This window comes from Pseudomonas sp. SD17-1, assembly GCF_029201585.1.
In the GTDB taxonomy this organism is placed as follows: Bacteria; Pseudomonadota; Gammaproteobacteria; order Pseudomonadales; family Pseudomonadaceae; genus Aquipseudomonas; species Aquipseudomonas palmensis.
On the sequence record NZ_CP104044.1, the window covers coordinates 1,473,625 to 1,582,933 of the forward strand.

At 62.6% G+C, this 109,309-nt stretch carries 121 protein-coding genes, 2 tRNA genes and 1 pseudogene (2 of these 124 running past the window's edge); 87 read left to right on the plus strand and 37 right to left on the minus strand.

Going from position 1 to position 109,309, the window contains the following annotated elements:
* The 5 genes from pal to N0B28_RS06635 form a co-directional block, all read left to right on the plus strand.
* On the plus strand, positions 1–259 hold the 3' portion of the coding sequence (pal, locus tag N0B28_RS06615; RefSeq protein ID WP_042121796.1) for a peptidoglycan-associated lipoprotein Pal. The gene continues 239 nt to the left of window position 1, outside the view; 259 of the gene's 498 nt are visible here — the last part of the coding sequence; the start codon falls outside the window, past its left edge; its stop codon occupies positions 257–259.
* Positions 260–265: 6 nt separating this feature from the next.
* Positions 266–1,078 carry a tol-pal system protein YbgF gene (gene ybgF, locus N0B28_RS06620; protein WP_054914972.1) on the plus strand — a complete coding sequence of 271 codons (813 nt, stop codon included), beginning with the start codon at positions 266–268 and terminating at the stop codon, positions 1,076–1,078.
* 158 nt (positions 1,079–1,236) lie between these two features.
* A complete protein-coding gene (queE, locus tag N0B28_RS06625) occupies positions 1,237–1,884 on the plus strand; it encodes a 7-carboxy-7-deazaguanine synthase QueE (RefSeq protein ID WP_043864236.1) in 648 nt (215 codons plus the stop codon).
* A gap of 15 nt (positions 1,885–1,899) precedes the next feature.
* Complete coding sequence (queC, locus tag N0B28_RS06630) at positions 1,900–2,574, plus strand: 7-cyano-7-deazaguanine synthase QueC (protein WP_058541509.1); 675 nt, start codon at positions 1,900–1,902, stop codon at positions 2,572–2,574.
* 61 nt (positions 2,575–2,635) lie between these two features.
* Positions 2,636–2,711: transfer RNA gene (locus tag N0B28_RS06635), tRNA-Lys, on the plus strand.
* Positions 2,712–2,869: 158 nt separating this feature from the next.
* Here N0B28_RS06635 and N0B28_RS06640 read toward each other — a convergent pair.
* Together N0B28_RS06640 and mgtA are read right to left on the minus strand one after the other, a co-directional pair.
* Positions 2,870–3,220, minus strand: a complete 351-nt coding sequence (locus N0B28_RS06640; RefSeq protein WP_078480038.1) for a DUF2493 domain-containing protein — start codon at positions 3,218–3,220, stop codon at positions 2,870–2,872.
* Positions 3,221–3,245: 25 nt separating this feature from the next.
* Entirely contained in the window at positions 3,246–5,957 is a 2,712-nt protein-coding gene (mgtA, locus tag N0B28_RS06645) for a magnesium-translocating P-type ATPase (protein ID WP_043864233.1), read from the minus strand.
* Between the two features lie 1,055 nt (positions 5,958–7,012).
* Between mgtA and N0B28_RS06650 the strand changes: the two genes are divergently transcribed.
* From N0B28_RS06650 to nadA, 6 genes are all read left to right on the plus strand, one after another.
* Complete coding sequence (locus N0B28_RS06650; RefSeq protein ID WP_058541512.1) at positions 7,013–8,203, plus strand: FAD/NAD(P)-binding oxidoreductase; 1,191 nt, start codon at positions 7,013–7,015, stop codon at positions 8,201–8,203.
* Between the two features lie 26 nt (positions 8,204–8,229).
* Positions 8,230–8,592 (plus strand): DUF1641 domain-containing protein, encoded by a 363-nt coding sequence (locus N0B28_RS06655; RefSeq protein WP_275731015.1) that lies wholly within the window; start codon positions 8,230–8,232, stop codon positions 8,590–8,592.
* Between the two features lie 26 nt (positions 8,593–8,618).
* Complete coding sequence (locus N0B28_RS06660; RefSeq protein ID WP_043864230.1) at positions 8,619–9,437, plus strand: methyltransferase domain-containing protein; 819 nt, start codon at positions 8,619–8,621, stop codon at positions 9,435–9,437.
* 218 nt (positions 9,438–9,655) lie between these two features.
* Complete coding sequence (locus N0B28_RS06665; RefSeq protein ID WP_043864299.1) at positions 9,656–10,525, plus strand: oxaloacetate decarboxylase; 870 nt, start codon at positions 9,656–9,658, stop codon at positions 10,523–10,525.
* A 40-nt stretch (positions 10,526–10,565) separates the two neighbouring features.
* Positions 10,566–12,056 carry a YdgA family protein gene (locus tag N0B28_RS06670; RefSeq protein WP_058541515.1) on the plus strand — a complete coding sequence of 497 codons (1,491 nt, stop codon included), beginning with the start codon at positions 10,566–10,568 and terminating at the stop codon, positions 12,054–12,056.
* A 209-nt stretch (positions 12,057–12,265) separates the two neighbouring features.
* Positions 12,266–13,324: a quinolinate synthase NadA gene (gene nadA / locus N0B28_RS06675; protein ID WP_043864228.1), complete on the plus strand. Its 1,059-nt coding sequence runs from the start codon at positions 12,266–12,268 to the stop codon at positions 13,322–13,324.
* 82 nt (positions 13,325–13,406) lie between these two features.
* Here the strand turns inward: nadA and N0B28_RS06680 are convergent, their stop codons facing one another.
* Positions 13,407–14,840 carry a M48 family metalloprotease gene (locus N0B28_RS06680; RefSeq protein ID WP_275731019.1) on the minus strand — a complete coding sequence of 478 codons (1,434 nt, stop codon included), beginning with the start codon at positions 14,838–14,840 and terminating at the stop codon, positions 13,407–13,409.
* 128 nt (positions 14,841–14,968) lie between these two features.
* Here N0B28_RS06680 and N0B28_RS06685 point away from each other — a divergent pair, with 128 nt between their 5' ends.
* Both N0B28_RS06685 and N0B28_RS06690 read left to right on the plus strand, forming a co-directional pair.
* Entirely contained in the window at positions 14,969–15,208 is a 240-nt protein-coding gene (locus N0B28_RS06685; RefSeq protein ID WP_043864226.1) for a sulfurtransferase TusA family protein, read from the plus strand.
* A 23-nt stretch (positions 15,209–15,231) separates the two neighbouring features.
* Positions 15,232–16,302 (plus strand): AI-2E family transporter, encoded by a 1,071-nt coding sequence (locus tag N0B28_RS06690; protein WP_043864225.1) that lies wholly within the window; start codon positions 15,232–15,234, stop codon positions 16,300–16,302.
* 30 nt (positions 16,303–16,332) lie between these two features.
* On the opposite strand, the gene N0B28_RS06695 is transcribed toward N0B28_RS06690, so the two are convergent.
* Both N0B28_RS06695 and N0B28_RS06700 read right to left on the minus strand, forming a co-directional pair.
* Positions 16,333–16,806, minus strand: coding sequence for a peroxiredoxin (locus N0B28_RS06695; RefSeq protein WP_043864224.1), 474 nt, complete (start codon positions 16,804–16,806; stop codon positions 16,333–16,335).
* An 11-nt stretch (positions 16,807–16,817) separates the two neighbouring features.
* A complete protein-coding gene (locus tag N0B28_RS06700; protein WP_043864223.1) occupies positions 16,818–17,378 on the minus strand; it encodes a glycine cleavage system protein R in 561 nt (186 codons plus the stop codon).
* Positions 17,379–17,638: 260 nt separating this feature from the next.
* Here N0B28_RS06700 and dapA point away from each other — a divergent pair, with 260 nt between their 5' ends.
* From dapA to N0B28_RS06730, 6 genes are all read left to right on the plus strand, one after another.
* The gene (dapA, locus tag N0B28_RS06705) at positions 17,639–18,517 is read left to right on the plus strand and encodes a 4-hydroxy-tetrahydrodipicolinate synthase (protein ID WP_043864222.1); all 879 of its coding nucleotides are present in this window, start codon (positions 17,639–17,641) and stop codon (positions 18,515–18,517) included.
* Positions 18,518–18,534: 17 nt separating this feature from the next.
* Complete coding sequence (gene bamC / locus N0B28_RS06710; RefSeq protein WP_213607179.1) at positions 18,535–19,650, plus strand: outer membrane protein assembly factor BamC; 1,116 nt, start codon at positions 18,535–18,537, stop codon at positions 19,648–19,650.
* Positions 19,651–20,409: an MBL fold metallo-hydrolase gene (locus tag N0B28_RS06715; protein ID WP_043864220.1), complete on the plus strand. Its 759-nt coding sequence runs from the start codon at positions 19,651–19,653 to the stop codon at positions 20,407–20,409.
* 30 nt (positions 20,410–20,439) lie between these two features.
* On the plus strand, positions 20,440–21,150 hold the full coding sequence (gene purC, locus N0B28_RS06720) for a phosphoribosylaminoimidazolesuccinocarboxamide synthase (RefSeq protein WP_010223163.1): 711 nt from the start codon (positions 20,440–20,442) through the stop codon (positions 21,148–21,150).
* Positions 21,151–21,242: 92 nt separating this feature from the next.
* Positions 21,243–21,332: transfer RNA gene (locus tag N0B28_RS06725), tRNA-Ser, on the plus strand.
* Between the two features lie 247 nt (positions 21,333–21,579).
* Complete coding sequence (locus tag N0B28_RS06730; RefSeq protein WP_210014610.1) at positions 21,580–22,125, plus strand: YfbU family protein; 546 nt, start codon at positions 21,580–21,582, stop codon at positions 22,123–22,125.
* A 33-nt stretch (positions 22,126–22,158) separates the two neighbouring features.
* Here the strand turns inward: N0B28_RS06730 and N0B28_RS06735 are convergent, their stop codons facing one another.
* From N0B28_RS06735 to N0B28_RS06775, 8 genes are all read right to left on the minus strand, one after another.
* Entirely contained in the window at positions 22,159–23,391 is a 1,233-nt protein-coding gene (locus tag N0B28_RS06735; RefSeq protein ID WP_275731026.1) for a DUF3596 domain-containing protein, read from the minus strand.
* Positions 23,388–23,642: a hypothetical protein gene (locus tag N0B28_RS06740; RefSeq protein WP_210014608.1), complete on the minus strand. Its 255-nt coding sequence runs from the start codon at positions 23,640–23,642 to the stop codon at positions 23,388–23,390. The genes N0B28_RS06735 and N0B28_RS06740 overlap by 4 nt, the downstream gene beginning before the upstream one ends.
* Before the next feature lie 435 nt (positions 23,643–24,077).
* A complete protein-coding gene (locus tag N0B28_RS06750; RefSeq protein ID WP_210014607.1) occupies positions 24,078–24,221 on the minus strand; it encodes a hypothetical protein in 144 nt (47 codons plus the stop codon).
* Positions 24,218–25,891, minus strand: a complete 1,674-nt coding sequence (locus N0B28_RS06755) for a DNA cytosine methyltransferase (RefSeq protein WP_275731032.1) — start codon at positions 25,889–25,891, stop codon at positions 24,218–24,220. Before N0B28_RS06755 ends, N0B28_RS06750 begins: the two co-directional genes overlap by 4 nt.
* On the minus strand, positions 25,884–26,390 hold the full coding sequence (locus tag N0B28_RS06760) for a hypothetical protein (RefSeq protein WP_275731035.1): 507 nt from the start codon (positions 26,388–26,390) through the stop codon (positions 25,884–25,886). Before N0B28_RS06760 ends, N0B28_RS06755 begins: the two co-directional genes overlap by 8 nt.
* Before the next feature lie 87 nt (positions 26,391–26,477).
* Complete coding sequence (locus tag N0B28_RS06765) at positions 26,478–26,717, minus strand: pyocin activator PrtN family protein (RefSeq protein ID WP_275731038.1); 240 nt, start codon at positions 26,715–26,717, stop codon at positions 26,478–26,480.
* Complete coding sequence (locus tag N0B28_RS06770; protein WP_275731040.1) at positions 26,714–27,220, minus strand: hypothetical protein; 507 nt, start codon at positions 27,218–27,220, stop codon at positions 26,714–26,716. The genes N0B28_RS06765 and N0B28_RS06770 overlap by 4 nt, the downstream gene beginning before the upstream one ends.
* Positions 27,221–27,485: 265 nt before the next feature.
* Positions 27,486–28,127 carry a S24 family peptidase gene (locus N0B28_RS06775; protein WP_275731043.1) on the minus strand — a complete coding sequence of 214 codons (642 nt, stop codon included), beginning with the start codon at positions 28,125–28,127 and terminating at the stop codon, positions 27,486–27,488.
* 126 nt (positions 28,128–28,253) lie between these two features.
* On the opposite strand from N0B28_RS06775, the gene N0B28_RS06780 reads away from it, so the two are divergent.
* From N0B28_RS06780 to N0B28_RS06940, 33 genes and pseudogenes are all read left to right on the plus strand, one after another.
* The gene (locus N0B28_RS06780) at positions 28,254–28,448 is read left to right on the plus strand and encodes a hypothetical protein (protein ID WP_275731046.1); all 195 of its coding nucleotides are present in this window, start codon (positions 28,254–28,256) and stop codon (positions 28,446–28,448) included.
* A gap of 226 nt (positions 28,449–28,674) precedes the next feature.
* Positions 28,675–29,163 (plus strand): phage regulatory CII family protein, encoded by a 489-nt coding sequence (locus N0B28_RS06785; protein WP_043863292.1) that lies wholly within the window; start codon positions 28,675–28,677, stop codon positions 29,161–29,163.
* A complete protein-coding gene (locus N0B28_RS06790; RefSeq protein ID WP_104571813.1) occupies positions 29,156–29,359 on the plus strand; it encodes a TraR/DksA C4-type zinc finger protein in 204 nt (67 codons plus the stop codon). The genes N0B28_RS06785 and N0B28_RS06790 overlap by 8 nt, the downstream gene beginning before the upstream one ends.
* Entirely contained in the window at positions 29,356–32,040 is a 2,685-nt protein-coding gene (locus tag N0B28_RS06795; protein WP_275731049.1) for a DUF5906 domain-containing protein, read from the plus strand. Before N0B28_RS06790 ends, N0B28_RS06795 begins: the two co-directional genes overlap by 4 nt.
* A gap of 328 nt (positions 32,041–32,368) precedes the next feature.
* Complete coding sequence (locus tag N0B28_RS06800; RefSeq protein WP_275731052.1) at positions 32,369–32,827, plus strand: hypothetical protein; 459 nt, start codon at positions 32,369–32,371, stop codon at positions 32,825–32,827.
* Positions 32,828–33,031: 204 nt separating this feature from the next.
* On the plus strand, positions 33,032–33,379 hold the full coding sequence (locus tag N0B28_RS06805) for a phage holin family protein (RefSeq protein WP_043863295.1): 348 nt from the start codon (positions 33,032–33,034) through the stop codon (positions 33,377–33,379).
* The gene (locus N0B28_RS06810) at positions 33,363–33,731 is read left to right on the plus strand and encodes an HNH endonuclease (protein ID WP_275731054.1); all 369 of its coding nucleotides are present in this window, start codon (positions 33,363–33,365) and stop codon (positions 33,729–33,731) included. The genes N0B28_RS06805 and N0B28_RS06810 overlap by 17 nt, the downstream gene beginning before the upstream one ends.
* Positions 33,732–33,879: 148 nt before the next feature.
* Positions 33,880–34,413, plus strand: a complete 534-nt coding sequence (locus N0B28_RS06815) for a phage terminase small subunit P27 family (protein ID WP_275731057.1) — start codon at positions 33,880–33,882, stop codon at positions 34,411–34,413.
* Entirely contained in the window at positions 34,376–36,208 is a 1,833-nt protein-coding gene (locus tag N0B28_RS06820) for a terminase large subunit (protein WP_275731059.1), read from the plus strand. Before N0B28_RS06815 ends, N0B28_RS06820 begins: the two co-directional genes overlap by 38 nt.
* Positions 36,205–36,381: a hypothetical protein gene (locus N0B28_RS06825; RefSeq protein WP_275731061.1), complete on the plus strand. Its 177-nt coding sequence runs from the start codon at positions 36,205–36,207 to the stop codon at positions 36,379–36,381. Before N0B28_RS06820 ends, N0B28_RS06825 begins: the two co-directional genes overlap by 4 nt.
* A 2-nt stretch (positions 36,382–36,383) precedes the next feature.
* On the plus strand, positions 36,384–37,655 hold the full coding sequence (locus tag N0B28_RS06830; protein ID WP_217975420.1) for a phage portal protein: 1,272 nt from the start codon (positions 36,384–36,386) through the stop codon (positions 37,653–37,655).
* On the plus strand, positions 37,652–38,596 hold the full coding sequence (locus tag N0B28_RS06835) for a S49 family peptidase (protein ID WP_275731067.1): 945 nt from the start codon (positions 37,652–37,654) through the stop codon (positions 38,594–38,596). The genes N0B28_RS06830 and N0B28_RS06835 overlap by 4 nt, the downstream gene beginning before the upstream one ends.
* Before the next feature lie 60 nt (positions 38,597–38,656).
* Entirely contained in the window at positions 38,657–39,979 is a 1,323-nt protein-coding gene (locus N0B28_RS06840; protein WP_275731070.1) for a phage major capsid protein, read from the plus strand.
* Between the two features lie 46 nt (positions 39,980–40,025).
* A complete protein-coding gene (locus tag N0B28_RS06845) occupies positions 40,026–40,295 on the plus strand; it encodes a hypothetical protein (protein WP_275731073.1) in 270 nt (89 codons plus the stop codon).
* Between the two features lie 2 nt (positions 40,296–40,297).
* Positions 40,298–40,849, plus strand: a complete 552-nt coding sequence (locus N0B28_RS06850) for a hypothetical protein (protein ID WP_275731076.1) — start codon at positions 40,298–40,300, stop codon at positions 40,847–40,849.
* A 2-nt stretch (positions 40,850–40,851) separates the two neighbouring features.
* Positions 40,852–41,214: a phage head closure protein gene (locus tag N0B28_RS06855; protein WP_275731079.1), complete on the plus strand. Its 363-nt coding sequence runs from the start codon at positions 40,852–40,854 to the stop codon at positions 41,212–41,214.
* On the plus strand, positions 41,207–41,728 hold the full coding sequence (locus N0B28_RS06860; protein WP_275731082.1) for a hypothetical protein: 522 nt from the start codon (positions 41,207–41,209) through the stop codon (positions 41,726–41,728). Before N0B28_RS06855 ends, N0B28_RS06860 begins: the two co-directional genes overlap by 8 nt.
* A 21-nt stretch (positions 41,729–41,749) precedes the next feature.
* A complete protein-coding gene (locus N0B28_RS06865; RefSeq protein ID WP_275731085.1) occupies positions 41,750–42,343 on the plus strand; it encodes a hypothetical protein in 594 nt (197 codons plus the stop codon).
* Complete coding sequence (locus tag N0B28_RS06870; protein ID WP_275731087.1) at positions 42,340–42,519, plus strand: DUF2635 domain-containing protein; 180 nt, start codon at positions 42,340–42,342, stop codon at positions 42,517–42,519. Before N0B28_RS06865 ends, N0B28_RS06870 begins: the two co-directional genes overlap by 4 nt.
* Entirely contained in the window at positions 42,516–44,015 is a 1,500-nt protein-coding gene (locus tag N0B28_RS06875; RefSeq protein ID WP_275731090.1) for a phage tail sheath subtilisin-like domain-containing protein, read from the plus strand. The genes N0B28_RS06870 and N0B28_RS06875 overlap by 4 nt, the downstream gene beginning before the upstream one ends.
* A gap of 56 nt (positions 44,016–44,071) precedes the next feature.
* Complete coding sequence (locus N0B28_RS06880; RefSeq protein ID WP_275731092.1) at positions 44,072–44,419, plus strand: phage tail tube protein; 348 nt, start codon at positions 44,072–44,074, stop codon at positions 44,417–44,419.
* On the plus strand, positions 44,419–44,733 hold the full coding sequence (locus N0B28_RS06885; RefSeq protein ID WP_043863309.1) for a phage tail assembly protein: 315 nt from the start codon (positions 44,419–44,421) through the stop codon (positions 44,731–44,733). Before N0B28_RS06880 ends, N0B28_RS06885 begins: the two co-directional genes overlap by 1 nt.
* Positions 44,734–44,949: 216 nt before the next feature.
* On the plus strand, positions 44,950–47,070 hold the full coding sequence (locus N0B28_RS06890; protein ID WP_275731126.1) for a phage tail tape measure protein: 2,121 nt from the start codon (positions 44,950–44,952) through the stop codon (positions 47,068–47,070).
* Between the two features lie 3 nt (positions 47,071–47,073).
* Positions 47,074–48,453, plus strand: a complete 1,380-nt coding sequence (locus tag N0B28_RS06895) for a DNA circularization N-terminal domain-containing protein (protein ID WP_275731127.1) — start codon at positions 47,074–47,076, stop codon at positions 48,451–48,453.
* 3 nt (positions 48,454–48,456) lie between these two features.
* Positions 48,457–49,569 carry a phage baseplate assembly protein gene (locus N0B28_RS06900; RefSeq protein WP_275731130.1) on the plus strand — a complete coding sequence of 371 codons (1,113 nt, stop codon included), beginning with the start codon at positions 48,457–48,459 and terminating at the stop codon, positions 49,567–49,569.
* The gene (locus tag N0B28_RS06905) at positions 49,566–50,099 is read left to right on the plus strand and encodes a phage baseplate assembly protein V (RefSeq protein ID WP_275731133.1); all 534 of its coding nucleotides are present in this window, start codon (positions 49,566–49,568) and stop codon (positions 50,097–50,099) included. Before N0B28_RS06900 ends, N0B28_RS06905 begins: the two co-directional genes overlap by 4 nt.
* 3 nt (positions 50,100–50,102) lie before the next feature.
* Complete coding sequence (locus N0B28_RS06910; protein WP_275731135.1) at positions 50,103–50,504, plus strand: phage GP46 family protein; 402 nt, start codon at positions 50,103–50,105, stop codon at positions 50,502–50,504.
* A complete protein-coding gene (locus N0B28_RS06915; RefSeq protein WP_104571793.1) occupies positions 50,494–51,537 on the plus strand; it encodes a baseplate J/gp47 family protein in 1,044 nt (347 codons plus the stop codon). Before N0B28_RS06910 ends, N0B28_RS06915 begins: the two co-directional genes overlap by 11 nt.
* Entirely contained in the window at positions 51,534–52,124 is a 591-nt protein-coding gene (locus tag N0B28_RS06920) for a putative phage tail protein (RefSeq protein WP_275732032.1), read from the plus strand. The genes N0B28_RS06915 and N0B28_RS06920 overlap by 4 nt, the downstream gene beginning before the upstream one ends.
* 3 nt (positions 52,125–52,127) lie before the next feature.
* Positions 52,128–52,793 (plus strand): annotated as a pseudogene (locus N0B28_RS26255) (phage tail protein); the annotation flags it as partial.
* A 753-nt stretch (positions 52,794–53,546) separates the two neighbouring features.
* A complete protein-coding gene (locus N0B28_RS06930) occupies positions 53,547–53,975 on the plus strand; it encodes a phage tail protein (protein WP_275731142.1) in 429 nt (142 codons plus the stop codon).
* Between the two features lie 72 nt (positions 53,976–54,047).
* Entirely contained in the window at positions 54,048–54,542 is a 495-nt protein-coding gene (locus N0B28_RS06935) for a glycoside hydrolase family 104 protein (protein WP_078481881.1), read from the plus strand.
* Positions 54,543–54,580: 38 nt separating this feature from the next.
* A complete protein-coding gene (locus tag N0B28_RS06940) occupies positions 54,581–55,036 on the plus strand; it encodes a DUF2514 domain-containing protein (protein ID WP_238596482.1) in 456 nt (151 codons plus the stop codon).
* A 20-nt stretch (positions 55,037–55,056) separates the two neighbouring features.
* On the opposite strand, the gene N0B28_RS06945 is transcribed toward N0B28_RS06940, so the two are convergent.
* Positions 55,057–56,010 carry a hypothetical protein gene (locus tag N0B28_RS06945; protein ID WP_275731145.1) on the minus strand — a complete coding sequence of 318 codons (954 nt, stop codon included), beginning with the start codon at positions 56,008–56,010 and terminating at the stop codon, positions 55,057–55,059.
* 482 nt (positions 56,011–56,492) lie between these two features.
* Between N0B28_RS06945 and N0B28_RS06950 the strand changes: the two genes are divergently transcribed.
* The 5 genes from N0B28_RS06950 to N0B28_RS06970 all read left to right on the plus strand — a co-directional run bounded on the left by N0B28_RS06950 (position 56,493) and on the right by N0B28_RS06970 (position 60,691).
* Complete coding sequence (locus N0B28_RS06950; RefSeq protein ID WP_275731148.1) at positions 56,493–57,152, plus strand: GNAT family N-acetyltransferase; 660 nt, start codon at positions 56,493–56,495, stop codon at positions 57,150–57,152.
* A gap of 405 nt (positions 57,153–57,557) precedes the next feature.
* A complete protein-coding gene (locus tag N0B28_RS06955) occupies positions 57,558–57,683 on the plus strand; it encodes a hypothetical protein (RefSeq protein WP_254996984.1) in 126 nt (41 codons plus the stop codon).
* 64 nt (positions 57,684–57,747) lie between these two features.
* The gene (locus tag N0B28_RS06960; protein ID WP_100634611.1) at positions 57,748–58,965 is read left to right on the plus strand and encodes a YcaO-like family protein; all 1,218 of its coding nucleotides are present in this window, start codon (positions 57,748–57,750) and stop codon (positions 58,963–58,965) included.
* An 80-nt stretch (positions 58,966–59,045) separates the two neighbouring features.
* Positions 59,046–60,311 (plus strand): aminotransferase class I/II-fold pyridoxal phosphate-dependent enzyme, encoded by a 1,266-nt coding sequence (locus N0B28_RS06965; RefSeq protein WP_275731156.1) that lies wholly within the window; start codon positions 59,046–59,048, stop codon positions 60,309–60,311.
* A gap of 188 nt (positions 60,312–60,499) precedes the next feature.
* Positions 60,500–60,691 (plus strand): YhfL family protein, encoded by a 192-nt coding sequence (locus N0B28_RS06970; RefSeq protein WP_043864211.1) that lies wholly within the window; start codon positions 60,500–60,502, stop codon positions 60,689–60,691.
* Positions 60,692–60,854: 163 nt separating this feature from the next.
* Here the strand turns inward: N0B28_RS06970 and N0B28_RS06975 are convergent, their stop codons facing one another.
* A complete protein-coding gene (locus tag N0B28_RS06975) occupies positions 60,855–61,082 on the minus strand; it encodes a YdcH family protein (RefSeq protein ID WP_043864210.1) in 228 nt (75 codons plus the stop codon).
* Between the two features lie 114 nt (positions 61,083–61,196).
* On the opposite strand from N0B28_RS06975, the gene N0B28_RS06980 reads away from it, so the two are divergent.
* The 5 genes from N0B28_RS06980 to N0B28_RS07000 all read left to right on the plus strand — a co-directional run bounded on the left by N0B28_RS06980 (position 61,197) and on the right by N0B28_RS07000 (position 65,929).
* Positions 61,197–61,562, plus strand: a complete 366-nt coding sequence (locus tag N0B28_RS06980) for a 5-carboxymethyl-2-hydroxymuconate Delta-isomerase (RefSeq protein WP_058541519.1) — start codon at positions 61,197–61,199, stop codon at positions 61,560–61,562.
* Between the two features lie 200 nt (positions 61,563–61,762).
* Positions 61,763–63,397, plus strand: coding sequence for a phosphoethanolamine--lipid A transferase (locus N0B28_RS06985; RefSeq protein ID WP_078481643.1), 1,635 nt, complete (start codon positions 61,763–61,765; stop codon positions 63,395–63,397).
* A 97-nt stretch (positions 63,398–63,494) separates the two neighbouring features.
* Positions 63,495–64,628 (plus strand): ribonuclease D, encoded by a 1,134-nt coding sequence (gene rnd, locus N0B28_RS06990; RefSeq protein WP_043864207.1) that lies wholly within the window; start codon positions 63,495–63,497, stop codon positions 64,626–64,628.
* Positions 64,625–64,918: a YcgL domain-containing protein gene (locus N0B28_RS06995; RefSeq protein WP_043864206.1), complete on the plus strand. Its 294-nt coding sequence runs from the start codon at positions 64,625–64,627 to the stop codon at positions 64,916–64,918. Before rnd ends, N0B28_RS06995 begins: the two co-directional genes overlap by 4 nt.
* A gap of 78 nt (positions 64,919–64,996) precedes the next feature.
* Positions 64,997–65,929, plus strand: coding sequence for a D-2-hydroxyacid dehydrogenase (locus tag N0B28_RS07000; RefSeq protein ID WP_275731167.1), 933 nt, complete (start codon positions 64,997–64,999; stop codon positions 65,927–65,929).
* A 99-nt stretch (positions 65,930–66,028) separates the two neighbouring features.
* Here N0B28_RS07000 and N0B28_RS07005 read toward each other — a convergent pair whose 3' ends face one another.
* On the minus strand, positions 66,029–66,622 hold the full coding sequence (locus N0B28_RS07005) for a nitroreductase family protein (protein WP_043864204.1): 594 nt from the start codon (positions 66,620–66,622) through the stop codon (positions 66,029–66,031).
* Positions 66,623–66,774: 152 nt separating this feature from the next.
* Here N0B28_RS07005 and N0B28_RS07010 point away from each other — a divergent pair, with 152 nt between their 5' ends.
* The gene (locus N0B28_RS07010; protein ID WP_043864203.1) at positions 66,775–67,221 is read left to right on the plus strand and encodes a YcgN family cysteine cluster protein; all 447 of its coding nucleotides are present in this window, start codon (positions 66,775–66,777) and stop codon (positions 67,219–67,221) included.
* A gap of 23 nt (positions 67,222–67,244) precedes the next feature.
* Complete coding sequence (locus tag N0B28_RS07015; protein ID WP_043864202.1) at positions 67,245–68,465, plus strand: hypothetical protein; 1,221 nt, start codon at positions 67,245–67,247, stop codon at positions 68,463–68,465.
* Here the strand turns inward: N0B28_RS07015 and N0B28_RS07020 are convergent.
* The 3 genes from N0B28_RS07020 to N0B28_RS07030 form a co-directional block, all read right to left on the minus strand.
* Entirely contained in the window at positions 68,462–68,827 is a 366-nt protein-coding gene (locus N0B28_RS07020; RefSeq protein ID WP_043864201.1) for a DUF2892 domain-containing protein, read from the minus strand. The two genes, N0B28_RS07015 and N0B28_RS07020, sit on opposite strands and share 4 nt — an antisense overlap.
* A 66-nt stretch (positions 68,828–68,893) precedes the next feature.
* Positions 68,894–69,364, minus strand: a complete 471-nt coding sequence (locus tag N0B28_RS07025; protein WP_043864200.1) for an RNA methyltransferase — start codon at positions 69,362–69,364, stop codon at positions 68,894–68,896.
* A 65-nt stretch (positions 69,365–69,429) separates the two neighbouring features.
* Positions 69,430–69,804, minus strand: a complete 375-nt coding sequence (locus N0B28_RS07030; protein ID WP_043864199.1) for a YajD family HNH nuclease — start codon at positions 69,802–69,804, stop codon at positions 69,430–69,432.
* Positions 69,805–69,930: 126 nt separating this feature from the next.
* Here N0B28_RS07030 and N0B28_RS07035 point away from each other — a divergent pair, with 126 nt between their 5' ends.
* Positions 69,931–70,209: a hypothetical protein gene (locus N0B28_RS07035; protein ID WP_043864198.1), complete on the plus strand. Its 279-nt coding sequence runs from the start codon at positions 69,931–69,933 to the stop codon at positions 70,207–70,209.
* On the opposite strand, the gene N0B28_RS07040 is transcribed toward N0B28_RS07035, so the two are convergent.
* A complete protein-coding gene (locus N0B28_RS07040) occupies positions 70,206–70,679 on the minus strand; it encodes a cyclic nucleotide-binding domain-containing protein (protein WP_236176942.1) in 474 nt (157 codons plus the stop codon). The two genes, N0B28_RS07035 and N0B28_RS07040, sit on opposite strands and share 4 nt — an antisense overlap.
* A gap of 136 nt (positions 70,680–70,815) precedes the next feature.
* Positions 70,816–72,867, minus strand: a complete 2,052-nt coding sequence (locus tag N0B28_RS07045) for a S9 family peptidase (RefSeq protein WP_275731177.1) — start codon at positions 72,865–72,867, stop codon at positions 70,816–70,818.
* An 84-nt stretch (positions 72,868–72,951) separates the two neighbouring features.
* Between N0B28_RS07045 and N0B28_RS07050 the strand changes: the two genes are divergently transcribed.
* The 6 genes from N0B28_RS07050 (at position 72,952) to N0B28_RS07075 (ending at position 77,183) form a co-directional block, all read left to right on the plus strand.
* On the plus strand, positions 72,952–73,443 hold the full coding sequence (locus N0B28_RS07050; RefSeq protein WP_043864195.1) for a hypothetical protein: 492 nt from the start codon (positions 72,952–72,954) through the stop codon (positions 73,441–73,443).
* A 24-nt stretch (positions 73,444–73,467) separates the two neighbouring features.
* Positions 73,468–74,244: a class II glutamine amidotransferase gene (locus tag N0B28_RS07055; protein WP_043864194.1), complete on the plus strand. Its 777-nt coding sequence runs from the start codon at positions 73,468–73,470 to the stop codon at positions 74,242–74,244.
* Positions 74,245–74,256: 12 nt separating this feature from the next.
* Complete coding sequence (locus tag N0B28_RS07060) at positions 74,257–74,778, plus strand: DUF2937 family protein (protein WP_054914961.1); 522 nt, start codon at positions 74,257–74,259, stop codon at positions 74,776–74,778.
* Between the two features lie 70 nt (positions 74,779–74,848).
* A complete protein-coding gene (locus tag N0B28_RS07065) occupies positions 74,849–75,574 on the plus strand; it encodes a 5-oxoprolinase subunit PxpA (protein WP_275732034.1) in 726 nt (241 codons plus the stop codon).
* The gene (gene pxpB, locus N0B28_RS07070; protein WP_100634623.1) at positions 75,571–76,266 is read left to right on the plus strand and encodes a 5-oxoprolinase subunit PxpB; all 696 of its coding nucleotides are present in this window, start codon (positions 75,571–75,573) and stop codon (positions 76,264–76,266) included. The genes N0B28_RS07065 and pxpB overlap by 4 nt, the downstream gene beginning before the upstream one ends.
* Positions 76,263–77,183, plus strand: coding sequence for a biotin-dependent carboxyltransferase family protein (locus N0B28_RS07075; protein WP_275731185.1), 921 nt, complete (start codon positions 76,263–76,265; stop codon positions 77,181–77,183). Before pxpB ends, N0B28_RS07075 begins: the two co-directional genes overlap by 4 nt.
* Positions 77,184–77,223: 40 nt before the next feature.
* Here the strand turns inward: N0B28_RS07075 and N0B28_RS07080 are convergent, their stop codons facing one another.
* The 3 genes from N0B28_RS07080 to N0B28_RS07090 form a co-directional block, all read right to left on the minus strand.
* Positions 77,224–78,402 carry a VWA domain-containing protein gene (locus N0B28_RS07080; protein ID WP_043864189.1) on the minus strand — a complete coding sequence of 393 codons (1,179 nt, stop codon included), beginning with the start codon at positions 78,400–78,402 and terminating at the stop codon, positions 77,224–77,226.
* An 18-nt stretch (positions 78,403–78,420) separates the two neighbouring features.
* The gene (locus N0B28_RS07085; protein ID WP_043864188.1) at positions 78,421–79,266 is read right to left on the minus strand and encodes a MoxR family ATPase; all 846 of its coding nucleotides are present in this window, start codon (positions 79,264–79,266) and stop codon (positions 78,421–78,423) included.
* A gap of 178 nt (positions 79,267–79,444) precedes the next feature.
* A complete protein-coding gene (locus N0B28_RS07090) occupies positions 79,445–80,518 on the minus strand; it encodes a DUF748 domain-containing protein (RefSeq protein ID WP_258662354.1) in 1,074 nt (357 codons plus the stop codon).
* A gap of 130 nt (positions 80,519–80,648) precedes the next feature.
* On the opposite strand from N0B28_RS07090, the gene cysK reads away from it, so the two are divergent.
* The 3 genes from cysK (at position 80,649) to N0B28_RS07105 (ending at position 84,002) form a co-directional block, all read left to right on the plus strand.
* A complete protein-coding gene (gene cysK / locus N0B28_RS07095) occupies positions 80,649–81,623 on the plus strand; it encodes a cysteine synthase A (protein WP_043864186.1) in 975 nt (324 codons plus the stop codon).
* Positions 81,624–81,794: 171 nt separating this feature from the next.
* A complete protein-coding gene (locus N0B28_RS07100; protein WP_043864185.1) occupies positions 81,795–82,730 on the plus strand; it encodes an aspartyl/asparaginyl beta-hydroxylase domain-containing protein in 936 nt (311 codons plus the stop codon).
* A gap of 372 nt (positions 82,731–83,102) precedes the next feature.
* Positions 83,103–84,002: a DMT family transporter gene (locus tag N0B28_RS07105; RefSeq protein ID WP_054914957.1), complete on the plus strand. Its 900-nt coding sequence runs from the start codon at positions 83,103–83,105 to the stop codon at positions 84,000–84,002.
* Here the strand turns inward: N0B28_RS07105 and N0B28_RS07110 are convergent.
* Entirely contained in the window at positions 83,984–84,889 is a 906-nt protein-coding gene (locus N0B28_RS07110; RefSeq protein WP_054914956.1) for a DMT family transporter, read from the minus strand. The genes N0B28_RS07105 and N0B28_RS07110 overlap by 19 nt on opposite strands.
* A 245-nt stretch (positions 84,890–85,134) precedes the next feature.
* Here N0B28_RS07110 and aceK point away from each other — a divergent pair, with 245 nt between their 5' ends.
* Entirely contained in the window at positions 85,135–86,856 is a 1,722-nt protein-coding gene (aceK, locus tag N0B28_RS07115; RefSeq protein ID WP_043864182.1) for a bifunctional isocitrate dehydrogenase kinase/phosphatase, read from the plus strand.
* A gap of 76 nt (positions 86,857–86,932) precedes the next feature.
* Here aceK and N0B28_RS07120 read toward each other — a convergent pair whose 3' ends face one another.
* Positions 86,933–87,721: a DUF6279 family lipoprotein gene (locus N0B28_RS07120; RefSeq protein ID WP_275732035.1), complete on the minus strand. Its 789-nt coding sequence runs from the start codon at positions 87,719–87,721 to the stop codon at positions 86,933–86,935.
* Between the two features lie 186 nt (positions 87,722–87,907).
* Between N0B28_RS07120 and N0B28_RS07125 the strand changes: the two genes are divergently transcribed.
* The gene (locus N0B28_RS07125) at positions 87,908–88,744 is read left to right on the plus strand and encodes a S1-like domain-containing RNA-binding protein (RefSeq protein ID WP_275731197.1); all 837 of its coding nucleotides are present in this window, start codon (positions 87,908–87,910) and stop codon (positions 88,742–88,744) included.
* Here the strand turns inward: N0B28_RS07125 and N0B28_RS07130 are convergent, their stop codons facing one another.
* Together N0B28_RS07130 and N0B28_RS07135 are read right to left on the minus strand one after the other, a co-directional pair.
* Positions 88,745–89,128, minus strand: a complete 384-nt coding sequence (locus N0B28_RS07130; protein WP_043864179.1) for a hypothetical protein — start codon at positions 89,126–89,128, stop codon at positions 88,745–88,747.
* 132 nt (positions 89,129–89,260) lie between these two features.
* Complete coding sequence (locus N0B28_RS07135) at positions 89,261–90,745, minus strand: NosD domain-containing protein (protein ID WP_258662355.1); 1,485 nt, start codon at positions 90,743–90,745, stop codon at positions 89,261–89,263.
* A 241-nt stretch (positions 90,746–90,986) separates the two neighbouring features.
* Between N0B28_RS07135 and N0B28_RS07140 the strand changes: the two genes are divergently transcribed.
* The 3 genes from N0B28_RS07140 (at position 90,987) to def (ending at position 92,857) form a co-directional block, all read left to right on the plus strand.
* Positions 90,987–91,178, plus strand: a complete 192-nt coding sequence (locus tag N0B28_RS07140; RefSeq protein ID WP_043864177.1) for a CsbD family protein — start codon at positions 90,987–90,989, stop codon at positions 91,176–91,178.
* 166 nt (positions 91,179–91,344) lie between these two features.
* Entirely contained in the window at positions 91,345–92,328 is a 984-nt protein-coding gene (locus N0B28_RS07145; protein WP_043864176.1) for a YihY/virulence factor BrkB family protein, read from the plus strand.
* Positions 92,318–92,857 (plus strand): peptide deformylase, encoded by a 540-nt coding sequence (gene def, locus N0B28_RS07150; protein WP_043864175.1) that lies wholly within the window; start codon positions 92,318–92,320, stop codon positions 92,855–92,857. Before N0B28_RS07145 ends, def begins: the two co-directional genes overlap by 11 nt.
* On the opposite strand, the gene N0B28_RS07155 is transcribed toward def, so the two are convergent.
* Positions 92,809–93,261, minus strand: coding sequence for a GNAT family N-acetyltransferase (locus N0B28_RS07155; RefSeq protein ID WP_043864174.1), 453 nt, complete (start codon positions 93,259–93,261; stop codon positions 92,809–92,811). The two genes, def and N0B28_RS07155, sit on opposite strands and share 49 nt — an antisense overlap.
* A 282-nt stretch (positions 93,262–93,543) precedes the next feature.
* On the opposite strand from N0B28_RS07155, the gene N0B28_RS07160 reads away from it, so the two are divergent.
* A complete protein-coding gene (locus tag N0B28_RS07160; RefSeq protein ID WP_275731206.1) occupies positions 93,544–93,801 on the plus strand; it encodes a DUF2790 domain-containing protein in 258 nt (85 codons plus the stop codon).
* Positions 93,802–93,804: 3 nt separating this feature from the next.
* Here N0B28_RS07160 and ada read toward each other — a convergent pair whose 3' ends face one another.
* The 3 genes from ada to N0B28_RS07175 all read right to left on the minus strand — a co-directional run bounded on the left by ada (position 93,805) and on the right by N0B28_RS07175 (position 97,050).
* Entirely contained in the window at positions 93,805–94,875 is a 1,071-nt protein-coding gene (gene ada, locus N0B28_RS07165) for a bifunctional DNA-binding transcriptional regulator/O6-methylguanine-DNA methyltransferase Ada (RefSeq protein ID WP_043864172.1), read from the minus strand.
* A gap of 93 nt (positions 94,876–94,968) precedes the next feature.
* A complete protein-coding gene (locus tag N0B28_RS07170) occupies positions 94,969–95,592 on the minus strand; it encodes a DNA-3-methyladenine glycosylase (protein WP_275731210.1) in 624 nt (207 codons plus the stop codon).
* Positions 95,593–95,724: 132 nt separating this feature from the next.
* Positions 95,725–97,050, minus strand: a complete 1,326-nt coding sequence (locus tag N0B28_RS07175) for a PLP-dependent aminotransferase family protein (RefSeq protein WP_196932139.1) — start codon at positions 97,048–97,050, stop codon at positions 95,725–95,727.
* Positions 97,051–97,138: 88 nt separating this feature from the next.
* Between N0B28_RS07175 and N0B28_RS07180 the strand changes: the two genes are divergently transcribed.
* The 4 genes from N0B28_RS07180 (at position 97,139) to N0B28_RS07195 (ending at position 99,478) form a co-directional block, all read left to right on the plus strand.
* Positions 97,139–98,095, plus strand: a complete 957-nt coding sequence (locus N0B28_RS07180) for a threonine dehydratase (protein WP_275731212.1) — start codon at positions 97,139–97,141, stop codon at positions 98,093–98,095.
* Positions 98,096–98,152: 57 nt separating this feature from the next.
* Complete coding sequence (locus tag N0B28_RS07185; protein WP_081315179.1) at positions 98,153–98,407, plus strand: type II toxin-antitoxin system HicA family toxin; 255 nt, start codon at positions 98,153–98,155, stop codon at positions 98,405–98,407.
* A complete protein-coding gene (locus N0B28_RS07190; protein ID WP_043864168.1) occupies positions 98,404–98,736 on the plus strand; it encodes a type II toxin-antitoxin system HicB family antitoxin in 333 nt (110 codons plus the stop codon). The genes N0B28_RS07185 and N0B28_RS07190 overlap by 4 nt, the downstream gene beginning before the upstream one ends.
* An 82-nt stretch (positions 98,737–98,818) precedes the next feature.
* Positions 98,819–99,478 (plus strand): LysE family translocator, encoded by a 660-nt coding sequence (locus N0B28_RS07195; protein WP_078481629.1) that lies wholly within the window; start codon positions 98,819–98,821, stop codon positions 99,476–99,478.
* Positions 99,479–99,671: 193 nt separating this feature from the next.
* Here N0B28_RS07195 and N0B28_RS07200 read toward each other — a convergent pair whose 3' ends face one another.
* Genes N0B28_RS07200 through N0B28_RS07210 form a run of 3 tightly spaced genes read right to left on the minus strand, consistent with a single transcriptional unit; the run spans position 99,672 to position 101,918 of the window.
* Positions 99,672–100,451 carry an AraC family transcriptional regulator gene (locus N0B28_RS07200; RefSeq protein WP_088514502.1) on the minus strand — a complete coding sequence of 260 codons (780 nt, stop codon included), beginning with the start codon at positions 100,449–100,451 and terminating at the stop codon, positions 99,672–99,674.
* A 9-nt stretch (positions 100,452–100,460) separates the two neighbouring features.
* A complete protein-coding gene (locus N0B28_RS07205) occupies positions 100,461–100,931 on the minus strand; it encodes a MaoC family dehydratase (RefSeq protein ID WP_043864165.1) in 471 nt (156 codons plus the stop codon).
* 42 nt (positions 100,932–100,973) lie between these two features.
* Positions 100,974–101,918 (minus strand): alpha/beta hydrolase, encoded by a 945-nt coding sequence (locus N0B28_RS07210; protein ID WP_088514503.1) that lies wholly within the window; start codon positions 101,916–101,918, stop codon positions 100,974–100,976.
* A 201-nt stretch (positions 101,919–102,119) separates the two neighbouring features.
* Here N0B28_RS07210 and fadD2 point away from each other — a divergent pair, with 201 nt between their 5' ends.
* Complete coding sequence (gene fadD2, locus N0B28_RS07215; protein WP_058541533.1) at positions 102,120–103,808, plus strand: long-chain-fatty-acid--CoA ligase FadD2; 1,689 nt, start codon at positions 102,120–102,122, stop codon at positions 103,806–103,808.
* Between the two features lie 283 nt (positions 103,809–104,091).
* Positions 104,092–105,789 (plus strand): long-chain-fatty-acid--CoA ligase FadD1, encoded by a 1,698-nt coding sequence (gene fadD1 / locus N0B28_RS07220; protein ID WP_043864162.1) that lies wholly within the window; start codon positions 104,092–104,094, stop codon positions 105,787–105,789.
* A 90-nt stretch (positions 105,790–105,879) separates the two neighbouring features.
* Here the strand turns inward: fadD1 and N0B28_RS07225 are convergent, their stop codons facing one another.
* Together N0B28_RS07225 and N0B28_RS07230 are read right to left on the minus strand one after the other, a co-directional pair.
* On the minus strand, positions 105,880–107,187 hold the full coding sequence (locus tag N0B28_RS07225) for an FAD-binding oxidoreductase (protein WP_054914947.1): 1,308 nt from the start codon (positions 107,185–107,187) through the stop codon (positions 105,880–105,882).
* A gap of 27 nt (positions 107,188–107,214) precedes the next feature.
* The gene (locus N0B28_RS07230; protein WP_275731225.1) at positions 107,215–108,579 is read right to left on the minus strand and encodes a glutamine synthetase family protein; all 1,365 of its coding nucleotides are present in this window, start codon (positions 108,577–108,579) and stop codon (positions 107,215–107,217) included.
* Between the two features lie 443 nt (positions 108,580–109,022).
* Here N0B28_RS07230 and hrpA point away from each other — a divergent pair, with 443 nt between their 5' ends.
* Positions 109,023–109,309, plus strand: partial view of an ATP-dependent RNA helicase HrpA gene (gene hrpA / locus N0B28_RS07235; protein ID WP_275731228.1) — the start only. Its footprint extends 3,625 nt past the window's final position; the window shows 287 of its 3,912 coding nt (coding positions 1–287); its start codon is at positions 109,023–109,025; its stop codon lies off the right edge, out of view.

A 109,309-nucleotide genomic window follows, 5' to 3' on the forward strand; every position in this document is an offset into this window, starting at 1 on the left:
TCTGGACGTTCACGCCAAAGACCTGAAAGGCAATGGCGCTCGCGTCGTCCTGGAAGGCAACACCGACGAGCGTGGTACTCGCGAATACAACATGGCCCTGGGCGAGCGTCGTGCTAAAGCCGTACAGCGCTACCTGGTACTGCAAGGCGTTTCCCCAGCCCAACTGGAACTGGTTTCCTACGGCGAAGAGCGTCCAGTTGCTACCGGTAACGACGAGCAATCCTGGGCTCAGAACCGTCGCGTCGAACTGCGTAAGTAATTCGATATGCGAACGTGCCGCCGTGCTGTAACCGTCCTGGCTCTCGCCCTGCCACTCGTGGCCTGGGCCGAGGTTCCTGTTGTTGATGACAACGCTGGCTATAACGGCGCAAGCAGTTATCCGCCAGCGGGTTATGGTACGAGCGGCGCCTACGCCGGGGGAGGGGTTTCGGCCCCTGCCTCGGCGCAGGGTCAGCTGTTCATGCAATTGCAGCAGATGCAGGATCAGATTTCGCGCCAGCAAGGCGTGATCGAAGAACTGCAAAACGATGTAGCCCGCCTGAAACAGGAAGGCCTGGAGCGTTACCAGGACCTGGATCGGCGTATCGGAGCCGGCGGTGCACCCGCTGCAACTCCCGAGAATTCCTCCACCGGTGGTGATGTAGCCGCCGGTGCCGCTGCAGGCGCGGCCACCGCCCCTGCGGCCAGTAGCGAACCTGGCGACCCGGCGAAAGAAAAGCTCTATTACGACGCTGCTTTCGACCTGATCAAGGCCAAGGATTTCGACAAGGCCAGCCAGGCATTCAATGCCTTCCTGCGCAAGTACCCCAACAGTCAGTACGCCGGCAATGCCCAGTACTGGCTGGGTGAAGTGAATCTTGCCAAGGGCGACCTGCAGGGCGCTGGCCAGGCGTTTGCCAAGGTCAGCCAGCTGTATCCGAAGCACAGCAAGGTGCCGGACTCGCTGTACAAGCTGGCCGATGTCGAGCGCCGCCTGGGTCACACCGACCGGGTCAAGGGTATTCTGCAGCAGGTGGTCACCCAGTACCCGGGTACCTCCGCCGCACAGTTGGCCCAGCGCGACCTGCAGAAGCTCTGAACTGCCCGCCTGGAAGAAACCCGCGCTAGTCGCGGGTTTTTTCGTTAGAATTGATGCCCTTTTATTGACACACGCTGCTGCGAACTACGCGATGCCGGGTTCGCTGCAGTGCCTGACGGAGGCGGACAGCCTGTTTAGCTGTTACGCCCGTGGCGACTATGCAAGACACATTACGAATTACCGAAGTTTTTTACTCGTTGCAGGGTGAAACGCGTACCGCTGGGCTGCCCACGGTATTTGTACGTCTCACCGGCTGCCCTTTGCGTTGCCAGTATTGCGACAGTGCCTATGCCTTCAGTGGTGGTACCGTGCGCAGCCTCGACTCGATTCTCGAGCAGGTGGCTGGTTTTCGCCCGCGTTACGTGTGCGTCACTGGCGGTGAGCCATTGGCCCAACCCAACGCCATCCCCTTGCTCAAGCAATTGTGCGACGCCGGCTATGAGGTGTCGCTGGAAACCAGCGGAGCACTGGACATCTCGAAGGTCGACCAGCGCGTCAGCCGGGTGGTGGACCTCAAGACGCCGGGCTCCGAAGAGATGCACCGCAACCTCTACGAGAATATCGAGCTGCTGACCCCGAACGATCAGGTCAAGTTCGTCATCTGTTCCCGTGAAGACTATGACTGGGCGGTGTCCAAGCTGATCCAGTATGGTCTGGAGAAGCGTGCCGGGGAGGTGCTGTTTTCGCCGAGCCACCATCAGGTCAAGGCCAGCGACCTGGCCGACTGGATCGTGGCCGATAATTTGCCGGTTCGTTTTCAACTGCAGTTGCACAAGCAATTGTGGAACGACGAGCCGGGACGCTGATTGGGGAGTGATGTCATGACTGAGAAACGTGCGGTAATCCTGCTGTCTGGTGGCCTGGACTCGGCCACGGTGGTCGCGATGGCCAAGGCCGAAGGCTACAGCTGCTATACCATGAGTTTCGATTACGGCCAGCGTCATCGCGCCGAACTGGACGCCGCTGCGCGAGTTGCCCGTGACCTGGGTGCAGTCGAGCACAAGGTGATCGGCCTGAGCCTGGATGGCATTGGTGGTTCGGCGCTGACCGACAGCAGCATCGATGTACCCGAGACGCCGGGTGAAGGCATTCCAGTGACCTACGTACCAGCGCGCAATACCGTGTTCCTGTCGTTGGCGCTGGGCTGGGCCGAGGTGTTGCAGGCGCGGGATATCTTCATCGGCGTGAACGCGGTGGATTACTCGGGCTACCCGGATTGCCGTCCCGAGTTCGTCGAGGCATTCGAGCGCATGGCCAACCTGGCCACCAAGGCCGGTGTCGAGGGGCAGGGCTTTCGCATCCAGGCACCGTTGCAGAACCTGAGCAAGGCGCAGATCGTTCAGGCGGGCATGGCGCGTGGTGTCGACTACAGCCTCACTGTGTCGTGCTATCAGGCTGACGATCAAGGCCGTGCCTGTGGCAAGTGCGACAGCTGCCGCCTGCGTGCAGATGGCTTCCGGGCAGCCGGCGTGACCGACCCTACCCGATATTTTTGATTTTTTTTACGGTGGGGTGTTGATTTCCTTAAGGAAATCAGTATTATACGCCCCACGCAACGGGTCGTTAGCTCAGTTGGTAGAGCAGTTGGCTTTTAACCAATTGGTCGTAGGTTCGAATCCTACACGACCCACCATTTCGAAAAACCCGCTTTCCATGAGAAAGCGGGTTTTTTTTCGTCTGTTGAATTTCCCTCTCTGTTCAGCAACTGAACCGTGATCTGCGGGTTGACCTGGAGATTGCGTTCGCGCCAGCTCGGCTGGGTGCGAGCTGGCGCGGGAGGGGGGCACCGGTCTACGGGTTGCCTGCCGAGAGTGTCTGCAGGCCCTGGCTTCGGGCCTGGTCGAGCAGTTCTTCGGTGTCTGCCCCGCCGGGCAGCGCGAGCACGATGTCCGGTCGGCTATCGGCCAGCATGAAGCGGTTGCGCAGGCGTTCGGCCTGTTTGCCGTGGTGCTGCCAGTTGGGTGGGTAGCGCACGATGTGGGCTGCGTTTTCCCGGGCCCAGTCCTCGATATGCGCACCGAGGAACTGACTGCCACCGTGGATGACCACCTGCACCGGGTGCAGGCGCTGGAAAGCTTCCAGAACCTGCCGGCACACCCGGCTGTCGGCGTAATGGCGGCCGGCGCAAATCAGTACGCGCATAGGCGTTCTCCCTGAGCCACGTTCTTCAGAACCACTGCTTGAAGCGGCGGATGTACAAGGTCTTCATGGTCTGGGCGACCACGCAGTAGCTAAGCAGTGTGCCCACCAGCCAAGGGAAGTATTCCCACGGCAGCGGAACCAGGCCGACCATGCTGCCCAGCGGCGAGAAGGGCACGTAGATTCCCAGCGCCATCACCAGCCCCGTCGCCAGCATTACCGGCAAGGCTGCAGTGCTCTGGATGAACGGGATCTTGCGGGTGCGCAGCATGTGCACCACCAGGGTCTGGGACAGCAGCCCTTCGATGAACCAGCCCGACTGGAACAGGCTGGCCATTTCCACGCTGTTGGCGGCGAACACGTACCACATCAGCGCGAAGGTGGTGATGTCGAAAATGGATGAGGTTGGCCCTATCCACAGCATGAACCGCCCGATGTTCCGGGCATCCCATTTGCGTGGCTTGGCCAGGTACTCCTTGTCCATCTTGTCCCATGGCAGCGCCAGCTGGGAGAAGTCGTACATCAGGTTCTGCAGCAACAGGTGAATCGCCAGCATCGGCAGGAAGGGGATGAAGGCACTGGCGACCAGCACCGAGAACACGTTGCCGAAGTTGGAGCTGGCGGTCATGTTCAGGTACTTCATGATGTTTCCGAAGGTCTCGCGACCCTTGATCACCCCTTCCTCCAGTACCATCAGGCTCTTTTCCAGCAGGATGATGTCTGCCGACTCCTTGGCAATGTCGGTGCCGCTGTCCACCGAGATGCCGACGTCGGCGTCGCGCAGGGCAGGGGCGTCGTTGATCCCGTCACCCAGAAACCCGACGGTGTGGCCGTTGGCTTGAAGGGCCTTGAGTACGCGGGACTTCTGCAGTGGCGTGAGCTTGGCGAACACCGTGCGCTCTTCCACCCGGCGCGCGAGCACCTCATCGTCCATGTGCTCGATGTCGCGGCCCAGCAGCGGCTCGCCTGCCTCCAGGCCCACTTCCCGGCAGATCTTGGCGGTAACGGTGGGGTTGTCGCCGGTGAGTACCTTGACCGTCACGCCGTTGTCGCGCAGTGCGGCGATGGCCGGGCCGGCGCTTTCCTTGGGCGGGTCGAGGAAGGTCAGCAAGCCTTCGATGATCAGCTCGCGCTCATCACTGGCGCTGTACTGGGTCTGCGTCTCGCCTGCGGCTATTTGGCGGGTGCCCACCAGCAGCACGCGAAAGCCGTCGCGGTTATAGGCCTCGGCGAGTTTGAGCAGGGCCGAACGGCGCTCGGCATCCAGGCTTACGGCAGTGCCCTGCTGGCGGACCCGGCTGGCGGTCTCCAGCATCTCTTCCACGGCGCCCTTGCACACCAGCAGGTGACCACCACTGGCATCGGCCAGGATCACCGACAGGCGCCGACGTACGAAGTCGAAGGGCAGTTCGTCGACCTTGCGCCAGGCTGCCGGAGGGGTGAACTGCGGATTGTCCTCGGCGAAACTGACCACGGCGCGGTCCATGAGGTTTTTCATGCCGCTCTGGTGGTGGCTGTTGAGCCAGGCCAGTTGCAGCACCTCGTCGCAGCGGTTGCCGCCGATATCGACATGGTGTTCGAGGATGATGCGGTCCTGGGTCAGGGTGCCGGTCTTGTCGGTGCACAGTACGTCCATGGCGCCGAAGTTCTGGATCGCGTTCAGGCGCTTGACCACTACCTTGCGCCTGGCCATGGCGGCCGCGCCCTTGGCCAGGTTGGCGCTGACGATCATCGGCAGCATTTCCGGGGTCAGGCCAACCGCTACCGCCAGGGCGAACATGAAGGCTTCGGCCCAGTCCCCCTTGGTGAAGCCGTTGATCAGCAGCACGATGGGCACCATCACCAGCATGAAGCGGATCAGCAGCCAGCTCACGCTGTTGACCCCGCGGTCGAAGGCGGTCTGCGCGCGGGAGCCGACGATGGAGCGGGCCAGTGAGCCGAAATAGGTACGAGCCCCGGTGGCGACCACCACGGCCGTGGCGGTCCCGCTGACCACGTTGGTGCCCATGAAGCAGATGTTGGGAAGGTCCAGCAGGTCCTGTTGGTCGGCGGCCTGGGCCTTGGCGGATTTTTCCTGCACCGCACCCAGGGTGTCGTACTTTTCCACTGGCAAGGCTTCGCCGGTCAGTACCGCCTGGCTGATGAACAGGTCGCGGGACTCGATCAGGCGAATGTCTGCGGGGATCATGTCGCCGGCAGACAGCTGGATGATGTCGCCCACCACCAGTTCGCGCATGGGTAGTTCTCGAACCCGCGCCTGGGCCCCTAGCTGCTCGCGCCGCAGCACGGCTGCGGTGGTGCGCACCATCGCCTTCAGGGCTTCGGCGGCCTTGGCCGATCGGTGTTCCTGCCAGAAACGCATCACGCCGCTCGCCAACACCATCACCAGCACGATGATCACGCCGGTCAGGTCGGTTTCTTCGCCGGCCTGCAGCGGCAGCCAGAAGTCGGTGAAGAAACTGATACCCGTCAAGGTCATCAGCACATAGATGAAGGGGTTGTTGAAAGCGTGCAGCAACTGCACCAGTGCATGGGGCGGACGGTCATGGGCGACTTCGTTGTGGCCGTCCCGTTGCAGGCGGCCCTGGGCTTCTTCTTCGGTGAGCCCGGCGGGGCTGGAGTTGACGTTGGCCAGGGTAACGGCCAGGCCGTTCTGGGCCTCGCGCGCGGCGCGCATCGACAGCTTGTTGCTGTCACGGGTGGGGTGGGTGTGGCGGGGTGTTGGGTTTTTTACAGTCATGGTCTGTGCTCCTGCCGCCTGCTCGCGGCACGACACACCGACAACTCAACTAATCATAGGCGAGTGAAAGTATGTCGAGTCGCGGGCAGGCGATCGATTCGAAGAGTGGGATCTTTAGCGGTGACGTTCGCTGCCTGTTGAATGAACGTGCACAGGCAGCGAACCGACTACTGGCCTCTTCCATAATGTGCTCCACAGATTTTTATTAATGCGAAGGCAATAAAGTGCCGGCGAATTTTCCAACTAGGAAATTCGTTTTTTAATAAGCGCAAAGTTGCCGTTTATTCAAGGGGAAGTACGCACCCCGAATGCATGCAAACCTGGATCAGGCGTGCTGCAGAAACAGGGCGGCGCCCCGACTCGGTGGGTCCTGACTGTCGTCCAGGCTCCAGCGCTGCTGGCGTTGGCCGCTTGTGGAGCAGACGCGCCAACGGGCCCGCAAGGCGCTGCTGGCAGGGGAGTCGCAGGGGAGGCTTGGCGCACGCACGGGCAGCCTGGGCGCGCGCAGAAGCCTGGCCCGCAGGGCTGAAGTGAAGGCGCGTACGCCCGGTATTGCAGAAGAAGTGAAGTACATAACGTGTGCCTCGCGACCGGACGAACCGGGGAGGCAAGCCACGTTGGAGCATCAAGCCCTAGCGCAGCTTACCCGACCGCGGAGTCGAGTCCCGTCATTTTCAGGGTTAAGTGCCTGGCGTTGCGCAGCGGCAATGACCAGACAGCGTCTAGATACTATGTCCATTGGCTTCTTTGGTGAGTTGAAAAAAGGCCGGATTTCCGGCCCGCGCAATTTACTCAGGAGGGGGAGCGAAGTCAACAGCAATCAGGCGTGAAAATTGAAACGTTAATAAAATTTCACACAAAGCAGTCAGCGGCAGAGGAGAGTCTGCCTGTGCCAAGGAATAATGCTAAGTGGGCAGAGTTTCACTGGTGGAAGGGTAATATTTTTTTGAAACAGCAATTAATGTCTGTTTTGCTATAGCGATTCTGTATATGGCATTTTTTTATAATTGCTATGGTACTTGGCATGGATTCAAAACCAGCCAGGGAGTGGGGCTATGTCTAAAACTATTGTCGTCGTGGGGGGAGGTGTCGGCGGCACGATGCTCGCCAATCAATTGGTCAGACAACTTTACCCGGAAATACTCAAACACCAGGTCACGGTCAAACTGCTGTCGAATTCGCCGGATCATTATTACAAACCTGCCTTCATGTACGTTGCCTTCAACAGCTATTTCCAGGAAGACCTGAAACGGCCCGAGCGTTCGCTGTTGCGGCCTGAAATCGACTTCCAGGTGGAGGAGGTGACCCGCTTCGACTTCACCGGGCAAACCCTGCACACCCGCTCTGGAAGGCGCGTGGGCTATGACTTTCTGGTGATCGCGACGGGCTGCGTACCCGCTCCCGAGCGCATCGAGGGGCTGCAGGAGGCGGGGGATCATTTCTATCAATACAAGGCGGCGCGACAATTGGCGCAACGTCTGATGACGATTGAAAAAGGGCGCATCTTCATATCCGTTTCTTTCCCACAGACGCCCAATGTTCCGCATCAGTGCGGTATTGCGCCGGTGGAAACTACCTTGATGCTGGATGACTTGCTGCGCCGTCGCGGTGTTCGCAATAACATTGAAATTGTTTATACCTATCCGACCACTGCGCAATTGCTCAGAAACTGTCTGTTCATGCAGCGGCCAACCGGAGAACTGTTGCCCACCCTTTTTGAACAGAAGAACATCAGGTTTCAGCGTGGCTTCACCCTGGACCGCGTGGACCCGGATCAACGTATTGCCTATTCGGCCGAAGGCCAGGCGCAGCCGTTCGACATCCTGATGGCGACCCCACCCATTCGTGCAGTGGACGCGGTGATACAGAGCGGTGCGTCCCAGGCCCCCAACAACGAGGGCTGGTTGCCGACCAACCACGAGACCCTGCAGGTCTACGGCCTGGAGAACGTCTACGTGATCGGCGACACCATGGACCTGCCCATCAGCAAGGCGGGCGGTGCCTGCCATAACCAGGCACCGGTGGTGGCCAACAACATCGCCGGCGAGATCCGCCTGGGCACCCCCTGCGCCGTCTACGACGGGAAGGTCCAGGCCGTTGCGCAGATGGGCCTCAACGCCGGCATGCCACTGACCTACAACTATCAGCAGGATGTGGTGCCCACCCCGCCGACCAAGCTGGGCGGCCTGTTGCGCAATGGATTCAACCGGGGCCTCTACTGGGCGGTTGCCCGTGGAATGATCTGAGTCGAGCGGTGCAGGAGTACGTCGATATGGAAACCTTCGAACCTACCGTGGAACACCTTGCTCACCCGGGCGTTGACGCCCTGATGAAAAAACTCGAACCGCTGCTGGTCAGTGGTCGCATGGACAACATCATCGACTTGCTGTCGCTGGGGTCCGACCTGGTCGACCTGCTCGACACCGCGATGGTGGACAAGCTGGCCCATGGGTTCGAGGACGTGACAGCCCTGACCTGGACCGTGGGCAACGCGCTGCGCATGGCGCAGGCGCAGAGCGGCGATACCCAGCCACCAAGCCTGCTGGGCCTGGTGCAACTGCTGCGCGAGCCGCAAACGCGACGTGGTATCGCGCTGGTGTTGAGGGTGTTGAACAATCTTGGACGGCAATATTGATCGCATGGAGCGAGAGGAACGTGGCAATGCTTGTAAAACAGCAACAGGGTCTGCGCGGGAGTACGACCTGGGACCCGCAAGGCTATCAGCAGTTTTCGCGTTTGAGGGAGCGTCCGGTGATCGAGCTGCTCGATCACCTGCCGTTGCAGGCACCAGCGTCCATCTATGATCTGGGCTGTGGTACCGGAATCGCCACCCGGCTGCTGGCCGAACGCTGGCCGGAGGCACAGTTGTTCGGCGTCGACAGCTCGGCGGAAATGCTCGCCGAGGCCCGAGCCCTGCCGGTCAATGCCCAATGGCTGAACAGCGACATAGGCCAGTGGGAGCCCAAGCAGCCGGCAAGCCTGCTGTTCGCCGCTGCCGTGCTGCATTTCATGGAGGACCACGAAAACCTGCTGCCGCGGCTGCTCGGCAATCTGCACGCCGGCGGCTACCTGGCGCTGCACATGCCCAACTGGCGGGATGCACCCTGGTACCACCTGATGCTCAGGGCCCTGAGCGAATGCGGGCCTGCGGGCCGGGTGATCGGCACGCTGGAGCTGCGCAAGTTCATGTCGGCGCGCAATGTCCTGTCCCTGGACTGCTACTACCGGTTGCTGGCGCCGCTTACCAGCAAGCTGGATATCTGGGAAACCGAGCATCTGCAGGTGGTCGAAGGCCAGTCGCCGGTGTTCGACTGGGTCAAGGTTTCGGCACTGCGCCCGGTGCTCAGCTCCCTGGATGACGAGGACCGTGAGGCCTTTCTGCGCAAGTACCTCAGGCTTCTGGAAGCGCACTACCCGCGTGAGGACGACGGGCGCACGCTGTTCCCGTTCAAGCGCACCTTCATCGTGGCCTCGGTCTGAGATTGCCCTTGGGCGGTCACTCTCGACAGCCCTGCAAGCCGCGACTGGTCTCTCCCTCAGAATGAGGGGTGTCAGCGCGTGCAGGGCTTCTGGAGGGGGGGGCGTTTTCGTTTTCTGTTCGCTTATTTTTGTTTGGGTTCGGGTCTGGCGACTGTCGGAGTGTCGGGCAGGAATGGTATGTTCTCCTCCAGAATGAAGATGAAGAAACTGGAATGATCATGCCTAGAGCCTCCCACCAAGATTTGCGCCGTGCCTTTCGTAAACTCCTGGCCTCCCCGGTCTGCTATCACACGGCTTCCGTGTTCGACCCGATGTCTGCGCGAATCGCCGCCGACCTCGGCTTCGAAGTCGGCATCCTGGGCGGCTCGGTGGCTTCGTTACAGGTGCTGGCGGCTCCGGACTTTGCCCTGATCACCTTGAGTGAATTTGCCGAGCAGGCCACGCGCATCGGGCGTGTCGCACAGCTGCCGGTGATCGCCGACGCCGACCACGGCTACGGCAACGCGCTGAACGTGATGCGCACCGTCACCGAGCTCGAGCGCGCCGGCGTGGCTGCGCTGACCATCGAAGACACCCTGCTGCCTGCCCAGTTCGGGCGCAAGTCCACCGACCTGATCAGCATCGACGAAGGCGTGGGCAAGATCCGCGCTGCCCTGGAGGCTCGCGTCGACCAGGAGCTGTCGATCATCGCGCGCACCAATGCCGCGCTGATCCCGGTCGAAGAAGTCATTGCCCGCGTGGTCGCGTACCAGAATGCTGGCGCCGACGGCGTGTGCATGGTCGGCATCCGCGATTTCGATCACCTCGAAGAGATTGCCCGCCACGTCAGCGTGCCGCTGATGCTGGTGACCTACGGCAACCCGCAGCTGCACGACGACACGCGCCTGGCCGAGCTGGGCGTGCGTATCGCCGTGGATGGCCATGGCGCCTACTTCGCCGCGATCAAGGCCACCTACGACTGCCTGCGCGAGCAGCGCCGCATCACCAGCAGCGCCTCGGACCTCAGTGCCACCGAACTCACCCATACCTACACCGTACCCGGCGACTACATCGTCTGGGCGCGGGAGTTCATGGACGTCAACGAGTAACATCGCTTCACCTCAATATGGATAGCAAACGGATCAATTCATGAAGAAAACACTGGGAGTGGTGTGCGGGCTTGCCGTCGCCGTAGCGGCCGTATGCACGGCCGGGGCGTGGTATACGGGCAAGCAGTTGCCTGGCGTGCTGGAGCACGCTACCGCACAGTCCAATCTGCAGATGCAAAAGTCGTTCAAGGGCCTGGGTGCCACGGCGCGGCTTGAGCTGGTATCGCTGGAGCAACACCTGTTCAGCAGTGTCGCGCGTTACAGGTTCACCGTGCAGAACCTGGAGCTGGGCGATGAGCCGAGCAACCTGGAACTGACCCTGGTCGATCGCATCGAGCACGGGCCGTTTCCCTGGCAGCGGGTCAAGGCATTCAAGCTGATGCCGGTGATGGCGGCATCCAGCACCTCGATCGAGAAGGATGCCACCACAGCCGAGTGGTATGCGGCCAGCGGTGATGTCTCGCCGGTGCAGGGCGAGTTCAGCCTGGGCTATGACCAGTCGTATGACGGCACGTTGAGGCTGATGCCGCTGGACATCGCCAAGGACGGTTCGTCGGTGAAGTTCTCCGGCTTCGACCTGGGCATGAGCGGTGACTTCGAAGGCAAGCGCCTCAAGCTCGACGGCAGCATGGGCACCTTGCAGGTGTCGATGGTCGATAGCGAGACGCCGCCGCTCAAGTTCGACCTCAAGGGCCTGAAACTGGTTGCAGACCTCACCCTGACGCCCTACGACTTCTATGAAGGCCAGGCCGACGTGACCCTGGACGACAGCGCCTTCACCTTTGGCGATCGCCAGGTACCGCTGACCGTCAAGGGTGTGGAGCAACGCAACACCTACAAGGTCAACGGCGACAAGGTCGATGCCAGGGCCGCCTACAAGGTCGACGCCATCACCTATGACGGCAAGGCCGTGGGCGGCGGGCAACTGGTGGTGGCGGTCAACCGCTTCGATATCCCTGCGCTGCAGGCGATCATGGCGATCTATGAGAAGCACATGCCCCAGTTGCAGGAGACGGCCGCTGCCGGCCAACCGCCCGAGCTGGAGCTGAATGCCGAAGAGCAGGCGCTGATGCAGGTGCAGATGATGCAGTTGCTGGCGGGCAAGCCTCAGGTGGCCGTGGAGGACCTTTCCTTCAAGACCGCCAACGGTGAAAGTCGCTTCAACCTCACCCTGGACCTGGCCAAGCCGACGTCGGCCGACCTGCCTTCCGATCAACTGGTGCGCCAGATGATCGAGAAACTGCAGAGCAGCTTGTCGCTGTCCAAGCCGATGATCGGTGACCTGGCAGCCTTGCAGGCCAGCCTGGAAGGGCAGGACGAGGCGCAGGTCAAGCAGGCCGCAATGGCCGGCGAGATGGTCGGGCAGATGGCCTTGTATTCCAAGCTGGCCACGCTCAAGGGCAATGACATCATTGCCAACCTGCACTATGCCGATGGCCAGGTGGCCTTCAACGGGCAGAAGATGACCGTTGAAGAGTTCGCCGCGCTGGTGATGTCCAGCCTCGGCGGCCTGCAACCGGCAGGCAACTGACCGCTGGGCTGGCGGGCTTGCCCCGCCAGCCTGGTTTGGCAAAAAACCCTTTAGAATTCATTCGATTATCTGTAGCCTTCGGCAACCCATAAAACCCGAGGCCGCAGAGGGTCTTTGGTTCTGTCGTACAGGCTGAACCGTTATCCGATTTGCCAGGGCTCGGTGATACACTCGACTTACGCGCACTAGCGCCTGCAGGTCTTGCGAACATGACCCAGATTTCCGAACGCCTTCTGGTCCAGGCCCACCTCGACGCCAAGCAGCCCAAGCCGCTGACGCCCGAGCAAGAGGCTGACTACCGTGCCGCCATCGCCGCCGAGCTCAAGGCTCAGGACGCCGTGCTGGTGGCCCACTTCTACTGTGATCCGGTGATCCAGGCCCTGGCCGAGGAGACCGGCGGTTGCGTGTCCGACTCGCTGGAGATGGCCCGTTTCGGCAACCAGCATCCGGCCAAGACCGTGGTGGTGGCCGGTGTACGCTTCATGGGTGAGACGGCGAAGATCCTCAACCCCGAAAAGCGCGTGCTGATGCCGACCCTGGAGGCTACCTGCTCGCTCGACCTGGGTTGCCCGGTGGAGGACTTTTCGGCGTTCTGCGACAAGCACCCCGAGCGCACCGTTGTGGTGTATGCCAACACGTCGGCGGCGGTCAAGGCGCGGGCCGACTGGGTGGTGACCTCCAGCTGTGCGCTGGAGATCGTCGAAAGCCTGATGGACAACGGCGAGACCATCATCTGGGGGCCTGACCAGCACCTGGGCCGTTACATCCAGAAGAACACCGGCGCCGACATGTTGCTGTGGGACGGTGCCTGCATCGTTCACGAGGAGTTCAAGTCGCGTCAGTTGCTGGACATGAAGGCGCTGTACCCGGACGCGGCGATCCTGGTGCACCCCGAGTCGCCAGAGGCGGTGATCGACCTGGCCGATGCGGTGGGTTCCACCAGCCAGCTGATTGCGGCTGCGCAGCGCATGCCGAACAAGACCTTCATCGTGGCCACCGACCGCGGCATTTTCTACAAGATGCAGCAGCTGTGCCCGGACAAGGTCTTCGTCGAGGCGCCCACTGCCGGCAACGGCGCGGCGTGCCGCAGTTGCGCGCACTGCCCGTGGATGGCGATGAACACGCTTGAGCGCACCTTGCAGTGCCTGCGCGAGGGCAGCAACGAGATCTTCGTCGAGCCGGCGCTTATCCCGCAGGCACTCAAGCCACTCAAGCGCATGCTGGACTTCACCCAGGCGGCGCGGCTCAAGCTCTCCGGCAACGCCTGAAAGCAGCATCGCGGGTCGAGCCCGCTCCCACAAGGGGGCGGGGCTGACCCGCGATATGGTGTGCGCGCTACCTTGATGCGTGTCAGCGCATCATGTCCTTGACCATCCGCTGCTGCTCCATCAGCTCGCGCTGACGGGCATCGATCTTCGACGACAGCACAAAGTTGTTGCCCGCCCGCTGCTTGGCGTAGTCGAGTTGCTGCAAGGCCTGATCGAAGTCGCCCACCAGGGCAAAGTATTCGGCGCGAGCCTGGTGCAGGCCGATTGTGTTGCCCGACAGGCCGCGAACCTCCGCCACCTCATACCAGACATCCGGGTCTTGTGGCCGATTCTTGAGCAGCGCATCCAGTGCCTTCTCTGCCTCGGCCGGGCGGTTCTGCTTGAGCAGCAGGTCGATGCGTGACTGCTGCAGCGGGTAGTTGCCCGGGTACAGGGCTCGCATCTTCTCCACCCGTTGCTGGGCATCGGCCAGGCGGTTGTTGGTGACGTCCAGGTCGATCTGCGCAAGGTTGTAGGTGATGTCGTTGGGTGCCTTGGCGAGCAAGGGCTTGAGGCTCTCGCGGGCCTCGTTGAGCTGGCCGCCCTTGATCTGCACCAGTGCCAGGCCGTAACGCGCCGCATCCAGGTTGGGGTTCTCGTCCAGCAGGGCGCGGAAGCGCTTGGCACCCAGGCCCGGCGTGCCTTCGTAGGTCAGTTGCAGGCGTGCACGAATCAACTGGTAGCGCAGGCTGTCGTCCACACCGCCCTTGGGGGCCTGTTCGGCACGGTTGCGGGTGTCGGCGACCCGCGACTCGGTAACCGGGTGAGTCAGCAGAAACTCCGGTGGCTTGGCGCTGTACTGGTACTGGCGCATCAGCCGTTCGAACATGGTCGGCATGTTGCGTGGATCGTAGCCGGCCTTTTCCAGGTTGAGGATGCCGATGCGGTCGGCCTCCTGTTCGTTCTGGCGCGAGAAGCGCCGTTGTTCCTGGATCGCGGCGGCCTGGGTGCCGGCAATCGCGGCGATGCCGGCATCGCCAGCCCCGGCAGCGGCGGCAATGATGCCCACCAGCAGGGCGCCCATCATCGGCAGTTGCATGCGTTGCTGGGCTTCCACGCCGCGGGCGAAGTGGCGTTGCGACAAGTGCGCCAGTTCGTGGGCCAGCACCGAGGCGTACTCGCCCTCGGTCTGGGCGTTCAGGAACAGGCCGCCGTTGACCCCCACGATCCCGCCAGGGGCGGCGAAGGCGTTGAGTTCCTTGCTGTCGATCAGGATGAACTCCAGGCGCCGGTCCTGCAGCTGGCTGGTTTCGGCAAGGCGGTAGACGCTGGTTTCGACGTAGTCCTTGAGCTGGGGGTCGGACAGCTGGCGCACGTTGCCGCGCAGCAGGCTCAACCAGGCGCGGCCCAGTTGATGTTCCTGTTGCGGGGAAACGATGGCCGAGCTGGCGTCGCCGAGTGACGGCAGGTCGTCGGCATGGCTCGGTAGAGCCAGCAGGCAAGCCAGCGTCAGCAGGGTAGGGCGCAGAAAATTCATGCACGAAGCTCGGGTCGACAAAGAACCTTACTGTAGCCGGCTCACACGTTGACGACCAGTGGCGGTATCCTACGAGGTCTGTGCATGCCGCTACCTGCCGTGGGCATGCACCTGCCTGGAGAAGCCCGATGACCGATGCCGTACCCTGCGACGCCGAACTGGATGCCAGCGGCCTGAATTGCCCCTTGCCGTTGCTCAAGGCCAAGATGGAGCTCAACCGCCTGGGCAGTGGTGCAGTACTCAAGGTGGTGGCCACCGATGCCGGCTCGCAGCGCGACTTCCGCACTTTTGCCCGCCTGGCCGGTCATACGCTGCTGCATGAGCAGGCCGACGCCGGGGTCTACACCTACTGGCTCAAGAAAGCCTGAACCTTTCTCTTTAAGGATCACCGATGTTCAAAGTGCTTCGTGGCTGGCTGCACCGCTATTTCTCGGATGAAGAAGCGGTGGTGCTGGCGGTCCTGCTGTTTCTGGGGTTCACCGCGATACTGACCCTGGGCGGCATGCTGGCGCCGGTGCTGGCGGGCATGGTGCTGGCGTTCCTGATGCAGGGCCTGGTCAATGCGCTGGAGCGCCTGCGGGTGCCCAGCAAGGTGGCGGTGGGGCTGGTGTTCCTGCTGTTCCTGAGCGCGCTGGCGGTGTTCCTGCTGGTGCTGGTGCCGTTGCTCTGGCACCAGTTGATCACCCTGTTCAACGAACTGCCGGGCATGCTTGGCAAGTGGCAGTCGCTGCTGTTGCTGCTGCCGGAGCGCTACCCGCATCTGGTCTCGGATGAGCAGGTGCTGCAGGCCATCGAGGCGATGCGCGGCGAGATCGGCAAGTTCGGTCAATGGGCGCTGACCTTCTCGCTGTCGAGCCTGCCGTTGCTGGTCAACATCATGATCTACCTGGTGCTGGTGCCGATCCTGGTGTTCTTCTTTCTCAAGGACCGCGAGCAGATCGCGCGCTGGGTCAGCGGCTACCTGCCGCGCGAGCGGGCCCTGATGACCCGCGTGGCCGAGGAGATGAACCGCCAGATCGCCAACTACATTCGCGGCAAGGGCATCGAGATCCTGATCTGCGGCGTGGCCACCTACATCGCGTTCATCGCACTGGGCCTGAACTATGCGGCGCTGCTTGCGCTGCTGGTGGGGTTGTCGGTGGTGGTGCCGTATGTGGGGGCGGTGGTGGTAACCGTACCGGTGACCCTGATTGCCCTGTTCCAGTGGGGCTGGGGCGACCAGTTCATCTACCTGATGGCGGTGTACGCGATCATCCAGGCGCTGGACGGCAACGTGCTGGTGCCGCTGCTGTTCTCCGAAGCGGTCAGCCTGCACCCGGTGGCGATCATCTGCGCAGTACTGCTGTTTGGCGGATTGTGGGGCTTCTGGGGGATCTTCTTCGCGATCCCGCTGGCTACGCTGTTCAAGGCGGTGCTCGACGCCTGGCCGCGGCGTGAGCCGGTGGTGGCGCCGCTGCTCTAGCCGCGGCGCACGCTTCGCCGGCGAAGCGCTTCAGCCCTTGTTCAATGCTTGCGCCTGCGCCAGCACCGCTTCCACATGCCCGGGCACCTTCACGCCGCGCCATTCCTTGCGTAGCACACCCTCGCTGTCGATCAGGAAGGTGCTGCGGTCCACCCCCATGTATTCCTTGCCGTACAGCTTCTTGAGCTTGATCACGTCGAACAGCTGGCACAGGGCTTCGTCCTTGTCGCTGATCAGCTCGAACGGGAAGCCCTGCTTGGCCTTGAAGTTCTCGTGGGACTTGAGCCCGTCACGCGATACGCCGAACACCTCGGTGTTGGCCGCCTGGAACGCCGCGTACTGGTCGCGAAAGCCCTGGCCTTCGGTGGTGCAGCCCGGGGTGCTGTCCTTGGGGTAGAAGTAGATCACCACTTGGCGACCCTTCAGGCCGCTCAGGCTGACGGTCTTGGCGCCGGTGGCTTGCGCCTCGAAATCGGCGACGGGTTGGTCGAGTGCTACGGCCATTGCGGGTTTCCTTACATGGGGTTCTGTGGGCGCCACGGTTCGATCAGCGCATCCAGGTTCAGGGCGTCGGAGAAGTCCAGGAACTGGTCACGCAGCCAGCTGATCTGGGTGCCGGCCGGCAGGGTCACGGTGAACGTGGCGTTGAGCATGGTGCCGCCGGTCTGTGGTGCCTGATAGGTGTCGCAGGTCAGGTTCTCCAGCTCGACGTTGTGGTCGATGAAGAACTGGCACAGCTCGTTGATGATGTCGGGGCGGTACGCGGCACTGACATAGGCGACGTAGGGCAGCGACAGCGGGCGCACTTCGAGTTCGGCGCTACGCACCACATTCACGGTGAAGGTGTGCTTCTTGGCCAGGGTCGGCAGCGCCGCTTCGAAACGCGCCAGGGCGTCCCAGCTACCGGTGACCTGCAGCACCAGTGCGCTGCACTCGCCGTGGCGGGTCAGGCGCGAGGTGACGACCGAGCAGCGATTGTCGTTGCTGGCCCGGCACAGAATGTTGGTCAGTTCCATGGGGTTTGCGCCCAGGGCACTGATGACAAGGAATTGTTCGCGAACGGTGGGGGTGGACATGCAGCATTCCTAAAGCGATGAGCGGTCGGTACGTGACGGGGCAAATAGGCTTGTCGGCGTGGTTCCGTGGCTCAGGATCGAGGGCTCGGGCACTGTCGGGGCGCGTTGTCGGCAGCCCGGCGGGCCGCTGTGTACCGATCAAAGAGAGAAGGGTAGCGAAAATGGTCGCCGAGGGGAATGCTCCTGCCGCCTGCTTCGCTTGTGCAAGCCCTGTGGCGCCAGTACCATTACCGCTCTCTTTTTCCGGCAGGAGCAGCTTCATGATTGCGGGCAGTATGGTGGCATTGGTCACACCCATGGATGCACAAGGGCGTCTTGACTGGGACAGCCTCAGCAAACTCGTGGACTTCCACCTGGAAAACGGCACCCACGCCATCGTTGCGGTCGGTACCACCGGCGAATCGGCGACCCTGGATGTCAATGAGCACATCGAAGTCATCAAGGCCGTGGTCAAGCAGGTCAACGGCCGTATTCCGGTGATCGCCGGTACGGGTGCCAACTCCACCAGCGAAGCGGTGCACCTGACCCGCAATGCCAAGGACGCCGGTGCCGACGCCTGCCTGCTGGTGGTGCCTTACTACAACAAGCCGACCCAGGAAGGCCTGTACCAGCACTTCAAGCACATTGCCGAAGCCGTCGACATCCCGCAGATCCTCTACAACGTGCCCGGCCGTACCGCCTGTGACATGCAGGCCGAGACCGTGATCCGTCTCTCGAGCGTGCCCAACATCATCGGCATCAAGGAAGCCACCGGCGACCTCAAGCGTGCCAAGGCGATCCTGGATGGCGTGAGCAAGGATTTCATCGTGCTGTCCGGCGATGATCCGACCGCCGTCGAACTGATCCTGCTGGGCGGTAAAGGCAACATCTCGGTGACCGCCAACGTCGCCCCGCGCGAAATGGCCGACCTGTGCAACGCCGCACTCGAAGGCAAGGCCGACGAGGCCCGCGCCATCAACGAAAAACTGATGCCCCTGCACAAGGACCTGTTCGTCGAAGCCAACCCGATTCCGGTGAAGTGGGCTTTGGTCGAAATGGGCCTGATGCACAAAGGCATCCGCCTGCCGCTGACCTGGCTGAGCGAATCCTGTCACGATACGGTACGCCAGGCCATGCGCCAGTGCGGCCTGAAGTTTTAATTGAGGACGTACACCGCATGAAGCGATTGGCTGGTCTTTCCGCCCTTGCCTTGATCATCTCCAGCACCAGTGGTTGTGGCTGGCTCTGGGGCGAAGAGGGTTACTTCCGTGACCGGGGCAGCGATTATCTGGAGGCCACTCAAAAGCCGCCGATGCAGCTGCCGCCGGATGTCAGCAACGTCAAGCGTCTTGACCCGCTGCTGCCGATTCCGCGCAACGTCGCCGACGACAACGTCAAGGGCGAGTTCGAAGTGCCGCGTCCACAGCCGTTGGCGGCAGGTGCCGACATCAGCGATTTCAGCCTGCAGAAGAGCGGCGCTTCGCGTTGGGTCCTGGCCCAGCGCGCCCCGGCCGAGGTGTGGCCGGTGGCCCACCAGTTCTTCGAGGACAACGGCTTCCGCATCGCCGAAGAGCGCCCGCAGACCGGCGAGTTCAGCACCACCTGGCAGCGTTTCGACGAGTTGTCGGCGTCCATGGCCCAGCGCCTGGGCGGTGTTGCAGGCAGCAGCAACAATGAAATCCGTGCCCGGGTTCGCATCGAGCCGGGCGTACAGCGCAATACCAGTGAAGTCTATGTGGTGACCGTCGAGCGTGCTGCCGGCAGCGCCACCGAACAGGACTTTCCGGCACGCGCCGAGAACACCGGTGTGGACGCTGCACTGGTCGACGAAATGCTTGCCAGCATGACCCGCAGCGCCGAGAAGGGCGGTTCGGTATCGCTGCTGGCGGCCCGTGACTTCGATACCCCGAGCCGTGTCAGCCTGAGCGAAGACGGTAGCGGCAACCCGGTACTGAACCTGGGCGCCGACCTCGATCGCGCGTGGTCCAGCGTCGGCCGTGCCCTGGAACAGGGCGAATGGCGGGTTGAGGATATCAACCGCAGCCTGGGCCTGTACTACATCAACCTTGCCGAAAAAGCCGAGGCCAAGGACCAGGAGCCTGGTTTCTTCAGCCGCCTGTTCGGCAGCGCGCCGAGCAAGGAAGAGCGTGAAGCCCGCGCCGAGCGCTATCAGGTACGCCTGAGCAAGGTGGGTGACAGCGTGCAGGTGACGGTCGAGAAGAACATCAATACCGTGGCCCCGGCCGATGTGGCCCGTCGCGTGCTGAGCGTCATCCAGGACAACCTGGGTTAAGTGCGCTTCGCCGTACTCGGAAGTGGCAGCCAGGGAAATGGCACGCTGATTGTCAGTGGCAGTACCTGCGTACTGGTCGATTGCGGGTTCTCCCTGCGCGAAACCGAGCGGCGTCTGGCGCTGCTCGGCGTGTCGGCGGCGCAGTTGAGCGCGGTGCTGGTGACCCACGAGCATGCCGACCACGTGCATGGGGTGGGTTTGCTGGCGCGGCGCTACAATGTGCCGGTGTACCTCAGTCGTGGCACCTTGCGCGGGATGCGCAAGCCCGTGGAGCCCAGCGGCTTCCTGGCAGCTGGCGATACCCTGCAGCTGGGTGCATTGAGCATTGCCGCCGTTGGCGTCAGCCACGATGCGCTGGAGCCCTTGCAGTATGTGTTCAGCGATGGCCGCCGCCGGTTTGGCGTGCTGACCGACCTGGGCTCGTACGACGCGGCCCTGCTCGACAGCTATCAGGGCCTGGATGCCTTGCTGATCGAAGCCAACCATTGTCGCGACATGCTGGGCCGCGGGCATTACCCGATGTTCCTCAAGCAGCGCGTGGGTGGCGACTACGGACATTTGAACAACCACCAGGCCGCGCGCCTGGTGTCGGAGTTGGGCTGGCAGAACCTGCAGCACCTGGTGCTGGCCCACCTCAGCAGCAAGAACAACCTGCCACAGCTGGCCCGGCAATGTTTCGTCGACGCCCTCGGGTGTGACCCGGACTGGCTGCAAGTGGCGAATCAGGATTACGGGCTCGACTGGCGCGAAATCGCCTAGCCCATTTCAATTTAGCAAGCGGAGCCCATCATGGAAAAACGTGAAGAACTCTACCGCGGCAAAGCCAAGTCGGTGTACAAGACCGACGACGCCGACCGCTTGATCCTGCTGTTTCGCAACGACACCTCGGCGTTCGACGGCAAGCGTATCGAACAGCTCGACCGCAAGGGCATGGTGAACAACAAGTTCAACGCCTTCATCATGCAGAAGCTTGAAGAAGCCGGCATTCCAACCCAGTTCGACAAGCTGCTGGGCGACAACGAATGCCTGGTCAAGAAGCTCGACATGATTCCGGTCGAGTGCGTGGTGCGCAACTACGCAGCCGGCAGCCTGGTCAAGCGCCTGGGCGTGGAGGAGGGCATCAAGCTGGAGCCGTCGACGTTCGAGCTGTTCCTCAAGAACGACGAGAAGGGCGACCCGTTCATCAATGAATCCCACGTGGTTGCGTTCGGCTGGGGCACCGCCGAGCAGCTGGTGAAAATGAAGGCGCTGTCGTTGAAGGTCAACGAAGTGCTGAGCAAGCTGTTCGACGACGCTGGTCTGCTGCTGGTGGACTTCAAGCTCGAGTTCGGCGTGTTCCATGGCGAGATCGTGCTGGGTGACGAGTTCAGCCCGGATGGTTGCCGCCTGTGGGACAAGGAAACCCGCAAGAAGATGGACAAGGACCGCTTCCGTCAGGGTCTGGGCGACGTGATCGAAGCCTACGAAGAAGTTGCCAAGCGTCTGGGCGTGCCGCTGTAAGCGCGTGACTGACGCAAGCGCCTGATACCACGCGAATTTTTTTCACAAGAAGCTTTGCGTTTGGGAAAACTGCTGGTATCATGCGCGCCACTGGAGAGATGCCGGAGTGGCCGAACGGGACGGATTCGAAATCCGTTGTACTGGCAACAGTACCTAGGGTTCAAATCCCTATCTCTCCGCCATATGCGAAGTAGTCGAAACCCCCGAAAACGTTGAAGTTTTCGGGGGTTTCGTCGTTTAGGGGCGGAACATTAGGGCAGATTTAGGGCAGATTTCATGGCTCAGAGGCCGGATTCGGCCGCAATGGGCCGAAGGTCTTAGGGCTGAAAGGCTGCTTCCGCTTTCTTGTTGGGTGGCTCTTTGGCACCATTCACTAGTACCCGTGTGTCCTGGTACGGAAAACTGCCATTGAACGTTAGGAGCAAGGAAATGCAGCCGACGGCTACCGAAAGACTCATCGTGGAAATGCTATGCGAGGTCTACAAAAAGCTTGAAATCACCGACAGCTACGATCCTGACATCGTCGCTCGAGCGATGGGGTCGCAGGATTACTGGGTTCTCGACTGGAAGTACGATGTTCGCGATGGCGATAGCGAGACGCCTCCACATGTCACGGCGGTAGTAGATACGCTGGATATGTATCAGTTCCTTCAGGAGGCATACGAGGCGTTTGATGATGAGCAGCGTCAGTCGGTCGAGGCGGTTGGGATAGGACGCACTCTCGAATTTCCGGGGTACGATGGGAACAATGAGACCGACTATTTACGAGCTGCCCGCTACCTGGTTCGCGACCTTGATCGGTTCACCAGATTGCAGGGATCGGCTGACACCAATTCGCATGCGCCGCTTGCGCCGATGTATGCCCGCATGGTTGAAGTGTTCCTGCCGATTCGGAGGAACGTGGTTGGTCGCAGGATGACTGTCGAGGAAGTTGTTGAAGTGCTGAATGCAGCCATACATCCAGATAATCGCTGAACCTGGGGCGGTGCAGGCCCATTGGGCCTGCTATTACTCAAACCCCATCATCTTCGACACGACGTCCGCCATGCTTTTAGTGTCTTTTGAGATCCAGCGGCCGTAGTGCTTCCGCACCATGGTCGTGTCGCTGTGACCGAGTTGACGGGCGACCCATTCAATTGGGACGTAGCTTGACAGTGCTTGGCTCGCGAACGTGTGGCGTGCCTGGTTGGCGCCTCGATGGCGAATGCCTGCTTTCTCAAGGTGGGCGGTGAACCAGTTGCTGACAGTCTTGCCGTTCCACAGTAGGCCACTGGTAGAGCTGCGGAACAAGAAGCGAACCCGCTCCTGCTTCTTCGTGATGTTGTCTCGCTGCACAACCGTGATGGGCGTGGGTTCGGCATCCTCGGCTTCGGCCACGATCATGGTCAGCAGCTCCAGGGCTGGCGCGATCAGCTCAACTGTTCGAATGCGCGTGCGCTCCTTCGGTACCTTGAATTCCCCGGCGACCAGGGCGCGGCGGATTGTCAGCGTGCCGGCCACTAGGTCGACGTCTTCTACCCCGGCCGCGATCAATTCGGACAGGGACAGCCCGGCCCAACAGTTGAAGACTATCATCCGACTGTCTGCCATTCGCTCGGGGTCGGCGGCGGCCATCCGATCAATCTCGCTCCGGGTGAATGGGTCGGCGAACTCGCTGTCGCTGTCAGACTGGATGTTCTCGATGCGCTCCAGGGGGTTGAACTTGATGATCTCATCGCTGAACGCATCCCCCCATACCCCCCTTATAATTGTGAAGACGTCGTTTACAGTTTTCGGTTTGAGGCCATTGGTAAGAAGTTCAGCTTGGAACAATTCAAGCTCACTCTTGGGGATGGTTGCGATAGTTCTTCCGGTGAACTTTCTTTTGACGTGTTCAGACTTGCTTTTATAGTTGATGAACGTGCTGTGTGCTTTTTTCACCTTGGCAACTTCAAGCCACAGGGCTATCCCTTCGTCTACAGTCCTTTTGGCAGGCTCGTTCGGAAGTTCTTGTCTGGCTTTGAGCCAAGTAGAGTCGGGAAAGTGGGCTGCATAGTCAAAGCGGTTTTCCTTAATCTCCGCTAGTACCGTTCTGCGTTTGTTGTCCGCATAGGCAATGGCGGCTTTGTTGATCTTGGCTACGTTACGCAGAGGCTCACGGCGGCGCTCGCCTTCGTACATGAAGGCGATCCGTAAGAGCTTGCCATTGATATCGACGCCCGTTGGTAGGGCGTTGATACCTGCTGGGAGCTTCGCGCTCATGGCCGGCCTGCCATCCATTTTTCGATTTCAACACGGTTGTAGACAATGACGTTGGCAGGATCAGTGCGCCACTGTTTCTCTTCTAGCCAGATTCCACGGTCGCGATATTTGCGTACAGCCTCAGTGCTCAAACCGAAAACCGGGAACAACAGCTCTTTCCGAATCCATACAGCGGGAGTGATAAGAAGTTGAACCGCCTCGGCGGGCAGCCTATTTACTTCGTGGATAGGTTTAACTTGTAGCTTTGCCATTTTATATTCTCCGACTTACCGACGTGGTTGCAGGCACTGGATCTGCTGGAGTTTCTTTGCAGCCACATTGGCCATGTAGGATTGCCACTCGACGTTCTTCCGCTGCTGCCGGATCCTGCTGCAGTTGGCATGGTTGCGAGTCGAGCGCGCTTTGCCACAGATGTCGCACATCACCGGCAGGTCAAGGCTATGTGTGGCCATGCGTGGCCTAGTGCTCGGGTTGCAGGTCGATGTATAGGTCACAAGGAGTATCTCTCATGGGCTCTGCGGGTGATCGGGCTCAGGGCTAGATGCTCGTAACCGATGATGTTGTTAACAGTCGATAACGTGCTAGTGCCTGGCCGGGTGGTGGTGGGGGCCTGGTGCAGTTGTATCAGCGCGACGATCAGTGCGCCGGCCAAGACCCAACTGATGAGCCGCCAGATGCGTGCGGGATTAGCCATGGCACAGCCCTACCCATCCGCCTAAGGCCCACCACAATTCTTGTGCAGCCATGAAGCCGAGTCCGGCGCAAAAGCCAAAGGCTACAACCATCATCGGGGCTGCCTGGGCCACGATGAACTTGGGTTTACTGGTCATGCTGCCTCCTGTTGAGACACGCTGAGTCCAACTGCAATCGGCCGGACCCAGATCGGCATGCTGCTGAGCATGAAGGTTTCACCCTGGGCGGCGAGGAGCAGGGTGGTGCCCATTACATCGGCTATGGCCTCGGCCGCGCCTGGTGGTACCGCATTGCCAATCCGCTCACGCCACGCCTGGTCACTGAGGCCGTCCAGTTCGAACTGCTCCTCTGGCTCAACCAGGCTTTGAATGGCTGCCAGCTCAAGAGTGGTGAACGGTCGGTGCCAGGTGCCGTCGAGGCTGGTGATGATGCAGGTCAGGCGATCATTGGCGGCAGGCACCCGTGGGTCGGCGACACTCCAGCGGCCGTTGTCCTGGCGAGCGCTCGCCGACACAGCCCCGGCCTGGCCATTCCAGTCGACCACACCGTAATGCCCGCCATGCAGGTACGCGTCTCCTTTCACTCGGCGCATACCAGGTCGTGGGTCTTGCACCGCGAACGCACCTTGCCCTGTGGTGCTGCCAGCAATCACCGTGCCGGCAGCGTTGTCGTACGGCGTAACCAGGTACTTGCCGAAGCCGCCGCCTGCGCGCCTAGGGTCGGCTACGCTGAACGTGCCTTGCCCGGGCGACTTCACACCAATCACCGCACCGCTGGTATCGCCCCAGCGCCGTACACCGTATTGCTGGTACTGCAGGGCGCCGGGCTTCGAACGCGGGTCTGCGATCGAGAACACGCCGTTGGTGGGGCTGGACCGGCCGGCGACTGTCCCGATCGATTTATCCCACTGGTTAACGCCCAGGTAACCTGAATAGGCTTCGGGCACGATGATGAGGTCGCGCAGGTACCCGTCCTCGATCTCCAGGTCATTGAGGCTACGCCAGTCCTTGCCGGCTTCGACTAGGGCAAGGCGCACCCAGGTCTTCCATTGCAGCGCCGGCACTCGATGCATCGGCCCGGCAGCTTCGACATCGCCGGCCAGCGGCATGCGCCCGAGAATGTCGCCCACGGCACGCAGGCTTTTGTGTTCAGGCTCGTACAGGAAGGGCGGTACCTTCTCGACATGGCGGGCGACCAGCAGGAAGCGCTTGCGGCTCTGTGCCAGCCCACCGATCACGCCGCAATCGTGGGTGGTCTCGGCCACGGCATAACCAAAGCTGGAAAGCAGGCTGTTGATCTGGTCGAGCAGGTGCCGACCTCGTGATGCCAGGCGCGGCACGTTCTCGAACACCAGCAGCGGTACCGGATCGTCGGCCCATGCCTCGCCGAACAGCCAGATGCAGCGTAGCGTCAGCTCGTTCAGTGCCTGGTACTTCGGTGTCAGGCTCATCTTCTCCGACAGCAGGCCGCTGGCCCCCTTGCACGGCGAGCTGATGAACACGGCATCGGGCCGCTGGCCACCTGCAGCACGGCGGATGTCTTCCGGCGTGGCTTCTCGCCAACCTAGTGGCGGCTCCTTCCCATGAAAGCGGGTGTACTGATCGCGAGTGAATAGGTCCAGCATGGTGCCCTTTACCCCGCTCAGTCGTTCGAAGTCCGCCAGCCCGGCCGGGTCCACGTCGACGCCGCCAATGCATTGCCACTCGGCCTGCAGGTTGCCCACGATGGGCTTGGACTTGTTGAAGCCCTTGGCTCCGCCGCCCAGGCCACAGCACAGGTGGAAGTGCTTCAGTACGTGCTTACGCATGAGTGCATTCCTTTGCTGTTGTAGTTGCTGGCGGTGCTTTCCTAAGCTCCGAATGGATGCGGCTGGCCAGCCCCAGCAGGCCTTGGCATTCGGCGTATGCGCGTGAACACCACGGCTCGGTGCCTTGCAGCTTTTGCCAGGTGTTGCGGGCAAGGCGCAGGGTTTCAGCAGCGTTTTTAAGGTGCTCGTAGTCGGCCTTCGTCACGGCGAGCCCTGTGTACGACATGATCCTGGCTTCAAGTTCTTCGATGTGGGCCAGCCGCTGACTCGTTGCCAGCAGGTGCGCCCGCTGTTCTGCCAGGCGTTCCTGGGCGATGGCGTCAATATCTGCGTTCAGGGCGGCGATCTGCCTGCCATGGTCGGCTTCCCGTTGTGCGAGCCCCGCGGCTAAGCCGCTTTCTTTTGCTCGACGGCAAGCTGCGTTGAACAGGAATGGCAGTGCCACCAGCGTGAACAGCCAGAGGGTGGCCAGGGCAAGGATGATTTGCTGTGGTTGCATGTGCTGTGCTCCAAAGTGTGCCCGCCGCAGGTGAAAGCCGTGGTGAGAGCGGCAGGGCGATTGCCCCTGTTGGCCGGGGCCGCCTTGTCATGCTGCTGACTGGGCTTGTGCGTCCAGGTAAGCAGCGAGTTCATGCAGGTAGATCACGTGCTCGGCGCGTACAGAGCGGTGCAGCTTGCTCAGCTTGAGTGGGATACGGCCGGCGTTGATCAGATTGCGCAGGTGCCGGTCCGTCTTGATGTGCGGGAAGTAGTGCTCCCGTACTGCGCTCAAGGTTGGGCATGGGGTGGTCCACTGGCGACGCAACTGGGCTAGCGTGTCGCTCATGCGCGCTCCCCGGTCCCCTCGGGGTAACGTTGCAACTTGCGGCTGATCAGCTCGGCCAGGTGCTCTTTGCTGCTGCCCATGGCTGCTGCGCACACTTCACCCAGCCCGTTCGTGACCACTGCGCCGAAGGGATGCACGGCCGATATGGTGGGTGTGATGTACGCAACCTGGCCGGGCTGTAGCACCGTGTCTACGTGGTCGAGTGCTTCCATCAGGGCAATGGCCCGTTGAGTACGTCCCGCCTCTGTACGCTCGTTGGCTACGTCCTGAATGAATTCGCGTAGGTGTAGGTGGTTGGCCCGGTCGCTGCGTGGAAGGGTCAGTGAGCCGCTCAGTTCGCGAAACGCTACCTTGATGTGCGCATGTTCATCGCTCAGCTCGACCTCAATCTCGGCGTCAAATTGCACGGCCGGTCGATAGAGAGGGCACGACGTGACGCCGCCCGCAGCAAGTACTTGGTGGAGCAGGTCTTGCTGGGCGAACGGGATGACGAAGGCATTCATGCTGCACCCCCCAGTTGATCGGTGACGGGGGTTACAGCTTGTGCGTAGCCTTTGGGCGTAGTGATGATCAGCCGCCCGATGCGTTGTTGAATTGCTTGTACGGTCAGGCGGCTGCTGCAAGCAGCGGGGTGCAGGAAGACCTGGCATTGCTGTGGTTTTGACATGGCTCGAATCTCTGTGGTGAGAGGATGGCGAGCCAGACAATACTCAAACGAATTTTTTCGGTCAATACCTAATCGAATAACGCAATGGTATTTCTAATGGATTAGAAAATTTCCAGTTTGGAGATGACGACCCCACAGATGGTCGCATCTTCTGGAAGCTCGATTATCGGATCAGGCCAGAGAGGGTTGAGTGGCTTTAAGAATTGGCGTCGCCCCTCAATCACCAATTGCTTGAAGGTGGCCTCTTGGCTGTCGGCCAGTTTGGCGATGATGAGTGAGCCGTTTTCGCATTCCTTAGCGGGGTCCACAAAAATGATGTCACCGTCTCGAAAGGATCGGCGTTCGTGGGGGTTGAACATGGAAAGGCCGCGTACTCGTAGGGCGTAAGTGGCTTGACTATGGGACACGGCACATGGAAGCCAAACCTCTGCATCCTGCAGGTCTTTGACGTCTTGTATCTCACACCAAGCGCCTGCCTGCACCCAAGATATCAATGGCACCAACCCCCTAATGCGCGGGCCGGGTTCAACATTTGAGGCTGCGTTTGGTGTGAAGGTGATTTCGGGAGGGGTGTTCGTTCCGTGCCAAAGCCAATTGCTGGTAACCCCCAAGACTTTGGCAATTTTTTCAACGTTCGCCTGGCGGGGGCTGGCTGATACCCCGGTAAGAATGCGGTGAACAGTTGGTTGAGGAACGCCAGCTCTGCGTGCCAGCTCAGCTTCTGATAGCTCAAGCTCTTTCATGCGCTGGGCAACTCGGTTTCCTATCACTTCGCAGTGCTCATATTCGTAAACGTATCAAAAGTGTATTGCCACGCTTAATACGCATGGGTATTATTCGGAAAATTCGAAAGCGTATTAGGTGGCGCAATGACCATTCAAAAAATGCTTCAGGGACTGATGGCGTTGGGGTTTTCCCAGCGTGCGATAGCTGATCGGGTCGGCACCACTCAGCCAACTATCTGTCGTGCGACAAAGGGGGCGACCGTCAGTTACGAGATTGGGAAGGCCATCGAAGTGTTCTACGAAGAGCAGCGAAAAGACGTGGGCACTCGTCCCGCGTGAAGGATGCCGAGCTGGGGCCTCTCACCACAAGATGATCCCCAGCTCAGCTATGACGGCGCATAGCGCCGCCGCAACCCGCCGTCCGGTCTTCTCACCACAAGACATACCGGACGACTCAATCAACGCACCGTGCCGCACAGCACGTTTAGCACAGCACATCGGTCGTGGTCGTAGGATAGGTCGTACCCAATCCTATGGCTACACCGTAAACAGGGGTTTTACGGTTATGAGTCGCACTGATCTGTTGCCGGGCGCTGGCCCGGTCCTTTCTTTGCGCCATGCGCTTTATCGCGCTGGGCGTGACTATTCAGGCGGCATCACCCGCCTGGCATTCGAAATGGTCGTCGAGAACGACGCCTTGCAAAAGAAGCTCAAGCATGACGAAGAGCGCCGTTGGCTGACTCCGGACGAGCTGGAAGATATGGTCCGGTTGACCGCCGACCCACGCCTGCTTGATGCCTTGGTCAGGCCGGCGGGTGCCGTCTGGTACCGCCCCATTCCCGTACCTGCCAGCCGTGAGGCACTGAAGGCTGTCGGCAAGCTGCTAGGTGAAGCGGGCGAGTTCGTGGCGAGCCTGCATAAAGGTGCCGCCGACAAGCACTGGGAGCTGCACGAAGTGCTGGACCTGGAAAAGCAGGGTGCCGATGTGATCCGCGAGGTGCTGGGCATCATGGCCGGTGCTCGTCAGGCGATGGAGGATCATATCGATGGCTGATGAAGCTGATATGGCCAATGACCAGGCCGACTACCTGCTGCAGCTCGCCCTTGGGCGCCGTACTCGCCTTTCGCAGCAGCCAAGCGCTCAGTTCTGCGCTGATTGCGATGAAGCTATTCCGTTGCCACGCCAACTGGCGGTGTCCGGCTGTGAGACTTGCATCAGTTGCCAGGACCTGCGGGAGCGGCGCCGATGAGTGAGCGCAACGGAATGCCAATGGCCGCATGGGCGCGGCGCTACATCGATACGTTTGGGCTCGCCCTGGTGCCGATTGAGCCTGGAGAGAAGGGCCCGAAAGGGCGCGGGTGGAACAAGCCGGGCGGTTACTACACCAGCCCTGAGGCTGCCGAAGTCTTCTGGCAGCAGTACCCCGCCCACAACCTCGGGGTTGTTCTCGGCCCCAGCCGGGTGTGCTCCCTTGACGTCGACGACGTGCAGTGGACGCGGTTCGTCCTGCAGGAGCAACTGGGGCTGGACCTCGACGCGCTAGCAGTTGCCTACCCGACAGTGGTGGGCAACCCGGCGCGTTTTCGCGTGATGTTCCGGGTACCTGACGGGATCGAGCTGACCCGTCATTCGTTGTCGTGGCCAAACGAGTCGGACCCTGACGGCTCGATCTTTCGCGGCTTCATGGCTGAGGCCAAGGTGGCGAAGCAGGCCGGTGATGTAGCGGCCGAGGCGACTGCTAAAGCTGCTGCTGAGCCTTACAAGCCTTTTACGGTGCTTGAGCTGCGCGCTGGCCTGGTGCAGGACTTGCTGCCTCCTTCGATCCACCCCGGTACTGGCAAACCGTATGTTTGGCGTACGCCACCGAGCCCTGGCGGCTTGCCCGATCTGCCGGTCGAGTTACTCACGATCTGGCAGGGATGGGACGCCTTCAAACGCGGGGCTCTGTCGATCTGTCCCTGGGCGCCGAAGGCGACCAAGCCGGCGACTACTGCGCCGAAGCGTGCACCAACTGGTGGCCCGCAACTGCCCAAGGTGATCGATGAGTTCAACCGGTGCCATGACCTTGAGGCGCTGATTGCCAATCATGGCTACACCAAGCACGGTGGCAAATGGTTGTGTCCCCAGAGCAGCAGTGGGCTGCCGGGCGTGACGATCACGGAGGGGAAGTTGTACTCGCATCACAGTACCGACCCCCTGGCCAACGGGCACAAGAACGATGCGTTTGACGTGTACTGCATTCTTGAGCACGGCGGCGACACCTCGGCCGCCACGAAGGCGGCTGCGCGGCTACTTGGCATCGACAAACCCAGCCGGGCGCCAGAGCCCCCGCCGCAGGGCGAGCTTCCCCCGACCCCATCTGTACAGAATGCCCCAGGCGCGGCCGGCTCCTCAGCCTCCGGGGGAGTGGGGGAGGCTGCTGCCATGGCCCTGGATGAAGTACGCCGCCGATTCGCCCTGGTCGAGGGCACCACGCATGTCTGGGATATGGACAAAGCGCGGGTGATGAAAAAGTCAGGGTTCGAAGCGCTGATCGGCAAGGCATTGGCGAAGGAGTGGATGGAGCTTGCCGACAAGCGCCTTACATCTGCCGACCAGGTGCAAGAGATCGAGCAACTGCGCCGCATGACCACCAAGAAAGGTGGCGCCCTTGGGCTCGCCCCCATCGACAGGTACGTCTACATCGACGGCACCAAGGACGTATGGGACCGTGAAAAGAAGCGCCGTATTGCCGAAGGGGCCACCAAGATGGCCCTGGGCGATGCGTATGCCCTGTGGTTGAACAGCCCGAATCGGCGCGTGGTCGACGTCGACAACATCGTGTTCGATCCGACCATGACCAAAGACCCGAACACCTACATCAACACCTTTGAAGGGCTGCCGCTTGAGCCGGCGCGCAATGACGCGGCTTGCGAGAACCTGCGATGGCTTATCTCGTTCCTGTGCAACTACGAAAAGGACGCCATGGAGTGGCTGGTTCGTTGGTTGGCCTACCCGCTGCAGCACCTTGGCGCCAAGATGGACACGGCTGTGCTGATGCACTCCATCATGGAGGGCTCCGGCAAGAGCCTGCTGTTCGCCGACGCCATGGGTGAGCTGTACGGGCAGTACGCAGCCACAGTCGGGCAGACTCAGTTGGAAGGCTCGTTCAATGCCTGGCAGAGCCGCAAGCTCTGGGCAGTGTTTGAGGAAGTTGTCAGCCGCGATCAGCGTTACAACCAGGTGGGCAAGATCAAACACCTGGTGACGGGCAAGACGGTGCGCATGGAATCCAAGTTCATCAATGGCTGGGAGGAAGCCAACCACATGAACGCGGTGTTCCTCAGCAACGAGATTCTGCCCTGGCCAATCAGTGAGAGTGACCGCCGCATGCTGGTCATGTGGCCGATGGAGACGCTGCCTGTCGAGCGGCAGAAGGCCATTGGCGCCGAGTTGAAAAACGGTGGTGTGGCCGCGTTGTACGCCTGGTTGCTGAGCGTTGACCTGGGCGACTTCAATGAGCGCACACGCCCGCCGAGCACACCGGCGCGTGAGCGGCTGGTGGCTTTGAGTCGGGCGGCATGGCAGACATTCATGCACTTGTGGCGTTGCGGCGACCTTGGTCGCGGGTTGTGGGGCTGCTGCATGACCTCGGACTTGTATGCGTTGTTCTTGGAGTGGTGTCAGCGCAACAAGGAACATTCGATGAGTCAGACCAAGTTCTCTCTGTTCATCAGCTCGGTGGTCGAAAAGACGCGGCCGATCCCTTGGACCGATGGCAGCAACCGGCGATTCGCGGCGTTCTTTTTCCCCGATGACCCTGATGCTTCCCTGCCCCCAACGTTATCGGCGGCCGAGCTGGGCAGTACCGTCAAATTCTGGCGTTCCAAGGCGAAACTCGCTGGCTGGAACGTGGACAGCTGGGATCATGTTAAGGTGTTGGCAGCATGAGAAAAACACAGGTTGTGGTGGGTGTGTTGGGTTGGTGTCGGGTATGTGTTGGCAGGTCGACACACCTCGAACCCGCGAATTACGCGGCCTATCGGGGGGAGTGGTGGGTGTGTTGGGTTTTTTCTCGCGCACGCGCGGGCGCGTATTTTCTTAAGGTTACTAATCAGCAGAAAGGTAATTCCTATGCGAGCACTGAAAAACCCAACAAACCCAACACACTAAACACAACTTCTTTTAGTGCCCTGTATTCATTGGTTTTTTCTTGTGTTGGGTTTGTGTTGGGTGCCCCTGTTTTGTGTTGGGTACGGTTTTCGGGGGAGGTTGCCCCGTGCTGAAGGACGTTGATGGCCTGTTGCAGCATTGGGCGGAGCAGCGCAACCAGCTCGGCCTTGGCGCCGGCTTGGGCAGCCAGATGGGCAGCATCATGGAATGGAAGGGCAACGCACCGCGTGGCACCCCTGGCACGCGAATCCTGGTTGGTGGTGCGGGACTGGATCACATTGCGGCAGAGGTCGACGCGGCCCTGGCCGAGCTGGATCGGCGGGATGCACGCGGCAAGGTACTCGCCCACCTTGCGCACTGCCGTTACCTGCACGCGCTGAGCATCCGTGAGCAGATGCAGGAAGTGGGATTGGCTGAGGGTGCTGAGCGTACCTACTTCAACTGGGTCAAGGCGCTGCACCTTCAGGTGATGCGTATCCTGCTGGTGCGGGCTGCCCCCGAGCGCACCCATACCGTTCGTCGAGTTGGTATGCGCTCAACTGGTGCCAAAGTTGCGTCGAAGTAGCGTCGAAGCGAATGACCGAAAATTGCCTCTTTTCGGTCTTTCAGTCCGAGGGTAAAAAGTCACCACGATCTGCAAATTGCGCTTCGGCGCTTCCCCAAGCACTGTGCTGTGCAAGCCCGCACCGAGCAATCGGCGCACCGAGAACCCTGCCATCCGGCGGGGTTTTCTTTTTCCGGAGCCGTGCTTTCTACCGATGAGGCCAGCATGACCAATGAGCAACAAGCGTTAATCGAAATGCCGCTATGGATGGTGATCGTACTGTCTCTGCTTGGTGGTGTATCAGGTGAGATGTGGAGGGCTGACAAGGCGGGCGCTCGTGGCTGGGGGTTGGTGCGGCGCATCGCGCTGCGCTCGGGCGCCTGCATCGTGTGCGGGCTCTCGACCAACATGCTGATGTATTCGATGGGTGTGTCGATCTGGGCGTCAGCGGCTGTCGGTTGTTTGACCGCAATGGCCGGTGCTGATGTTGCCATCGGTCTATACGAACGCTGGGCCGCCAAGCGTTTGGGCGTATGTGATGTGAGCCCGACCAACAATGGCCAAGGTCAGTGATCGACGCGGCAGCAGCGCATCCCGTGGTTACGGCCACCGCTGGCGGCAATCTCGGGATGCGTTCCTGGCGCTGAACCCGTTCTGTTCGATGTGCTCCACCGACGTCCGCCCCGTGCCGGCGTCGCTGGTCGACCACAAGACCCCACCCCGGTTGATGGATGCCAAGGCATCAGGCGAGCCGGACCGGATCAAGGCTGCATGGAAGTTGTTCTGGGATCAGGGCAACTGGCAGCCACTCTGCAAGCTTTGCCACGACTCGACCAAACAGCGGCTTGAACGAAGCGGCCGTCTGGCGGGTTGCACGGCAACCGGCATTCCCCTCGATCCCAACCACCATTGGAATCGCCGCTGATCTGGCGCGCTGGGCCATTTGCCCAGGCGGGCAGGGGTAGGGGGGGTGAAAAACATTTTTCCGACCCTCTTCTTGACCGCTTGCCCCCCTCTCTTCGCAAAGACGGGAAATATGGAGGAGGGGGGGTATCAGACTAGGAGGTAGTCCCATGGCTGGGAATGGAAATTCCGGGCGCCCGCCGTTGCCGGCGGCCGTGCATGTGCTCAACGGCAACCGAAGCAAAAGGAACTTGGGCAGCTTGATCGACGCGGTGAAGGATCCGGTTGTTCCGGTGAATGCACCGCCAATGCCGGAGTTCCTGGCCGGTGAAGCGGTTGCTGAGTGGGAGCGCCTGGTGCCGGCGCTGATTGCACTGGGCTGGGTGTCGAACCTGGACCTGATGGCGCTGGCGTCCTACTGCCAGGCCTACGCCGATTGGGTCCGGTTTCAGCGGCTGATCGCCACGCGCAACAGCGAATCTCTCGATGGCCTGGGCGGCGAAGTCCAGACCTTCAAGACCGGTGCCCAGCAGACCCATGTGCTGCGGCAACTGGCCAACGATGCCGAGAAGCGTGCCAACGCGGCAGCGGCCCAGTTCGGTTTGTCGCCATTGGCACGCCGCAACATGAGGGCGTCGGCGGCCCCGCAAGGTGAGTTATTCCCAAATGACCAACGAGACGCAGCTGCCCAGTATTTCAACTGAATGCCGAGTAAAGGCATTCGCCGATGCCGTCCTGGGCGGCAAGCTTGTTGCCGGGCCGAACGTCCGCAACGCTGCACGGCGGCATCTGCGGGATCTGGAAGAAGGTGGTGCCAGAGGGTTGATCTGGAACGCAGACGCCGCTGCCCGGGCCATCGGCTTTTTCGAAGACGTGCTGTGTTTGAACGGCGGTGACTATGAAGGTCTGCCGTTCATCCTGGCGCCATGGCAGGCATTCGTCGTCGGCAGCTTGTTCGGCTGGTACAGCGATGATGGCTACCGCCGCTTTCGGATGGCCTATATCGAAACGGCAAAGGGCTCGGGCAAGTCGCCTTTGGTGGCGGGTATCGGTCTGTACGGCCTTGTTTCTGACGGTGAGCAGCGTGCCGAGATTTACGCGGCAGCGACCAAAAAGGACCAGGCTCAGATCCTGTTCCGTGATGCGGTGAGTATGGTGAACATGTCCAGCCACCTGGCTAGTCGATTGGTCCAGTCGGGCCGCGACGAAAAGGTCTGGAACCTGTTCTACCCGAACACCAACAGCTTCTTCCGGCCGATCAGTTCGGATGAAGGCCAATCGGGCCCGCGACCGCACATCGCGTTGATCGATGAGCTGCACGAGCACAAGAACGCTAGCGCCGTGAACATGATGCGTGCCGGTACCAAGTTCCGGCGGCGCGCCTTGATCGCAATGATCACCAACAGCGGGTCAGACAAGAAGTCGACCTGCGGTCAGTACCATGACCACGGTGTGCGGGTGTGTGCAGGGCAAGAGGAAAACGAAGCGTTCTTCGCCTTCATCTGCTCGTTGGATGAGGGCGAAGACCCGTTCAAGGATGAGGCCTGTTGGCCAAAAGTGAACCCTTCGCTGGACTTCATCCTGGAGGGCCAGACAGACGGCATTCCGGGCCGCAAGTATTTGCGCGAGCAGGTGCAGGAAGCACGGGGCCTGCCCGCCAAGGAAGCGGTGGTGCGCCGCCTCAACTTCTGCGAATGGACGCAGGCCACGTCGCCCTGGTTGTCCTGGGAGATCTGGAGCCAGGCCGCTGACCGTGTGCGCATGAAGGTGTTGCGCGAGCGGGCTTGTGTGGGAGGGCTCGACCTGTCCAGTACCACCGACCTCACGGCTTTTGTCCTGATGTTCAGCCCGGTCCCCCACGACCCGCACTGGCGTTCCCTGTCGTACTTCTGGATCCCCGACGACGATCTACTGGGGCGGGAGAAGCGCGACAAGGTGCCCTATGCGTTGTGGATCAAGGACAAGCACCTTGAGACCACGCCGGGGCGGGCTATCAGCAAACTGCATGTGCTGCGGCGCATGCGCACCATCTGCGACTTTTTCGACGTGCGCCGCATCGGCTATGACCGCTGGCGTATCGAAGACCTGTTGCAACTGATGAGTGAACACGACATTGCGCTGCCGGAGCTGATGCCGTTCGGTCAGGGCTTCAAGGACATGGGCCCGGCCGTGGACGAGTTCGAACGCCGCTTGCTGGGTCGCAAGGTCGAGGACGCGGACGTAATCGATCTTGGGCCCGAGGATTACGAGGTGCTGGAGGCGCCCGCCGAGGCCGAGGAGGTGGTGGAGACACTGCTGCACGACGACAACCCGGTCATGACCTGGTGCGCGGGCAACGCTGTGATCGTCTCGGACCCGGCCAACAACCGCAAGGTCGACAAATCCAAAGCCATCGGCCGCATCGACGGCATTGTTGCGGCGCTTATCGCGGTCGGTATCAGTGGTGCCATCGGTGCCGAGAGTGGTGAATCTGTCTACGACAAAGGGGTCGGCATATGAAACTGTTGTACCTATCCTGGCTCGCCGGCCTGCTGGGCTTCGCCCTGCTGGTCACCGGCGTGATCCTGGTATCACTGCCCGCTGGCTTGATGGTTGCCGGGGGTGGTTTGCTTTTCTGGTCGTGGCTTGCTGACCGCGCTTCTGCGGTGCAGGCCACGGCCGGGGAGGGTTGAGCATGTTCTTTTCCAGCGTCCGTGCTTCTGGCGCGGGCACCCTCACCAACCCGGACAGCGGGTTTTGGCGCGGGTTGATCGGCCGTGGTCGCAGCTCGTCGGGCGCGCCAGTGACCCCGGAAAGTGCACTTGGCCTGCCCATCCTGCAGAACTGCCTGACCCTGTTGGCCGAGACGGTGGCCCAACTGCCGCTGGAGCTGTACCGGCGGCAGGACAAGGGCCAGCGTGAACCGGCGATCAACCATCCAGCGTATGACGTGCTGCGCTACGCGCCCAACGGCTTTCAGACGCCTTTCGAGTTTCGTGAGCGGCAACAGGGCGCTGCCGGGTTGCGTGGCAACTCGTTCAGCTTCATCGACCGACGGGATGACGGCAACATCACAGCACTGTGGGCGTTGCACAACGACCAGGTGCAGGTGCTCAAAGGCGCCGACATGTTGCCTTGCTACCGTATTGCCGGCGGTGATGTGGTGCCAATGCGCATGGTTCACCACGTCCGTTGGTTCGGTACCAACCCCTACGTGGGGTTGTCGCCGATTGAGCTGCACGCGGATGCGGTCGGGTTGGCTCAAGCCGTGCGCCAGTACACGGGCAAAAGCTTCGCCAACGGTGTCGCGGTGTCCGGTGTGATCGAACGCCCCCGCGAAGCACCGGCCATCAAGGATCAGGGCAGCATCGACAAGATCGTCGATCAATGGGGCCAGAAGTTCGGCGGCATGGACAACGCCAAGAAGGTCGCGCTGCTGCAGGAGGGCATGACGTTCAAGCCGGTATCCATGAGCAACGTCGATGCCGAGATTGTGGGCATCCTCAAGTTGACGGGTACCGACATTGCCCGGATCTACAAGATCCCCCTGCCGATGGTCAACGACCTGGAGAAGTCCAACTACAACACGCTTGAGCAACTGATGATTCAGTTCGTGATCTTCGCGTTGCTGCCGTGGGTCAAGCGGCATGAGCAGGCGATGATGCGCGACTTCCTGCTGCCTTCGGACCGGCGCGAATACTTCATCGAGTTCAACCTTTCCGGGTTGCTGCGCGGTGACCAGAAAAGTCGGTATGAGGCCTACGCCATCGGGCGCCAGTGGGGCTGGTTGAGCGTCAACGATATTCGCCGGCTCGAGAACATGCCGCCCGTACCTGGTGGTGATATCTACCTGCAGCCGCTGAACATGGTCGATGCCGGCAAAACGCCTCCCGACCTCAACAATCCACAAGTGCGGGCGCAGCTGGAGCTGCAGCACGCCGAAATCGAAAGGATGCTGGCCCAATGAGTCGAACGTACCTGCGGGCGTCCAGCCTGCTGTTCAATCAACCCCTGCTGGTGACCCCGGACATGCTCGACCTGGGCATGCGCTGGGCCAACCAGGCGATGAGCCTGAACATCGTCAACCTCGGCGGCGGTGCGGCCGAGCTGTGGAAAGACGACCCGATTGATCGCGTGGCGCTGGCAGATGAACAGCGCCGCACGGCGATTGCCCAGACCGGCATTGAGATTGTGCCGGTGAGCGGGGTGCTGGTCAGCCGGGGTAGCCACCTGAGCATGTGCGAGACGATGACCAGTTACGAAGGGCTGCGCAGCCAACTGCAGCGCGCTGTGGCTGACCCGACGGTGGAGCGCATCGTGCTCGACATCGACAGCCCAGGTGGCTCAGCGGTAGGCGCCTTCGAACTGGCCGCCGACATTCGGGCAATGACTCAGCAGAAGCCTATCACCGGGCTGGTCAACTTCATGGCCTACAGCGGCGGCTACCTGCTCGGTTCTGCCTGCAGCGAGCTGGTTGTCAGCCAGACCAGCGGAGTCGGGTCCATCGGGGTGATTGCCAGCCATATGGACCGCTCCAAGATGCAGGAGGACAAGGGTGTCAAGGTGACCACGGTGTTCGCCGGGGCGCACAAAAACGACCTGTCGCCACATGAACCACTGACCGAACAGTCGCTGCGCTTCCTCAACGAGCTGGTGCAGGAGAGCTATCAGATGTTTGTCAGTGCAGTGGCTGACTATCGCGGCCTTTCAGTACAGCAGGTCATTGCCACCGAGGCTGGTCTTTTCCGAGGTCAGACGGCGATCAACGTCGGCTTGGCCGACCGCCTGCAGAGCCCACAGCATGCAGTCGATGAGCTTTCACGCGCTGTTGCGCTGAACCGCGCAACGAGGCAGCCCGGCCGCATCGGCCTGCGCGCTGCAGCGCTGAGTATGCAAACCCTTAATTGACCGCTTTCGCGGTAGCAGTCGACCCGCCCAGTGCGGGTTTTTTTATGCCCAGGAGGCACCATGTCCCTTGTACTTCAAATGCGTAACGACCGCGCCCAACTGGTTGCCCAGGTCCAGGCGCTTGCCCAGATCGAAGCGGGCGGCGGTAGCCTGACTGCCGAGCAGCTGAGCCAGTTCACCACCCTGGAAACCCAGATCAATGAGTTGACTGCCAAGATCGGCCGCGCAGAGTCGGCGGAACAACTGGCGGCCGCGAGCGCGGTACCGGTCAACGAGTCTGCCCAGGGTGTTACCGGTCCGCCTCAAGGCCGAGTCTCCGGCCCATTCAGCGAAAAATCCAAACCCGGTACCGGCATGGCGCAGATGGCGCGCCTGCTGGCCGCTGCCCAAGGCAACCAGCAGACGGCTGCCCAGATGGCCAAGGAGGGCGGTTTCCCGGCAGATGTCCACATGGCGCTGAGCGTCGTGACACCAGGTGCTGGTGGGGTTCTGGTGCCGCAGAACTTCGCCACCGACGTAATCGAGTCGCTGCGACCGGTATCCATTGTCCGCAAGATGGGCGTTACCAGCCTGCCGCTGAACAATGGCAACCTCACCCAGCCGCGTATCACCGGCAACACCGTAGTGACGTACATCGGCAGCGACAGTGATATCCCGATCACCGGTATGACGTTCAGTGACACCAAGCTGTCGGCGAAGAAGGCCGCCGCCATCGTGCCGATCTCCAACGATCTGTTGGCCATGAGCGGGGTTAACCCGCGTATCGATGGGTTAGTGCTCAACGACCTGACCGTCAGCATGGGCTTGTCGGAGGATCTGCACTTCATTCGCGCCGACGGTTCCGGCTCGCTGCCCAAAGGCATGCGTCACTGGGCGTTGCCTTACAACATCCTGCCGGCCCCGGCTGTGGATGGCCTGACCCTGGAAAAGATTGATCTGTTCCTGGGCGGCATGATGCTGCGCCTGGAAACGGCGAACGTAATGATGAAGTCGTGCGGCTGGTTGATGGCGCCGCGTGTACTGCGTTGGTTGCAATCGTTGCGTGACGGCAACGGGAACCGGGCTTATGCGGAGATTGATACCGGCATGCTCAAGGGCTACCCAGTGGGTCTGAGCAACCAGATCCCGGTGAACCTGGGCGCCGACGGCAACGAGACCGAAATCTACTTCGTCAACTTCGCGGATTGCATGATCGGCGAAGACATGGACTTGACCCTGAGCTTCAGCAACGAGGCTTCCTACAAGGACTCCAATGGCGATCTGGTCAGTGCTTTCCAGCGCGACCAGACGCTGCTGCGCGTGATCGCCAAGCACGACTTCGGCCCGCGTCACGTCGAGAGCATCGTGGTAGCGGTCGCCGTGAAATGGGGCGCAGGCATGTAATCCCTGGCCCCGGATGGTCCGGGGCCACTCAACTGGATGGAAGGTTATGGCACAGGTAATTGTTGAGTTCACCGGGTCTTGGCGCGGTTATGGCAAAGGTGAAGTGGCTGGCTTCGAAGAGGATCTGGCGCAGTCGCTGGTCGATGGTGGCCGTGCTCAGCTGTACGAAGGCAAAAAGTCGGGCAAGTCGGGAGGCGGAAAGGGCAAGGGGGTCGCAGCGACCAAGGCGCCTGCCCAGCCCGGCCCGTTGGCAGGCTCCCTGCCTAATACGGATGCTGACGGTGATGATGAGAATGACGACGAAGACAAGCCCTGATCATGGCGCGTCGCATCGCCTACACGGGGGCGCCCGTGCTGACGTTGGACCAGGTGGCATTTCAGTGCCGACTTGAACCCGAAGATCTGCAGCCCGAGCTGATCGACCTGATCATCATCCCCGGCGTGACTGCGCAAGCCGAGTCAAAGACGGGCGCCGCTATCCGTGGCGCCTTGTACGAAGAGGACTGGCCCAGTCAGTTTCCTTCGGGGCATGCACTGGATGTGGGGCAGGCCACCGAGATCGAATCGGTGCACTTGCTGGCTGCCACCGGTGCGGTTGAGCTGTACACCGGCCCTGTGCAGGTTCACCAGGGCGGGCGCGAGAGCTATCTGATCTTCCCTGATGGTCGGCCTGCAGGTCCGCTGCGCATCCGGTACCGGGCCGGGGTTGATCTTGACGCTTACCCCGGTGTTCGCAGTTGGCTGTTGATGGCAGCCGAAACGGCCTATACCCATCGCGGCATGCTCGTTGTGGGGCAGGCGCTTACTGAGCTGCCGTCGACCTTTCTGGATCATCTGCTGGCTGAGGTCAGCGTGCCCCCGAGGTTCTAGCCATGGCACTGAGAGAACCATCTGCCGGTGAGTTGAACCGGCGTATCACCATACGTCTACGCTCCGATTTGCCTGCCCCAGACAATGGCATCGACTCGGTTTTCACGGATGAAAAACGCCGCTGGGCCAGCATTGTCCCTGTGGGGGCCGCTGCCTACAGCGCCAGTGTGCAGCTCGAAGCGAAGGTCACGCACCGTATTACGCTGCGATTCCTTGACGGCATCACGGACGATCACGAAGTCGTGCACGGCTCCAAGCTCTACCGGGTCCGGCGTGTCGCGGATCTGAATGGCACGCATCGTTTCACGGTGCTTGAGGTCGAGGAGTTGGGGCACGTGCGGGCAGGAGGTGGCGTGTATGGCTAACAGCGCCTCTCTCGATGGCTACGTGCATTTTGAAGGCTTCGATAGCTTTGAGCGCGATGCCTTCGACCGCAAGAAGATCCGTGCTGGCATGCGCAAGGCAGGTCGGCTGGTCATGCAGAAGGCCCAAATGAACCTCGCCCTGGGCGGTGGCCGGGATGGCTACCCGGTGAGTCGCACCGGCGCCACGCTCGATTCCATCAAGGCCAAAGTATCGCGCTCCGGCTTTCTGGTCCGAGTGGCCCCGACCAAGACCGGTGCAATGAAGGCCTACTACCCCGCCTATCTGCATTACGGCGTAAAGCAGGGGCGGCGCCTCGGGAAGCTGGCCCCGGGCGCGGGAGTCGGGAAGTCGAATCGTCGGGCGAAGGGCGTTCGCGCTCAAGCGCTCGCTGCCCGGGCTTCTGGCGAGTGGCGTATCACGCCGCGTGACAACTACATGGCGGATGCGCTGCAGGACTCAAGTTCACAGGTGCAGCGCCTGCTGGCGGTGGCCTTCGCTGACGCATTGAGTTAACCCCTACACACGGAAACCACGATGAGACTGAATGTGATCGTCGCGCATCTGCGTACCTGGTGCCCTGTCTTTGGGGGCAGGATTGCCGCAGGGATCGATTGGGACGCCGTCGCGACCAGCTCCAACCTGAAACACCCGTCGGCGTATGTCATCGCCTCTGATGATGAGGCCGAACCCAACGATCTGAGAACTGGTATCCGTCAGGTTATCTCTGACGGTTTCGACGTCATTGTCGTGCTCGACACGTCGGACGAGCGCGGCCAGGAGGCTGTGCACGACCTGCACGTTTTAAGGGCTGATCTCTGGCGTGCGCTGGTGGGGTGGAAGCCTGAGCCTGAGTACGACCAGGTCACCTATGGCGGTGGTGCACTGATTTTCATCAGCAGGGCTCGGGTGGTCTACCGCTACAGCTTCAGTGCCGAGTTCCAGTTGGGACGCAGCAACGACAGCGACCCGGCTGAAACATGGTACGAGCACGAAGTGGACGGCCTGCCCGCTCTGCAGGGGCTCGATATCTCGTTCGACTTCATCGACCCCCTGGTCGACCGCAACGTCGCGCAGTCGGGCCCTGACGGCCGTGTCGAATTCAAAACCCGAGAGGATCTACCTCAATGACCCTGATTCACCTGAAACCGGCCCCGGGGCGTGTTTGCCCGATGCCGGAGAAGGGCGGCGAGCTGCTGCCCGACGAAGGGGCCAAGGTGCCCCATAACGCCTGGTGGCAGCGCCGCCTGGCTGATGGCGACGCGGTTGTCGTCGAACCCAAAAAAGCGAGGGTGACCAAGCCATGAGCATCGGTTTCAGCAACATTCCGTCCGACCTGCGCGTGCCGCTGTTCTACGCCGAGGTCGATAACTCGATGGCCAACAGCAATGCCGGCGCCGCGCTGCGCCGGCTGCTGGTGGGCCAGGTCAACGACGGTGTAGACAGCGAAGAGGTCGGCAACCTGGTGCTGGTGTCGCGCCAGGCCGAAGCCACCGCCATCGGCGGTACCGGCTCGATGCTGGCCGCGATGTACGAGAAACACCGCGCCATCGATATCGCCGGCGAGGTCTGGTGTCTGCCGCTGCAGGTGACCGAAGGCACGGCGGCCACGGCTACCGTTACCGTAACGGGCACACCGTCGGCGGCCGGCCTGGTCAATCTGTACGTGGCTGGCAAGCGCGTGCGTACCACCGTCACCCTGGGTATGTCAGCCGAGGCGGTGGCCACCGCTGTCGCGGCCAGCATCAATGCCGCGCTCGATCTGCCGGTCACGGCGACCGTGGAGGCGGGCGTGGTGACCTTGCTGGCCAAGTTCAAAGGCGACCTGGGCAACGACATTCGTGTCGAGCTGAACCGCCTGGGCCGCACCAACGGGGAGGAAACCCCGGCCGGGCTGACGCTGGTGGCGTCCGTGATGACGGGCGGCGTTGGCAGCCCCGACATGGCCGCCGCGCTGGCCGCCCTGGGTGATGAGCCTTTCGAGTTCATCACCCAGCCCTGGAGCGACGTGGCGACCCTGGACGCCTGGAAAGTCACCATGGAAGACACGGCCGGCCGCTGGTCCTGGGCCAAGCAACTCTATGGCCATGTGTACACCGCCAAGCGCGGCACCCTGGGCGAGCTGGTGGCGGCCGGTCGGGCGCGCAATGACCCGCACATGACGATTCACGGGTTCGAGCGCGGCGTTCCCCAGCCGGTCTGGGAGATCGCCGCGCAGTACGCCGCACGCACCGCCGTGTTCATCAGCGCCGACCCAGCCCGGCCGACGCAAACCGGCACGCTGCCCGGCATCGATCCGGCGCCGGCCAGCAGCCGCTTCATGCTCACCGAGCGGCAATCGTTGCTGATGAACGGCATTGCCACGGCGTACTACGAGGGCGGCAGCTACCGCATTCAGCGGGGTATCACCACCTACCAGCGCAATGCGTTTGGCCAGGCGGATGACTCTTACCTGGACAGCGAGCCGCTGCACCAGTCTGCGTATGTGATCCGCAACCTGCAAAGCCGTATCACCAGCAAATACGGGCGCAGCAAGCTGGCCAACGACGGGACCAGCTTCGGCGCCGGCGCGGCCATCGTCACGCCGATTGTGATCCGGGGCGAACTGATCGCGGCGTATGGCGAGCTGGAGCGCGCCGGCATCGTCGAGAACATCGAGGCGTTCAAGGAGCACCTGGTGGTCGAGCGTGACGCGACCAACCCGAACCGGCTGAACGTGCTGTTCCCGCCGGATCTGGTCAACCAGTTGCGCGTGTTCGCGCTGCTGTACCAGTTCCGCCTGCAGTACCCCGACGCGGCGTAACCCGCATCAATCCACCCCGGCCCGCCTAGTGCGGGCTTTTTCATGGGAGCCCTTTTATGGGTCAGAAAGTCGCAGGTACCTGCTACGTCAAGGTCGATGGCGAGCAACTAGTACTCACGGGCGGCGTCGAGGCGCCGCTGTCCAAGGTCAAGCGCGAAACCGTTGTTACTGGCTATTTCAAGGAGGAAGACCGTGCCCCGTTCGTCAAGCTTGATGCAGTGATGACGCCGGGTTTCCCCATCACCAAACTGACCAACGGCATCAACATGACCGTGACAGTCGAGTTCAAGACCGGGCGCAGCTATGTGCTGTCCGGCGCGTACCTGGTCGACGACGTGAACGTCACCGGTGACGACGGCAAGGTTTCACTCAATTTCGAAGGCATCGCAGGGGACTGGCAATAATGAGCACCACTACTCACACGTTGAGCGCACCGATTCAGGCACACGGCGAAACGCTGAACGAACTGACGCTGCGCCGCCCCACCACCCAGGAAGTACGCGCTATCAAGATGCTTCCCTATGTCCTGGGCGAATCCAATCAACCGGTTGCTGAGGTGGAAGTGGCGGCCAAGTACATCGCTGTGTGCGCCGGTATCCCGCCGGGCTCGGTCAACCAGCTGGACCTGTCCGACCTGAACACCCTGGTGTGGATGGTGATCGGTTTTTTCCTTACTCCGGCGACGAAGGCCCCCGATTCCGAAGCCCCGAGCACCTGACCGAGCTGGCCTACGACCTGGCCTGGTACTGGAAAACCAGCCCGGAGCAGGTCAAGGAATGGCCGCTCGACGTGCTGTTCGAAAGTGAGGAAAACGCCTGGCGGATTCAAGCGTTAGCGGGGGGCAGCAATGGCGGATAAGTTCCAGCTCAAGGCGCTGATTACCGGCGTTGACAAGCTGTCGCCGGTGATGACCGGTGTACGCAAAAACGCGGCGATGCTGCGCAAGCAGTTGAACAGCTCGGGCTTGGGCAAGATCACGTTCATGGATGCAGTGCAAGGGGGGGCCATCGCGGCCCCCTTTGTCATGGGCGTTCAGGCGGCGATGAAGTTTGAAAGCGCAATGGCCGACGTGAAGAAGGTCGTTAACTTCGACACGCCCGAGCAGTTCAAGGCGATGAGCAATGACGTGCTCGACTTGTCCGAGCGGCTGCCGATGGCGGCCGATGGCATCGCACAAATCGTCGCAGCAGGTGGACAGTCGGGCATTGCCCGGGAGGAACTGAACAAGTTCGCCGAAGACGCGGTAAAGATGGGCGTGGCGTTCGACCAGACCGCCGCGCAGTCCGGGGAAATGATGGCCAAGTGGCGCACCGCGTTTCACATGAGCCAAGACGAAGTGGTCACCCTGGCCGACAAGATCAACTACCTGGGCAACACTGGTGCGGCCAGCACGGCGCAAATCTCGGCCATCGTGACCGCCATCGGCCCGCTGGGCGAGGTGGCGGGGGTCAACGCCGGGCAACTGGCGGCGATGGGCTCGGCATTGGCTGGGGTGGGTATCGCCCAGGACGTGGCCGCGACGGGTATCAAGAACTTCATGCTCACGATGACCGCCGGCAACGCGGCCACCAAGTCGCAGCGCGAGGCCTACAAGGCGTTGCGTCTGGACGCGAACGAAATCGCCCAGGGCATGCAGACCGACAGCGAAGGGACCATGACCCGCGTACTCAAGACGCTGGCCAAGGTCGATAAGGCCAAGCAGGCGGCGGTGCTCACCAGCCTGTTCGGCAAGGAATCGGTAGGGGCCATCGCGCCGTTGCTGACGAACCTGGACACGCTGCAGAAGAACTTCAGGTCAGTGGGCAAGGAAGGCGACTTTGCCGGGTCGATGCAGGACGAGTACACGGCCCGGGCGGCTACCACGGAAAACGGCCTGCAACTGCTGCAGAACCGGGTAACCCGCTTGGGTATCACAGTCGGTACGGCGCTGTTGCCGCCGTTCAACGACTTCATGGCCACGGTGGGGCCGATCATCAGCAACGTGACCGAGCTGGCCGGCGCACACCCGTGGCTGATCAAGGGCATTCTCGGCGCCGCTGTGGGCTTTACGGTGCTGCGCCTGGCCACGGCCGCCGCAACCGGCGCGCTCACGCTGATGAACGCGGTGGCCAGCATGAGCCCCATTGGCTTGGTTGTGCGGGGTATCGCCTTGGCCGCCGGCCTTTTGATCGGCAACTGGTCAACGGTGGGGCCGTACTTCGCCAAGGTCTGGGACATGGTGAAGGGCCCGGCGATGGCCGTATGGGGCTGGATGAAACAGGCTTTCAGCTGGACCCCGCTCGGCATGATCGTCGCCAACTGGGGGCCGATCACTGAGTTCTTCGGCGCGGTGTGGGAACTGATCAAAGCCCTTTCGGTGCCGTTCCTGGACTTCATGAAAACCCTGTTCGACTGGTCGCCGCTGGGCATCATCCTCAAGCACTGGGAGCCGATTACCGGATTCTTTAAAGGCCTGTGGGACAAGCTCAAACCGATCATTGAGCCGATGATGAAGTTCCTTGGCTTCAGCTCGGACGGTGACGGTGTGGTCAAGGGCGCGACCGATAAGGTCAACGCCTGGACCGAGGAGCAGAAGGCGCGTAACGAACAGGCCGAGGCGAACAAGGGTCGGCTGGTTAAGCCGATTGCGCCGATGCCCCAGCTGCTGCCCGAGGCGACGACGGTGGCCAGCATGATGCGTTCGCCGGCGAATGATGGGCGGGTGCCGTTGATGGCCGTGCCGTCGGTACCGACCAGCGCGGTGCAGTCTGCAGCGGCCGCGCAGTCGCTGGCCAAGCCGGCCGCTGTGCCGGTGACGACCAAGGCCGAAGCGCTGGCCCGGGACGCGGCGCGTGGTCGGCCGCTGCCTGGGGCAACCCCGGGCGGCAGCCTGCCAACGGCGCGCGGTTCGCTGGTTCAGCAAACAGCCGCGGCTTCGAAAACCGAGCTGCAGGGCTCGATGGTCGTGCGCTTCGACAATGCCCCGCCGGGCATGGTCGTCAACCCAGCGCAAACCAACCAGCCCGGGCTATCGGTCACGCCGAGCGTGGGTTATCGCTCACTGGGGAGAACGTGATAAATGTCGGGAACATGGCGGGAGAAGCGGCAACCGGCATCATTTCGTGGGGTGCCGTTCTTTGTCGAGAGTGATTCAACGCCGGTCGGCCGGCGCACGCAGTTGCATGAATACCCCCAGCGCGATAAGCCGCTGGTGGAAGACATGGGCGCGAAGACTCGGGTAGTCCAGATGACGGCGTTTGTCGTCGGCGAAGATTGCCTGTTTCAACGTGACAACCTGCTGCATGCGCTGAACCAACCGGGCTCTGGCGAGCTGGTGCACCCGTGGTTCGGGCGCATGACGGTCACCCCGGGCGAGGCCTGCGACGTGTCGCACGAACGCCGCGAGGGCGGCCTGGTGCGCTTTGAACTGGAGTTCATCGAAGCCGGCGAGAAGGGCTACCCGGTCGGGGTGCCCAACCCGGCCAGCCAGCTGGAAGACGATTCGGAAAGCCTGCTTGAGTCGGCCATTGCTCGCTACAAGGCAGCAATGGCCGTGGTCAACAAGGCCCGGCTGGCCGTGGTGGCCCTGCAGAACGGGATTGCCGGCATTCAGATGGCCATCCAGCGCGAGCTGGGCCAAGTGCTGGGGTTGGTGTCGTCGGTCGAGGTGCTGGCCGACATGCTGATCAACGCCCCGGGCAACTTCGCGGCGATGATTCGCGCCCAGTTCGCCAGTGTCGGCGGTAGCAACCGGTCGTCTGGCTACCGCTGGGGCCCCTCTGGGGGCGGTTCGGGCGCAACCGGGGTCGAGGCTGACCCGGAGTTTGCGCGCACCGTGGCGCGTCTTACAGGCACCGAACCGGGATTCAGCAGCTTTGTGTCGGCGTCACGCGACATTACCAACCAAATCGAACTTGCCCAGGGTTTGAACGGCGAGCTGCTGGACAGTGCTGCAGCCGTCAATCCTGACGGTGGCCTGGCCACGGCTGCCGTGGTACAGGCGGCGCGCGAGTTGATGCGTGACGCGCTGATCGTGCAGGCCTTGCGCGTTGCCGCGTCGATGCCTGTTGTGTCGGCGCCGGCGGCGCTGCCCGGGGTACCGGGTCTAGTGCAGCAGGTGTCGGCGCCGATTGATCGGCCGCAGGTGCCGGTTGCGGCGGACGTGATCGCGCTGCGCGAGGCAATCAGCGATGCGCTGTGGTCGGCATCGCTGGTGGCCACGCATGAGCACTTCCAACTGCTGGAGGCAGTGCGCAAGCGCGTCCGGGATCACCTGACAGCCGTGGCCGGCGCCGGTGTGCGCCTGGTCGAGGTTGAGCGCAAAGAAAGCCTGCCGGCGGTGGTGCTGGCTTATCAGTTGTTCGCTGACGCATCCCGCGCCGGCGAAATCGTTACCCGTAACAAAGTGAAGCACCCCGGGTTTCTGCCGGCCGGGGTGCTGCAGGTCGCCCAGGAGTAACCCATGGATCAACAAAACGCTGTCACGCTGAGCGTGAACGGCCTGGATTATCGCGGCTGGAAGAAAGTCAGCATCAGCGCCGGCATCGAGCGACAGAGCCGGGACTTCAAACTTGACGTGACCTGGCGGTGGCCCGGCCAGGCGGATGAAATCCCGATCCGCCAGGGCGATCACTGTGTGGTCAAGATCGGCGATGACCTGGCCCTGACGGGCTATATCTTCGGCACGCCGGTCAGCTACGACAGCAAACAGGTGACGCGCTCGATTCAAGGGCGGTCGCTGACCGCTGACCTGGTGGACTGCTCGGCGATCAACAAGCCCGGGCAGTGGAAGGGCCAGACCGTGCACCAAATCGTGCAGGCCCTGGCCTGGCCCTACGGTGTGCGGGTCTTCAGCCAGGTGGCGGAAACGTCGAAGCTGGCCGAGCACGCCATCGAGCCCGGGGAGACGGTATTCGAATCCATCGACCGCTTGCTGACCCTATCGCGGCTGCTGTCAACGGACGACACGAGGGGGCGGCTGGTGATCATTCGCCCAGGGTCAGCCGGCCGCGCGGTTGACCGTCTGGAGCTGGGGCAAAACATCCTGACCGGTGATGCGGCGCTCGACTTTTCCGGGGTGTTCTCGGACTACAAGGTGACCGGCCAGCGTTCGGGTACGGATGACGCCTTTGGGGCCAAGGCCTCGGAGGTACAGGCCGCTGTGACTGATCCGCGTGCCGCACGCAAGCGCGTGCTGGTGATTCACGAAAGCGGGCAGATGACCCCGGACCTGGCCGCCGCCCGGGCCAACTGGGAGCGCGGCAACCGCATGGGTAAGGCCCTGACCCTGAATTACAAGGTGCAGGGCTGGAGGCAGTCCAACGGCGCCTTATGGCTGCCAAACATGATCGTGCGCGTGGTCGATCCGCTGATCGGCATCGACCGCGACATGCTGATCAGCGAAATCGAATACAGCCTGGACGAAGGCGGCACGGTGGCCAACCTGACCGTGGCGCCGCCGGATGCCTTCGACCCTGAGCCAAAAGACCCGCACAGCACGCGCAAGCTCAAGAAGGGCGGTAAGGCCGACAACTTCGAATACCTCATTCCCGCCGACTGGAAGCCAGGCACATGAAACCGAGCAACAACGTGATAGCCCGGGGCGAACTGGCCCTGGTCAACCCTGACGGCAAGATGCAGGGCCTGCAGATGCGCCTGAACGCCGACGAGGTGAAAGACGGCATGGAGCATTTCGAGCCCTATGGGCTCACGTCCAACCCACACCCCGGGGCCGAAGCGGTGGCGGTGTTCGTCGGCGGTGATCGATCACACGGCATCGTGGTCGTGGTGGCCGACCGGCGCTTTCGCCTGCAGGCGCTCAAGACCGGCGAGGTCGCCCTGTACACCGACGAGGGCGATTTTCTGCACTTCAAGCGCGGCCGCGAAATCGCGATTGAGACCTTGACCCTGAACATCAAGGCCGACACGGCGGTCGCGATTGATACCCCAGTCATGCGCATCAAGGCCACCACGGCGGTCGAGTTCGACACGCCGCTGATCAGCACCACCGGCCGTATCGAGTCGGTCGGGGAACAGGTCGCCGCCGGCGTTAGCACGTCGCTGCACGTACACGAAGGCTCGGACAAGAAACCGGTCAAGGGGTAGCGCATGGCACTGATTGAAGGCGACGAAACCGCCACGGCCTGGCAGCGGGCAGCGGTGATCAGCTTGTTGACCTGGCGCCGCGCCGGCGCCGATGACCGCCTAGACGACGCCGAACGCTTCGGCTGGTGGGGCGACAGTTTCCCCAGCCAGGCCGACGACCGTATCGGGTCGCGGCTGTGGCAGTTGCGCCGGCGCAAGCTGACCGACGCCACGCTACAGGAGGCCGAGGCCTTCGCCCGGGAAGCGCTGGCTTGGATGCTCGATGACGGTCGGGTCACCGCCGTTACGGTAACGGTGGCCCGGGGTATCGACCGCTTGAACATGGGGGTGGTGCTCACGTTGCGAGACGGGCGAACCATCAATCTGCAACTCGACAACCTATGGCAGGTGATTAATGCCGTTTAATACCCCGAGCCTGCCCGAGCTGATCAGCACCGAGCTGTCGCGCCTGGCGGGCTCCAGTGCGCTGCTGCGCTCTGACGCCGAGGTGCTGGCCCGCGTGCTGGCTGCCGCGTCGTATGGGCGCTACGGGCATCAGGCCTACATTGCCGACCAGATTTTGCCGGACACGGCGGACGAAGAAACCTTGCTGCGCATGGCGCAGGCGCGCTTGAAGCGTGGCCGGCTGGAGGCGGTAGTCAGCACCGGTACCGGGACATTCGCCGGCGCGGTCTCGGCGTTGCTCGATGCCGGCACGCTGCTGCAGCGTGACGACGGCGTGCGCTTTCGTGTGACGACCACGGTCACCCTGACCGGCGCGAGCGGTACCGCCAAGCTTGAAGCCCTGGACGCCGGCCCGCTGGGCAACACCCCGGCGGGCACCGTGCTGCGCTTCGTCTCGCCGGTGCTGGGCGTGAAAGAGACGGTCACCGTCGATGCGCCCGGCCTGCAGGGCGGGGTGGCCCAGGAGAGCATTGAGGCCCTGCGCGCCCGTGTGCTTCGTTCGTATCGTGTGATTCCCCACGGCGGCAGCCAAAGCGATTACGTGACCTGGGCGCTGGAGGTGGCCGGGGTCACCCGGGCCTGGGTCGTGCGGCACTGGATGGGGCCGGGCACGGTCGCGGTGTTCTTCATGCGTGACAGCGACGTCGACCCGATCCCCAGCCCGGCCGCGTGCGACCTGGTGCGGGCTTACATCGAGAAAGAACGGCCGGTGACTGCCGAGCTGTACGTGTTGCCGCCGGCGGAAAAGCCGGTGCAGTACGAACTGAAAATCACCCCCGACAGCAGCGCCGTGCGCCGTGCCGTTGAGGGTGCGCTGATCGATCTGCACAACCGTGAATCCGCCCTGGGCGCCGAGCTGCTGCTGTCGCATATTCGCGAGGCCATCAGCGGCGCCACGGGCGAGCGCGATCACGACGTTATCAGCCCGTCCGGCAACGTCTCGGCCGCTGCCAACCAGTTGCTGACCTACGGGGGTGTGCTGTGGCGATCATGACCGCCGAGGCCTACCACGCGCAGCTGCGCCTGCTGCTGCCGCCTGGGCCGGCATGGGACCGGGAGTTCAACCCGGGGCTGGACGAGCTGCTGCAGGTGGGTGCCGAACTGCTGGCCAAGGAAGACATGCGCGCCGCCGACCTGCTGGCCGAGTCAGACCCGTACACCGTGCGCGAGCTGGTACCGGATTGGGAGCGGGTAATGGACCTGCCCGACCCCTGCTTGGGCGATTCGCCCAAGTTCGAGGATCGGCAGTTGGCCGTGCGCCGGCGCCTGGTCGAGGTCGGCGGGCAGTCGCCCGCGTACTTCGTCGAGCTGGCCATCGGGCAGGGCTACCCGTATGCCCGCGTGATTGAGCACCGGGCGCCGCGCTTTGGCCGCTCACACTTCGGTGCGGCGCACTTCGGTACATGGGTCGCGCAGTTCATGTGGACGCTCGACACGGGACCCCGGCGCCGCCTGGGGCGGCGCTTCGGTGTGTCGTACTTCGGCGAGCAGTTCGGGGGCAACCCGAGCGGCGCCCTGGAGTGTGTCTTGCGGCGTGGCGCACCTGCGCACGCCATCGAATTTATCAAGTATGGAGAGTAGTGGATGGACTATCCCAAGAGCGTGCCCAACATCGGTTTGGTGGACGGGCACTTTGTCGATGAGAATCCGGTCACGGGGCAAATCGGCTCATTGATCCCGGCCGCCTGGGGCGACGCGATCACCCAGGAAGTGCTGAACGTTATCAAGGGCGCCGGCATGGTGCCCGACGAGGCCAATGTCAGTCAGTTGCTGTCTGCGGTTCTGTCTATCGCCGCGTCGGATGTCAAGAAGTCGGTGCGGGTGGCCACCACGGGGGCTATCGCGCTGAGCGGCCTGCAGACTATTGACGATGTTGCCCTGGTGGCCGGGGATCGCGTCCTGGTCAAGAACCAGGCCAACGCTGCACAGAACTGGATCTACACCGCCGCCGCAGGGGCGTGGGTGCGTGCGAAGGATGCCGATGAGAGTATTGAGTGTGCCCCTGGCCACCTGGTGCCGGTGCAGGCTGGCACGCGAAACGCAGGCACATCGTGGCAGTTGTCGAACACCACGCCGCCCGTTCTCGGCGCGACGGCCCTGGTATTTGAACAGGCAGGAGGTAAAACGGGCGTGGTTCCCGGGCCCTACTTCAAGGTCTCTGTAGATGCCTACGGTCATGTCAGAAGCGGTGCCAACCCAACAACCCTACAGGGTTTCGGCATTCTCGACGCGATCACCAAAATCGAATCCACTGAGGCAATTCAGGTGGCTATATCGGCGCTGGTTGCGGAAGCGCCGTCCTCGCTGGACACGCTGAAAAAACTTGCAAGTGCGATTGGGAATAACCCAAATTTCTCAGCCACCACGGCCAACGCACTGGCGGCTATGTCCAATGCACTGCTGGATAAGGTGAACAAAGCAACCACGCTCGCCGGGTACGGCATTACCGATGCGGTTAATGTGGCGAACAAAGCCACGCAGGCTGAGGCCGAGGCGGGGGCAAGCGACACTAAGTGGATGACACCACTGGGGGTCTTCAGGGCGTTCACCAGCTTTGTGTCGCAAGCTACGGAAACCGCGTTCGGCTGGGCAAAGGTCGCCGGGCAGTCAGCAACGAATGCCGGCAACGATGACACAACTTTTGTCACGCCGAAGAAGCTGCGCAACGGGTTTTCGGTGCAGTTCGACGGTACGGGGTACATCGCGCTCCCGAGCTGGATGGGGGGGTGGATTCTTCAGTGGGTCAATGCTGGCTCCATTCCCAGCCTCGCATCGGGTGGCTTTGTAACTAAAACACTGACCTGGCCCCTGACGTTTCCTGTGGGGCCGATGGTGCCGTGGGGAATTGCCACCGGCGCAACAGCCTCAGAGGTGGGCATGGTGGTGACGCCCAACGGGATGAACTCCACCGGCATGAACCTTTCAGTCTTCAACGCAGCGCAAGCATCGAAAGGCGTGCAGAGCGTCATTGGTTTCGTTATCGGCCGCTAGGAGGCCTGGCACATGATCTATTACAACCCCGCAACTGGCGGGTTTCTGGACACTGTTATCCATGGTACGGACCTGCCCGCAGGCATCGTCAAAGTCAGCACCGAACTTCGCGGTCAGATTATTGCCGCTCGGGCTGATGGGCAGGTGATTGTCTGTGAGGGGGGCGCCATATCGTTTCAGGCAGCGCCGCCGGCGCCTGCTGCTGTGGTCGAGGAGCAAGAGCGCATCTGGCGGGATGGCGTGATGCTGCGCGCTGCGGGTCTACGCGACCGCCACCGCGACCAGCAGGAGCTTGGCCTTCCCACAACGCTGGAGCCTGATCAGTTCATGGCTCTACTGCTCTACATCCAGCAGCTTCGCGACTGGCCCCAGTCGGAGCTGTTCCCCGGCATCGAGCACCGCCCTGTGCCTCCGACCTGGTTGGCCGACTTGACCCCATAAAGCCCCGCACTGACGGGGCTTTTTCTTTCCTGAGCCCGCCTTGAGCGGGCTTTTTATTGCCTGGAGAAACGCATGGCTCGAATTTCCGACTCCCTGGCGGGCAGCAAGAATGCGCTCGCTTTCCTCGATATGTTGGCATGGTCCGAAGGTACGTCGATCAGCAAGCACACCCGCGACGACGGATATGACGTGGTGGTTGGCGGCATCGACAGCCCGAACACCTTCAAGACCTACAGCACCCACCCTGGCGTGCTGGTGACCGTGAACAACAAGGGCCTGAAGTCCACGGCCGCTGGCCGGTACCAGCAACTCCAGCGCTACTGGCCCCATTACCGCGACCTACTCAAGCTGCCTGACTTCGGGCCCACCAGCCAAGACAAGCTGGCCCTGCACCTGATCAAGGAGCGTGGCGCCCTGGCGGACGTGCACGCCGGCCGCATTCAGGCCGCAATCACGAAGTGCCGGAATATCTGGGCCAGCCTGCCGGGCGCTGGGTACGGGCAGCATGAGCGCAAGCTGGATGACCTGCTGGCGCACTACATCGCCGCCGGCGGGAGGTTGGCGTGAACGGTCGGATCTACCGTGCGATTGCACTGCTGGTGGTGGTGGCGTCGTACTGGGCCACGTATCAGCACGGGCGTACGACGATGGATGCCGAGTGGCAGGACAGGTGGTCTGCCCGCGATGCCGGCGACAAACAGGCCTGGGCCATTGCTGAGCAACAGGCCCGACATGAGGAGCAGCGCCGCGCTGTGGTGCTAGAAGAGGTGAGGGCGAATGCTCGACTACAGGAACAAGTTGCAACAGTTGGTGCTGTTGGTGCTGATGCTGCTAGCCAGCGGCTGCGCGTCACCACCGTGCGATACGCCAGCTCTGCGAGTAACTGCGCCGCGGATTCCGCCGCTGCCGCAAGAGGCCATTCAGCCACGCGCGCCGCAATGGTGCTCTCCGACCTGCTCGCACGGGCTGACGCTCGAGCGGGAGAGCTGGCGCAAGCATATGATCGAGCGACGATAGCAGGCTTTGCATGTCAGCGGTCTTATGAACTCCTCCATGAGTAGTCTGTATAGACTGCGGATTACTAACTTCGCTGTGCAGGGGGGCCGTCCTTGTGGAGGTGGCTCAACAATGTATAAGCAGGGTCAAGTGAAAGGGTAGGGTTGCTAGCGTCAAATTTTCCAATTATGAATGAATCTCTGCTTATCTTGCTCGTTTGCAGATAAATCACACCCCCTGCTGCGAATATTTTTGGTGAGTGCTGCTGAAAGATGCCAGTCCTGCTGATGTGTATTTGAAGCGCTTGCTCTATAGTGTCTTCAGCCACTGTGGCAGGGGGGATTATTTTCTCATATTTACTATCGGCTAAGCTTATAGGGTTATGCCTATTTAGTTTTTTCTCCTCTTGATTGAAGTGGATGGTGGGTAAGATTGATCGTAAAAATAGGGAGAGCCGGCCAACTGTAGAAGACAGGGACTCATTTTTTATTTCTAGAGATGATACCCTTTCTTCAAGCTGCGCGACTTGCATTGATGAGGATTTTAATTGCTCATTCAGTTGATTTATAGAGATCTCAAGTTGGTTCTGTAGGTTTTTGGTGCTGGCTAATTCAGTTGTCTTTGTCGCGATATCTTTTTCATGTTGAGACTGCACCGCTCTATAGCTTTTTCGTAGGTCAGCTGCTTCTTCGAGAGTCATGGGCGTTTCATCCTCAATCGACTGCTGTACACCTTTTAGTGTTTTTTTATGTCTGTGGGATATTTTATAAAACCACTTTGCGGGTATCGGATAGACAGTCAAAAGTAGTATTGCTGAAACTAGTGGAAGCAAAACTCCATGGGATAGTATTGTGGTTGTGTTTGGAAATATATATAGGTCAATGTAGGTTAGTTTGACTGGGGCCTTCAGGTCTGAAAGAACTATTGTTATAAATTTCCAGTTCCATACTACCCATGATAGTAGGAATGCCCCTGATAGTGGGCTGGTTACTCTGTCGTAAAGTTGTGCTTTGATTGTTGTTGTAATGTCGTCGATCATCTTTAGATGACTCCCGAGTTGGCTTGATTTTCGGTTTGGTTGTGTCTGGCTAGCCATGTCGATGGTATAAGTATCAGGCGGCTAGCAGTGGATCATGATGTTTTTATGCTATCACGACGCAAGAGCTATGCGGTGCTACCACGAGGCGAAGGCAGCAGGTAGCTCGGCCCAGGAGGTGGAGCGGTTACGGGGGCTGGCAGAGTCTCTGTTCTAGGCGGTTCACGACTATCAGTTACGAGCGCTTGGAGCACCTACACAGAAGGTTCATTAGCGTGATATTTGGGGCAAATATGGGGCGAATCATTCGCCACTCTATGCCAACCCATGCCAAAAGCACTCCTAGCGCACTGTCGATAAAAGGCGCTCAAGTCCAGCACATATGGGCTTGAGCGCCTTTTTTCATTAATGCACCAGCACAATCGGGGTATGTGGTGGTAATGTCAGCGCGCCGCCATCTCAAGCCACCCAGCCAAGGACCCACGATGATCGTAATTGATACAGTTTCTGCTCCCGTCATTCAAGCGCTTGGGGAGCAGGTGTTGGACCTCGTTGCTGAGAACGTCACAGATCTGGCCATGGCCCACCCGCCTGCCTCACACCCTCTGTTCAGCGCGTATCGCTTGATCTTGCTCACCGAGGTTCGTGCTTATCTGGCTCGCTCCGCCCCATCTCAGATCGAGCTGGTGACCGCGACCGAACATGGAGAGATGCTGGGTTTTGCCCTGTGCGGTCTGTCACCCAGTGGTGAGTGCGGCGTCTACTACATTGCGGTAAGCAAGACCCGGCGTAACCAGGGCATCATGAGTTTGATCATGCGTGATGTTGTCAGTAGATACTCGATCATCAGCCTCTCCTGCGACGTGCATCAGGTGCCTCGCTACGAAAGATACGGCTTCGTACCTGCCTCAGTGCGCAAAAACCAAATCGTGATGGTGATAGGCGATCCTCAAGAAGAGACGCCGATCCTTGACCCTGATCAACTCCAGCAGCAGCCTCCCATTTTGCAAGAGCGGATGGCTGCATCGCGCCGCTCCACTGAGCGCGCAGTCGAGCAGGCGAACAAGGCTATGAAGAAATTTCTGAAGGCTGAGGAGACCAAGGCGAAGCAGTACCTACAGCAGCGGTTGAAGCAGCGAGCGTAGCGGTATCAGAGGGGCTCATTTAGGGCAAAATTAGGGCAAAACAGGGGCCGCGAGAGGCCGTCGTAGGCCAGCTCCAAAGCCTATTTCACCGTGTTTGTTGGCCTATTCCGGCCTATGGATTAAATCGGACGGGTTCAAATCCCTATCTCTCCGCCATACATGCAAGAGCCCCTGAAACCTACGGTTTCAGGGGCTTTTTGCTTTTCGCGTGCGCACAGCAATTGTGCGTAGGAAACACTGTTCCCTGTTTCGGCGCATTCTGGCACTCAAGTAACACCCCATAAACCACGTATTCACGCCTGGAGTCAGGACATTTCCTATGGGCAGTGAAAGTGGCCGGTATTACTCTCGACCTGCACCTGAAAACAAGTGCGCACATGAATCCATCATGAAAAGGATATTTCCATGGGTAAGTACTGCTGCATGTATATCAACGAGTTCAAGGTCGACCAACCTGCTGAAGACGAAGTGGATAGCGTCAAGCTGGAAGAAGAGTTCACGCCAGAAGAAGCTGCTGTACTGGCTGAGTGATGAAAATGAATGAGGCGCTTGCTGCGCCTCATTTTTCTTTCAGCGTATATGGAAATTCCAGCCGATGAACATGATTGCTCCCGAGCGTACGTTGTCATTGCAAGATGCAGAAAGTGTGATAGATCAGCATTTTATCAACGAAGGAATACAGGTAACCCTGAACCGTTACGGTAGCCCGCTGTCCAGCACTGTGGCCACGCTTGAATTCCCCTTTGACAGCCGTGACATGGAGTCTGTCGGCTGCGGAAAAGGGTATGAAGCAGAGGCGCGCATCGGCGCCAAGTATGAAGCGTATGAACATAGCATGGGGCCACTTCAACTACGCTCCCATAGCGCCTTGCAGTGTTTTGATTCGGTAGTTTCCCAACCGGCCCTGCAGGACGTACTGCCGGTGCAGATGCTTCGTCATTCGAAGACTGCACAGATGGCTGTCATCCACTTTGCGGCGCATGAAGCATCAGGCGGCGCTGATCTGCACTACCCGTCATTCCTGATCAATCATCAGTATGCCAATGAAGCCATCGCTGGCGATGATGCCGACTATGGCGCTGCGCGCCGATATTCCTGTGGTACGGGTGTGGCAGCAGGCTACGGGTTCACCGAGGCGGCGATACATGCCGCGAGCGAAGTCATAGAGCGCCACGGTATCGGCCGCTTTATTGCACAGCACTTCTTTTACGAGTGCAAAACACCCATAAGAAAGATCGCTCACGCCTCGATGCCGCAAGCATTGCTGCAAACCTTGCGCGATGCGCAAGGTGCTATCGGGGCCTCGATCGAAGTGTTCGACGCCACCAGCCAGATACCCTATCCCGTTTTCATTGCCTATTGCCCAGACAAGACAATCGCCGATGTGCATGTGGTTGGCGGTGGCTGTTCGCTGTACCCGAGCCACGCCGCAGCACGCGCCATCAAGGAGCTGGTGCAGCAATACAAAGTCGCCGAAGGCCTGGAAGAGGTCACCCGGGAATGGACAGGTTCAAGGAACAACCTGGCACGGCACCCACGGCTGCTGCGGTGCCTGCGCCTGGCGTTTGATTCGACGCAGCGCGCCAGGATGACATCTGCCCCCATGCCACGCGACCCGGACAGAATGCCACTGGATCAACATTTGCTGCACCTGAAGCACGAGTGCTTCAAGGCGGATCATCCCATCTGGGTAAAGGAGCTGCATTGCAGCGCGGCCCAAGTAAGCCTGGCCTGTGCCGTCATGCCGAAAATGGAAAGGTTCTCCATCGTCTCGCTGGGTGGAAAAGTGGTGCCTTGCTACAAGTACGAGTAAACGGCACCACCCTCAGGTCGCCAGGGGCAGGTCATCATCAACGGGCTGGATCAGCCCTCTCTTTCGGAATCAGGCCATTCATGAGCCCAACCAAAAACGTGAGCCCGCGTGAACGGCAGCGCCGTGATTATCTGCTGTCTTCGCCACTCGGCGCTGCTACCCGCGCGATCCACCTGGGGCAACATGAGGCGGGCCTGGATCAGTTTCCAGTGCCCGCACTGATCTGCAATTCCGCGGCACTGTTGGACTCCGTTGAAGCGGGGAGGGACATGCTCGGCAATGCAGAGGAGGAAAACTTTGCCTACCAGCGCTACGCCAACCCCACCGTTTCCGTCCTGGAGGCGAAGTTTCGTGCCATCGAACACTGTGCCTACAGTCTGGCAGTCAACAGCGGAATGACCGCCTGCCTGCTGGTCTTTCGTGCGCTGCTGGGCGCAGGTGACCACGTCATCGTGCCCCGCGGCCTGTTCTATGAAGTGATCGAACAGCTTGAGCATGAAACACGTCAGCGTGGCATGACGCTGTCGGTCATTGAAGCGTACGAAACGGCGGCGTTTCAGGCGGCCCTGCGGCCCGACACCAGAATGATCTTTATCGAGGCACCTACCAACCCGGCTTTTCTGGACATCAATATTGCGGAACTGGCGCAACTTTGCATGAAGAACGCCGTTCTTCTGGTTGTCGACAATACCTTTCTAACGCCACTCTGCCAGAAGCCGTTGTCGCTGGGGGCGGCAGTGACCTTGTATTCCACCACCAAGCATATCAATGGGCACGGCGATGTAATGGGCGGGATGATAAGTACCAATGACCCGGATCTGTTCAAAGCATTGAAGTCTCACAGGGAAAGTGCCGGGCTGATCCTCGACCCGTTTTCGGCCTGGCTTACGGTGCGTGGTTTGAGAACACTTGCGCTCAGATTGAAAAAGCATGCCGACAATGCACTTGCTGTCATTGCCATGTTGAATCAGGAGTTTCCCACGTTGCAATGGCGTGCCGTATGGTCGACCAGGAGCGCACAGGCTAACGGCATTGACCCGTCATTGCATACAGGTCTTATTGCCATTGTGTTGCCTTCGCAGGAAGCGGGCACAATCTTTGTTAGTCAACTGCAATTGATACGAACAGGTACCACCTTCGGGAACATTGAATCCCTGTGTTATCACTACGGTAGTTTTGCCCGAGCAGGCGGCACCGACCTGGAGCGAATGGGCGTACCTCCCGGGTTGGTCCGAATCTCTGTGGGGCTGGAAGACACTGACGATATCAATGCAGACATCAGGCGCGCACTGCGCCTTGCCATGCCCGCCGAAGCCTCGGCAGCAGGCGAAGAGTCGCCGGTGTGAAGCTCGAGAATCTGAGTCGAAAATCAGAATGACCGTCGAAGTCGATTCGCAGGCCCTGCCCGGGCAACTAGCACGAACGTTCCATAAGGCTTTGAAAGGTGTAACAAATCTTTTGATTTATTGTGCTGGCCTCCTTACAATCGCCGCGCCATCAGTAAGACGGCGAATCGTAATTTAAGGGATTTAGAATGAAAAAGTTTATCAAGGCATCGGTCGCAATCGCTGTTGTTTCGGGTGTTGCCCTGCTGTCCGGTTGCACTGGCCAAGTGTACAACCAGCCAAAGAACTGCTCGTACGATTACCTGTTCCACCCTTCGGTTTCCATCTCCAAGGTTATTGGTGGCTGCGGTCCAATCGACAAACTGCCGCAGCAGCAGTAAGTTTGGCGTGATCAGGCCATTGCGGCCTGATCAAGAAACCCCGACACGCCAAGTGTCGGGGTTTTTTTTGGCTTGCCAATTACCTGGCACAAGGTTGATGTCAAAATGATATTAACTGTTGTGGTCAACCAAGATTTATCCAGCACGGCCAGCGGTACAACGCCTAGGCCTTGAGATGGTCGACGATCTCATCCTTGGTCAGCAGCCGTTTCTTGCGCAGTTCCGTCACCTGATCGTCCGTGGCGCTGCCGCTTTCTGCCTCGACCACTTGGGCGTCGATCGCGTTGTACTTCTCGTGCAACGTACTGAGCCGCGGATCGGTTTTCTTTTTTTCGTCGAAGGCTTCCCTGGTCAGATTCAGGTCTGCAAGCAAATCGTGTTTGACCGGCATCTCTTCACCTCTGCTGATAGGTTGGTGGGCATGAACCTTCAGGATAGACGCGTTTGCCGCCCCCCGCAGATGGGGTAGTCTGTCGAATCATTTCCCCCGACGGACGCCCGAGTCATGCCCCATCTGCACCTGGAATACAGCGCCAACCTGCGCGAGCTTGAAGTCGACAAGGTTCTGCTGCGCCTGAATCACGCGCTGGTCGGCAGTGGTCAGTTCGCCCAGGAACTGGATATCAAGAGTCGCGCGCGCGCCTTCGAACATTTTCGTGTGGGCGTGGCCCCGGTCGAGCGGGCATTTGTCTGTGTGCGGCTGTCACTGCTCAGCGGCCGCTCCCCGGAGGTCAAGAAGCAGCTCTCGGGCAGCCTGCTCGAGGTGCTCAAGGATGCGGTGGTCGAGGTGAGCGGTCGCGAGCTTCAGTTGAGCGTCGAGCTGGTCGACATGGACCGTGACAGCTACGCCAAGGTGCTGTTGCCCGCCTGACCGCTGTTCGGGGGCAGGGCGACAAGGCCCTGTTCCTGAATAAAGGCTGAACAAGAAGTGTTCTGCCCTTCGCTCAATAAAGTGCAATTATTTGTTGGCGTCTTTTTCACGAAAAATTGATGGCACCCTGCCTACAGTCCGCCTTGTTTTTAATTGATGTTGCAATGACATCGTCCCGGACTTTCAAGAAGCGAAGCGCCATGTTCAAGTTAAAGCCCCTGCGTGCCGAATGGGTAACGTTGATTGCCAGCCTGTACCTGTTGATCGGTTTCAACGCGGTGCTGTGGCAGCATGTTTTCAGTATCGTGCCGGGGGATGCCCCGGGCCTGGTTCTGCGCCTGGCGTTTGCCGTGCTGGTGTTCTGCGCGTTCAACCTGGTGCTGACCCTGGTGGCCTTCCGGCCCGTGTTCAAGCCGGTGCTGGCGGGGTTGTTCCTTGTCAGCGCGGGGGTGGCCTACTTCATGAATCGCTACGGCGTGCTGATCGATGTGGGCATGTTGCGCAATACCATGGAAACCAATGCCACCGAAGTGCGTGATCTGCTCTCGTTCACGTTGGCCGGCTATATCCTGTTACTGGGCGTAGTGCCGAGTATTCTTTTATATAAAACCCCGATTCTTTATCGCACCTTCCCACGCGAGTTGTTGAGCAAGTTGGTGGTCGGTACGGCCAGCGCAACAGTACTGGGCGCGGTGGCATTGCTCAATTACCAGGGGCTTTCCTCGTTGTTTCGCAATCACCATGAACTGCACCTGATGGTCGTGCCCAGCAACTATGTCGGCGCCGCAGTAGCCTATGTCAGCGAGCAGCTAGGCAGCGCGCATGTACCGTTGCGCCGCATTGGCGAAGATGCCGTGCGCCCGCTGGCGGTAACGCCCCAGGCCCGCAAGTCGTTGACCGTGCTGGTGGTGGGCGAGAGCGCCCGCGCACAGAACTTCGGCCTGCTCGGTTACGACCGCGATACCACGCCTCAGCTGAGCAAGGAGGCGGGGCTGGTGGCCTTCAGCGACGTGCATTCGTGCGGTACCGAAACGGCGGTGTCGGTACCCTGCATGTTCTCCACCTTCACCCGCAAGCAGTATGACGCCAGCAAGGCCAGGAACCAGGAGGGCCTGCTCGACGTACTGCAGCGTGCCGGCATCGCGGTGCACTGGCGCGACAACCAGTCCGGCTGCAAGGGCACCTGCGATCGCGTGGCGTTCGAGGATGTCAGCAACCTCAAGGACCCGGCCCTGTGCGCCGACAGCGAATGCCACGACGAAATCCTGTTGAAGGGGCTGGAGGCGATGCTCGACAACCTGCAGCAGGACACCGTGCTGGTACTGCACCAGATGGGCAGCCACGGGCCGGAGTACTTCAAGCGCTACCCCAAGGCCTACGAGCGTTTCACCCCGGTGTGCCGCAGCAATGCCCTGGACAAGTGCGACCGCCAGAGCATCATCAATGGCTACGACAACACCCTGGTGTACACCGACCACGTGCTGGCCACGCTGATCGACGTCCTGCGCAGTCGTCAGGACAAGGTCGACACCGCCATGCTGTACCTGTCCGACCATGGCGAGTCGCTGGGTGAGTACAACCTGTTCCTGCACGGCACGCCCTACATGCTCGCTCCCGAGCAGCAGAAGCACATACCGATGCTGGCGTGGTTTTCCGATGGCTATCGCAAGGACTACGCCGTCGATACCGACTGCCTGCAGCGCTCGCGCAACCAGCCGCTGAGCCAGGACAACCTGTTCCATTCGATGCTCGGCCTGCTGCGGGTGCACACCTCGGTGTACGACCCGCAACTGGACATGTTCGCCAGTTGCCGTCCGGTGGTCGCTACACACTGACCGCGTGCGCAGGCTGGCGAGGGAACGGCGGTCGAGCGGTTTCCCGGCGGTGGCCTGCGCCGTATATACTGCGCGCCATTGTTCGTGGGAGAGCCTTGTGGCCATCGATATTCACTGGATTTGCGACGACCGCAGCCTGGCCGAGCACTGCCGACAGTGGCGGCAGTTGCCTTATGTAGCGCTTGATACCGAATTCATGCGGGTTGACACGTTTTACCCCATCGCCGGTTTGATCCAGGTCGGCGACGGGCAGCGTGCCTTTCTGATCGATCCGTTGCTGATCGGCGACTGGCAGCCGCTGGCCGAGCTGCTCGAAGACAGCGCCGTGACCAAGGTGCTGCATGCCTGCAGCGAAGATCTCGAGGTGCTGATGCGCCTGACCGGCAGCCTGCCGGCGCCGCTGTTCGACACCCAACTGGCCGCCGGCTACCTGAATCTCGGGTTCTCCATGGGCTACTCGCGACTGGTGCAGGAAGTACTCGGCATCGAGCTGCCCAAGGGCGAGACCCGTTCGGACTGGCTGCAGCGCCCGCTGTCGGAAACCCAGGTCAGCTACGCCGCCGAAGATGCCGTGCACCTGGCCGAAGTCTACGAGCGCCTGCGCCCGCAGTTGTCCGAAGACAAGAATGCCTGGGTGCTGGAAGACGGCGCCGAGCTGGTGGCCCAACTGCGCCGCGAAACCGACCCCTACGAGCTGTACCGTGATGCCAAGCTGGCCTGGAAGCTGTCGCGTGCGCAACTGGCGGTACTGCGCGAGCTGTGCGCCTGGCGCGAACGCGAGGCGCGTGCGCGCAACCTGCCGCGCAACCGGGTGCTGCGCGAGCAATCGCTGTGGCCTCTGGCCCGTACCCAGCCCGACAATCTGTCGGCCCTGGCCAAGATCGAAGACATGCACCCGCGCACCATTCGCCAGGATGGCGAGTTCCTGCTCGAGCTGATAAAGAAGGCCGCCAGCGTGCCGCCCAGCGAGTGGCCGCCGGCCCTGCCCGAGCCCTTGCCGATCGAGGCTTCGGCGCTGCTCAAGCAGCTGCGTGCCATCGGCCAGGCCGAAGGCGAGCGCCTGGGCATCGCGCCCGAACTGATGCTGCGCAAGAAAACCCTCGAGGCGCTGCTCAAGAGCGGCTACCCCAACGGGCCCTATCAACTGCCTGATTCGTTGCGCGGCTGGCGCCGCGAGCGGATGGGCCAGGCGCTGCTCGATTGCCTGGCCGGCACCGGAGACCAGCCATGAAACGTATCTGCTCGATCTACAAGAGCCCGCGCAAGAATGAAATGTACCTCTACGTGCTCAAGGCCGATGGCCTGGAGCGCGTGCCCGAGGGGCTGCTGCCGGCCTTTGGCAAGCCGGTGCATGCCTTCGACCTGGTGTTGACCCCCGAACGCCAACTGGCCCGCGAAGACATCACCCAGGTGCTGGCCAATCTGGAGAAGCAGGGCTACCACCTGCAGATGCCGCCACTTGAAGACGAGTACATCGAGCATCTTCCCGAAGAGCTGTTGCGGCGCAACGACCCGGTCTGAGCTTTTTTCTGTCTTGCATGGCGCGGCCCGCGCAGTGAGCGGGCCAGCGCCGTGGTTTATGCCAAGGTTATCCAAAACATGCGCGTTCTGATCGTTGAACAGGATCATGCCCTTTACGCTCGCCTGCTGCGCGAGATGGCACCGGACCTCGAGGTAGTGACCAGCGGCGACTCTGCCGAACTGTCGAAGCTGGCAGCAGAATGCCCGGTGTGGCTCGGCCAGCCCGATCTGCTGGCCACCCTGCTGCGTCAGGGCCACGGCCCTGCCTGGGTGCAGTCGACCTGGGCCGGCATCACCCCGCTGCTGGTCGACGGCTTGCCGCGTGGCTATCGCCTGACGCGGGCGGTGGGCATCTTTGGCCAGGTGATGGCCGAATACGTGCTCACCTACATGCTCGGCCATGAGCGCGAGGTGCTCGCGCGCGTGCTCAGCCAGGTGGAACGCAAGTGGGACGGGCGCCTGGGGCGCAGCGTGGAAGGGCGGCGCGTGCTGATCGTGGGCACCGGTGACATCGGCCAGCAGGTTGCCGAGTTCCTGCTGCCCTTCGGTGTCACCTTGTATGGCGTGGCCAGCCAGGCCCGCGTACAGGCGCCGTTTGTCGAGGTGGCCGGCCTGGATGAGCTGGGGCGGTTGGTGGGCGAGGTGGATTATGTGGTCAACCTGCTGCCCGATACGCCTGCCACCCACGACCTGTACAACGCCGCGCTGTTCGCCAGGTTCAACCCCCAGGCGCTGTTCATCAATGCCGGGCGCGGGGTGTCGGTGGTCGATGCCGACCTGGTCGAGGCGCTGAAGCTGGGGCACCTGGCGGGCGCGGTGATCGATGTATGCCGCCAGGAGCCGCTGCCGCAGCGTCATCCGTTCTGGACCGCCTGGGGCCTGCTGCTGACCGGGCACAGCTCGGCGCCGACCTCGCCGACGGCGATGGTGCGTTTGTTCGTGGAGAATCTGCGGGCATACGAGGCGGGGCAGGCGTTGCGTGGCGAGGTGGATTTCGAGCGGGGCTACTGACTGAAACCGCGTCGCAGACTTCGTTGGCAAGGCCGGCGCCTACAGGAGATCCTTTAGGCGCAGGCTTTGCCGGCGAAAGGGGCGCCGCGAACTTCAGCCTTACAGGCTGAAATCACCCTCGGCCGCCAGCTCGCTCAACGGCTTGCGCGGGCTTGGCACTTCACGGGCCTGCAGGTACTCGGCCAGGCTCGCCTTGTCGCCCAGCTTGCCGATGGCGACCATCGCATGCAGTTCATAGCCGTCCGGAATCTTCAGCTCCTTGCGCGCCAGCGCCTGGTCGAACCCGGCCATGCCGTGGGTATGCCAGCCACTGATGCTGGCCTGCAACGCCAGGTGGCCCCAGGCCGAGCCGGTGTCGAAGGTGTGCCACAGCGCCGGGGTTTCTTCGCTGGCGCCAGGGGCGGTAAAGGTGGTCTTGGAAATCACCAGCACCAGCGCCGAGGCGTGCTGGGCCCAGCTGCGGTTGAATTCGTTGAGCAGGCCCAGGAAGCGCTCCCAGTTCGGCGTGTCACGGCGCGCGAACAGAAAGCGCCACGGCTGCGAGTTGTAGGCCGAGGGGGCCCAGCGCGCCGCTTCGAAGAAGCTCAGCAGGGTGTCTTCGGCAATCGGTTCGGCGGTAAACGCCCGGGGCGACCAGCGCTGGATGAACTGCTCGGCAATGGCATAGTCGGCAACGCGAGGGTTGGCACTCATGGAGGGGTTCCTGACGGGGTTGGAAAACACACAGCCTGTCAAACTACTGCGTGGCGCCAGCCCTGACAAGCGGTCTGGCAAAGCCCGGCCACACGCCCTAGACTGGCGCCGCCACGCGCGCGCACTTGAATTGAAACAGGACAAAACGCACCATGCCTGCCACCCAACCCTTCTGGATCAGCAAGCCCCTCGATCAGCTCGATCGCCAGGAGTGGGAGTCGCTGTGCGATGGGTGCGGCCTGTGCTGCCTGCAAAAGCTCGAGGACGAAGACGACAACAGCGTCTACTACACCAGCATTGCCTGCAAGCTGCTCGACCTCAAGACCTGCCAGTGCAGCGATTACCCCAACCGCTTTGCCTCGGTACCCGACTGCATCCAGCTCACCCCGGGCAAGGCCGACCAGTTCAAGTGGCTGCCGCCCACCTGTGGCTATCGGCTGGTCAGCGAGGGCAAGGACCTGCCCAGCTGGCATCACCTGGTCAGTGGCGATCGCGAGCAGGTGCACAAGCAACGGATTTCGTGGTCTGGCCGCATGCTCAGTGAAGACAGCGTGGCCGAAGACGATTGGGAAGACTATCTGATTTTCCGCGCCGGCTGAGGCTGCGGCGCAAGGGGATGTGAATGGAGATACGTCGCTGTTTGCTGGGGGCTGCGCTGTTGCTGGCGAGCCATGGCGCCTGGGCGAAGAAGGTCGACCTGGATTACCACGTGCGCCTGCTGCCCCAGAGCGGGCAGGCCGAGGTGCGCCTGACCCTGGCCGACGGCGCAGCGGTGCGCAGCCTGGATTTCGACTTGGGCAAGGAAGCCGTCTACAGCGATTTCAAGGCCGATGGCGCCTGGCAGTTGCAGGCCGGAGCACGCCGTGGCCTGTGGCAGCCGGGGGCGGGAGTGTCCAGCCTGAGCTACCGGGTACAGCTTAACCATGCCCTGAAGAACGCCGGCTACGACAGCCGCATCACTGCGCAATGGGCCTTGTTCCGGGGCGATGACCTGGTGCCTGCCGCGCGCCTCGACCAGCAGGACGGCACCGAGCTGGTCGCGCGCCTGGTGTTCGAGTTGCCGGGCGACTGGAAGAGTGTCGAAACGCCCTGGCCGCGGATTGGCAAGCAGCGTTTCCGCATCGACAACCCTTCGCGGTTGTTCGACCGACCTACCGGCTGGATGCTCGCCGGCAACCTGGGCAGCCGGCGCACCCGTCTGGGCGAGACCGAGGTCACCGTCGCCGGGCCCCAGGGCCAGGGCCTGCGGCGCATGGACACCCTGACCCTGCTGACCTTCGTGTGGCCACAGCTGCAGAGCGTGTTCCCGCGCAACCCGCCCAAGCTGCTGCTGGTGGGCGCCCGCGACCAGTTGTGGCGCGGCACCCGGGCCGGCTACCACTCGATCTACCTCAACAGCAATCGCCCGTTGGTCAACGAGAACGGCAGCAGCCCGTTGTTGCGCGAACTGGTGCGGGTGTTCGCCCAGGTCAACGACCAGGAGCGCAGTGACTGGATTGGCGAGGGGCTGGCCGAATACTACGGCATCGAACTGCTGCGCCGTGCCGGCGGCATCACCGAGGACCGCTACCAGGCGGTGCAGGCCCGGTTGGCCAGGCAGGGCGAAAAGGTCACCACGCTGCGCGGCGAGCAGATCACCGATGCGGGGGTGGCCCGTGCGGTGTTGCTGCTGCAGGCGCTGGACCGCGAGATCCGCCTGCACACGCATAACCAGCGTTCGCTGGACGACGTGACCCAGGGCCTGATGCGCCTCAACAGCGTCAGCACCGCGGAGTTCATCCAGCTCAGTGAAAACGTGCTGGGGCGTGGCTCCGAGGTGCTGGACACCAAGCTGTTGCGTTAGGCCTTGGGGCTTTTGAGCGAGTCGTTGCCGGTGACCGTGGCGCTGTGGGTGGCCGCTTGCGCATTGGCCTTCAGCACGCTGAGCTCTTCACCGGTGCGTTCGATCTTGCTGCGGATCTGATCCAGGTCGCGGCGCCCGCGCTCGATCAGGCTCTTGGCCGAACTGTGTCCGGTGATGCCCCGGGCCAGCGCCACGCCGCCGATGGCGATCTGGATCAGGCCGAAGAAACCGCCGCGACGCAGCCCCTTGCCGACCATCACCACACCCGTGGCCAGGGAGCCAGCGCGCTCCCAGCCTTGCACGTTGTGTTCGGTCTTGCTCTGAAACGGTGTGGCCAGGGTCAGGGTCTTGTTCTGGGACATGGTCGTACTCCTGTGGGGGCATGGATAGTCAGCAGACCGCCAGGGCCGCCAGGACGTTCCCGCGGATTACTTGAATTTGGGCCCGGAGCGAGTGTTCAGGCCCTTGGCCATGCGGTCGTAGAGCACCACGTTGACGGTGGCAGCGAGGTTCATGCAGCCATTGGTCGGGATGTAGATGGTCTCTTCGCACCAGGCGCGCACGTCGGCATCCAGCGAGCCGTCTTCAGGGCCGAAGATGTAGATCGCGCGGTCGGGGTGGGTGTATTCGGGCAGCGGGCGGGCACCCTCGACCAGTTCGACGGCAACCGGTGTGCAGCCCAGCGGGATGATCTTCTGCAGGTCGTCGATGCCGATCAGCGGGATGTCATAGTGCACCCGCTTGGTGTCGGTGACGAAGTCGCGGGCGCGCTCGTAGCGCTTGCCGGTGTAGAACACCGAGTTCACGCCATAGCAACCCGCCGCACGCATCACCGAACCGACGTTCTCCGCTGATTTGGGGTTGAACAGACCAATGCAGCTGTACCGTTTGTTCGCCACGTGCCGGGGCCCTTGAGAAAAAAGACGCGATTATACGGGCTTGCCGGCACGGGTGGGGCGCAGGGTCAGTCTTTCTTGAGCAGCCCGGCCAGCCCGGCGAACGGGTTATGGGTGGCCTTGGCGATGCTTGGGCTGGCGGTGGAGCCTTCGCTGAAGTACTGCTGGTCGGTGTAGCGCGAGTGCTCGTTGTCGTGGCAGTACAGGCACAGCAGTTCCCAGTTCGAACCGTCCTGGGGGTTGTTGTCGTGGTTGTGGTCGCGGTGGTGCACGGTCAGTTCGCTCAGGCGCTTGCCGGCGAATTCGCGGGCGCAGCGGCCGCACACGTGGGGGTACATGCGCAGGGCCTTGTCGCGGTAGCCCATTTCCTTGTCGCGCTTGGCATCGGCGAGGATGCGGTCCAGCCGCGCGGTGGCGGCGGCGGAAGAGGTTGCCGAACTCATGGTTGTACCTTTCTCGGGCTTGTTACGGTTATGCCGTGAAGTTTAGCGCCATGACGGGCATTTCGGACAGGCAAACCGCAGCGCTTGCGCGTAGCCTGTAGGCAGCACTCTCCAGGAGCCCGCCCCATGCGCCATGCGAGCATTGCCCTGCTGTTGATTGCCTGGCTCGGCCAGGCCCAGGCTGCGGACCTGCAGCCACGCACCCTCGCACCGGTGCCAGGTGCACCGGGTACGCCCACGCCCACCCCTTACCCGCAGGTGGCCCCGTCGACCATCCCCCGTGCAGGGCAGGGCTCGTCGGGTGCGCCACTGTTGCCGCCGATTCCCTTGCCCAGCCCGCCGAAGGACCAGCCGCTGCCAGGGCTTGCGCCGGATGCCGGCAAGGACAAACCGCGCGAGGGCTAGACCTGCTGCGAGAGACGCTGGCCGTCGAGCATGCGCAGGCGACGCGACAGTGCCACGGCCAGGGCGCGGATGATCTTGGCGGCCACCTTGGGCGTTTCGTTGAGCATTTTTTCCAGTGAGTCCTTGCCCAGGTTGAGCAGTTGACAGTCGCTGGCGGCCACGCAGCTGGCCGATCGGCGTTCGCCGTCCAGCACGGCCATCTCGCCAAAGGCGCGGCCCTTGCGCAGGGTGGCGATCTCCACCTGATGCTCGTCGGGGTCGGTCTTGCGTACCGATACCTGGCCCGAGTGGATGATGCACATGAAGGTGCCGGCATCGCCTTCGTGGAAGATTTCCTTGCCCTGGGCGATGGTGCTGATGCTGAAGTAGCCGGCAGCGGTCTGAAAGTCAGGCGGCAGCAGTTGGTCGAACAGGCCGCAGTCCATGAGCATGTCGCGAATTTCGTTGTTCAGGGAGGTCGGGTCGGGCATCGCGGTTGGTCTTTTTCTTGGAGGTTTGTGGTGTCTGGTTTTCGCCGGCAAGGCCGGCTCCTGCAATGGCCAGTGCATAGCTTGCAGGAGCCGGCGTTACCGGCGAATTGCTGATTCAGACAACAGAAATCCTGAATTACACCAGGCCCAGCACTTTAAATACGAACGCGTACTCCAGTGCCACGTCCTTGAGCCCCTGGTAGCGCCCGCTCATGCCGCCATGTCCGGCGCCCAGCTCGGTCTTGAGCAGCAGCAGGTTGTCATCGGTCTTGTGCACGCGCAGCTTGGCCACCCACTTGGCCGCCTCCCAGTACTGCACGCGGCTGTCGTTGTAACCGGCCACCACCAGCAGGGCAGGGTAGGCCTGGGCCTTCACGTTCTCGTAGGGCGCATACGCCTTGATGCGCGCGTGCACCTCGGGCTCCTGCGGGTTGCCCCACTCGTCATACTCGGTGACGGTCAGCGGCAGATCGGGGTCGAGCATGGTGTTGAGCACGTCGACGAACGGCACCTCGGCAATCGCCGCCTTGAACAGCTCGGGACGCTGGTTGAGCACCGCGCCGATCAGCAGCCCGCCGGCACTGCCGCCACTGATCGCCAGGTGCTCGGCATCGGTCACGCCGGTGGCGATCAGGTGTTCGGCGCAGGCGATGAAGTCGCTGAAGGTGTTGGGCTTGTGCTCCTGCTTGCCGGCCCGGTACCAGGCCTCGCCCAGTTCGCCGCCGCCGCGCACGTGGGCAATGGCGAAGGCCACGCCGCGCTCCAGCAGGCTCAGGCGCGCATGGGAAAACCACGGGTCCAGGCTTTCGCCGTAGGCACCGTAGCCGTACAGATACAGCGGCACCGGCTTGCCGAGGTCCTCACGGCGCTGAACCAGGCTGATCGGTACCTGCGTGCCGTCGCCGGCGGTGGCCCACAGGCGCTGGCTGACGTAGGCGTCGGGGTCGAACGGGCCGAGCACCGGGGTCTGCTTGAGCACCTGCTGCTGACCATCGGCAAGCGTCAGCTGGCGTACCTGCGCAGGGCGGTTCAGCGCCTCGTAGCGCAGGCGGATGCGTGGGCTGTCGAACTCCAGGCTGTCCTGCACGTACAGGCTGTAGGCTGCATCCGGCAGCTCGACGCGGTAGGTGGGCAGGCCGTGGGGGCGCACCTCGATGATCGGCAGGCCGCCCTCGCGCAGGCTCAGGGTCAGGGCGCTGGCGTTCAGGGTCAGCCCCTCGAGCATCACGGTGTCGCGGTGCGGCACCAGTACCTGCCACTGCTCGTGGGTTGGCAGGGTGTCGGCCGGGCCGTGGAACAGGGCGAAATTGATGCCTTGCTGGTTGCTGCGGATGAACCAGTGCCAGTGGCCGTTCAACTGGCCATGGTCAGGGTAGTACTCATGGCCTTCGACCCGTGGTGCCAGGCAGGTGAACGCCTGTTCCGGGGTGTGCGCATCCAGTACCCAGGCCTCGCTGGTGGTCTTGCTGTTGAGCAGCAGGATCAGCTGGCGCTCGGAGCTGGCGCGGTAGCAGTGCAGGAAGAAGCGACCGTCGGCCTCCTCGAACACCTGCACCGCCCCTTGGGTGCCCAGGCGATGACGCATCAGCCGGTGCGGGCGGTGGGTGTCGTCCAGTTCGGCGAAGAACAGCGTCTGGCTGTCGTTGGCCCAGGTCATGCTGCCGTCGCAGTCTTCGAACGGCAGCTGCTCGACCGCGCCGCTGGCCAGGTCCTTGACGTACAGGGTGTAGACCTCGTCGCCGCTGGTATCCAGGCTGTAGGCCAGGCGCTGGTGGTCGGGGCTGATGTTGAAGGCGCCCAGGCTGAGGAAGCTACCGGCGGCCAGCAGGTTGGGGTCCAGCAGCAGCTCTTCGCGGCTTTCATCGACCGTCGGCGAATCGTCTGCCGGGCGTCGGCAGCGGTAATGACGCGGGTACTCGTCGCCGGCGGTGGTGCGGGTGTAGTAAAGGTAGGGGCCCCAGGGCGAGGCCAGCGACAGGTCGGTTTCGAGAATGCGGCCACGGATCTCTTCGAACAGCTGCTCGCGCAACCCGGCCTGGTCGGCCAGTTGCGCCTCCTGATAGGCGTTTTCCGCGTTCAGGTAGGCCAGCACCTCGGGGGTGTCCCGGGCCTGCAACCAGGCATAGGGATCGGTGCCGGCATCCTGGCGGGCGATCGGGGCTTGGGGGGCGTTGGCAGCTGCGGACATGCGGGGTTCTCTTTGCTGGGGCGCGCCTGCGCGCTGAAAAGTCGTTATCATAAGCATCTATTTGCCTAGCTTGCCACGGACGCCATGACCGAGAACGATTATCTGCTCGCCTGGGGACTCTATGCCCTGGCCGCCCTGGGTTGCCTGCTGGTGGGCTTTCGCCTGACCGCGTGGATGTGGCGCTGGTTGCGCGAGCCGCTGCGGGTGATCATGGCAGTGCTGCTGCTGACCCCGACCATCATCGACCCGGTGAAGGAGAAGTTCGCCCCGGCCATTGCCATCACTGCCCTGGACCTGGCCTTCAAGGTCGGCAACAACGTGCTGCGCGCCGCGTCCGACCTGGCCATGTACGGCATGATCGCGTTCATCCTGTATGGCGTGTTCGTGCTGCTGCGCTGGCCGCTGGAGCGCCGTGCCAAGGCCCGCCGCGCCGCTGCCGAAGCCGCCGCCAGGCGCGATGCCGACGAGCCGCTGGACGACCAGCCGTTCGCCGCCGACAGCCGTGACCGCTACCGCAGCGAACCCCCTGAAGCACCCGCCGGCGGCAGCCGCGAGCGCCTCGAACCGCGTTTGTAAGATCCGCCCTGGAGCGACCCCTGCATGTGTGAATTACTGGGCATGAGCGCCAATGTCCCTACCGATATCGTGTTCAGCTTCACCGGGCTGATGCAGCGTGGCGGACGTACCGGGCCGCACCGTGACGGCTGGGGCATCGGCTTCTATGAAGGCCGTGGCCTGCGCCTGTTCCAGGACCCGGCGGCCAGCTGCGAGTCGGAAGTCGCCAACCTGGTGCAGCGTTATCCGATCAAGAGCGAGGTGGTCATCGGCCACATTCGCCAGGCCAACGTGGGCAAGGTGTGCCTGTCCAACACCCACCCGTTCGTGCGCGAGCTGTGGGGGCGCAACTGGTGCTTCGCACACAACGGCCAGCTGGGCGACTTCCAGGGGCAACGCACCTTCTACCGCCCGGTGGGCGATACCGACAGCGAGGCCGCCTTCTGCGACCTGCTCAACCGCATCCGCGAGGCATTCCCCGAGCCGGTCGAGGTCGAGGAGCTGATCCCGGTGCTGGTGCAGGCCTGCGCCGAGTTCCGTGGCAAGGGCGTGTTCAACTGCCTGCTCAGCGATGGCGACTGGCTGTTCTGCTTCTGTTCGACCAAGCTGGTACACATCACCCGGCGCGCACCGTTCGGCCCGGCGCGGCTCAAGGACGTGGACATGATCGTCGACTTCCAGGCCGAGACCACGCCCAACGACGTGGTCACCGTCATTGCCACCGAGGCCTTGACCGAGGACGAGATCTGGCACCGCTACGAGCCTGGCCAGTGGGGCCTGTGGCGGCGCGGTGAATGCATTGCCCAGGGTCAGGCCAGCTAAGGATCAGCCTTCATGTTCAGAAGTTACCTGCGTTTGCTGTTGTTTACCTTCGGCCTGCTGGTCGGTGTGCAGATCCCCGGGCTGATCAACGATTACACCCAGCGGGTCGAGGCGCACCTGCTCGAATCGCGCGAGGGCCTCAAGGGCTTCAACCAGACCGCGCAGCGCTTTTTCAATGGCGACCTGCAGGCGCTGGTACGTCACTACCGTGCCAGCGACGACCCGGTGTTCAACAGCGATGCCGACAGCATCGACAGCCTGGTGGCGCGCAATCGCCTGCTCGAAGAAGAGTGGCAGACCCTGCAGCGCCCGTGGCTGGTACGCACCTGGCACGTACTGGTGGCGGCCGACCCGGCCTTGCGCGAGGAAACCCTCAAGGGCTACAGCTACCAGATCCTGCTGGCGCCCGAGGCGATGGCCTGGGGCCTGGCCAGCGCCATGCTGCTGGCACTGGTGATCGAGAGCCTGCTGATGCTGATCGGCTGGGCGATCCTCGGCGGTCGGCGCAAGCCGGTGGAGCCGAGCTGGCGCTAGACGGCCTCCGGGCCGCCCCCCACCCGACACAGGAGCAACGCGCGTGAGCCGCCTGCTACTCAATTGCGACATGGGTGAAAGTTTCGGCAGCTGGAGCATGGGGCTGGATGCCGAAGTGATGCCCTTTATCGATTGCGCCAACATCGCCTGCGGTTTTCATGCTGGCGACCCGGGCATCATGCGCACCACCGTGGCGCTGGCCGTGGCCGGGGGCGTGCTGGTGGGGGCGCACCCGGCGTACCAGGACCTGGCCGGTTTCGGACGCCGCTCGATGGCCTGCAGCAATGAAGAGATTCGCGACCTGCTGCATTACCAGATCGGCGCGCTGGACGGTATCTGCCGTACCCAGAAGACCCAGGTGGCCTACGTCAAACCCCACGGCGCGCTGTACAACGACATGATGGCCGAGCCGGGCAAGCTGCGTGCGGTGATCGAGGCGGTGGCCGCCTACGACCGCAGCCTGCCGCTGATGCTGATGGCCACGGCCGACAATCGCGCAGCCCAGGCACTGGGTGACGAATATGGCGTCACGTTGTGGTTCGAGGCCTTTGCCGACCGTGCCTACGACCCCGCCGGACGCCTGCTGTCGCGGCGCCTGCCCGGTGCCGTGCACTACGACCCGGCCCTGATCGTCGAGCAGGCCCTGCGCCTGGTACGGGGCGAGCCGCTGGTTGCCAGTGATGGCAGCGCACTGCGCCTGCAGGCCCATACGCTGTGTGTGCATGGCGACAATGCCAGCTCGGTGGCTGCGGTGCGGCAGATACGTCAGGCTCTCGATGCGCAGGCGGCGCCATGAAGTGGCGCGTCGAGGTGGTTGCTGTCGATTGCCTGATGGTGCGCCTGTTCGATGCGATCGACGAGTCCAACATGCCCTGGATGCTCGCTGCCACCCAGCGTCTGCGTGCAGCCTTTGCGGCGCAGCTGATCGATCTGGTGCCGTCGTACACCACCGTGATGGTGCATTTCGACCTGTCGCCCACCCAGGCCCGCGAGCGTATCGCGCAGGCGCTCGAAGGTCTTCGCCCCGACGAGGGCGGGGCAGGGCAGCGCCACGACATTCCGGTGTGGTACGACCCCAGCGTCGGGCCCGAGCTGGCCTTGCTGGCGCAGCGCAGCGGCGACTCCGTGGCGGGGGTGATCCGCCGCCACAGCGCGCGCGAGTACCAGGTGTTCGCCCTGGGCTTCGCCCCGGGTTTCGCGTTCATGGGGCTGGTCGAGGAGGCGCTGGCCGCGCCGCGCCTGGCCACCCCGCGCAAGCGCGTGGCAGCCGGCAGTGTGGGCATCGCCGAGCGCCAGACGGCGGCCTACCCGGCGGTGTCGCCCGGGGGCTGGAACCTGATCGGGCGTACCCCCAGCCGCCTGTTCGATCGCCAGCGTGAGGGCTACAGCCTGCTGCAGCCGGGCGACCGGGTGCGCTTCGTGGCGGTGGACCGTGCCGAATTCCTTGCACTCGGCGGCGACGACACGCCCCTGCAGGTGTCGCCGTGAGCCGCTTGCTGATCGAGGCCAGCACGCCGCTGTGCCTGTTGCAGGATGCCGGGCGCTTTGGCGTGCGCCACCTGGGCGTGACCCAGGGCGGTGGTCTGGACTGGGTATCGATGCGCTGGGCCAACTGGCTGCTGGGCAATGCACCGCAGGCGGCGGTGGTGGAAATCACCCTGGGCGGGCTGACGCTGGTGGCCGAGCAGGCGTGCTGCCTGGCACTGGCCGGTGCTGACCTGGGCGCACGGCTCGACGACCAGCCGCTGGCGCCGTGGCGCAGTTTCGTGATGGCCAAGGGGCAGCGCCTGCAGTTCACCCAGCCGCTGCAGGGTGTGCGGGCCTACCTGGCGGCGCCAGGGGGATTCGCTGCGCCGCAGGTGCTGGGCAGTTGCGCTACGGTGGTGCGCGAGGAGCTGGGCGGGCTGACGGGACTGGGCAGGGCATTGGCCCGAGGCGAGTGCCTGGGCTATGCCGGCAACGCGCCGGGTGTGCGTGAGGTGCCCGAAGGGCTTCGACCCGTGCCAGGTACCTGCACCGTGCTGGACCTGGTGATGGGGGCGCAGATTGGCGAGTTTGCCGGGCAGAGCCTGTTCGATGCCTTCAACCGCGACTGGACCCTGGACACCCGCGCCGACCGCATGGGCATGCGCCTGCTGGGCCCGGCGTTGCAGTATCAGGGGCAACCGATGATCTCGGAGGGGATACCGCTGGGCGCGGTGCAGGTACCGCCGGATGGGCAGCCGATCGTGTTGCTCAATGATCGGCAGACGATTGGCGGCTATCCGCGACTGGGGGCGCTGACCCCGCTGGCGCTGGCTGGCCTGGCGCAGTTGCTGCCGGGGCGTGTGGTGCGGTTGCGGGCCGTGGTGCAGGAGATGGCATGGCGAGAGCAGCAGGTTTATCTGCAGAGGTTTGTCGACTGACAGGGCCTCTTCGCCGGCAAGGCCGGCGAAGGGTTCACCGCTATTTGGACAGAAACCGCATCCCTTCCTCCAGCCCGCGCAAGGTCAGCGGGAACATCCGGTCCTCGACCAGCTCGCGCACGATGTTGGTCGAAGCGGTATAGCCCCAGGTGTCCTTGGGGTAGGGGTTTATCCAGATCAGCTTCTTGTACTTCTCCATGAAGCGGCGCATCCACACATACCCGGCTTCCTCGTTCCAGTGCTCCACGCTGCCACCGGGCTGGGTGATCTCGTAGGGCGCCATGGCCGCATCGCCCACGAACACCACCTTGTAGTCGGCGCCGTACTTGTGCAGCAGGTCCATGGTCGAGGTGCGCTCGGAGGTGCGGCGCAGGTTGTTCTTCCACACCGACTCGTACACGAAGTTGTGGAAGTAGTAGTACTCCAGGTGCTTGAACTCGGTCTTGCAGGCCGAAAACAGCTCTTCGCAGATCTTCACGTGGGCGTCCATCGAACCGCCGATGTCGAACAGCAGCAGCAACTTCACGCTGTTGCGCCGCTCCGGACGCATCTGGATATTGAGCAGCCCGGCATCGCGCGCGGTGTGGTCGATGGTGCCGTCGATATCCAGCTCTTCGGCCGCGCCCTGACGGGCGAACTTGCGCAGCCGGCGCAAGGCCAGCTTGATGTTGCGCGTGCCCAGTTCCACCCCGTCGTCGAGGTTCTTGTACTCGCGCTGGTCCCATACCTTGACCGCCTTGCCCTGGCGCTTGCCGGCATCGCCCACGCGAATGCCCTCGGGGTTGAAGCCGCCCGAGCCGAACGGGCTGGTACCGCCGGTGCCGATCCATTTGTTGCCGCCGGCATGGCGTTCCTTCTGTTCTTCCAGGCGTTTCTTGAACGCTTCGATCAGCTTGTCCAGACCGCCCAGGGACTGGATCTGCGCACGCTCTTCATCCGTCAGGGAACGCTCGAATTCCTTGCGCAGCCAGTCTTCGGGGATCAGCGCCTCCAGGTGGTGGTCGAGGTTTTCAAGGCCCTTGAAGTAGGCCGAGAAGGCCCGGTCGAACTTGTCGAAGTGGCGCTCGTCCTTGACCAGGATGGCGCGCGCCAAATAGTAGAACTCGTCCATGTCGGCGAAGATCACCCGCTGCTTCAAGGCATTGAGCAGGTCGAGCAACTCGCGTACCGACACCGGCACCTTGGCCGCGCGCATTTCATTGAACAGGTTCAGCAGCATGGCAATGACCCCGTTGGCTCAGCGGTTGCCGCGCCGGCTCATGAACGCCAGGCGCTCCAGCAACTGCACGTCCTGCTCGTTCTTGACCAGCGCACCGGCCAGCGGCGGGATGGCCTTGGTCGGGTCGCGCTCGCGCAATACCGCTTCGCCGATGTTGTCGGCCATCAGCAGCTTGAGCCAGTCGACCAGCTCGGAGGTGGAGGGTTTTTTCTTCAGGCCCGGCACCTTGCGCACGTCGAAGAACACGTCCAGCGCCTCGCTGACCAGGTCCTGCTTGATGTTGGGGTAGTGCACGTCGACGATCTGCTGCAGCGTGGCGCGATCGGGGAAGGCGATGTAGTGGAAGAAGCAGCGACGCAGGAAGGCGTCGGGCAGTTCCTTCTCGTTGTTGGAGGTAATGATGATGATCGGGCGCTGTTTGGCCTTGATGGTCTCGTCGATCTCGTAGACGTAGAACTCCATCTTGTCGAGTTCCTGCAGCAGGTCGTTGGGGAACTCGATGTCGGCCTTGTCGATTTCGTCGATCAGCAGGATGACCCGCTCCTCGGCTTCGAAGGCCTCCCACAACTTGCCCTTTTTCAGGTAGTTGCGCACGTCGTGCACCTTGTCCACGCCCAGCTGCGAGTCGCGCAGGCGGCTGACCGCATCGTACTCGTAGAGGCCCTGGTGGGCCTTGGTGGTGGACTTGATGTGCCAGGTGATCAGCTTGGCACCGAAGGCTTCGGCCAGTTGCTCGGCGAGCATGGTCTTGCCGGTGCCGGGTTCGCCCTTGACCAGCAGCGGGCGCTCCAGGGTGATCGCCGCGTTGACGGCCAGTTTCAGGTCATCTGTGGCGACGTATGCGCTGGTGCCTTCGAACTTCATGTACCGATCCTCAAAAAATGGTCATGCGGTGACTATCATGCGACGACTATAACGCGGGGCTTGCGTGGCTGTGAACGCGGACGGGGTATTCAGTCTGTGGATGATTGGTCATGGAACCGGGGTGGCAGGCCTGGCCTCGTCGCTGGCTTGCCAGCGAAAGGGCCAGTACCGCGATGGATCAGTCAGCTTTCGGCGGCCCCTGTTCATACCGCGCATTGAATGCCTGCACGAAGCCGTTGCGCAGAATCTGCAAAAACGCCTCGAACGCGCTGATATCGCTGTGATGTACGCTGCCGCTGAGCTCCACGCGCGTGGCGAACTGGTTCTTGCGCTGGTTCTTGAGCACCGTTTCGGTACCGCCCACCAGGGCTTCCCAGATCGAGCGCAGAAACCCCTTGTCCTTGTTGTCCACGTCCTGCTGCCAGTTGAACACTTCGACATCGCGCAACAACGGCTTGATGTAGCCCTTGAGCTGGCCCTTGTTCGCCTCGGCCTCGATCACCACGTCGCCGTGCCCGGCATTGAAGTCGAACTTGCCGTAGGCGCTGGCAAAGTCGTTCATCTGGCGCAGCTGGATGCCGGTGGCGCGCAGGCGGAACTGGAAGTCCTCGAAGTTGCTCAGCGGGTCGAAGGTGGCCGTGCTTTCCACCCGCGCGTCGCCCAGCAGCCGGGCCTTGCCCTCGAAGCGGGCGTCGCGCTTGCCTTCGACGTCCACCACGTTGGTCAGGTTGTAGACGCTGGCGTTGAGCTGGGTCGCTTCAAGGCTGACCGGCGGTTTGGAATTGAAGTTGCGAAAGGTCAGGGTGCCGTCGTCTATGCGCAGCTCGTTGAGGGTGATCGGCAGCAGCTTGCTCAGCTGCGCGCGCCAGTCGGTGCCCTTACCGGTCTGCGACGCCTGGGTGTTGCCGCCATCGACGAAGTTCAGTTTCGGGCGCAGGAAGGTCACTTCGGCCACCACGGCATGGTCGTACCACAGTGAATGCCAGCTCACCGACAGGTCGATCAGCGGCGCCTCCAGAAACGGCACCGGCACCTTGCCCGTGGTCTTGACGATGGTCAGGCCGTTGATCTTGTAGGCACCCCGCCACAGGGCCAGGTCGACATCGGTGACCTGGCCGCGGTAGTCGCCCATGTCGGCGAGCTTTTCGTTCAAGTAGTTGCGTACCAGGATCGGCAGCGTCAGGTGCAGGGCCAGCAGCAACAGTGCAATGCCCAGCAGCCCCCACAGGGGCCAGCGGTAGCGGCGTTTCATCGGCGTGGGTTCCGTGATTGAGGATGATCGGTTGACCGCCGCACGGGCGCATCGGTTCGTTCGGGGTGGACGCACCGCAGGGGCAGGCATACCCTTGAAGTTTTCGCACGGTGCCAAAAGGACCCAAGCCATGAGCCGTATCTTCGCTGACAACGCGCACTCCATCGGCAACACGCCGCTGGTGCAGATCAACCGCATCGCCCCGCGGGGCGTGACCATCCTGGCCAAGATCGAGGGGCGCAACCCCGGCTATTCGGTCAAGTGCCGGATCGGCGCGAACATGATCTGGGACGCCGAAAGCAGCGGCCGGCTCAAACCGGGCATGACCATCGTCGAGCCGACCTCGGGCAACACCGGTATCGGCCTGGCCTTCGTGGCCGCTGCGCGCGGCTACAAGCTGATGCTGACCATGCCGGCCTCGATGAGCATCGAGCGGCGCAAGGTACTCAAGGCGCTGGGCGCCGAGCTGGTGCTGACCGAGCCTGCCAAGGGCATGAAGGGCGCGATCGAGAAGGCCGCCGAAATCGTAGCCAGCGACCCGGCCACCTACTTCATGCCGGCGCAGTTCGACAACCCGGCCAACCCGGCCATTCACGAGAAGACCACCGGTCCGGAAATCTGGAACGACACCGACGGCGGGGTCGATGTGCTGGTTGCCGGCGTGGGCACCGGCGGCACCATCACCGGTGTGTCGCGCTACATCAAGAACACCCAGGGCAAGCCGATTCTGTCGGTGGCGGTCGAGCCGCTGGTGTCTCCGGTGATCACCCAGGCCCTGGCCGGCCAGGAAATCAAGCCCAACCCGCACAAGATCCAGGGCATCGGCGCAGGTTTCGTACCCAACAACCTGGACCTGTCGATGGTCGACCAGGTCGAGCTGGCCAGCGACGAGGAGTCCAAGGCCATGGCCCTGCGACTGATGCAGGAGGAGGGCATCCTGTGCGGTATCTCCTGTGGCGCGGCGATGGCCGTGGCGGTACGCCTGGCCGAAAAGCCGGAAATGCAGGGCAAGACCATCGTGGTGATCCTGCCCGACTCGGGCGAGCGCTACCTGTCGAGCATGCTCTTCAGCGACCTGTTCACCGAGCAGGAAAACCAGCAGTAACCACCGCCAGGCTCCACCGAGGCTGATCCGCCTCAATGTTCGGCGCACTGCGTTGTTGCACAATTGCCAACACTGAATGTCCGGCCCCGGTTGTTTTTACCGGGGCCGGATCGGTTTATCATGTCCGATTATCCGGCAGCGATGGCCTGATCGAAATTCAAGGAGTGTTGCATGACCTTTTCCTTTGTCGCCAAGGCAGGTGTACTGCTGCTGTTCTTCGGCAGCACCCTGTACGTGCACCTGCGCGGCAAGGCGCGTTTGCCCGTGTTGCGCCAGTTCGTCAACCATTCGGCGCTGTTCGCCCCCTATAACGCCCTTATGTACCTGTTTTCGGGGGTGCCTTCCAAGCCCTACCTGGACCGTAGTCGCTTCCCCGAGCTGGACGTGCTCAAGGACAACTGGCAGGTGATCCGCGAGGAGGCCATGCACCTGTTCGACGAGGGCTACATCCGCGCCGCCGAAAAAGACAACGATGCCGGCTTCGGTTCGTTCTTCAAGAAGGGTTGGAAGCGCTTCTACCTGAAGTGGTACGACAAGGCGCTGCCATCGGCCGAGGCGCTGTGCCCCCGCACCGTCGAGCTGGTCAACAGCATCCCCAACGTCAAGGGCGCGATGTTCGCCCTGCTGCCGGGCGGCAGCCACCTGAACCCGCACCGCGACCCGTTCGGCGGTTCGCTGCGCTATCACCTGGGGCTGTCCACGCCGAACTCGGACGACTGCCGCATCTATGTCGACGGCCAGGTGTACGCCTGGCGCGATGGCGAAGACGTGATGTTCGATGAAACCTACGTGCACTGGGTGAAGAACGAAACCGAGACCACCCGGGTGATCCTGTTCTGCGATATCGAGCGACCGCTGACCAGCCCGCTGATGACCCGCATCAACCGCAAGGTCAGTGCCTTCCTGGGCCGGGCCACCGCGCCGCAGAACACCGACGACGAGCGCGTGGGCGGCATCAACCAGGCGTATGCCTGGAGCAAACGCTTCAGTACCGTGATCAGCAGCCGGGTCAAGACCTTCAAGCGCGCCAACCCCAAGGCCTACCGCGTGCTGCGCCCGGTGCTGGCGGTGCTGGTTGCTTACCTGCTGTACCGCTGGCTGTTCTGACCACACTCGGTGCAAGGTTGGCCCCTGCCGGGGCGGGCCTTGCACCGTGTCGCGAGTGTGGCTATATTCACCCACAGTTCACCTCACCGAAGACCTGCACATGCCAGCTTCCCGCCCCACCACCGTATTCGCTACCGCGCCCGACGCGGTCGTGGTCGTGCGTGGGTCCCAGCAGCCGGTCATGATCAGTCACTACCCACCACCTGTCAGTAGCCCCGTGGCGTGCGTTGTCGCACCACCCGGCGTGGTTGTAGTGCTGGGCTGAGCGGCCACTGGCTGCGCCCCCACCACACCTGAACCCTACTGAATACGGCCGGCTGCACCGCGCAGCTCGACCGTTCGGCTTACTTGCCCGAATACAGGTGGCATTTCATGTCAGTTATCTCGAAACAATCCGTGGCCTCGGCGGCCACCACCAGCCTGTTCGTCCTGCTCTGGAGCAGCGGCGCCATCGTCTCCAAGCTCGGCCTGGCGCAGGCCTCGCCCTTTGCCTTTCTGCTGATCCGCTTTGCGATTGCCTTTGTCGGCCTGCTGCTGCTCGGCCCGTTGCTGCGCCTGCACTGGCCACGCGGTCGCGGCCCGTTGCTGCAAGCCATCGCCACCGGCTGCGTGCTGCTCGGTGCCTACCAGATCTTCTACCTGCTGGCGCTGGACCTGAAGGTGACGCCCGGCATCATGGCCACCGTGATGGGCGTGCAGCCGATCCTCACGGTGGTGCTGATGGAGCGCAAGCGTTCGTTCAGCCGCCTGTTCGGCCTGAGCCTGGGGCTGATCGGGCTGGTGATGGTGGTGTACCAGGGCATCGGCCTGGGCGGCATCTCGCTGGCGGGCATGCTGTTCGCGCTGCTGGCGCTGGCCAGCATGACGTTCGGCTCGATCATGCAGAAGCGCATCACCAGCAACCCGGTGGGCACGCTGCCCTTGCAGTACCTGGCGGGGCTGCTGATGTGCGCGCTGTTTGCACCGTTCCAGCCGCTGGCGGTCAACCCCAATGCCAGCTTTGTGTTCTCGGTGCTGTGGATGGGCCTGGTGGTGTCGTTGCTGGCGACCTTGCTGCTGTACCGGCTGATCGCCAAGGGCAACCTGGTCAATGTCACCAGCCTGTTCTACCTGGTGCCGGCGGTGACGGCGGTGATGGACTACCTGATCTTCGGCAATCGCCTGGCGGCCTTGAGCCTGCTGGGCATGGGCTTGATCGTGGTGGGCCTGCTGTTCGTGTTCCGCAAGCCCGCGACCAAGCCTGACACGGTGGATCAGTCGCTGGCCAGCTGACGGGCCTGGCGGGCCGGCTTGAGCACCAGCCACAAGGCCACGGCAATCAGCAGCCCGCCATACAGGTGCGCCATCGACAGGGGCTCGTCCAGCAGCCACGCGCCCCACAGCACGCCGAAGGCCGGGATCATGAAGGTCACGGTGGTGGATTTTACCGGGCCGATTTCGCTGATCAGGCGAAAGTACAGGATGTAGGCGAAGGCGGTGCACAACAGGCCCAGCCCCAGCAGCGACAACCACACCTGCCAGCCGCCCCAGCTGGCAGGTGGCTGGGTGATCACGCTGAAGCCGAACAGCGGCAGCAACAGCAAGGTGGCGCCCATCATGCTGCCCAGCGCCGACAGGCGACTGTCCAGGCCGCCCTGCTGGTCGAGCCAGCGCCGCGCCAGATACCCCGAGAAGCCATAGCAGGTGGTGGCCGCCAGACACGAGAGGGCGCCCTGCATGAGCCTGGCGTCGAAGGCCACCGGCCCCGCACCACTGAGAATCCCGACCCCGAACAGGCCCAGGAATATGCCGCCCAGCTTGGGCAGGGTCATGGCCTCGCGAAAGAACAGCGCGCCGATCAGCACGCCCATCAGCGGCGTGGTGGCGTTGAAGATCGCCGAGTAGCCGGCGGGCAGCACCTGGGCGGCCACCGAGTAGAGCGTTGCGGGTATTCCCGAGTTGATCATGCCCAGAAACAGGCAGGCCTTGAGTTTGCCCTGGAAGTCCCAGCGCACGCGCAGCAGGGCGAGAATCACCAGCAACCCGGCGCAGGCGATGGAGACGCGAAAGAAGGCGGTGGGCAGGGTGCCCAGCACCGGCGCAATGATGCGCATGAACAGAAAACTGGCCCCCCACACGGCAGCGAGAATCAACAGTCGGGTGATGGCGATGGGGCTCACGGGGGTTCTCCGGGTAACAGGGGCAGGGGCGGGAGTTTACGGTAAAAGCCAGGGTGGGCTCTCTCGCTTTCTTGCGGTGTCAATTCGGGCGCTTTCGCCAGCACCGCTGGCTCCTGCTGTGGGGGCGGTATCTGTAGGAGCCGGCCTTGCCGGCGAAGGGCGCGAAACGGTTCCTAAGTAGGCTATCGCAGCCTTGCGTGACTGGCTAAGCTCAGGTCTTTGAAATTCCCGCAGAGGTCTTACCCATGCCCCAACAATGGCCGGCCGCCGCCATCGCCCGGATGATTCTCGATGGCTTCGACAGCTACCGTGAGCACTTTCGCCAGATCACCGACGGGGCACGCCAACGCTTCGAGCTCGCGCAATGGCAGCAGATCCAGACGGCCTCGGCGGCACGTATCAATCTCTACGAGGAAAAGGTCAGCGAGGTCAGCGGCTGGCTGGCCGGCGCTTTCGAGCCCGAGGTTCTGCTGGATGCGACGTTCTGGCCGCTGGTCAAGAGCGCCTACATCAGCCTGATCGACCCGCGCCTGGACGATGAGCTTTCCGAAACCTGGTACAACTCGATCTTCTGCAGCCTGTTCAGCCATGACCTGATCAGCGACGGCTGCATGTTCATCCATACCACGCGCCCGGCACTGCGCGCCCATGAGCGCGCCGCGCAGACCCGCACCTACCGCCCCCAGGGCGGGCTGGGCGAGATGCTCGCGCAGGTCTTCGCCGACTACGCCTTCGCGGTGCCCTTCGCCGACCTGCCCGGCGACCTGGCGCGCCTGGAGGCGCAGTTGCGCGAGAACCTGCCCGATTGGGTGTGCAAGGACCCGCAACTGCAGGTGGAGCTGTTTTCCTCGGTGCTCTATCGCAACAAGGGGGCCTACCTGGTGGGCCGGCTGTTCACCCACGATGAGCAGTGGCCGCTGGTGATTCCGCTGCTGCACCACGAAGGCCACGGCATCGAAATCGATGCGCTGATCACCGATGAAGCCGATGTGTCGATCATCTTCTCGTTCACTCGCTCGTACTTCATGGTCGATGTGCCGGTGCCGGCCGAGTTCGTGGGCTTTCTCAAGCGCATCCTGCCGGGCAAGCACATCGCCGAGCTGTACACCTCCATCGGTTTCTACAAGCACGGCAAGTCCGAGTTCTACCGGGCGCTGATCAATCACCTGGCCAGTACCGACGACCGCTTCATCATGGCCCCCGGTGTGCGCGGCATGGTCATGAGCGTGTTCACCCTGCCGGGCTTCAACACCGTGTTCAAGATCATCAAGGACCGCTTCTCGCCGTCCAAGAGTGTCGACCGCGCCACGGTCATCGAGAAGTACCGCCTGGTAAAGAGCGTCGACCGCGTGGGGCGCATGGCCGATACCCAGGAGTTCGCCGACTTTCGCTTCCCGCTGGGCAAGTTCGAGCCAGAGTGCCTGGCCGAGTTGCTGGAAGTGGCGCCGTCGACCGTGGTGGTGGAGGGCGACACGGTGCTTATCCGCCACTGCTGGACCGAGCGGCGCATGACCCCGCTGAACCTGTACCTGGAAAACGCCAACGAGGCCCAGGTGCGCGAGGCGCTGGAGGACTACGGGCTGGCGATCAAGCAATTGGCGGCGGCGAACATCTTCCCCGGCGACATGCTGCTGAAGAACTTTGGCGTTACCCGGCATGGGCGGGTGGTGTTCTATGACTACGACGAGATCTGCTTTCTGACCGAAGCCAACTTCCGCTATATCCCGCCGCCGCGTTTCCCCGAGGACGAGATGGCCAGCGAGCCGTGGTACTCGATCGGGCCGCTGGACGTGTTCCCCGAGGAGTTCCCGCCGTTTCTGTTTGCCGACATCGGTCAGCGGCGGCTGTTCAGCCAGTTGCATGGCGAGTTGTATGACGCAGATTACTGGAAGGGGCTGCAGGCGGCGATACGGGAGGGGAAGGTGATCGATGTGTTCCCGTACCGGCGCAAGTGCCGGGAGAACTGAGCAGCTTCGCCGGCCTTGCCGGCGCCAAGGGGAAGCGCGTCGCGCCTGTAGGAGCCGGCCTTGCCGGCGAATCGGTTCAGGATTGCAGGCACTTGAGCTTGCTGAAGTCCTGCTGCACCTTGGCCAGCCTGCCCTGCAGGTGCTGACGTTGCTGCTCGCTGCTCTGCGCCATCAGGTCCACCAGCAGGCTGCGCGCCTCCTGTTCGGTACGCTGGTAGGCCATGCGGTACTCCGGCGTCCACAGGCTTTCGCGCTGCTTGAGCAGTAGTTCCAGCCTTGGTTCGAATGCCTCGCTGCGCCGTTGCTCCATCGCCGCAGTGAACTGCGCCTGCCAGTGTGCGCGGTTGGCGATCCACTGACGGTTCTGTTCGCCCAACGCCTGTGACCACTGCGCCACGCGCAGGCGCTGCTGCGGGTTCAGTTCGCCCAGCCATGGCGTCAGGCGTTTTTCCATGCGCTGCTGGCGCTGCTCGATCTGCCTGGCCAGCGGCGTCTTCACATACTTGGCCTCGCGCTCGCGAATGTCTTCGGCAAACGCCTCGCGCATGTCGCTGACCTGTTCGTCGTCCATGCCGCGCAGCAGCTGCGTGGCCGACGGCATGATCTGGTCGGCCACCTCGGCGATGGCCTGCTTGGCCTGCTCGGTGCGCAGCCTTAGCTGCGCGTCGGTGACCTCGTTGTGCGCGACCATCTGTCGAATATCGCCCAGCCATGTCAGATAGCCCGGCAGCTGTGTACGACAATGCCATGCCAGGTGCGCCTTGAGTCGTTCGTCCAGCCAGCCTTTCTGCTGGCGATTCATGCTCAGGTAGTCGCTCAGCGACCAGGGCACCAGTACATCGAGGTTGCGGTAGGCGAGGTCCATGCGGTTGCAGCCGACCAGCAGCAGCGTCGACAGCACCAGCAGCGAAAGGCAGCGAAACAACGTGGACAGGCAGGCATCCATGGGTGCATATCCTTGCAGGGGCGTGCTTGTGTTTATAGAACAACGGCGCGCCTGGCGGTTCCCGTAGCGTGTAGAATGCCAGCCTCGCAACGAGGATTTCAGCAAATGGCTTTAGTTGGGCGTTACAACACTTTGCAAGTGGTCAAGCACACGGATTTCGGTCTGTACCTGGACGGCGGGGCGGACGGCGAGATCCTGCTGCCCAACCGTTACATCCCCAAGGACACGCCCACCGAGGCCGAGGACTGGCTCAACGTCTTCGTCTACCTCGACAGCGAAGACAAGCTGATCGCCACTACCGAGAAGACCAAACTGCAGGTGGGCGAGTTCGCCAGCCTCAAGGTGGTGGAAATCAACAGCATCGGCATCTTCCTCGACTGGGGCCTGCCCAAGGACCTGTTGATGCCGTACTCCGAAGAAAAACGCCAGATGAAGGCGGGCGAGTACTGCGTGGTGCATGCCTACCTCGACAAGCGCACCCGGCGCATCACCGCCACCGCGCGCTTGGACCGCTACCTCGACAAGCTGCCGGCCAACTACAGCGTGGGCCAGGAAGTCGACCTGCTGGTGGTCGAGGAAACCCCGATGGGGTTCAAGGCCATCATCAACAACAAGCACTGGGGCCTGATCCACAAGAACGAAGTGTTCAAGTTCTTGCGTTCGGGCAAGCAGGAGAAGGGCTACATCAAGGAGCTGCGCAGCGACGGCAAGATCGCCTTGAGCCTGCAGCCGGTCGGCCAGGCCCTGGCCAGCACGCTGAACGACAAGATCCTCGACAAGCTCAAGGCCGCCAACGGCGTGCTGCCGGTCAGCGACAAGAGCGACCCGCAGGTGATCAGCGACCTGTTCGGGGTGAGCAAGGGCAATTTCAAGAAAGCGATCGGCGCCCTGTACAAGGACGGGCGCATCGTGATTCACGCCGACCGCATCGAACTGGTCTGATCAGACCTGCACGAAGGCGGCAAAACTCAGGTTTTCGCCGCCTGGACGCAAGTCCTGCAGCAGCGAGTCGCGGTCGGCGCTCAGCGCCAGGCTGATGGTCGAGCGACGCTTGCCCGGCTTGCGTACTTCCATCTTCTCCAGGTGCGCACGCAGGAAGTTGACCGGCACCTTGAGGTGCTGCAACTGGTCGGTTTCCGGGGTGTAGAGCAGCAGGTTGACCCAGTCGGCCACGCTCTTGGGCAGCACCAGCTTCACCGGCACATCGAACCACCACAGGCTGCGCTTGGTATCGAGCACGGCAAACAGGGTGTTGTCGCTGTTGAGCACAGGGCGTTCCAGCGCCTGGTTGCGACGGGCGATGGCGGTGGGTTTGTCGAGTTTCATGCAGGTTCCTACGGGTGACGCTTGAAAGGTCGGCCATTGTGCTGGGATTGCGCTGAAAACTAAAGCGGGGCCTGCTGACAGGGCCGACCATTTGCAGACAATCCCTGCCGACGAATGGCCGCCCCGCGGTCCTCAGCGCGCCAGCGCCTTGCTCAACTCCGAGGTGGCCCCGTCGGACCGGGTGACCGTCGCGGTGAACGCCTGCAGCCCATCTGCTTGCGGCAATACATACTCGAACTGCGCCTGACCCTTGGCATCCGTCGCCACCATCACTTCGCCCAGATACTGCTCCGCTTCACTGGCCTTTGAGTCAGCATTGCCGAACACCTCCACCCGCAACAGGCTGTCGGGCTCGCCACTCACCTGGCCCAGCAAGCGGTCACCTTTGACTGCCATGAGCAACGGGGCCGCCTGATCGTGATTGGGTACCGGCTGGCAACCCTGCGGTGCGGCCTTGTCGGTACAGATGATCGCCCGGTTGGTGCCCGACGGGTCGACACCGATGCCGCGCGAGCCCACATAGATCGCATGCTCCAGCGCCGGCACCGAAAACACGATGGCACCGGTGCGCTGATCGGGCACGCACGAACCACCCGCTTCGCAGCGCCGGATATCCTGGCTGTTGTTCCAGATGCGGTTGGCGGTCAGGCGGTTGCTGGTGGAGGTCGGCTCCGGGCGCAGCGCCACGCCGATGCGGTTGCCGTGGATCAGGTTGCCATCGAGGATGTTGCCCGCACCGCTGACGCTCACGCCGATGGAGTTGCCGGTAAAGGTGTTGGCCCCCAGATAATTGCGCTGGCCCCAGTTGATCTGCAGGCCGTCGGAATAGTCCTCGAAGCGGTTGCGCACCACCGTGTTGTCATTGCCCCACAGGATCTCGATGCCCTGGGAGGGCTCCGCGTTGGCCGGGGTGGAGCGAAACAGGTTGTCGGCCACCAGGTTGAACGCCGCGCCGCGGGTCAGCTCCAGGCCGTCGCCGTTGTCCACCAGCTGGTTGCGCAGCACCTTGTTGTTCACCGTGGTGGTGGCGGTCGAATTGCCCTGGCCGTCGTCGCCGGTCAGCATGATGCCGGCGCCACCCTTGTTGGCGGTGATGCGGTTGTCCTGGATGACGTTGTGGCTGGCGCGGTTGACCAGGATGCCGATGCAGAAATTACGCACATCCAGGCCGGAAATCTCCACGCCCTGGGTATCGCGTATCACCAGCCCCGGGCCGGTGGTGGTGCGCACATTGGTGCCGAACTGTCCGGGCACGGCGCCAGGGCATGCGCGCGTGCCGTTGCCGACGATATAGGCCGAACCGTCGATGGCGATGTACTCGCCGTTGCGCTTCCAGGCCGCACCTTCGAGGCTGACCGGGCCGAGAATCGGCGGCAGGGCCGAAGCGGGCTTGATCACGTAGGGCGGCTGGCCGACCGGGCGGATCTCGATCCGGTAGGTGCCGGGCGCCTGGTTGTTGCGCTCGATGGCCCAGCGCAGGCTGCCGGGCTGCTCGTCGTCGGCATAGCGATCGACCACCAGGGTGGTCAGGGCGGCGGGCTGTACGTCAGGTGCTGCGTGCAGGGCATGGGCAGGTACGGCCAGCAGCAGGGCTGCCAGCAAGGGGGAGATACGCATGGGTAGTGATCGCTGTGTCTGTTGTTTTTATCGCGCCCGGCTGCAGGGCGCTGGTGCCCGATTCTAGGCAAAGCCGACAGCCCCTGGCGCAGGCCAGGCACGATTGGGTGCGATATTCGCCCGCTGTTTATCCATTGTGGGAATCCACACCGCCCCAAAATATTTGAAACTCTCGCAGAAGCGGGCGGGTCCACTGACTGTCGACACTGACAGCTATCTGTTCCCCTTCAGGAGAAATGCCATGAGCAGCACTTCGGACAAAGCAAAAGGCTTGGCCAACGAAGCGGTAGGCAACATCAAGCAAGGCGTGGGCAAGGTGACCGATAACGATAAACTGCGCGCCGAGGGCAAGGCCCAGGAAGTCAAGGGCGAAACCCAGCAGGCAGTGGGCAAGGCCAAGGATGCGGTCAAGGATGCTGTGAAAAAGCCCTGACCGGCTGCGCGTGTAGCCGATAACGGCCATCTTCGGGTGGCCGTTCTGCTGTCTGTGGCAATCAATCGTAACCTCACAGACGTGGTCTACTAGACTACCGTCAGGTAAAACACCCCCCAACGCTTGGATTACTGCCTATGACAGTGGAGCGGCGAAAGGAGACGCTATGATTTTCCCCAACTTGCACGGCCTGCCGTTGCATCGTGTTCTGGTGCGCACGGTAAGCGAGTTTCTCGATGACGAGATGTCCACCTATGCGTCGGCCCTGGCCTACCAGATGCTGTTTTCGCTGTTCCCCTTCCTGCTGTTCCTGATCGCCCTGATCGGGTTTCTGCATTTGCCCGACTTCTTCACCTGGCTGCGCCTGCAGTCGGAACTGGTGTTGCCGCCCCAGGCGCTGGAGCAGGTCAACCCGGTGATCGACCAGTTGCAGCAATCCAAGGGCGGGCTGCTCTCGGTAGGTATCGTGATCGCCCTGTGGACCGCGTCGGCGGGCGTGCGCCTGATGATGAGCGCGATGAACGCCGCCTATGACGTGGTGGAAGGGCGCCCGGTGTGGAAGCGCATCCCGCTCTCGGTGCTGTATACCGTCGGAATCGCCGGCATGCTGCTGGCCGCCGCCGCCTTGATGGTGCTGGGCCCGCAGGTGATGGAATGGATCGCCTCGCAGGTAGGCATGCAGGAGTTCATCGTCACGCTGTGGACCATCCTGCGCTGGCCGGCCATCATCATCCTGATGATGGTGGCGGTGGCATTGATCTATTACGTGATGCCCGATGTGGAGCAGGAATTTCGCTTCATCACCCCCGGCTCGGTACTGGCGGTGGTGGTGTGGATCATCGCTTCGCTGGGGTTTGGCTACTACGTCAAGACGTTTGCCGACTACAACGCGATGTACGGCAGCATCGGTGCGATCATCGTGCTGTTGCTGTACTTCTATATTTCTGCCGCAGTATTGCTGCTGGGGGCGGAGATGAATGCGGTGATCGAGCACATGTCGGCCGAAGGCAAGGACCCTGGCGAGAAGGAAATGCCCGACGACGATGCGCCGGAACATGATAAAAAGCATGTTTCCGGGCTGGGGCGCGATCACTCCATCCCGTCCGATTCCGCGCCTGAACCCGTGAGCCGAGCCCCGCATGATTCGTGACATCCTGAAGATGGGCGACGAGCGCCTGTTGCGCGTTGCACCGCCCGTACCGGCCCGCCTGTTCGGCACTGCCGAGCTGGAGCAGCTGATTGCCGACATGTTCGACACCATGCAGCACGTGGGCGGCGTGGGGCTGGCGGCGCCGCAGATCGGGGTCGACCTGCAACTGGTGATCTTCGGCTTCGAGCGTAGCGAGCGCTACCCGGATGCCGAGCCCGTGCCGCAGACCATTCTGCTCAACCCGGTGATCACCCCGGTGGGCACCGAGGTCGAGGATGGCTGGGAGGGCTGCCTGTCGGTGCCCGGCCTGCGCGGCGTGGTCAGCCGCTACCGGCACATTCGCTACAGCGGGGTCGACCCGCAGGGCCAGCCCATCGAGCGCTCGGCAGAGGGTTTTCATGCGCGGGTGGTGCAGCACGAATGCGATCACCTGATCGGTCGCCTGTACCCCTCGCGCATTCATGACTTCAGCAAGTTCGGTTATACCGAGGTGCTGTTCCCGGGGCTGGACCCGGCCAGCGACGACTGATCCCGCGCCAACGCGATCAACGATTTGCTGCGCTGATAGCGCGCCAGACGCTCATTGAGCTGCAGCGGCAGTGCGCCGGCAGGGCTGAACCCCAGTGGCTGGTAGAAGGCCAGCAGGTCCGGGTGGCAGAACAGCCACACGGTGCCCGGCTTGCCGGCGCAGGCATGCTCGATCAGTTGTCGTGCAATGCGCCGGCCGCGCCAGGCGGGTGCCACCAGCAAGCCGGTCAGCCAGAACCCCTCGGGTACCGCGCTCATGTTCACTGCGGCGACAAGCTCACCCGCACGCGCCACCCAGGCCTCGCCCTTGGCACTGGCACGCATGGCCGTACCTTCGGCGCGATAGAATTTGTTCAGCAAAGGGCGCTCGGCAGCGCTTAGCAGGCTGTAGCGTATTTCACTCACGGCGGTTTCCAGCAAGGGCTCTGGCACGGGCTTTTACACGGGCTTGGGTAGGCTGTCGAGGGCTTGCCGTGCGGTTATTGTTACCGAGGCGGTAACAGTGAATGTCCGGCTTCGGGCTTCAACCACCTTCGCAACCTTATAAACTTGACCCATCCCAGCAACTAGAAGCGTAACGGGATCGGTACTTCGTGTTATGTCCATTCGTTGATATGACAACTTCTCCGCGCCAACTCGGCTGATGAAGTCAAACACTTCGTTTGATTGCTTTGCAGGCCTAATACCATGAAAACCTTACTTGCACTTGTATTGGTGGGTGTCTCTTCGTTCGCCCTGGCGGACGAGGTCAAGACCGCTGCTACGCAGCCGTTGGTCGAGCAATATGACTATTCGACCAACCTGGACATCGCCCGGGTGATCAGCCTCTCGACCCTGCCCAATGTCTGCGAAGTGGTGCCGGCCACCATGACCTATGAAGACCATCAGGGCCAGCGCCACACCATCGAATACCGCGCCATGGGCGATGGCTGCAGCCAGGGCTGATCATCACAGGTCACTGGGCTGTTGTTCCCGGGCCAGGAGCGCCTGCTTGCGCTCCACGCCCCAGCGGTAGCCGGACAGGTTGCCATCACTGCGTACGACCCGATGACAGGGCACTGCCACCGCCAGGCTGTTGGCGGCGCACGCCTGGGCCACCGCCCTGACTGCCCTGGGCGCGCCAATGCGCTGGGCGATCTCGGCGTAGCTGGCGGTGCTGCCTGCCGGGATGCTGCGCAACGCCTGCCACACCCGCTCCTGGAAGGCCGTGCCGCGCAGGTCCAGCGGCAGGTCCAGGCCCAGGGCGGGCGCTTCTATGAACCCCACCACCTTGGCCACCCACTGCTCGAATTCGGCGTCGGCGCCAATCAGTTCGGCTTTGGGAAACTTGTCCTGCAGGTCGTGCAGCAACGCCTCGGGGTCGTCGCCCAGCAGGATGGCGCACACCCCGCGCTCGCTTTGGGCCACCAACAGCGCGCCGAGTGAGCACTGGGCAATGGCAAAGCGGATCGAGGCATTGGCGCCGCCCGCGCGATAGGCGGCCGGGGTCATGCCCAGCCGGGCGTTGCTGTCTTCGTAGAAACGGCTGTTGGAGTTGTAGCCAGCCTTGTACAGGGCGTCGGTGATCGAGCCCGGCTGCTCAAGCTGCCGGCGTACCTTGTGCGCGCGTCTGGCATTGGCGTAGGCCTTGGGGGTGAGGCCGGTCGCGGCCTTGAACACCCGGTGGAAGTGATACGGGCTCATGCCGACATGGGCAGCCACTTGCTTGAGGCTGGGCTCGACCTCGGCCGTTTCGATCAGCTGGCAGGCCCGGGTGACCTGGGTGGCATGCTGCTCGGCCAGTTGGCGCGGGTCGGCGGCGTAGTGCCGGCTGGGGCGATAGCCGGCGGCCTCGGCCTGGGCGGCAGTGTCGAAGAACTCGACGTTCTCCGGGCGCGGCAACCGTGACGGGCTGGAGGCGCGGCAGTAGACCCCGGTGGTGCGAACCCCATAGACGAAATCATCATCCGCCGCGGCGTCGCGGGCCAGCACGGCTTGCCAGCGTGGGTCGTTGACATCGATCGAAGGTGTGCGGGGCATGGCGTGTGGCTCTTGGCTGAGGGCGATGTGGTGAGGGTAGGTGGTGCCGTGCGGGGCGGCACTCCGGGTCTTGCGGTGGAATTCGCCCGGATTTCAGCCGGTGGCGGGTACGCGCCACAGGTACCAGGCGGCCACGGTGCGATACGGGCTCCACGGGGCGCCCAGTTCCAGCATCTGCTTGCGCGTGGGCTGGGCGGGCAGGGCGAACAGGCGACGGTAGCCTTCGCGCACGCCAAAGTCATCGGCGGGCAGGGTGTCCATGTGTTCAAGGGTGTAGATCAGCAACATCTCCACGGTCCAGCGTCCAACCCCGCGCAGTTGCGTCAGGCGCTCGATCAGGCTGGTTTCGTCGAGACGGCGGGCCAGCTCATGGTCGGGTACCAGGCCGTCGAGGCGAGCCTGGGCGATGCCCTGGATAGTGGCCAGCTTGCTCGCGGAAAACCCGCAGGCACGCAGTTGCTCGGGCGCGGTGGCCAGCAGTTGCTCGGGGCTGGGGAAGGCCTGCCCGGGGTACAGCGCCAGGAACCGCCGCAGGATCGCTTCGGCGGCCCTGGCGTGCAATTGCTGGTAGGCAATCGACCTGACCAGCGCCTGATACGGGTCGCGGGTGGGCAGCGGTTGGTGCAGGCATGGGCCGATGCGCTCGATATGCGCGGCCCACTTCGGGTTGAGGCTGGCCAGGTGGGCGCAGGCCTGGGTGTAGAACAGCGGGTTCATGCCGGTTTCCGTGGGTAAGGGAGCAGGTTCAGTGTAGAAAAGATGACTGGGGTTTCACTCCGGATGTTGCGATTGAATTGGAGGGCCTCTTCGCCGGCACCGGTACCGCTTTCTCTGCAGGAGCCGGCCCGCTCACCCTGAAACCACTGCCGCCACCCTTTCCAGCGCCTGCTTCAACTGCGCCCGGCTCTGCGCCGCCGACAGGCTGATGCGCACCGCTGCCCGGTCGCCCTGGCGCACCGCGAACACCTCGGCTGGCACCACTGCCACGCCGGCATCACGGCACGCTGTGGCGCGCACACCGTTGACCCAGACATGCGGCGAAGGCACACCCCCCACCAATGCCTTGCCCAGTATCCGCCTGGCCATCCGCCAGCGCTGACCCACTTCTTCACGCTGCCAGGCCACGCGTCGCGCCGCGGTGCCGTCATCGATCCAGCGGCAGGCGATCTCCAGGTCCAGCGGCGACACCGGCCAGTGTGTTGCCTGGGCATGCGGGTCGATGCGCGCCAGCAACTCGGCGCTGCCGACAATCCAGCCCAGGCGCAAACCGGCCGCGACGCTCTTCGACAGGCTGGTGACCAGCACGCCGCGCCCGCCCACCTGTGCCAGCAGCGCCGGGGTATCGGCCAGGGCACCGTAGACATCATCCTCGATCAGGGTCAGGGCATGGCGCTCGATCACTGCGGCAATGGCGGCCTGGCGCGCAGCGCCCATGCAGGCGCCGGTGGGGTTCTGCAGGGTCGGCGTCAGCACCACGACCCGCGCGCCGGTGGCACGTGCGACACGGTCCAGGTCGTCGGGCAGGATGCCCTGGCCGTCCAGCGCAACCTCGTGCAACGGCAGGCGCAACTGTCGACAGGCCGCCTTGATGCCGGGTGCGGTCAAGGCCTCGACCATCACGGCGTCTCCTGGCTGGCACAGCGAAAGCAGCACGTTGAACAACCCCAGCTGGGCACCGCCGCACAGCAGCACCTGGCGCTCGTCCAGTTGCAGGCCGCGCCGGCGCAGCCAGGCGGCGCCCTGAAGGCGCCCGCGCAGCAACTGTTCGGCACCCAGGTAATGCTCGAGCTGGCCGGCAGGGCCTTGTTCCAGCAGATGGCGCAAGGCATGCGCCAGGTCGGGGTTGCTGTCGTCGGCCACTGGCACATTGGTCGACAGGTCGATCTGCGTCGCTTGCTGGCCGGGTTGCTTGAGGCGGAACAGCGTGGCTTCCTTGCTGCCCGCCAGCACGTAGGTGCCGCGCCCTACCTCCCCGGACACCAGGTGCCGGGCCGCTGCCTCGCGGTACGCCTGCTGGGTGGTGCTGGGGTTAAGGCCCAGGTTCCAGGCCAGGCGCCGCTGCGGCGGCAGGCGCTCGCCCACTTTCAGCTCGCCGCTTTCGATCGCCCGCGCAATCGCCTCGACCAGTTCGAGGTAGCGGGGCAGGGAGGTGTCGCCTAGGGTGGGGGTCCACATTTATTGTTGGCCATGCAATATAAGGGTTCACCCATACAATGCGGCGCGACTAGGATCAGGTCAATTCCCCTGGCCATCGAGGTGCCTCATGTTCGACCTGTCCGCCCTGCGCGACGCTGCCCGCCTGGTACACACCTGCGTTCCTGCCACGCCCCAGTACGCCTGGCCGCGCCTGGCCGAACGCGTGGGCTGCCAGGTGTGGGTCAAGCACGAGAACCACGCGCCCACCGGTGCCTTCAAGGTTCGCGGCGGGCTGCTGTACGTGCAGGCGCTGCTGGCGCGCTCACCCACGGTGCGCGGGCTGGTCACCGCCACCCGTGGCAACCACGGGCAGAGCCTGGCGCTGGCGGCGCGCAGTGCCGGGTTGCCGATCATCATCGTGGTGCCCGAGGGCAACTCGCGGGAAAAGAATGCCGCCATGCGCGCGCTGGGTGCGCAACTGGTGGAGCATGGCGCCGATTTCGACCTGGCGCGGGCCGAGGCGGCGCGACTGGCGCAGGTGCACGGCTATGAAAGCGTGCCGCCGTTCCACCCGGACCTGATCCGCGGCGTGGCCACCTACGCGCTGGAGCTGTTCGAGGCCGTACCGGCGCTGGACTGCGTGTACGTGCCGATCGGCATGGGCTCGGGCATCTGCGGGCTGATTCGTACCCGTGACCTGCTGGGGCTGCACACCGAGATCGTCGGGGTGGTGTCCACCGAGGCCGATGCCTTTGCCTCGAGTTTCGAGCAGAACCGCATCGTCACCACCGAAACCGCCAACACCTTCGCCGACGGCATGGCATGCCGCATGCCCTTGCCCGAGGCGTTCGAGATCATCCGCCAGGGCGCGGCGCGGGTGGTGCGCGTCAGCGACCCTGAAATCGCCAACGCCATGCGCATCTTCCACGAAGACACGCACAACACCGCCGAAGGTGCCGGTGCGGCGGGGCTGGCGGCGTTGTTGCAGGAGCGCGAGCATCAGCAGGGGCGCAAGGTGGCAGTGGTGCTCAGTGGCGCCAATATCGACCGGGAGCGGTATGCGCAGGTGCTGGCGGGTCACTGAAAGATCCTGAATGACTCCTTTGGAAAAAATGCTATCTTATTTTGATAGCATTTTCCGATGAACAATCGATATCGAAAGACCCTCGATGCCATTTTTCGGATACCGACCCTTTCTTCTGTGGTCTTCTCCGATATTGAAGCGCTGGTTCTCCATCTTGGGGGGCGGGTCATCGAGCGTGAGGGCTCAAGGCTCAAGCTGGTGCTGGGCGATCAGCAGTGGCGCTGCCACCGCCCGCACCCAGGCAAAGAGGCCAAGCGATATCAGGTTGAAGAAGCCCGTGAATTTCTCTCGCGGGCAGGAGTTCAAGTATGAGCAGCATGACTTACAAGGGCTATTCGGCTCGTGTCGAATACGACGCACGCGACGATATCTTCGTCGGGCGGGTACTCGGGGTTCGAGACATCATCAGTTTTCACGCAAGCTCCGTGAGTGCGCTGCATGAAGCGTTTAGCCTGGCGCTTGAAGACTACCTGGCCGATTGTGCTGAACAGGGCATCGCTCCCGAGAAACCGGCTTCTGGCAAGGTGATGCTGCGTATCCGGCCAGAGGTGCACGCCGCTGCCAGCATCGCGGCGCAGGCTGCAGGCAAGAGTCTCAATCAATGGGCCGATGAGGTCTTCGAGCGGGCCGCGCGGGCCTGAGCACGGCAATTTCTTCCAATACACCACCCTCCCTCACTGAGTCTAATGACGCCTGACCTTCATCGTCGGTAGTCGAGCGTTCATGCCATTTTCCAACGGATTTCTTCTCAGCCTGTCGTTGTGCCTGGATATCGGCGTGGCCAATATCGCCATGATCACCCTGGCCATGCAGCGCGGCTTTCTGCAGGGCTTCTGGCTGGGGCTGGGCACCTGTGTGGGGGATCTGATCTATGCCGTGGCGGCATTGCTCGGCATGACCGTGCTGCTGCAGTTCACCAGCGTGCGCTGGGTGTTGTGGGTGGGCGGTTCGCTGCTGCTGGTGTGGTTTGCACTGAAGATGCTGCTGGCCGCCTGGCGCGGCAATGCGCATATGGACACCAGCCAGCAGGTGGTGCGCGAATCGCCCTGGCGCGAGTTTCTGCGCGGCATCTTTCTGGCCATGTCTTCGCCCAGCGCGATCCTGTGGTTTGCCGCAGTCGGCGGGGTGCTGATCTCGCGCTCCGGCGCAGGCGGCATGCTCGAGGCCGGGTTGTTTCTCAGCGGGTTCTTCATTGCCGGGCTGCTGTGGTGCGCGTCGCTGTGCACCTTGGCCAGCCACGGCGGGCGCCTGCTGGGCGACCGTCTGCTGACCTGGTCGTACCTGGCCTCGGCGGGCATCTTCTGCTATTTCGCGGTGTACGTGATCGTATCGGGCTACCGCGAATTCATCCTCGCCGCGCCGGTCGCCGGGGCGGGTCTATAATCAATCGGTCACCGGCAAGCAGGTGTCGCGCTCAGCGGAGGGCCTGTCATGAAAGGTCTGGATGCGAAAAAATCGGTCAAGAAGAAACCCGCCAAAACCGCCAAGGAAAAACGCACGGCAAAACGTTCCAAGGACGGGACGGCAGGCTTTTTGCCGCATTGACCGGTCAGGGCTGCGCCAGCAGCTCTTTTGCTTATGAAGGCTTGAACGCCTGCCAGTAATGATGGGGCGTGGCGCCCATTACCCGGCGAAAACTGTTGATGAAATGGCTCTGGTCGTAGAAGCCCAGAAGCTGGGCCACGTCCAGCGGGTGCAGGCCGGCGCGCAGGCAACGGCGTGCCTCGATCAGGCGCAGTTGCATGTGGTACTGCAGGGGTGCCAGCCCTGTGGCCTTCTTGAAGCTGCGCACGAAGTGGTACTTGCTCAACCCGGCCACCTGCGCAAGCTCGTCCAGCTCAAGCTTGTGCCCCAGGTGCTGGCGCATGAACTGCAGCGCCTGGGCCAATGCGTGGCTGTATTCGCCGGGCCTGCCGGGCGACTGCTCCAGCCATTGCGCCAGCAGGGCCAACAAGGCTTCCTCCTGATGGCCGGAGTGTGCCGGCGCACGGGCGAAGGCCACGATCGCCTGGCACAGCGCAGGCTGGTCGAACACGCCTTGCTCGAACAGCGGGCTGTTCAGGTTGTTCTGGCTGACCAACCGGGCAATCGCCTCGGGTGCCAGGTGCAGGCTGATGTACTCCACGCCTGCCGGGTCGAAGGTGGAGGCCTGCACCGCCAGCGGGTTGTACAGGGTCACCTGACCCGGCGCCGCCTGCAGCTCACGTCCGTCCAGCCAGATCTGCTCGCAACCGCTCAGGTTAACGCCCAGCACATACTCGTCATGGGCATGACGCGGAAAGCTGGCGGCGCTGGCCCTGACCCAGTAGGCCTCGACCAGGCCGCCCGCCTGCAGGTGCTCGGTAACCAGCGCCATGGGACGCTATCAGCCGATGGTGATCGGCGGCGGGCTCACCAGATCGACGCTCTGCTGCTTGCGCGGGGCGAGGATCTCGGCTTCGCCGTCCACCACCAGTTCGTCGTGCTGGTTGAACACGCGGGTGGCAATGCGCACGCGGAACTTGGGCAGCTTCTCGAGGATTTCCAGGCGCACGGTCAGGGTGTCGCCGATCTTCACCGGCTTCTGGAAGCTCATCTGCTGGCCCAGGTAGATGGTGCCGGGGCCGGGCAGTTCGCAGGCCACTGCGGCACTGATCAGCGCGCCGCTGAACATGCCGTGGGCAATGCGTTCCTTGAACATGCTCCTGGCCGCGAATTCGGCATCCAGGTGCACCGGGTTGTGGTCACCGGACATCGCGGCGAACAGCTGGATGTCGCGTTCTTCGACCGTCTTGCTGAAGCTGGCGGTCTGGCCCACTTCGAGGGCTTCGTAAGGCGTGTTGGTGACCTGGGTCATGCAGGCTGTTTCCTTCAAGGTTCGGACAAGGTGCGTACTGTATCACTCGCTGCGGGCAGGGCGGCCCTGGGTCAGCCCCTGCTCGAGCCAGGCGATGAGCGCCGCCGTCACCTCGTCACGGTTGGTTTCGTTGAGCAGTTCATGGCGTGCCTGCGGGTAGAGCTGCAATTGCACGCGCTGATTGCCGGCAAGGCGCAGGGCGCCGACCAGATCCTTCAGACGCTTGCCGGCGCTCACCGGATCACATTCGCCGCCCATCACCAGGATCGGCAGGTTGGGATCGATCTGTGCCAGGTGCCGCGGCTGGCTGATGTGTTCCAGGCCCATCAGCAGGTCGACCCACAGGCGGTTGGTGCAGCGAAACCCGCACAGCGGGTCGGCCACGTAGGCGTCGACCTCGGCGCTGTCGCGGCTGAGCCAGTCGAAGGCCGTGCGGTTGGGCTTGAACGCCTTGTTGAACGAACCGAACGACAGCCAGTCGATCAGGGCGCTGCGTCCCAGCGGGCCCTGGCGCCAGGCTTCGAGGCGGGCGATCACGCAGGCCGCGCGGTACAGCGCCGGTGGCTGGAAGTTGGAGCCGCTGAGCACCGCCCCCTGCAGGCTGGCGCTGTGGTGCAGCAGGTAGGCCTGGACGATGTAGCTGCCCATGCTGTGGCCGAACAGGAACAGCGGGGCGCCCGGGTGCTGCTGGCCGATGTGCTGGGCCAGGCTGGCCAGGTCGTTGACCACGCTGTCCCAGCCCTGGTGGCTTGCGAACAGCCCCAGGGTGCCGTGTTCGGCGGTGCGCCCGTGGCCGCGCTGGTCGTGGGCATACAGCGCGAAGCCGGCAGCGCTCAGTGCCTGCCCGAGGCGCTGGTAGCGCCCGGCATGCTCGGCCATGCCATGGGCCAGCAGCACCACGGCCCGGATCGGCGCGGCGGGCAGCCATTGATACACATGCAGGCTGCAATGGTTGCTGGCCGGCAGCCAGAACACGTCGTGGTTCATGGCGGTTCCCTTGCGCAAGTGACTGATCCTGCAAGTGTATAGCCCATTTGTGTAATTGAACGGATGATGGCAACAAGATTCAGAATGTTAATGACAGGTCTTGGCATGTTTGCCCCCTGCGGCTTAACTGCTAACGTCGGCACACGATGCGATTTTCTGCATGCAGGCAGCCCACAGGCTCAGGAATGAGGACAAGAATAAATGCAAGCTGACTTCTGGAATGACAAGCGCCCCGCGGGCGTGCCCTCACATATCGACCTGACTGTCTACAAGTCGGTGCTGGAGGTGTTCGAGCGCTCCTGCAAGCGCTTCGCCGACCGCCCGGCGTTCACCAACCTGGGCGTCACCCTGACCTACGCCGATCTGGATCGCCAGTCCGCGGCCTTTGCCGGCTACCTGCAACAGCACACCGACCTGGTCCCGGGTGATCGCATCGCGGTGCAGATGCCCAACGTGCTGCAGTACCCGATTGCCGTGTTCGGCGCGATGCGTGCCGGGCTGATCGTGGTCAACACCAACCCGCTGTACACCGCGCGCGAGATGCGCCACCAGTTCAAGGACTCCGGCGCCCGTGCCCTGGTGTACCTGAACATGTTCGGCAAGCTGGTGCAGGAGGTGCTGCCCGATACCGGCATCGAGGTGCTGATCGAGGCGAAGATGGGCGACCTGCTGCCGCTGGCCAAGGGCTGGCTGGTGAACACCGTGGTGGCGCGGGTCAAGAAGATGGTGCCGGCGTATCACCTGCCCCAGGCGGTGCCGTTCCGGCAGGTGATGCGCCAGGGCCGTGGCCATGCGCTCAAGCCGGTGCAGGTGACGCTCGATGACGTGGCGGTGCTGCAGTACACCGGCGGCACCACCGGCCTGCCCAAGGGCGCGATGCTCACCCACGGCAACCTGGTGGCCAACATGCTGCAGGTGCTGGCGTGCTTTTCGCAGCTGGGGCCGGACGGGCAGAGAATGATCAAGGAAGGCCAGGAGGTGATGATCGCGCCGCTGCCGCTGTATCACATCTATGCCTTCACCGCGAACTGCATGTGCATGATGGTCACCGGCAATCACAACGTGCTGATCACCAACCCGCGCGACATACCGGGCTTTGTCAAAGAGCTGAAAAAGTGGCGCTTCTCGGCATTGCTGGGCCTGAACACGCTGTTCGTGGCACTGATGGAAAATCCGGATTTCAAGCACCTGGATTTCTCCTCGCTGAAGGTCACCAACTCCGGCGGCACGGCGCTGGTCAAGGCCACTGCCGAGCGCTGGGAGAGCATCACGGGGTGTCGCATCGTCGAAGGCTATGGCCTGACCGAAACCTCGCCGGTAGCCAGCACCAACCCCTACGGCCAGCAGGCGCGCCTGGGTACGGTCGGCATACCGCTGCCCGATACGGCGTACAAGGTGATCGATGATGACGGCAACGAGCTGGCCCTGGGCGAGCGCGGTGAGCTGTGCATCAAGGGGCCGCAGGTGATGAAGGGCTACTGGCAGCGTCCGGACGCCACCGCCGAGGTGCTCGATGCGCAGGGCTGGCTCAAGACCGGCGATATTGCAGTGATCGACCCGGACGGCTTCACGCGCATCGTCGACCGCAAGAAGGACATGATCATCGTGTCGGGCTTCAACGTGTACCCCAACGAGATCGAGGACGTGGTGATGGCGCACCCCAAGGTGGCCAACTGCGCGGCCATCGGAGTGCCGGACGAGCGTTCCGGCGAGGCGGTGAAACTGTTCGTGGTGCCACGCGATGGCGGCGTGAGCGTCGAGGAGCTCAAGGCCTACTGCAAGGCCAACTTCACCGGCTACAAGGTGCCCAAGCAGATCGTGCTGCGTGATTCGCTGCCGATGACCCCGGTGGGCAAGATCCTGCGCCGGGAATTGCGCGATATCGCCTGAAAGCCATTCGCCGGCCAGGCTGGCTCCTACTTTGCCGTGTAGGAGCCGGCCTTGCCGGCGAAGCTTTTGCTGAATAGACCCTTTACTCTAAAAATGACTACTGGGTATTCGTTAGTCATTTATGTGACTTTGCGGCCCACTTTGGCTCTAGGCGCCCTCTGGCAAAGCTGCTACTCTCGGCGCGCTTCTGATGCTTCGGTTTGTAGCAATCCGTCATCACATATCAATAATAATCGCGTCGACTGCGGAGAAGATTTCGCTGTTGCTGGAGGAGTGGGCTTCCATGATCGAACACTTTTGGAAGGATAAGTACCCAGCCGGGGTTGCCTCGCAAATCAATCCTGATGAGTATCCGAACATTCAAGCGGTATTGAAGCAGTCCTGCCAGCGTTTCGCCGACAAGCCGGCGTTCAGCAACCTGGGCAAGACCCTCACCTATGGCGAGCTGTATGAGCTGTCGGGGGCGTTTGCCGCCTACCTGCAGCAGCATACCGACCTGCAGCCCGGTGACCGCATTGCGGTACAACTGCCAAACGTATTGCAATACCCCGTGGCCGTCTTCGGTGCGATGCGCGCCGGGCTCATCGTGGTCAACACCAACCCGCTGTACACCGCGCGGGAGCTGGAACACCAGTTCAACGATTCCGGTGCCAAGGCGCTGGTGTGCCTGGCCAACATGGCCCACCTGGCCGAAAAGGTCGTTCCCAAGACCCAGGTCAAGCACATCATTGTCACCGAAGTGGCCGACCTGCTGCCACCGCTCAAGCGTCTGCTGATCAATAGTGTGATCAAGTACGTGAAAAAGATGGTGCCGGCCTACCACCTGCCCAAGGCCGTCAAGTTCAACGATGCGCTGGCCAAGGGGCAGGGCAAGGCGGTCAACGAAGTCAGCCCCGACAGCGGCGATGTCGCCGTGCTGCAGTACACCGGTGGCACCACGGGTGTGGCCAAGGGTGCGATGCTGACCCACCGCAACCTGGTGGCCAACATGCTGCAATGCCGTGCGCTGATGGGCTCGAACCTGGGCGAGGGCTGCGAGGTGCTGATCACGCCGCTGCCGCTGTACCACATCTATGCCTTCACCTTCCATTGCATGGCGATGATGCTGATCGGCAGCCACAACATCCTGATCAGCAACCCGCGCGACCTGCCGGCGATGGTCAAGGAACTGTCCAAGTGGAAGTTCACCGGCTTCGTCGGCCTGAACACCCTGTTCGTGGCCCTGTGCAACAACGAGACCTTCCGCAAGATGGACTTCTCGGGGCTCAAGCTCACCCTGTCGGGCGGCATGGCCCTGCAGGTGGCGGTGGCCGAGCGCTGGAAGAGCGTCACCGGTTGCTCCATCTGCGAAGGCTACGGCATGACCGAGACCAGCCCGGTGGCGGCGGTCAACCCGGCCGAGCACAACCAGATCGGTACCATCGGCATTCCGCTGCCGTCGACCCTGTGCAAGGTGATCGACGACAATGGCAAGGAGCTGGCGCTGGGCGAGATCGGCGAGCTGTGCATCAAGGGCCCGCAGGTGATGAAGGGCTACTGGCAGCGCGAAGAGGCGACCACCGAGATCCTGGATGCCGACGGCTGGCTCAAGACCGGTGATATCGCGGTGATCCAGACCGATGGCTACATGCGCATCGTCGACCGCAAGAAGGACATGATTCTGGTGTCTGGCTTCAACGTTTACCCGAACGAACTCGAAGACGTGCTGGCGACCCTGCCGGGCGTGTTGCAGTGCGCCGCCATTGGCGTGCCGGACGAGAAATCGGGCGAACTGATCAAGATCTTCATCGTGGCGCGGCCGGGTGTGACCCTGACCAAGGACCAGGTGATGGAGCACATGCGCGCCAATGTCACGGCGTACAAGGTGCCGCGCCTGATCGAGTTCCGCGATGCCTTGCCGACCACCAACGTGGGCAAGATCCTGCGGCGCGAGTTGCGCGATGAAGAGTTGAAGAAGCTGGGCCTCAAGAAGATCGCCTGAGGTTTAACCTTCGGGCCTCATCGCGGGTCAAGCCCGCTCCCACTAGGACAGTAGTGATCCCTGTGGGAGCGGGCTTGACCCGCGATGTTTTCAACGCAGTTTCTCAAGCATCTGGTAGTACCACATCCCCGCCGCCAGCAATGGGTTGCCCAGCACATCGCCCATCGGCACCTTGATGTGGCTGCAGCCGGCAAAGGTATCGAATCGGCTCAATGTGCCGGTGATCGCTTCGGCCATGATCTCGCCCATGATGTGGCTGGTGGCAATGCCATGCCCCGAATACCCCTGGCAGTACCACACGTTGTCCGACAGCTTGCCCAACTGTGGAATGCGGTTGACCACGATGCCCATCGCGCAGCTCCACTGGAACTCGATCGGCACGCCCTTGAGCGCCGGAAAGGTCGCCTCGATGCACGGGCGCAGCTCCCCCGCGATATCCCGCGAATCACGTCCCGAGTAGTTGGCCCCGCCACCGAACAGCAGGCGCCCGTCTGCGGTCATGCGGTAATAGTCGAGCACGAAGCGGCAGTCGTACACCGCCAGGTCCTGCGGGTTTAGCTTGCGGGCCAGCTCGCCCAGTGGGGTGGTGGTCACGATGCCGCCCATGGCCGGGAAGATCTTGCCCTTGAGCTGGGGCTTTTCCAGCTTGTGGTACACGTCGCCGGCCAGCATCACCTGGCGTGCGTTGACCCGGCCCTTGGCCGTGACAACCGCAGGTTTGTCACCATGCACGATCTCCAGCACTTCGGAGTTTTCGAAGATCAGCGCGCCCAGCTGGTGCGCCGCCCGCGCCTCGCCCAGGCACAGGTTGAGCGGGTGCAGGTGCAGGTTGCGCAGGTTCTTCAGCGCGCCCAGGTACAACGGGCTGTCCAGGTGCTGGCGCACCGCCTCGCGGTCGAGCATCTGCACCTGCTCGCCCATGCCGCGCCGCTGGGCTTCGTCGGCGAAGGCCTGCAGTTCGGTCATGTGCGCAGGCTTCATGGCCGCGTGCAGGTGGCCGTGCTTGAGGTCGCAGTCGATGGCGTAGCGTTCGACCCGTTGCTGGATGATGTCGTGGCCGCGAAAGCGCAGTTGCCAGATGAAATCGTCCACGTCATCGCCCAGGCGCTTGCGCATCTGTTTGCGCATGGCCTCGTCACCCGACAGGCTGCCGGTGACCTGGCCGCCGTTGCGCCCGCTGGCGCCCCAGCCGATACGGTTGGTTTCGACGATGGCCACCTTCAGACCGCGCTCGGCCAGTTCCACCGCGCTGGCCACGCCGGTGAAGCCGCCACCGATGATCACCACGTCGACCTCGACCGTGCCCTGCAGGGTCGGGTACTGGGTGGTGTCGTTCAGGCTGGCGGTGTAGTAGGAGGCGCTGCGCTGGGCGGTGCCGTGGTTGAGGGCTGCATTCATGGGTGTGTTCCTTGAAGAATAGGGGGCTCAGGCCTGGGTCAGGTACCAGCGCCAGTCCTGCTCGCCGACCTCGGCCATGAACTGGCGGAACTCGGCGCGCTTGACCGCCAGGTACACCCCGAGGAAGGCCTCGCCGAACGCTTCGCGCGCCCAGCTGGAGCGCTCCAGCGCGGTCAGCGAGGTCAGCCAGTCGGTGGGCAGCAGCGTCTTGGCCTGGGCGTAGCCGTTGCCCTGCACCGGGGCGCCGGGGTCCAGTTGCTGGCGGATGCCATGGTGGATGCTGGCCAGAATGGCTGCGGCTGCCAGGTACGGGTTGGCATCGGCGCCGCAGATGCGGTGTTCGATATGTCGGGTGTTGGCCGGCCCGCCGGGCACGCGCAGGCTCACGGTACGGTTGTCCACACCCCAGGTCGGCGCCAGCGGTGCATAGCTGTTGGCCTGGAAGCGGCGATAGGAGTTGGCGTTGGGGCAGAACAGCAGCAGCGAGTCGAGCAGCATGGCCAACATGCCGCCCACCGACTGGCGCAGCAGGGGCGTGCCGGCCTTGTCTTCGCTGGCGTACAGGTTGTGGCCGGCGGCGTCGGCCAGGCTCACGTGCATGTGCATGCCGGTGCCGGCCAGGTGCTCGAACGGCTTGGCCATGAAGCAGGCCTGCATGCCGTGCTTGTGTGCCACGCCCTTGACCAGGCGCTTGTAGCGCACCGCCTGGTCCATGGCCAGCAAGGCGTCGCCGTGCTCCAGGGTGATCTCCACCTGGCCGGGGGCGTATTCGGAAATCGCGGTACGCGCAGGAATACCCTGGGCCTTGCAGGCGCTGTACAGGTCGGCCAGAAACGGTTCGATCTGCTCCAGCTCGCGCAGGCCGTATACCTGGGTAGCGCGGGGGCGGCCGCCGTCGGTATCCAGTGCCGGTTGCGGGTGGCCCAGGTGATCGCGCTTCTGGTCGAGCAGGTAGAACTCCAGCTCGCAGGCCATTACCGGCTCATAGCCATCGGCCTTGAGCGCGTCGACCACCTTGGCCAGTAGTTGGCGTGGGTCGGCGACGGTGGCCGGCAGGCCTTCGCTGGGGTGCATGCTCACCTGCACTGCCGCCGTGGGGATCTGCCGCCACGGCATGCGCACCAGGCTGCCGGCCAGCGGGTATGCGCGGCAGTCGATATCGCCCACGTCCCACACCAGCCCCGAGTTCTCCACATCGTCGCCGTTGAGGGTCAGGCCGAGGATGGTACTGGGCAGCGGCCGCCCGCTTTCATACACGGCCAGCAACTCCTCGCGGTGCAGCAGCTTGCCGCGGGGCACGCCGTTGGCGTCGAGGATGAACAACTCGATCATGTCGATATCGGGGTTGGCGGCCAGGAAATCCTCGGCCTCGGAAACAGGGGCAAACTGCATGGTGCACTCGCTTACGCCGTGGCGGCGTACAGGATCGCGCGCCAGTGGGCACGTCGATCGGTCGACAGGGTGGCCGCAACCGGGCCAGCGGTATCAGTGGGGTGCGAGGGCGGTATCTGGTGGGCGGGCATGGCGGCAATGCCACAAGGCCCAGAACGCGAGGATGCTATTGAACAGCGGATTTTCACCGGGGCGCGCCCGCACCTTCGGGAACGAAGGGCGCATCAGGGGGCGGGGCGTACACGCTGGCAAAGTCATGCACGGATACTCCCACGCGTGGGAAGGTTCATTAAATCGGCCTTTGTATACCTTCAGTTAATCAATGGCTAAACAATGGCCCTGCATGGCGAACCGTGCCGTGGCAGGGCAAATCTGCGACAATCCCCGACCAAACTACGCCGATCATGTGAAAGCAGGCTCACCTGCATTATTAAAAAGACGTCATGACTGACCAGAACGCCGCCATCGAGCAACTGCTGAAAAACCTTGACCACGCCATGATCGCCGAGCGCCATCGCCTGCGTCGGCAACTGCATGACCTGCGCAAGCGCCCCGACGAGGCCAAGCTGGCCCAGTGGGCCGCCCGGGTACAGGCCTCCTGCGACCAGGTCGCTGCGCGCAAGGCCAGCGTGCCGCGCATCCACTACGACGACAGCCTGCCGATCGCGGCCAAGCGTGACGAAATCAAGAAGGTGCTGGCCGCCCACCAGGTGCTGATCATCGCGGGCGA

Excerpts from the sequence above, each read along its gene's own strand:
- N0B28_RS07190 (WP_043864168.1), top strand. The coding sequence starts at position 98,404 with ATGAGCAGCATGACTTACAAGGGCTATTCGGCTCGTGTCGAATACGAC.
- N0B28_RS06890 (WP_275731126.1), top strand. The coding sequence starts at position 44,950 with ATGCTGCGCAAGCAGTTGAACAGCTCGGGCTTGGGCAAGATCACGTTC.
- N0B28_RS06695 (WP_043864224.1), bottom strand. The coding sequence starts at position 16,806 with ATGGCCGTAGCACTCGACCAACCCGTCGCCGATTTCGAGGCGCAAGCC.
- ada (WP_043864172.1), bottom strand. The coding sequence starts at position 94,875 with ATGCCCCGCACACCTTCGATCGATGTCAACGACCCACGCTGGCAAGCC.
- N0B28_RS06845 (WP_275731073.1), top strand. The coding sequence starts at position 40,026 with ATGGCACAGGTAATTGTTGAGTTCACCGGGTCTTGGCGCGGTTATGGC.
- N0B28_RS06885 (WP_043863309.1), top strand. The coding sequence starts at position 44,419 with ATGAGCACCACTACTCACACGTTGAGCGCACCGATTCAGGCACACGGC.
- purC (WP_010223163.1), top strand. The coding sequence starts at position 20,440 with ATGGAAAAACGTGAAGAACTCTACCGCGGCAAAGCCAAGTCGGTGTAC.
- N0B28_RS06965 (WP_275731156.1), top strand. The coding sequence starts at position 59,046 with ATGAGCCCAACCAAAAACGTGAGCCCGCGTGAACGGCAGCGCCGTGAT.
- N0B28_RS06750 (WP_210014607.1), bottom strand. The coding sequence starts at position 24,221 with ATGACCAGTAAACCCAAGTTCATCGTGGCCCAGGCAGCCCCGATGATG.
- N0B28_RS07175 (WP_196932139.1), bottom strand. The coding sequence starts at position 97,050 with ATGTGGACCCCCACCCTAGGCGACACCTCCCTGCCCCGCTACCTCGAA.
- N0B28_RS07000 (WP_275731167.1), top strand. The coding sequence starts at position 64,997 with ATGCGCGTTCTGATCGTTGAACAGGATCATGCCCTTTACGCTCGCCTG.
- N0B28_RS06765 (WP_275731038.1), bottom strand. The coding sequence starts at position 26,717 with ATGAGCGACACGCTAGCCCAGTTGCGTCGCCAGTGGACCACCCCATGC.
- N0B28_RS06915 (WP_104571793.1), top strand. The coding sequence starts at position 50,494 with ATGCCGTTTAATACCCCGAGCCTGCCCGAGCTGATCAGCACCGAGCTG.
- N0B28_RS06955 (WP_254996984.1), top strand. The coding sequence starts at position 57,558 with ATGGGTAAGTACTGCTGCATGTATATCAACGAGTTCAAGGTCGACCAA.
- N0B28_RS06930 (WP_275731142.1), top strand. The coding sequence starts at position 53,547 with ATGATCTATTACAACCCCGCAACTGGCGGGTTTCTGGACACTGTTATC.
- N0B28_RS07010 (WP_043864203.1), top strand. The coding sequence starts at position 66,775 with ATGCCTGCCACCCAACCCTTCTGGATCAGCAAGCCCCTCGATCAGCTC.
- N0B28_RS07130 (WP_043864179.1), bottom strand. The coding sequence starts at position 89,128 with ATGAAACTCGACAAACCCACCGCCATCGCCCGTCGCAACCAGGCGCTG.
- N0B28_RS07185 (WP_081315179.1), top strand. The coding sequence starts at position 98,153 with ATGAACAATCGATATCGAAAGACCCTCGATGCCATTTTTCGGATACCG.
- N0B28_RS07090 (WP_258662354.1), bottom strand. The coding sequence starts at position 80,518 with ATGAAACGCCGCTACCGCTGGCCCCTGTGGGGGCTGCTGGGCATTGCA.
- N0B28_RS06995 (WP_043864206.1), top strand. The coding sequence starts at position 64,625 with ATGAAACGTATCTGCTCGATCTACAAGAGCCCGCGCAAGAATGAAATG.
- N0B28_RS07205 (WP_043864165.1), bottom strand. The coding sequence starts at position 100,931 with ATGACCCAGGTCACCAACACGCCTTACGAAGCCCTCGAAGTGGGCCAG.
- fadD1 (WP_043864162.1), top strand. The coding sequence starts at position 104,092 with ATGATCGAACACTTTTGGAAGGATAAGTACCCAGCCGGGGTTGCCTCG.
- N0B28_RS06860 (WP_275731082.1), top strand. The coding sequence starts at position 41,207 with ATGGCTAACAGCGCCTCTCTCGATGGCTACGTGCATTTTGAAGGCTTC.
- N0B28_RS06670 (WP_058541515.1), top strand. The coding sequence starts at position 10,566 with ATGAAGAAAACACTGGGAGTGGTGTGCGGGCTTGCCGTCGCCGTAGCG.
- N0B28_RS06665 (WP_043864299.1), top strand. The coding sequence starts at position 9,656 with ATGCCTAGAGCCTCCCACCAAGATTTGCGCCGTGCCTTTCGTAAACTC.
- N0B28_RS07105 (WP_054914957.1), top strand. The coding sequence starts at position 83,103 with ATGTCAGTTATCTCGAAACAATCCGTGGCCTCGGCGGCCACCACCAGC.
- N0B28_RS06730 (WP_210014610.1), top strand. The coding sequence starts at position 21,580 with ATGCAGCCGACGGCTACCGAAAGACTCATCGTGGAAATGCTATGCGAG.
- N0B28_RS06870 (WP_275731087.1), top strand. The coding sequence starts at position 42,340 with ATGACCCTGATTCACCTGAAACCGGCCCCGGGGCGTGTTTGCCCGATG.
- N0B28_RS06935 (WP_078481881.1), top strand. The coding sequence starts at position 54,048 with ATGGCTCGAATTTCCGACTCCCTGGCGGGCAGCAAGAATGCGCTCGCT.
- N0B28_RS06790 (WP_104571813.1), top strand. The coding sequence starts at position 29,156 with ATGGCTGATGAAGCTGATATGGCCAATGACCAGGCCGACTACCTGCTG.
- cysK (WP_043864186.1), top strand. The coding sequence starts at position 80,649 with ATGAGCCGTATCTTCGCTGACAACGCGCACTCCATCGGCAACACGCCG.
- N0B28_RS06740 (WP_210014608.1), bottom strand. The coding sequence starts at position 23,642 with ATGGCAAAGCTACAAGTTAAACCTATCCACGAAGTAAATAGGCTGCCC.
- queC (WP_058541509.1), top strand. The coding sequence starts at position 1,900 with ATGACTGAGAAACGTGCGGTAATCCTGCTGTCTGGTGGCCTGGACTCG.
- N0B28_RS06825 (WP_275731061.1), top strand. The coding sequence starts at position 36,205 with ATGAAACTGTTGTACCTATCCTGGCTCGCCGGCCTGCTGGGCTTCGCC.
- N0B28_RS07100 (WP_043864185.1), top strand. The coding sequence starts at position 81,795 with ATGACCTTTTCCTTTGTCGCCAAGGCAGGTGTACTGCTGCTGTTCTTC.
- N0B28_RS07125 (WP_275731197.1), top strand. The coding sequence starts at position 87,908 with ATGGCTTTAGTTGGGCGTTACAACACTTTGCAAGTGGTCAAGCACACG.
- N0B28_RS06810 (WP_275731054.1), top strand. The coding sequence starts at position 33,363 with ATGGCCAAGGTCAGTGATCGACGCGGCAGCAGCGCATCCCGTGGTTAC.
- N0B28_RS07210 (WP_088514503.1), bottom strand. The coding sequence starts at position 101,918 with ATGAACCACGACGTGTTCTGGCTGCCGGCCAGCAACCATTGCAGCCTG.
- N0B28_RS07195 (WP_078481629.1), top strand. The coding sequence starts at position 98,819 with ATGCCATTTTCCAACGGATTTCTTCTCAGCCTGTCGTTGTGCCTGGAT.
- queE (WP_043864236.1), top strand. The coding sequence starts at position 1,237 with ATGCAAGACACATTACGAATTACCGAAGTTTTTTACTCGTTGCAGGGT.
- N0B28_RS07230 (WP_275731225.1), bottom strand. The coding sequence starts at position 108,579 with ATGCAGTTTGCCCCTGTTTCCGAGGCCGAGGATTTCCTGGCCGCCAAC.
- N0B28_RS06685 (WP_043864226.1), top strand. The coding sequence starts at position 14,969 with ATGACCGATGCCGTACCCTGCGACGCCGAACTGGATGCCAGCGGCCTG.
- N0B28_RS06850 (WP_275731076.1), top strand. The coding sequence starts at position 40,298 with ATGGCGCGTCGCATCGCCTACACGGGGGCGCCCGTGCTGACGTTGGAC.
- N0B28_RS06815 (WP_275731057.1), top strand. The coding sequence starts at position 33,880 with ATGGCTGGGAATGGAAATTCCGGGCGCCCGCCGTTGCCGGCGGCCGTG.
- N0B28_RS07145 (WP_043864176.1), top strand. The coding sequence starts at position 91,345 with ATGATTTTCCCCAACTTGCACGGCCTGCCGTTGCATCGTGTTCTGGTG.
- N0B28_RS06795 (WP_275731049.1), top strand. The coding sequence starts at position 29,356 with ATGAGTGAGCGCAACGGAATGCCAATGGCCGCATGGGCGCGGCGCTAC.
- N0B28_RS06775 (WP_275731043.1), bottom strand. The coding sequence starts at position 28,127 with ATGAAAGAGCTTGAGCTATCAGAAGCTGAGCTGGCACGCAGAGCTGGC.
- N0B28_RS06655 (WP_275731015.1), top strand. The coding sequence starts at position 8,230 with ATGGAAACCTTCGAACCTACCGTGGAACACCTTGCTCACCCGGGCGTT.
- N0B28_RS06900 (WP_275731130.1), top strand. The coding sequence starts at position 48,457 with ATGGATCAACAAAACGCTGTCACGCTGAGCGTGAACGGCCTGGATTAT.
- N0B28_RS07160 (WP_275731206.1), top strand. The coding sequence starts at position 93,544 with ATGAAAACCTTACTTGCACTTGTATTGGTGGGTGTCTCTTCGTTCGCC.
- N0B28_RS06970 (WP_043864211.1), top strand. The coding sequence starts at position 60,500 with ATGAAAAAGTTTATCAAGGCATCGGTCGCAATCGCTGTTGTTTCGGGT.
- N0B28_RS07050 (WP_043864195.1), top strand. The coding sequence starts at position 72,952 with ATGACCGAGAACGATTATCTGCTCGCCTGGGGACTCTATGCCCTGGCC.
- N0B28_RS06835 (WP_275731067.1), top strand. The coding sequence starts at position 37,652 with ATGAGTCGAACGTACCTGCGGGCGTCCAGCCTGCTGTTCAATCAACCC.
- N0B28_RS06820 (WP_275731059.1), top strand. The coding sequence starts at position 34,376 with ATGACCAACGAGACGCAGCTGCCCAGTATTTCAACTGAATGCCGAGTA.
- nadA (WP_043864228.1), top strand. The coding sequence starts at position 12,266 with ATGACCCAGATTTCCGAACGCCTTCTGGTCCAGGCCCACCTCGACGCC.
- N0B28_RS07035 (WP_043864198.1), top strand. The coding sequence starts at position 69,931 with ATGCGCCATGCGAGCATTGCCCTGCTGTTGATTGCCTGGCTCGGCCAG.
- N0B28_RS07180 (WP_275731212.1), top strand. The coding sequence starts at position 97,139 with ATGTTCGACCTGTCCGCCCTGCGCGACGCTGCCCGCCTGGTACACACC.
- N0B28_RS06755 (WP_275731032.1), bottom strand. The coding sequence starts at position 25,891 with ATGCGTAAGCACGTACTGAAGCACTTCCACCTGTGCTGTGGCCTGGGC.
- N0B28_RS06980 (WP_058541519.1), top strand. The coding sequence starts at position 61,197 with ATGCCCCATCTGCACCTGGAATACAGCGCCAACCTGCGCGAGCTTGAA.
- mgtA (WP_043864233.1), bottom strand. The coding sequence starts at position 5,957 with ATGACTGTAAAAAACCCAACACCCCGCCACACCCACCCCACCCGTGAC.
- N0B28_RS07030 (WP_043864199.1), bottom strand. The coding sequence starts at position 69,804 with ATGAGTTCGGCAACCTCTTCCGCCGCCGCCACCGCGCGGCTGGACCGC.
- N0B28_RS06880 (WP_275731092.1), top strand. The coding sequence starts at position 44,072 with ATGGGTCAGAAAGTCGCAGGTACCTGCTACGTCAAGGTCGATGGCGAG.
- N0B28_RS07140 (WP_043864177.1), top strand. The coding sequence starts at position 90,987 with ATGAGCAGCACTTCGGACAAAGCAAAAGGCTTGGCCAACGAAGCGGTA.
- N0B28_RS06855 (WP_275731079.1), top strand. The coding sequence starts at position 40,852 with ATGGCACTGAGAGAACCATCTGCCGGTGAGTTGAACCGGCGTATCACC.
- N0B28_RS06960 (WP_100634611.1), top strand. The coding sequence starts at position 57,748 with ATGAACATGATTGCTCCCGAGCGTACGTTGTCATTGCAAGATGCAGAA.
- ybgF (WP_054914972.1), top strand. The coding sequence starts at position 266 with ATGCGAACGTGCCGCCGTGCTGTAACCGTCCTGGCTCTCGCCCTGCCA.
- N0B28_RS07060 (WP_054914961.1), top strand. The coding sequence starts at position 74,257 with ATGTTCAGAAGTTACCTGCGTTTGCTGTTGTTTACCTTCGGCCTGCTG.
- N0B28_RS07135 (WP_258662355.1), bottom strand. The coding sequence starts at position 90,745 with ATGCGTATCTCCCCCTTGCTGGCAGCCCTGCTGCTGGCCGTACCTGCC.
- N0B28_RS06950 (WP_275731148.1), top strand. The coding sequence starts at position 56,493 with ATGATCGTAATTGATACAGTTTCTGCTCCCGTCATTCAAGCGCTTGGG.
- N0B28_RS06700 (WP_043864223.1), bottom strand. The coding sequence starts at position 17,378 with ATGTCCACCCCCACCGTTCGCGAACAATTCCTTGTCATCAGTGCCCTG.
- pxpB (WP_100634623.1), top strand. The coding sequence starts at position 75,571 with ATGAAGTGGCGCGTCGAGGTGGTTGCTGTCGATTGCCTGATGGTGCGC.
- N0B28_RS07120 (WP_275732035.1), bottom strand. The coding sequence starts at position 87,721 with ATGGACCTCGCCTACCGCAACCTCGATGTACTGGTGCCCTGGTCGCTG.
- N0B28_RS06690 (WP_043864225.1), top strand. The coding sequence starts at position 15,232 with ATGTTCAAAGTGCTTCGTGGCTGGCTGCACCGCTATTTCTCGGATGAA.
- fadD2 (WP_058541533.1), top strand. The coding sequence starts at position 102,120 with ATGCAAGCTGACTTCTGGAATGACAAGCGCCCCGCGGGCGTGCCCTCA.
- N0B28_RS07085 (WP_043864188.1), bottom strand. The coding sequence starts at position 79,266 with ATGAAGTTCGAAGGCACCAGCGCATACGTCGCCACAGATGACCTGAAA.
- N0B28_RS06975 (WP_043864210.1), bottom strand. The coding sequence starts at position 61,082 with ATGCCGGTCAAACACGATTTGCTTGCAGACCTGAATCTGACCAGGGAA.
- N0B28_RS06735 (WP_275731026.1), bottom strand. The coding sequence starts at position 23,391 with ATGAGCGCGAAGCTCCCAGCAGGTATCAACGCCCTACCAACGGGCGTC.
- N0B28_RS07045 (WP_275731177.1), bottom strand. The coding sequence starts at position 72,867 with ATGTCCGCAGCTGCCAACGCCCCCCAAGCCCCGATCGCCCGCCAGGAT.
- N0B28_RS06985 (WP_078481643.1), top strand. The coding sequence starts at position 61,763 with ATGTTCAAGTTAAAGCCCCTGCGTGCCGAATGGGTAACGTTGATTGCC.
- N0B28_RS06875 (WP_275731090.1), top strand. The coding sequence starts at position 42,516 with ATGAGCATCGGTTTCAGCAACATTCCGTCCGACCTGCGCGTGCCGCTG.
- N0B28_RS07225 (WP_054914947.1), bottom strand. The coding sequence starts at position 107,187 with ATGAATGCAGCCCTCAACCACGGCACCGCCCAGCGCAGCGCCTCCTAC.
- N0B28_RS06770 (WP_275731040.1), bottom strand. The coding sequence starts at position 27,220 with ATGAATGCCTTCGTCATCCCGTTCGCCCAGCAAGACCTGCTCCACCAA.
- N0B28_RS06895 (WP_275731127.1), top strand. The coding sequence starts at position 47,074 with ATGTCGGGAACATGGCGGGAGAAGCGGCAACCGGCATCATTTCGTGGG.
- dapA (WP_043864222.1), top strand. The coding sequence starts at position 17,639 with ATGATTGCGGGCAGTATGGTGGCATTGGTCACACCCATGGATGCACAA.
- N0B28_RS07055 (WP_043864194.1), top strand. The coding sequence starts at position 73,468 with ATGTGTGAATTACTGGGCATGAGCGCCAATGTCCCTACCGATATCGTG.
- aceK (WP_043864182.1), top strand. The coding sequence starts at position 85,135 with ATGCCCCAACAATGGCCGGCCGCCGCCATCGCCCGGATGATTCTCGAT.
- N0B28_RS07080 (WP_043864189.1), bottom strand. The coding sequence starts at position 78,402 with ATGCTGCTGAACCTGTTCAATGAAATGCGCGCGGCCAAGGTGCCGGTG.
- N0B28_RS07015 (WP_043864202.1), top strand. The coding sequence starts at position 67,245 with ATGGAGATACGTCGCTGTTTGCTGGGGGCTGCGCTGTTGCTGGCGAGC.
- N0B28_RS06640 (WP_078480038.1), bottom strand. The coding sequence starts at position 3,220 with ATGCGCGTACTGATTTGCGCCGGCCGCCATTACGCCGACAGCCGGGTG.
- N0B28_RS07040 (WP_236176942.1), bottom strand. The coding sequence starts at position 70,679 with ATGCCCGACCCGACCTCCCTGAACAACGAAATTCGCGACATGCTCATG.
- N0B28_RS06865 (WP_275731085.1), top strand. The coding sequence starts at position 41,750 with ATGAGACTGAATGTGATCGTCGCGCATCTGCGTACCTGGTGCCCTGTC.
- N0B28_RS06910 (WP_275731135.1), top strand. The coding sequence starts at position 50,103 with ATGGCACTGATTGAAGGCGACGAAACCGCCACGGCCTGGCAGCGGGCA.
- N0B28_RS06660 (WP_043864230.1), top strand. The coding sequence starts at position 8,619 with ATGCTTGTAAAACAGCAACAGGGTCTGCGCGGGAGTACGACCTGGGAC.
- N0B28_RS07200 (WP_088514502.1), bottom strand. The coding sequence starts at position 100,451 with ATGGCGCTGGTTACCGAGCACCTGCAGGCGGGCGGCCTGGTCGAGGCC.
- N0B28_RS06780 (WP_275731046.1), top strand. The coding sequence starts at position 28,254 with ATGACCATTCAAAAAATGCTTCAGGGACTGATGGCGTTGGGGTTTTCC.
- N0B28_RS06760 (WP_275731035.1), bottom strand. The coding sequence starts at position 26,390 with ATGCAACCACAGCAAATCATCCTTGCCCTGGCCACCCTCTGGCTGTTC.
- N0B28_RS06830 (WP_217975420.1), top strand. The coding sequence starts at position 36,384 with ATGTTCTTTTCCAGCGTCCGTGCTTCTGGCGCGGGCACCCTCACCAAC.
- N0B28_RS06920 (WP_275732032.1), top strand. The coding sequence starts at position 51,534 with ATGACCGCCGAGGCCTACCACGCGCAGCTGCGCCTGCTGCTGCCGCCT.
- N0B28_RS06680 (WP_275731019.1), bottom strand. The coding sequence starts at position 14,840 with ATGAATTTTCTGCGCCCTACCCTGCTGACGCTGGCTTGCCTGCTGGCT.
- bamC (WP_213607179.1), top strand. The coding sequence starts at position 18,535 with ATGAAGCGATTGGCTGGTCTTTCCGCCCTTGCCTTGATCATCTCCAGC.
- N0B28_RS06805 (WP_043863295.1), top strand. The coding sequence starts at position 33,032 with ATGACCAATGAGCAACAAGCGTTAATCGAAATGCCGCTATGGATGGTG.
- N0B28_RS07065 (WP_275732034.1), top strand. The coding sequence starts at position 74,849 with ATGGGTGAAAGTTTCGGCAGCTGGAGCATGGGGCTGGATGCCGAAGTG.
- N0B28_RS07005 (WP_043864204.1), bottom strand. The coding sequence starts at position 66,622 with ATGAGTGCCAACCCTCGCGTTGCCGACTATGCCATTGCCGAGCAGTTC.
- N0B28_RS06650 (WP_058541512.1), top strand. The coding sequence starts at position 7,013 with ATGTCTAAAACTATTGTCGTCGTGGGGGGAGGTGTCGGCGGCACGATG.
- N0B28_RS06785 (WP_043863292.1), top strand. The coding sequence starts at position 28,675 with ATGAGTCGCACTGATCTGTTGCCGGGCGCTGGCCCGGTCCTTTCTTTG.
- N0B28_RS06840 (WP_275731070.1), top strand. The coding sequence starts at position 38,657 with ATGTCCCTTGTACTTCAAATGCGTAACGACCGCGCCCAACTGGTTGCC.
- def (WP_043864175.1), top strand. The coding sequence starts at position 92,318 with ATGATTCGTGACATCCTGAAGATGGGCGACGAGCGCCTGTTGCGCGTT.
- N0B28_RS06905 (WP_275731133.1), top strand. The coding sequence starts at position 49,566 with ATGAAACCGAGCAACAACGTGATAGCCCGGGGCGAACTGGCCCTGGTC.
- N0B28_RS06945 (WP_275731145.1), bottom strand. The coding sequence starts at position 56,010 with ATGATCGACGACATTACAACAACAATCAAAGCACAACTTTACGACAGA.
- N0B28_RS07020 (WP_043864201.1), bottom strand. The coding sequence starts at position 68,827 with ATGTCCCAGAACAAGACCCTGACCCTGGCCACACCGTTTCAGAGCAAG.
- N0B28_RS07170 (WP_275731210.1), bottom strand. The coding sequence starts at position 95,592 with ATGAACCCGCTGTTCTACACCCAGGCCTGCGCCCACCTGGCCAGCCTC.